The organism is Pseudomonas sp. S2_H01 (genome assembly GCF_054668305.1).
In genome coordinates this window covers 6086942-6193782 of record NZ_CP162756.1, presented here as the reverse complement: position 1 = coordinate 6193782, position 106841 = coordinate 6086942, and the positions used below count along the sequence as shown (strand labels likewise).

The following is a 106841-nucleotide window of genomic DNA, read 5'->3' as shown; positions in this document are numbered from 1 at the left end:
ATCGGCGTTTTGCGTGCGGCGGCGGAACGCAACGTTCGAGTGCCCGCCGATCTTTCGGTCATCGGCTTCGACGACATCCAGATGAGTCAGTACGTGTTCCCGGCGCTGACCACCGTGGGGCAGTCGATTCTGCAGCTGGGCGAGCGGGCCGCCGAGGTCTTGCTCAAGCGGATTTCGACCCGTGGCGACAGCGCGGTGCAACAGCTGATTGTTGCCCCAAGCATCGTGCTGCGTGAATCCACTGCGCCGCCAACCAACGCATTTAACGAGTTTCGCTGAGCCGGGCCGGTGCCCGGATTGAAGAGTAAAGACGTCATGCAAGCAAAAGTTGTGATAGTGGGCAGCCTCAATATGGATCTGGTGACACGCGCGCCGCGCTTGCCACGCGCCGGTGAAACCCTCGCCGGGCAGTCGTTCGTCACGGTCCCGGGCGGGAAGGGCGCAAACCAGGCGGTCGCGGCGGCGCGTCTCGGCGCCAGTGTGGCCATGATCGGTTGTGTCGGTGATGACGCCTACGGTGAGCAGTTGCGCGCCGCTTTGTTGGCCGAGGGCGTTGATTGTCAGGCCGTGACCGCCATTGCCGGTGAGTCGACCGGGGTTGCGCTGATCGTCGTGGATGACAGCAGCCAGAACGCGATCGTTATCGTTGCCGGCGGCAATGGGCAGGTCAGTGCCAGTGTGGTCGACCGTTTCGACGCGTTGCTCAGCCAGGCCGACGTGATCATCTGCCAGCTGGAAGTCCCGATGGCCACCGTTGGCCATGTCCTCAAGCGAGGGCGCGAGCTGGGTAAGACGGTCATCCTCAATCCCGCTCCGGCGAGCGGTCCGTTGCCCGCTGAATGGTACGCCTGGATTGATTACCTGATCCCGAACGAAAGCGAGGCGACAGCGTTGACAGGGTTGCCGGTCGACAGCGTGGCGACGGCCGATGCAGCCGCCACGGCCTTGCTTGCGTCGGGTGTGGGCAAGGTCATTGTCACATTGGGTGAGCAAGGGGCGTTATTCGCCAGTCAGTCAGGTTCTGCGCATTTCCCGGCGCCAAAGGTCAAAGCGGTCGATACCACTGCGGCAGGTGACACGTTTGTCGGCGGGTTTGCGGCGGCGCTGGCTGAAGGCAAGTCTGAGCCGGACGCGATACGTTTCGGACAGATCGCGGCGGCGTTGTCCGTCACCCGTTCTGGCGCTCAGCCTTCCATTCCCACCTTCAATGATGTCCAGGGTTATCAGCCATGAAAAAAACACCACTGCTCAATATCGCGCTGTCACGGGTGGTCGCGTCGCTGGGGCATGGCGATATCCTGATGATCGTCGACGCCGGGATGCCGGTGCCTGCGGGCGTCGAGCTCATTGATCTGGCCGTCACCCACGGAGTGCCTGACTTCGTCAGTGTGTTGAACACCGTGCTCGCTGAAATGCAGGTGGAAAGCCATGTGCTCGCCGATGAAATGCGTGAAAAGCAGCCGCCGGCGTTGACTGTGCTCGACACGCTTAACGCAGCAGGCCATCTGGGCGAGCAGCGTCTTGTCAGCCATGAAGCGTTGAAGCAGTTGAGCCGCAACGCTCGCGCCATTGTGCGCACCGGTGAATGCCAGCCGTACACGAACATTGCACTGGTGTCCGGCGTCGTCTTCTGACGCCACCGCTTTTCGTGCCATCCTCAAGAAACAGGGAGTTTCCTATGCACACAAGTCGTCACGTTTTCGTTCACCTGATCAGGAGCGTTGCCCTTTTGGCCATCCTTTGCGCCACGGCTGTTCAAGCCGCCGAAAAACGCGACCTGATCATCGACACCGATCCCGGGGCGGACGACGTCGTCGCGCTGCTGTTGGCTTTGGCCTCTCCTGAAGAGCTGAACGTCATGGCGATCACCACGGTGGCCGGTAACGTACGCATTGATAAAACGTCGCGTAACGCACGCCTGGCCCGGGAGTGGGCAGGGCGCGAGGAGGTCCCGGTTTACGCGGGCGCCGGTCGGCCGCTGGTGCGCACGCCGATCTATGCCGAGAACATTCACGGCAAGGAAGGTCTTCCGGGCGTCGAGGTGCACGAACCGAAAAAAGGTCTGGCTGAGGGTAATGCAGTTCAGTATCTGGTGGAGACGCTGCGCAACGCTGCGCCTCATAGCATCACCATTGCCATGCTTGGGCCGCAAACGAATCTGGCGCTCGCGCTGGTTCAAGCGCCGGAGATCACGCAAGGCATCAAGGAAGTGGTGGTGATGGGCGGCGCGCACTTCAACGGCGGCAACATCACGCCAGTGGCGGAATTCAATCTATATGCCGATCCGGATGCTGCCAAGGTTGTCTTGGCCAGCGGGGTCAAACTGACCTACGTGCCGCTGGATGTGACGCACAAGATTCTCACCAGCGATCAGCGCCTCAAGCAGATCGAAGCCTTGAACAACCAGGCAGGCAAGCGGGTCGGCAGTATTCTCAATGAGTACGTCAAGGCTGACATGGTGCATTACGGGCTGCCAGGTGGCCCGGTGCATGACGCCAGCGTCATCGCATGGCTGCTGAAGCCGGAGCTGTTCAGCGGCAGGCAGGTCAACCTGGTGATCGACAGCCGTGAAGGCCCTGGATTTGGTCAGACGGTTGCCGACTGGTATGACACGCTGGGACAGAACAAGAACGTGTTCTGGGTCGAAAATGGCGATGCCCAAGGATTCTTCGACCTGCTGACCCAGCGTCTTGGACGTCTCAAGTAATCGCGATCAAGCGTTGTCCAGAACCTCGGTGGAATAGCGCAGAAACACCTGGTTCATGAAATTCTGGGCACCCGAGGTGCCCAGTTCCTTGACCAGCAGATCGACTGCAATGATGGCCAGTTCCTCCGGGCTTCCCGGGCTGTGCGCACAGTGTCCCTGGGGCCATTTCGCCTTGATGTCCGCATCGATCGATACGATTGCCATGGTGTCTCGTCCCTCTCGAAAACTGTCAATTCCTGCCATCAATACCCGCGGTTGAGCGTGCGAGCAGGGCGTGCAGTAAACCATCTTGTCTGCTTTTGCGCACTGCTACTTAGGCATGAACACCGATGCATGCCAGAATTGCTGACTTTCATGGCAGGGCCTTACCGGTGTCTATCGATCTGACCGATTCACGATCTTTTACCCTCGAAGCTGTGCGGCAGATGATCGCAAGCGCAAATGACAATACCCATAACCAGCTACGGGTCAGCCGTGATGGCAAAGCATGGCTGTCGAGTGCGGCAGTAGGCGGGGTCGATATCGACGGCCTGTTGTTTCGACTCGAAACATGGGCTGCCGGCTCCGGCTGTGTCGGTCCGGTCGCGGCGAGCGATGCGGTCTGGGTGACGCAGATATACAACGCCTTGCGGGATAACTGGGCAGACCCCCGCATGGATTATGTGGACGTTTACTAGCGCTCAGGGGTGAGCGACTTTCCAAACGTTTTGTGACGATTTGTTTGCCCAGGCCAAGGCCGGTCTCCGGCAGACTTCGGGCCTTGTCGGCGACACCGCCAGACCGCGGTTTTCAGGGTGTCAACGAAACCCTGCGGATTGATCGCTGTCGCACAGGTTCTGGTTCACGTTAAACGTAAGGAGTTCATATGCCCTGGAAACATGCATCATCGGGTCTGGTTTTGTTGACGGCAGTGCTGGCGGGGTGCAGCAGCACCCCCGAGTCGTCGAAACCGGCGGAGAGCGCGGTTGCCACCGAATCCGGTCACTCCCGTTGTGATGCTGCCGCTGCACAATTTGCGGTGGGCCAACCGGCATCTGCGGCGCTGCTGGAGCAGGCGCGCGTCAAGGCGGGTGCACAGACGGCCAGAGTGCTTGGGCCCAATGACATGGTGACGCTGGAGTACCGTTCGGATCGCCTGAATATGAATACCGATCAGGCCGCAACGGTCAATCGTGTCAATTGCGGCTAAGTACCGTTTTTGAGGCACAAAAAAACCCCGTCAGTGACGGGGTTTTTTTAGCGCGCTCGGATTACTCCGGGCGAACCTGAGCGGCTTGCATGCCCTTTTGGCCTTTCTCAGCCACGAAAGAGACAGTCTGGCCTTCTTTCAGGCTTTTGAAACCGTCGGATTCGATAGCTTTGAAGTGTACGAACAGGTCGTCACCGCCACCCTGTGGAGTGATAAAGCCGAAGCCTTTTTCATCGTTGAACCATTTTACGGTGCCGGTTTGGCGATTAGACATGGTGTATCTCCAGAAACATAATATTCAGTAGTGCTGTGCTGCTCAGGCCAACTGGGCACACGGGGGCTATCATAGTCGAATTGTGTGAATGCTGGACTTTTTCAGTAAGAACTTTGCGCCATTACCGCAAATATAATGGCCAAAAAGCGCGTCTGCATTGCCGTTTCAACTCGGGGATGAGCCGCCGTTCAGAGCCTTAAGAGTGACTGAAGCCCCCGTATTTCGGGGGCTTCGGTTGTTCTTGGCAGGTGTCCCGTCGAGAAGGCTGAGGCCTTCTCATCGCGGAATGTAAATTTTTTATTTTTTGCCTTTGAGGCAGTTCTCGCCGACCGCTTTTTGCAGGCGAGAGGTCATTTCGGTACTCGGAGGTGTCGTTTTGTCATTCAACGAGGCGATCTCCTTGTCCGAGAAGTTTTTGTTGATCTGTTGAGCGCCGCATTCGCAATGCGCTTGCACGGCCTTGGCGTCCATCCCCGGATTGTTCTGGGTGGCGGCGGCGGAGCACTCATTCATGTAAGTCGTCTTGGTTTTTGCGTCCATGGCGGCATGAGCGCTGATCGGAAGAGTCAACGCCAACGGTGCGAGGAGGGCGGCAACACGTAGAAGCTTCATGGTTGTTTCCTTTTTGTCTGTGGAACCTGCGAAAGCACAGGTCTTTAACGGGTCTCGGTTAATCTGACGGCAGGGATTCGCACCAGTTCAGTGTTCGGAACCTTCCCACAGTAATCGAAGAAAACTTTATGGCCGCGGCAGCCGGGTTATGTGACCCGCGACAGACGGTCTGTGCTAGGATGCGCGTCCTGTAGATTCGCTCGCGTCTCGCGGGGCAGGTGCTGCGTGAAGCGATGCCTGTCGATTTCGTCAAATCCAGTCACTCTGGTTCGGTCCAACGGTTGGCCTTTGGGCTCCTGCCACTGTGAGGCAGGTACACCACCGAATCGCGTACTGGCTCTATCCCAACCCACGTGACCTTTGGTAGGGGTCACCACTAGGAGAGGAGGCGCCATGCCAACTATTACTCTTCCCGACGGCAGTCAACGTTCTTTCGATCACCCGGTCTCTGTTGCCGAGGTCGCGGCCTCCATTGGCACGGGCCTGGCTAAAGCCACCGTTGCCGGCAAGGTCAACGGTCAACTGGTCGATGCCAGCGACATCATCACTGCCGACGCGAGTCTGCAAATCATCACCCCGAAAGACCATGAAGGCCTGGAGATCATTCGTCACTCCTGCGCACACCTGGTTGGCCACGCGGTCAAGCAACTGTACCCGACCGCCAAAATGGTGATTGGTCCGGTGATCGATGACGGCTTCTATTACGATATCGCCTACGAGCGCCCGTTCACGCCAGATGACATGGCGGCGATCGAGCAGCGCATGCAGCAGCTGATCGAAAAGGATTACGACGTCATCAAGAAAGTCACTCCGCGCGCGGAAGTGATCGAGGTGTTCAAGGCGCGTGGCGAAGACTACAAACTGCGCCTGGTCGAGGACATGCCGAATGAAACGGCGATGGGCCTCTACTACCACGAAGAATATGTCGACATGTGCCGTGGTCCGCACGTGCCGAATACCCGCTTCCTCAAGTCGTTCAAATTGACCAAGCTGTCCGGCGCCTACTGGCGCGGCGACGCCAAGAACGAGCAGCTGCAGCGCGTGTACGGCACCGCCTGGGCTGACAAGAAGCAACTGGCTGCTTACATCCAGCGCATCGAAGAAGCGGAAAAACGCGACCATCGCAAGATCGGCAAGCGTCTGGGCCTGTTCCACACCCAGGAAGAAGCGCCAGGCATGGTGTTCTGGCACCCGAACGGCTGGACGCTGTATCAGGTGCTTGAGCAATACATGCGCAAGACCCAGCGTGAAAATGGCTATCTGGAAATCAAGACGCCGCAGGTTGTTGACCGCTCGCTGTGGGAGAAATCCGGGCACTGGGCCAACTACGCTGAAAACATGTTCACCACCGAATCTGAAAGCCGCGACTACGCGATCAAGCCGATGAACTGCCCTTGCCATGTGCAGGTGTTCAATCAAGGCCTGAAGAGCTACCGCGAGCTGCCGATGCGGCTGGCCGAGTTCGGCGCCTGTCACCGTAACGAACCGTCGGGTGCGTTGCACGGCATCATGCGTGTGCGTGCGTTCACTCAGGATGACGCCCACATCTTCTGCACCGAAGAGCAGATGCAGGCTGAATCCGCTGCGTTCATCAAGCTGACCATGGATGTCTATGCCGACTTCGGCTTTAAGGACATCGAGATGAAGCTGTCGACCCGTCCTGAAAAGCGTGTCGGCTCTGATGACTTGTGGGATCGCGCGGAAGCTGCGTTGGCGGCCGCACTGGACAGCGCGGGCCTGCCGTACGATCTGCAGCCGGGCGAGGGCGCGTTCTATGGCCCGAAAATTGAATTTTCCCTCAAGGATTGCTTGGGTCGCGTGTGGCAATGCGGTACATTGCAGCTCGATTTCAACCTGCCAATCCGTTTGGGTGCCGAATTTGTTTCGGAAGACAACGGTCGTAAGCATCCGGTCATGTTGCACCGTGCGATTCTCGGTTCTTTCGAGCGTTTCATCGGAATTCTGATCGAGCACTACGAAGGTGCATTCCCCGCCTGGCTGGCTCCAACTCAGGCAGTGATCATGAATATCACTGATAAACAGGCAGATTTTGCCCTTGAGGTGGAAAAAACTCTGGCTGAAAGCGGGTTTCGTGCCAAGTCCGACTTGAGAAATGAAAAGATCGGCTTTAAAATCCGCGAGCATACTTTGCTCAAGGTTCCTTATCTCCTCGTCATTGGGGATCGGGAGGTTGAAACGCAAACTGTCGCTGTGCGTACCCGTGAAGGCGCAGACCTCGGCTCAATGCCGGTCGCTCAATTCTCGGAGTTCCTTGCACAAGCGGTTTCCCGGCGTGGTCGCCAAGATTCGGAGTAATTATTATTAAGCGTGAAATGAGACAAGATAAACGAGCTGCACCGAAGGCCCCGATCAACGAGAATATCTCGGCACGCGAGGTTCGGTTAATTGGCGCTGACGGCGAGCAGGTTGGCATCGTCTCGATTGATGAAGCGCTTCGTATAGCTGAAGAAGCCAAGCTTGATCTGGTAGAGATTTCTGCCGACGCAATACCGCCGGTCTGTCGTGTGATGGATTACGGCAAGTCTATCTTCGAGAAGAAGAAGCAGGTTGCTGCGGCGAAGAAAAACCAGAAGCAGATTCAGGTTAAAGAAATCAAGTTTCGTCCAGGGACGGAGGAAGGGGATTACCAGGTAAAACTACGCAACCTGGTACGTTTCCTGAGTGACGGGGACAGGGCCAAGGTATCGTTGAGATTCCGCGGTCGTGAGATGGCCCACCAGGAGCTGGGTATGGAGCTGTTGAAGCGGGTTGAACAAGACCTGCTCGAATACGGCGCCGTCGAACAGCATCCTAAGATGGAAGGACGCCAGCTGATCATGGTCATCGCCCCGAAAAAGAAGAAATAACCACCAGGGCACGGCAGGCCTTGCGGTTATGTTTATCAACTGAATGCGGAGTATCCGAACATGCCAAAGATGAAGACTAAAAGTGGTGCAGCTAAGCGGTTTCTGAAAACCGCGAATGGCATCAAGCACAAACACGCTTTCAAGAGCCACATCCTGACCAAAATGTCGACCAAGCGTAAGCGTCAACTGCGCGGAAGCAGCCTGCTGCATCCGTCTGACGTGGCAAAAGTCGAGCGCATGCTGCGCCTTCGTTAATTTTGATCAAGAATAGAGGAAGTAACTCATGGCTCGTGTAAAGCGTGGCGTCATTGCCCGTAAGCGTCACAAAAAAATTCTGAAACTTGCTAAAGGCTACTACGGCGCGCGTTCACGCGTATTCCGTGTTGCCAAGCAAGCGGTAATCAAGGCAGGCCAATACGCCTACCGTGACCGTCGTCAGAAAAAACGTCAGTTCCGCGCTCTGTGGATCGCTCGTATCAACGCTGGTGCGCGTATCAACGGTCTGTCCTACAGCCGTTTCATCGCTGGCCTGAAAAAAGCGTCGATCGAAATCGACCGTAAGGTTCTGGCTGATCTGGCAGTGAACGAAAAAGCGGCGTTTGCTGCGATTGTCGAGAAAGCTAAAGCCACTCTGGCCTAAGTCCCCGGCAATCACCGGACCTCGTTTCGGGGTTCGGTGTTAAACGTCATAGATAGGGGAAGAGCCTTGTAAGCTCTTCCCCTATTTCGTATCTGGAGTCTGTACATGGAAAACCTGGACGCGCTGGTCTCTCAAGCACTTGAGGCTGTGCAAAGCGCCGAAGATATCAATGCCCTGGAGCAAATCCGGGTTCACTACCTCGGCAAGAAGGGTGAATTGACTCAGGTGATGAAGACCCTGGGGAATTTGCCGGCTGAAGAGCGTCCGCAAGTCGGCGCCCTGATCAACGTTGCCAAGGAGCGTGTCACAGAGGTTCTCAATGCGCGTAAGGCGTCGTTCGAGGAAGCGGATCTTGCCGCCAAACTCGCCGCCGAATCGATTGACGTAACCCTGCCTGGCCGCGGACAGGCCACGGGTGGTCTGCACCCTGTCACCCGGACTCTGGAGCGTATCGAACAATTTTTCACCCACATTGGCTACGGCATCGCCGAAGGTCCTGAGGTGGAAGACGATTACCACAACTTTGAAGCGCTCAACATCCCAGGCCATCACCCGGCCCGGTCGATGCATGACACCTTCTATTTCAATGCGAACATGTTGCTGCGCACCCATACCTCGCCGGTACAGGTCCGCACCATGGAATCGAACAAGCCGCCGATCCGCATCGTCTGTCCAGGCCGTGTGTACCGTAGCGACTCCGATATCACTCACTCCCCGATGTTCCATCAGGTCGAAGGCCTGCTGGTCGACCGCGATATCAATTTCGCCGACCTGAAGGGCACCATCGAAGAGTTTCTGCGCGTGTTCTTTGAAAAAGAACTGGCAGTGCGTTTCCGCCCCTCGTACTTCCCGTTTACCGAGCCTTCCGCCGAAGTCGATATGGAGTGCGTGATGTGCAGCGGTAAAGGCTGCCGCGTCTGCAAGCAGACCGGCTGGCTGGAAGTCATGGGCTGCGGCATGGTTCATCCGAACGTGCTGCGTATGTCCGGCATCGATCCGGAAGAATTCCAGGGCTTTGCTTTCGGCATGGGCGCAGAGCGTCTCGCCATGCTGCGTTACGGCGTCAATGACTTGCGCCTGTTCTTCGACAACGACTTGCGGTTCCTCGCGCAATTTCGCTAGGGACCCTGCGCGACGCCACCGGATGGGTGGTGTTCGTGCGGTGGTCAGGTCGCAGATCCGTAACGAATCTATCAGGAGAGCAGGATGAAATTCAGTGAACAGTGGTTGCGCGGCTGGGTAAGCCCGCAAGTCTCCCGTGACGAGCTGGTAGCGCGTCTGTCGATGGCGGGTCTGGAGGTCGATAGCGTGACCCCGGCCGCCGGAGTTTTCAGTGGTGTTGTGGTGGGTGAAGTGGTCAGCACCGAACAGCACCCAGACGCTGACAAACTGCGCGTTTGTCAGGTCAGCAATGGTTCGGAAACGTTTCAGGTTGTCTGCGGTGCGCCCAACGTGCGCCCAGGCCTGAAGATTCCTTTCGCCATGATCGGCGCCGAATTGCCGGGCGACTTCAAGATCAAGAAAGCGAAGCTCCGTGGCGTTGAGTCCAATGGCATGCTCTGCTCACAGGCTGAGCTGCACGTGGGCGAGGGCAACGACGGCCTGATGGAATTGCCGGCTGACGCGCCGGTGGGCAAGGATTTCCGTGCCTACCTGGAGCTGGACGACGCCAGCATCGAAGTCGACCTGACGCCTAACCGTGGCGACTGCCTGTCCGTCGCCGGTCTGGCCCGTGAAGTGGGCGCATTGTATGACGCGACCGTTACACGTCCACAGGTTGCCGTTGTTCCAGCGGTCCACGATGAAGTGCGCTCGGTCGACGTCCTGGCGCCGGCCGCGTGCCCGCGTTACCTGGGTCGTGTCATTCGTAACGTTGACTTGTCTCGTCCGACTCCGCTCTGGATGGTTGAGCGTCTGCGCCGTTCCGAGGTGCGCAGCATCGACGCCGCCGTCGACATCACCAACTACGTCATGCTCGAGCTGGGACAGCCACTGCACGCGTTCGATCTCGCCGAGATCAACGGCGGTATACGCGTTCGAATGGCGGAAGAGGGTGAGAAGCTTGTTCTGCTGGACGGCCAGGAAGTCAGCCTGCGCGCCGACACCTTGGTCATCGCCGATCACCAGCGCGCTTTGGCGATCGCGGGCGTCATGGGCGGCGAACACAGTGGCGTGAACACCGCGACGACGCGTGACATCTTTCTGGAAAGTGCTTTCTTCGATCAAATCGCAGTTGCCGGTAAAGCGCGCTCGTATGGCCTGCACACCGACGCCTCGCACCGCTATGAGCGCGGTGTTGACTGGCAGCTCGCGCGTGAAGCGATGGAGCGCGCCACGGGCTTGCTTCTGGAGATCACGGGTGGCGAAGCCGGTCCGGTCATCGAAACCGTCAGCGAGCAACATTTGCCGTCAATTGCACCTGTCACCCTGCGCGCCGATCGTATCGAGCAGATGCTCGGCATGAAGATGGACGCCAGTGAAGTCGAGCGCCTGCTCACTGGGTTGGGTCTTAAGGTTGCGGCTGATTCGGCGGGCCAATGGCGCGTTGAAGTGCCAAGTCACCGTTTCGACATCTCGCTCGAAGTCGACTTGATTGAAGAGCTGGCGCGTTTGTACGGTTACAACCGCCTGCCGGTTCGTTATCCGCAGGCGCGTCTGGCGCCTCAGGCCCGCGCCGAAGCGCAGGGTGATCTGCCAGCGTTGCGTCGTCTGTTGGTTGCGCGGGGTTATCAAGAGGCAATTACGTACAGCTTCATCGATCAGAAATGGTTCGAACTGTTCAATCCTGGCGTCGAGCCGCTGCTGTTGGCCAACCCGATTTCCGCCGACATGGCGGCGATGCGTTCGTCGCTGTGGCCAGGCTTGGTCAAGGCGCTCCAGCACAACCTCAATCGTCAACAGGACCGCGTCCGCCTGTTCGAGAGTGGCTTGCGTTTCGTCGGTCAACTGGAAGGTTTGAAACAAGAGCCTATGCTGGCAGGTGTGATCTGCGGCAGCCGTTTGCCTGAAGGTTGGGCACAGGGCCGCGATGCAGTGGACTTCTTCGACGTCAAGGCTGACGTTGAAGCCGTGCTTGGCTTTGCCGGCGCACTGGATGACTTCCGTTTTGTGCCGGGTAAACACCCAGCGCTTCACCCGGGTCAGACCGCGCGCATTGAGCGAGACGGTCGCGAAGTCGGGTACATCGGCGCCTTGCACCCGGAGCTGAGCAAGACACTCGGTCTTGACCGCCCGGTGTTCGTGTTCGAGCTGGTACTGGCTGATGTCGCCCAAGGGCGCTTGCCTAAATTCCACGAGCTGTCGCGCTTCCCTGAGGTCCGTCGAGACCTGGCATTGCTCGCAGATCGTGAGGTCGCGGCGACGGCGGTGATGGACGTTATTCGTGAAAATGCAGGGGAATGGCTTACAGACCTCAGGTTATTTGATGTTTATCAGGGTAAAGGCATTGATCCGCATAGAAAAAGCCTTGCAGTTGGCTTGACCTGGCAACATCCATCGCGCACTCTTACTGATGATGAGGTAAACGCTTCGACGCAGCAAATTCTCACCTCGCTTGAGGAAAGGTTAAACGCCACGTTAAGGAAGTAGCGTATGGGGGCTCTGACGAAAGCTGAGATGGCCGAACGTCTGTACGAAGAGCTAGGCCTGAATAAACGAGAAGCCAAGGAACTGGTTGAGCTGTTCTTTGAGGAAATCAGGCACGCTCTGGAAGATAACGAGCAGGTCAAATTGTCCGGATTCGGCAACTTTGACCTGCGAGATAAACGCCAGCGACCGGGTCGAAATCCCAAGACAGGGGAAGAAATTCCGATTACGGCTCGCCGTGTGGTCACCTTTCGCCCAGGGCAGAAACTGAAGGCCCGAGTTGAGGCTTATGCTGGAACCAAGTCATAACGACGAGCTACCGCCTATTCCCGGCAAACGCTACTTCACCATCGGTGAAGTCAGCGAGCTCTGCGCGGTCAAACCGCACGTTTTGCGTTATTGGGAGCAGGAGTTTCCTCAACTCAACCCGGTCAAGCGCCGTGGGAATCGTCGGTATTATCAGCGACAGGACGTGCTGATGATCCGACAAATCCGCGCGCTGCTCTATGACCAGGGCTTCACCATCGGCGGTGCCCGCTTGCGGATGTCCAGTGATGAGGTCAAGGACGATTCCCTGCAGTACAAGCAATTGATCAAACAAATGATCACTGAACTGGAAGACGTTTTGGTCGTGCTACGCACCTGACGTAGGTGAATCAAAATACTTCCATCATTCAAAAGCTTAGGGTATATTCCTCGACGCTTTCGCAAGAAGCGACAACAGATTCACGCCTAGTCGGGGCGTAGCGCAGTCCGGTAGCGCACTAGCATGGGGTGCTAGGGGTCGAGTGTTCGAATCACTCCGTCCCGACCATATCTTTCAATGACTTAGCCCAATCTTTTCAGGTTGGGCTTTTTCATGCATAGGGACTTTTGCGGGGAATCATCCCGTTTTCCTTTTCAAGATCGTCAGCGCCGGTCCTCGCGAATCGGTTGCCGATACTTTGTTTGCCTCCTCGATCAACTGCCCAAGCTCTGCGATAGAATAGTGGCTGGTGATGCTGCCGTTTCTATGTCCCAGCAATGCCTTTCGATCTTCCTCGGTCACACCCGCTGCACGCAACCTTCTGCCAAAGGTGTGCTTAAGGTCGTGGACCCTGATCGTTCTGAACCCAGGGTGCGCCGGTGACTTGTGTTCCTTTTCCCACTTCGACGCCGCCCGCACCCTGGCTTTCTTCCATGCTGTATCGTTCATCCGATGCATCGCGGTAGACCCGTGCGCGTCAGGCTGGCCGTACGGGAAGACATACTGCGCGTGCAACCCGCGTTGCCCGTCGATGATTCGCATTGCCACCTTGTTCAGCACAACGAGCCGTTCGTCCCGGTTTTTAACACCAGAACGTTCGCTTCGCCCGCCAAAGTCATCCGGAATCAGGAACACGCTCGTTCCCAGTTCCGGAACCCGTATTTCCCACTCCCACTTGAGTTTGCAGACCTCCTGCTCGCGGCAGCCGGTGTTCACCTTGTAGAGAGCCATCCTCAGCAGGTGATCCGGAATTTCCGCGAACAGAATCGACTGCTCTTCCCATGACATCGGGTAAGGCTTACGGCTCGACCTTTTCTCCTCCAGCATTGAGATCATTGGCACGCTATCCAGCCATGGCCGTTTCTCTGCGTCTCGCCACTTCCTGTGGCACAGGTTCAAGATCCGGACGACACGCTGCAACGCGATGTTGACCGTACGGTTCGAAACGCCTGGCTTCACCTTCCCCGTTGCAGTTTTCGTAGGCTTCTGCCGGTCGCGCTTAAACGCGGCAAGAGTCCCGTCATCTATATGCGTGATCGGCAGATCGCCTATGTACGGGTCCAACTGCTCGATGTGCGATGCAGACAGCGCGATTGACGCCTGATCCTTGAACTCCACCAAAAACCGTGTAGCCGCCTCGCGCCACGTTCGCACCTGGCGCACGCCGTAGACCTTTTCCTGCCTGAGCTTCTCCAGCCGGTGAATCAGGTATTGCTCCGCTTCCTGCCTTTCGCTTGCTCCAGTGCTTTCTTGAAGTCGCTGACCTCTGACGACCTTGTCGATGTGCCAGATTCCGTTTCTCTCGTAGAGACCGGAGATCGTTTTTCGCGCCATTTATTGACTCCTTGGCGCCCACTGCGGGGCTGATTGTTGTCCTGAACAGCGGCTTTTTCAATTGCCCTGGCCGAAATGTAGGCATCAGCCCACTCGTCCAGCTCATGCCGGTCGAATGCAACGCCCTGTTTTCCGATGGGGAATTCGCGGACTTGAGGACGTACGGTCTTGTTGAACTCATCCCGGCACATGCCGAGATAGCCAGGCGCATCACCGAACCGAATGAATCTCGGCAAGATGCTTGTCGCCTTGGCGGCTGTGGCGTTCGCCATGTTGGCTACCTCCGTCCGGGGTCTATGCGGGGTTTATTGGTTGCAGGGTGGCGAGATCCAGCAGCGTGAAATGGCCGCTGCCATCCTTGAGCCATCCGCCGGTGTCGATGTGATGAACGTTGCCCAGCACTGCCGGGCGCTCGATCGGCGTATGGCCGACGACTACGGCGCGTACGTCTTGGATCGGCCGGCAGTCCTGCTGCTCATATCGCGATCTCGACCACATGCAGGTGTTCTGGGTCAGGCGCAGACGCTTATTGCTCTCGGGCGCCTCCAACTCGGACTTCATCTGCCCCCAGGTATCGAAGACGCAGTCTGCGTGCACGATCCCGACTATGCCGCCGGCGGTCTCGACCTCGATGGCGATCGGCAGCTCCTCGAACATCACCTGGTAGTTCTGCTGCTCGGTCAGCGGCAGCCCGACGAACCAGACGCCGCCGTTCTGCATCCAGTTGCCGATATCGCAGGTGTCGAAGCGGGCCACGTAATCGTCGTGGTTGCCGCGCACCGGGTGGAACCATGGCTTGTTCAGCCACTTGATCACGTCCTCGCACTCGGGGCCACGGTCGACCAGATCGCCGACACTGAAAAGCCGGTCAACGGCAGGGTCGAAGCCGATGGCATCCAGCGCCGCTTGCAACCGGCTGAAGTGGCCATGGATGTCGCCGACGGCGATGTCCCGCCCAGCAGTGTTCGCAGCGAAGCGTTTCACACGCGTCACCTCAATTGTTTCGAGCATTATTGCTCCCGCCCGCCGTACACCGGCAGGCATGTGGATAGATGGGGAAGGGGTTATAAGGCGAGTTCGGTTTGTTTTTCGCGAAGCCAGATTGGAGAACTATTGTGTGCTTCAATACGGTCGGCGATTACGTTGGCTCGCTGTCCTGCGGTGGGCGGTGCGTACATGCCGAACCGGCTGATGCTACCGCCGTTCACCGCGGCGTTCGTTGAGTCTGCGGAGGCAAACGGCAAGCGCTGGAAGATGGCAGGGTCCAGCATTCGCAACCCGTGAAGGCGACAGGCCGGGCGTCCCTGATCGTCACAGATGGCGTCCATCGCGGAGCCCATCCGCTTCCACCAGGATCCGGTGCCGGGTGTCGCCCACTGACCGGAGCTGCCGATGGCAACAGTCCGCCAGCACCTTGCCAACCTCTGCAGCCGATCAAGCGACTCGTGCAAATGCCAGACGGGCACGCCCCGCAACTCTTCAGGCCATTGCCGAACGAGATTGTCGTTCGCCTCTTCGTCGCCGTCGATGACGTCCGGAATCAGCGCCCAAGTGAAGCCGGGATGTCGGTGCCAATCTTCGACCCAGCGCGTATAACCATCGACGTCTACCTGGCCGCCTTTCTTCCACACGGTGAACGCGCCATTGTCGAAGACAAATGACTTGCACGCATCGGCCACAATCCCGAGATCGTCTTTGCGGGGGAAGGGTACGAGTGCGTGCCGTCCAGCCAAGAATTTCGCAGCATCCTCACGCTTTCCGCCGACCGGCGTGCCGTGGTAATGGATCATCCGCTCAGCCTCACGGTTTCGATCTCGACGCCCTGATGGGTCGCGATGATAGTTTGATCGCCGCCCAAACATTCAGATAGCTGATCTGCGATTTGCTCATGCATGCCTTTTTTTATCAGTGCGGTAGCCGCCTTGATGTGCTCGACGTGAATCATCGCTGACGACTTGATCTCGAGCCGATAGACGATCATCTCGCCATCGGCTGGGCAGACTGCTGCGAACGTGTGCCGATAAATGTTCATACGGGTCCTCGCCGCATACGCAGCAGGCAATAGGGATAGGGTGGGGCCGAACGGGCGGCGGGGTTACTTGTTCTGGCGCAAGGCTTCAGCAGCGCACTTGGCGCCGTATTCCTTCATCTGATCGAGCGTGTAGCCGGGGACTTCGCGCTCTGGTTGAAGGAAGCCCCAGTGACGTGGCGGGTGGGGCAGCAGTGTGTGATGCGGGAGCAGCTTGCCTTGTGTTCGGAGGTGCTCCGAACATTGAGGGCTGACTGGACGCTGCTGGTGGCGGTCAGGGTAAGCGCCAGGCAGAGGGCCAATTGCAGGTTTTGCCAGTTGCTTGGCGCGGATCTGTTCTACCTTAGTCCACACCCGCGCCAGTTCAGCTTCGGCTGCTTCGTGCATGTCCAAGTTCTGTGCCAAGCACAGGGCGGCAAGCGTCACCATCACTCCGCCAACTTCCTGGGCCTTCTCGCCAACGGGGCGGCCGTACACGTAGTCGACCAGCTGATGGGCCTCATCCCAACCGCAGTTGCAGGCCTGCACCAACTCAAGCGCTTCTTCAAGAAATCGGTGGTTGCGCTCTTGCCGATCAGCCGCGATCACGACTCCGAAGCACTCAATCATCCACTTCCGGACACGCATCTGAAACGCCACCGGCTCATCCACCACTGCGCGGACATCCTCGGTTGGGGTGGGCGTAATCAGAAAGACATCAGTGTCGAGCTGATCGTCTTCAGCGAATGAGCAGATCGGCTGACCGACCCACGAGTCGCTGACGTATTCAGGCTTCCATCCTGCGACAGTGTTGTGCCCGATCTTGACCCATACCGCCGCTTCTTCTGCTGAATACTTGAACAGCGCGCCGTAGCAGAGTTTCTTGAAGCTCACCATTTCCGTTTTTTTGGTCATGACGGCTCATTCCCCTCAGTCATGGCGCGCAGCTTGTCTCGAACGATGATGTCCGTGCACCATTGGTTGCCGTGCTCACACTTATCCGGCATTCCGTTCGGCCAGCTGTAGCAGCAGTCCGAGCAGACCCATCCACACTCACCTCTGGCGGCTTGGTCGGTCCACTTGCGGGTTGCTTCGTCCATACTTGAGATGTGTGCCGGCAGCTCTGACTCCTTCAGCAAAGTCACTTTCACGAAATCGCTCATGACTCGCCGACCTTCGCGGCTAGCACTGATTGGCCGGCAAGGAAATCCAAAACCGATTCGCAATGCGCAGGGGTAGGCGAGCTACCGTGTTTCAGGAGTTCACATGCTGCAGCTAGATCTGTCTGCAGATCATCAACCCGCTGCTCTGACACATTTAATCTGGTTACCAGGTCCCCAACTTTTGCAGCTATGGGGCCCCAATCAGGGATACCCCCGAGCACCGAACCAACCTCGTTCACGGTGTTGCGCTGCGCCTTTGCTTCCCCTGACCACACACGAGCCTGCACAAGTATCGCATCGCGTTGGGCCTGAGCCCGGTCAAAGTCGGCTTCATAGACGTACCGACCGGCAGCACCCTTGAACGTGTACCGCTTCACGTCGCTCATAACCCCTCCTGAATTTCTCGCTCACCATCAGCCCGCATGGCGTCGATGGCGTATTGGTTGATTTCTCTTGCGATGGTCAGCGCTTGCGCCGGGGTCAGATGAACCTGAGGCAAGCGGTGAAGGCTTATTCGATGCATACCGTCACGACCCAGCAGCACCGTGGCTCGGACTTGTTGAACTGGTTCAGGCATGGCGATATCCCTGTAACCCATAAAGGTTACTTTTCGATATGCAACCTCTGGAGGTTACTGTGGGGTTGGTCAGGCGGCAGCCATCAGTGCTTCTATCACGCGCTGGCCGGCGAGCGGAGGAACTGCGTTGCCGGCCATGTGCACCGTCAGACGGTGGCTGTCCGGTCGCAGCAGGTCGGCGGGAAAGGTCTGCGCCGCCAGCGCCTCGTTGGCGCTCAACATCCGCATTTCATCACCACGCACCAGCGCCCAGCGGTCCAGAGTGGTTATGGTGCCGATCGGACGGCTGATGTCGCGACCAGTCAAACCAGAGCCTTTGCCGTAGTAGGGCATGATGAATCGGTCGCCGAAGCGCTCACGGCCGTTGCGCACACGATCCAGCGTCGCCTGTGCACGACCTGGCTTTTCGATCAGCGACCATTTGCCGATTTCAAAGTCGAGAAAGCTTGCCGCCGCCACATGCTGATGACGATGTAGCTCGAGCATCAGCGGCGCCTTGCTGCGTGTCAGCACCAGGAACAATCTGACCCGGTGCTGCGGAACTCCAAGGTCGGCACAGTCCAAGACGTGCGGGGCGACCTGATATCCCAGCGCTTGCACCGCCGCCACCCATGCGGGGTAAAGCGCCCAGTCAGTGAATTCCGGCACATTCTCCACCAAGGCCGCTTGCGGTCGGTGGAACTCCAACGCTGAAACAACAGCCCAAGCTGTCGAGCGCGATGCATCGTGTTGCGGGTTGCCATTGGCCTTACCGCGCGCCCTCGAATGACCTTGGCAACAGGGTGATGCCAGAAGAAGGTCATGCGTCGGCACCTTTTCCCACTGCGCCTGGTGCAGGTCTTGGCAGACGCGCTCGGTTTCGGGATGGTTGGCCGCGTGCCATTTGACCGCGACCGGCGAGTGGTTTGCCGCCCATACGACCTTTACGCCTGCCGAGACGGCGCTCAGGGTCCATCCGCCGAGACCGGCGAACAAATCAATTGCTCGGAGCATTGTGGGGATCCTCGCCAGTGGCGTGATTCAAAGTTGGGAAGGGGGGATGTTTCAGGCGGCGGGCGTGGCGTCGTGGAAGACATCCATCTGCGCCGCACCATCAAGCCAGGCAGAGTCGATTCGCGCTCTGGCCATTGCCGCGTACTCCGGATTCAGCTCACACAGGATCGACCGGCGGCCTTCCTGCATTGATACCAGCGACGTGGTTCCGGCGCCGCCGAACGGGTCAAGCACCGAACCGCCGCGCGGGGCGCCGGCCAGAATGCACGGCCTGATCAGGTCGGGCGGGAAGGTGGCGAAGTGGGCGCCCTTGAAACTGTGTGTGGCCACAGTCCAAACGCTGCGCTTGTTACGCTCGGTCGGCATGATCGCGAGGGCTGAGTTCATCGACTCGTTGTCCTTGATCCTGCCGCGCTGGCGTTCATCGGCATCAGTGCCATGGCCCCAGCCGACGCCGTTCGACTTCCTGGCCGTCGCCTTCATGTTGCCGTTGCTCTTGGCCCCGCCGTTGGCCCGTTCGCTGCCGATCTGCGCCTGAACGTCCTGAGACAGCCGGGCGTGAGTGTTGGGTGAGCAGGGTTCGAGAATGGCGCCCTGGTCGAAGTAGTACTTCTTCGATTTGCTCAGCAGGAAAACGTATTCGTGCGACTTCGTGCACCGGTCCCGCACGCTTTCAGGCATTGGGTTCGGCTTGTTCCAGATGATGTCCTGCCGCAGATACCAGCCATCGTCCTGGAGCGCGAAGGCAAGGCGCCACGGCATGCCCATCAGGTCCTTCGACTTCATGCCCATCTCGCGGCCGCGCACGCCGGTACCGGATTTAAACCGTGGGTGCTCGTTGATCTGGCGTGCCGATGTGACGCTGCGCCCAGACATCTGGCCATCACCTTGAGGCCTGCCTTGCGCTCCCCAACTGCCGGCGTAGCTGTCACCCATATTCACCCAGGCTGTTCCATCGTCGCGGAGTACTCGACGCACCTCGCGGAAAACTGCGACGAGGCGGGCGATGAACTCGGCCGGCGATTCTTCAAGGCCGATCTGACCTTCGACCCCGTAGTCGCGCAGGCCGAAGTAGGGCGGGCTGGTCACGCAGGTGTGAACTGATTTATCCGGCAGCGTCCGCATCATCTCGATGCAGTCGCCAACCAGAATCTGGTGCTGCTGGCTCATGGTTCGATTCCATGCGGTTGGGAATGGCCTACGCTTACCTCTCCACAGGAAGGGAGAAGGTCATGAGCGATAGCCGAGAGTTAGCGTTGACCATCGCGCTGGAGGCGGTTTTGAATGCCGCGCGCAGCTTTTACGTAGATATAAATGAGCTCTGCGAGACGGCAATCGAATCGCTCACTCTGGTGCCAAGCAACATATCGCCTGCGATAGTTGCGGCAATCGGTGAAATCGAAAGCGCTGCTAATGCCATTGACTATGGTGAAGGCGAATAACCCCATCGTCCCATCAGTTAGCCTACGCTTATCGCTTCACAGGGAGGACGCGTGATGGACGAAGACAGGACGAAAGGTTTGGCGCTGGCGCTGAAGGCAGTGCTCAACGTAGCGCGGAAGCGGGGTATGGATCTGGACGAGTTGTCAGAGGCCGCCGCCGACGAGCTTTTGCAGTACCGGGAATACGATGCGCTGCATGTGCCGATGGCCATCAATGAGATTGAGGTGGCGGTGGATGCTCTGTTGTGAGTGGCACGTAGCAGATCAGGCCAAACTCTTCGCCGACCTCCATGATCTGGTGGAAGGCCACGCCATCGTCGAGCAATCCACCGTGATCACTGTCGAATGCCCAAATCAGCTCCCACAGTGACTCGCAGCCTTGGCACAGCTTTACGGCGTAAAAGTCACCATCCCACTTTCCCGCCATGGCGACGTATTTCTCACCAGGTTGAACCCACCGGCGACAGCTTTCGCACTGGTGAGGCTTTCGGGCTTTTGTCAGATGTCGGTTCTGAAATGAATCGCACATAGCAGTCTCCTCCGAAAGTTCGGTGGCGAATAGGTTGGTGGTGGGCTATACGTGGTGACCGGCATGGGGCCGGGTCAAGGAGTGAAGATGAATAACCAAGCGCAAGTTGATGCGATAGAACATCTTTTGGTGGCCGTTCTGCGGCAACAAACCGACAAGGATGTAGAGCGGATTTTCGAGAAAGCTCAAGGCACTATCATGGGCAGCGCAGGGCCTGGCGGGACCACTCAAAAGACTGAAGCGGTTGATTACCTTCGCCACATAAAAATCAACCTTCGGTAATCAGTCTTCCCGGCCGATCCGCAACGCCTCACGCTGAAAGGCCAGCTCAAGTTTCCGCGCCACAATTGGCGACACCGTAATTTCGTGGCGCGGTATCGATAGAAGCGGCAGGGCCCGATCAGGCCCTAATCCGTGAAGATGGTGAATCATCAGCGTCAGCGCTTCGCCTTGTTCTTCAATCTCCGCCCAAGCCATCAGTTCGGCGAGCGCCTGCTTCGTGCCGGGCCTGACGCGTAACCGCAATTCCTCCTCGCCGCACGCCTTCCTCTTGAGCGCGGTCTTCTCGTCGCGCTGCTGCTGCGTCATCGCCATGACTCTTCATCCTCACAGAGATTTTTCGCCCACTCCAGCTGAGACCGGCAGCGGATCACGTTGTTGATGGCTGGTCGGCAGCCGATCCGCACCTTGTCGCGGACACGATGCGCAGTAGCCTTGATTGCTGAATCCGTTCCGTGGATGCGGTACGCCAGGAGCATCGCCAGCAGAGCGTCTTCCATGGTCATCTGGTAGCTGGTAACGAGAGTCAGCATAAGCAAGCCCGCTCGGTGGTAGGTGGTGTTGTGGATTGCGCTTTCGCTGCTGAGGCGCCTTGAAGACGCGCTTCACCTTTTAGCCGCCGGATACTCGATCTTGTAATCACGAACGAGCCGGCGGAAATACTTGGAGCTAATGCCCATGTGCTGGGTGGCCTTGCGCTGGCTTACCCCGATATCGCGAAGGGCTTTGATGCGCTCGACATTCCGTGCATCTTTCACGGGGTCGCTCTGGTTGTGCACCAGGTTCGCGGCACCGCCATTGGCAGCCCGCTGGAATTCGAAGCCGTAAGCCCGCGCCATGGTGTAGAGCTGCTTGCGGCTGATTCCAGTGAGTTCGGCGACTTCGCCCTGCGAGAGCGTCTTGGCCAGATCGCGAACACGATCCAAGTCAGCCGGTGGCATCTTCGGCTTCACCGGCTTGGCCTGAGCCTCCTCGATGTCCGGAACAATGCGCAGATGTTGCATCGATTCCTTTTTGCTGCGACGCGGCGGAAGCGGCTTGCGATCTGGCGATTCGACTGGGGCGGGAGCAGTGCGGTACCCGTATGGCCGTGGAGCCGGAATAGGCCCTGCGACCTCTGATACCTGGCCACCGCGGCGAAGATACTCATCCATCGCCGCCGCCAGTTCAGCCGACTTTGGCTGGTTGTGCCGGACCATGCTTAATTCGAGGCTGATCATGCCGCCACCCCAAGAACTCGGTTCATGCGCTCGTCCATGATTTCGTAGAAGTCCTTCATCCGCTGCGAAAGTTTCCGGATGTAGGCTTCGTCCCGGTACATGCGCTTGATGAAAAGAGGCATGCCCGGCCAGAAGCTCACGAAATCGATCCACTCGCGCTCCGACAGCCAGAGGCCACCCTGGCACTGCGCGACGTGATCTTTCGGAACCTCGTTCTGCAGGATGACGCCGACCTGAAATTTCGGCAGCTTGGTCTTCACCTCGGCCAGGCCATTGGCGCCGACCAGCGAATCTGGCGAATAACCGGCGCCATGGTTGAGGATGATCCCGCAATCGCTGGTCTCAACCTCGCACTGCTCGCGATAGAGGTTCCGAGCGACAGACTCAAGCTCATGACCGCGTTCTGTGTGGCGATTTCCGGAGAATGGATCAGCCGCTTCACCGGTGATTCGCTCACCGATCAGCGTGTCCATGTAGGTGAAGGCTCCGACCCCGAATCCACCTTCGCCCTTGCCGTTGACCAGAAGGCATTCGAATTCTGAGGCTGTGGCGATGCCGAGTCGCAGGTTCAGCCACTCTTGAGTGCCTTGCTCTACGTTCGTGATGATTTGCATGGCTTACTCCTTCGGGCGGTTGGCTGATTTGTTGAGGCGGGCCAAAACTTCGTCTACTTCTGACTTGTAGACGTTTTCAGGCGCGCCGTATTTGGCCTTGAAGCTGTCCTGCATCAACTGGCTGCACTTGCCAAGCAGAGCGGTAATTTGTGCAGCCTGGCCGGCAGTGACCACGGGCTCAGGCGCTGGCTCTGGACCTGCACCATTACCGTCGTCGTCCTCATTAGTCAGGACGACGTTGAAAATCATCATCGTCAGGTAGCGTCGGGCATAACTGAAGGTCGAGCCCGCAGCATGGACGCCTGTCTTGTTAACGCTGCCCTTGATGCCCGCCGAGTCAATCGGCAGGTCAACGTGGTACTGCTTTGTGTGACCGGCCTCGTGCATGCAATCGCAGATGGTTCTGATGTGGCCGACAAGTGCGCTGTCGCCAGTCCCGAATGACAGCGAGAAGCCGTGCGCGGTGTATACCGGGGAAATCTTGCGATCAATCGACTCAAGCGCGGCGTAGGAGCTGCTCGTCTGAGCGTTGTACTTGTCGCGGAATACCGGGCCGATTTCAGCCTGGGCGCGAACCATGGCAGCGTTGAATGCGGCTGCGGCGGTACGGTCTGTGTGCCGCTCGTACATCTCCATCATTTTCTGCATCTTGTCAGCGTCGAATGCGGGGTCAGTCGCCGCACGCTGGATCATCGTCAGCATTGCGGTGGATTCGTTGGTGGCCGCCGGGCTGGCGACTTGCCGGGCTTCCGGTTGCTCGGCGAGGGCTACGTTGCTCATGTCGACCTCAGTATTGAATGGAGATGGCGGGGATCAGATTGCTGGCGATCAGCTTCACGGCCAGGCGCGCACAGTCTTCCGTCATGCCGTTTTTCATGAACGCTTCTTTGGCTGACTTGTAGATGGCGCCTTTATGAGCCTTGTCCGCTTCGCGTGCCTGGGCCTGTTGAAGCTCGAAGGCTACTGCCGCAGCCTGGCGATCAAGCTCTTCCTGACGAGCTCGCTCAACCGCTTCGGCTTGGCGTTTCTCTGCGGCAATTCGGTCTTGCTCGGCCTGCTGGATCGCGGCGAGTCGATTTGCTTCTGCTTGAGTGGCGATGCGTTCCGCCTGTTCAGCAGCAAGCTTCAGTTGCAGAGCCTGATGCGCGGCAGCGGCTTCTGCGTCTCGGGCCGCTTGCTCGGCGGCGCGCTGCTGGGCTGCGGCCTGGTCTTTCAGATCCTGCTCACGCTTGGCGGCAGCCGCCAGTTCCGCAGCTGCACGCTCATCGGCTTCGCGCCGCGCTCTCTCGGCTGCCTCGCGAGCAATGGCGGCGTCACGCTCTTGCTGCTCGCGGAGGGCCTTCTCGGCGTTGAATTGGGCGATCTCAGCCAGTTGCGCTTCGTGCTTTGTCCGATCAGCAAGCAGTGCGCGAAGGGTGGCCAGCGACCGGTCTTTGACCTGAGCAGCTTCTGGCAAGAACTCCTCCCAGCTTTCACCGAGCTCAACCATCTCCAGATCAGCAATGACGTTGGCGACATGTGCCGCTGTTGGCGTCTCGGTGAAGACGGCCAAGTCTTTCATCTGCTGGATTGCGTCGTTGTGAGCATCAACCCGCGCATCTTCGGCCTTTTCCCAGTCAGTCAGGGGCTGCCGCGTGGCGTCCCGCAGAGCGTCCATCGAGTTGACGAATTCGCGCAGCTCGGCCTCGACGACCTTGGGGATTTCCTTGATCTTCTTCAGGTACTCCCGACCTGGCTTTTCGACTGCCGCCTTCGACCGGCTGACCTCGGCTGCGAGACTGGCTACACGCTCACGACCCTTGCGGGTTGTGAGGTCCGGCACTTCGCCGGTTGCCAGGGCCTTGGCGTGCTCAAAGAACTGCTTGAGGCCGCCGGCCACATAAATGACCGGCGCATTGTCGGCGCTGATGTCGTCGATGGTTATGACTTGCTGAGTTGCAGACATGCGGAGTCTCCCGCGCCGTCCGTGTGCCGGGGCGCTGCGATTGAATGGGGTAGGGGTCTCTTAGCTTTGCTAAGAAGCTGATAAGCAGCTATTGGGTTATGCGGTCAGCGAGGGCACTGAGCAGCATCAGGCAGGTGCAGAAGAGAAGAGTAACGGCAGATCCGCGCCAGTACGCCGCGCGGCGTGCTTGTTGCCGGTTCACGATGGATCCTCGGGCTTTTCAATGCCTCCGATCCGCCAGCCCAATGACCAGCAGTTCGCGCAAGGGCCGTTTGGGTTCGCGTAGCACGAGCACTGCTCAGCATCTTCCCTGGTGAAGCCGAGCTCCTTTTCGATAGCTTGGATTTGCTCTTCTTCGGTCATGGCCGAACCCTCACCGCGATACGCCGACCTCTCTGAATCGGCGCCAGGCGCTTTGTCAGGTTGCACACCGGAGTCTCGCGCGGCAGGCCGAGCACTTCGTTGAACGGAAGGCCGAAGCCCATCACCGCCAGCTTCCGTTCGATGTCGTCGAGCTGCTCGTCGATCAGGGATTTGACGATTGGCGTACTCACTGGGCTGACTCCTTGCGGTGATGTCCGTGATTCATAAAGCCCCAGTTGCCTGAAGGCTTGGCCTGGTCAGTAACGCCAACGCAGTCACCACATAGCGGAGCACCGCAAACAAACTGGCCAGTGTGGTCGCATTCATCGACAGCTTGGCTCCCACAAACGCAGCACTTGATACCGACGTGCTTAGCGCACAGCTCTGATTCATCGGCAGGCTGATTGCACCGGCCAACCCATGAAATCTGATATTTGCACTTGCTCATGCAGCTATCCTCGCTTCACGCCCAGCCAAGCGCCTGAAGCGCTCACAGTAGTAGGCGAATTCTTCCGGGTTGATTTGGTTGCTGGTGAACAGGTTGATGATCTGGCGCTCTACGATGGCTTCGTAGAAGGGCGGGTAATCCAGAGTTTCGAGCTGGTCCAGCTGCTTGCTGATGTGGACGTGAGGGCTGTTCATCAGTCCAGATCCTCTGCTTCAGCCTGAAGCCCTGCTTCGGCGTAAGGCTCGACCAGCGCCACGGCGATATCGAACAGCTTGCCCATCGACGTTTCACCTTCGCCAAGCAGTGCCTCGCCAAACGTCTTGACTGGTCCGCCGGTGACGGCCGCGATGACCAACTGCGCTAACCAGTCCTCGGTGTCGTCACCGTCGATCTGCCGCTGATTCAGATGCAGCTGAACCGCTGCGAGGTAGGCTGAATACTCGACCACGATCGGCGCCGAGAAACGACGGCGAATCACCAGGTCACAGCCGCGCATCAGGTTCTCAGCCGTGTTTTCAATCCAGACACGCGCCGCTTCTTCATGCCCGGAGTCTTCATCCGGCTGCATGTTGTCCCAGCGCGCTTGCGCTCTTGCGAATGAGTTCATCGTCGCCTCCGTAGGCGCTGTTCAACCGCATCGATCAGATGCCCGCGCAGGTGACCAAGCCCGTGCCGTGAAGCACGCGGGCACCTGTCGATGCGGTCGGGGAGGGTTTATTCGGTTCGGGCGGCGAGCATGGCGTCAGCCATCTTGTAAGCAGCCTTGGCGGTGTCGTATTCGCTGCCCTCAAGTCCGAGCAACGCCGGTGCGCCTGATGTCGTAATCATTGCCTGCAACGCCTTGATGGCGATGTAGTCGCGAACCGGCAGTCCGAAGCAGCTGCCGTGTCCGCCGTATTCGTTGGCGCCCAGAGGGAAAGCGGGCTCTTTACCAAAGTCTGTTGCGTGGCACTCAAAGCAAATCCCGCCAGATTGTTCAGACTCTTCAATCAGGCTGTGGCACTTGTTGCACGTCCCAAAGCGCTCGGGATCTGGTGGCTGAAAGTTCATGCTGCCTCCGGCCAATGATTGTTGATGCTTTCCTTCGCGTATGGCGAAAGTTGTTCATAGCTGCGAATCGATCCGCAACCGGGCATGGTTCCTTCCAGCTCGACGCAGGCGCGGATGTCGCAACGGCGCGAGCATACCCAGCCGCCGTAGTGGCACCGCTGGACTTCACCTTTCGGCTCAGGGTGATAGGCGAGGCCGCCTTTCCAGGATGGCGAGCCGCGAAGTTTCATGCCGCAACCTCGGCAGACCGCCTGCGTGTCCGTGCAGTGATACATGATGATCTCCTTGCTGATTAACCAAACACACTCAGCTGCAACCACAAGAACGCGAACGGCCAAGGGTCAGCGGAGGGGTTGCATGTGGGTGTGTTCGGGAGGGTGTAGGAGGGGTGTTACGAGGTGGCTTTGGCGATGGCAGCGTCGGCGATCTGCAAGGTTGCAAAGTCTGGATCGTACTCGCCGTCGATAACGCCCTGCATAAGGGCACGAAGCTCTTGCAGCGCTTCCAGCAGCTCTGGCGCGGCGGCCATTAGCTTTGCACGCTCAAGCGCTTCGTCGTGGCTGATCAAGCAGTCATAAACCATCGGGTGAGCATCACGCTGAGTAACGGTGGCCACACCCTGATAGCCCTCATGCCGATCAGTATCGATGATTCGATATCCGCCGGTTACTGGTTCGCCCTGGACTTCAAGACTCATCGCAATCTCCTATTGCTCGCTCACTGGGAAGGCAGTGGCTACCCGTTGGATAGGGTGCAGATGCCCGGTGCTGATCTCCGGGTTGAGAGTCATGCCGCGGTCAACGGCTTTCGCCTACCGCAATGCCAGTTATTACGAGCCGGTACCGCGCGGGCATAAAATAGTACTTAGCCGGTCAGCGATCACTCTCGGGAACTGTTAGTTTTTAAACCCACGCATCAGCCTGCGCTTGTTGCTTCATCTGCATCGGGGTGTGATCTGAACGCCGGGAAGGGTCTTGCACCCTCAACTCCCGTGCACTGGGCTTTACTTTTAAGCTACCCGGCTCATACGCGCTCACGGTGCCCCGCTACTGCGCATGCAGATCACACTCCGATGCAGCCTCTTTCGAGGTGATCGGAACAGACATTCACCCGGATTAGGCACCCAGTACGGTCTGTCAGCGCTGTCGGTGTTCTTTACTGCGCACTCTGTGAATGCGCAGGAGTGATGGTTCAGCAGGGCCGAAGCTCTTGACAGTCGCCTGAAGCAGCACCCGAAACGATCATTCGGGAGATTTCGCCGTAAATGACAGGCATCTCCTCCAATGCTTCCTGTGCTTCTTTGAGGCTTTCCGCTTCCCACAGCGGATGCCAGTGGGACGGGCTATCACCGTATTTACGCTCGACCATCAGATAGTGAGATTGTGTTGCCATGGTCTTGCCCTCCTGGGCGGTTGATTTTCCGGGTACCCCTCGCGAGAAGGGCACCGAGAAAATCTGTCTTGTCACTCACTGCGCCCGTCAGGGTCATTCGCACAGTTCGGTCATAACCTCGCCAGAATGAGCCCCTCAATGGCTTTCATCTGGCGCCGGTCGCCTCACAAGCGCAGCGGTTTGTTTCCTTCGGTTTACTGACCTCCCACCGATGGTGCCGGGAGTGACCTAACCGGTTTGGCCGGGTAGTCGTTCATGGCGCTGATTTTTAAAGAGCTGGCAGGACTCTTCAGTCCCTGTCGCACCGTTGGTTTGTCGCTGCGATGGGTAAACAATACCGCCGGTATTGTGTGTAGGTCAATACCTCCGGTCATGTATTTTTGCACCGAGCTATTTCAGTGACGGATTGCTATTGCTGCGGCTGGGTTCAGGCGAAATCGAAATGGGCTGGTTGTGCCTGAAAATCATGGCCGTTAGGAATTTGGTAAAGTGGCGCCGCCTACAAGGAGACGGCGTTGATGAAAAAAATTGCTTGCACGATGTTGGTGGTAGTGGGTCTCTCGGGATGCGGCAACGCTGACCATCAGGACGCAGAAAAGCTTAAAGCCCAGGTGATTCAGCTCCAGTCAGAGAACAGCGCCCTGAAGGCCGAACTTGATTCGGAAAAAAATGGCCCAGCAAGGTTGCTGTCCACGGGACGAGCAGCGTTGGAGGAGGGGAGTCGCGAAAGAGCCGAAAAAGCTTTCCAGCAGCTTATTGCTCGTCACCCTGAGTCGCCTCAGGCGCAGGAAGCTAAAACCGCCATCGCTGCGATAGCGGCAAAGCGTCTGGAAGAAGCTCAGGCGAAGAAGGCAGAACAAGAGAAGAAGGCTGAAGCAGATCGGATTGCCGCGGCGCAAGCAGAGAAAAACCTCAAACGGAGCGTCGATGAGGTACGAGGAATTGTTTGGCTCTCCCACAAGTCAGAGCCGTTCATGAGCGACTACGTATCGCTCTATTTCGGCACCGAGCAGAGTTCAGCCGCTTCATATCCGTTGAGACTGAAGCTCCACTATTTCGGGGATGACTGGCTTTTCGTCCAATCGGTGACGATTAAGGCAGACGATCAGACTTTTAACCTAGGCGGTCTTGATTTCTCCAGGGACAACACCGGCGGGAGCGTCTGGGAATGGTCGGATGCCCCGCTTTCGAATCGCCCAATGATCGATAAGGTTATTGCATCAAAGAAGGTGATCGTGCGCTTCAACGGACGCCAGTATTACAAAGACTTCATCCTGCCTGACGCTCAAAAGCTCGCTATGAAAGAGATAATAGCCGCCTGGAAGGCTCATGGCGGAAAGGACGCCATGTAAGCAGAAAAGCCCGCTGCTTGGCGGGCTCCTCGATCGAATAGCGGTCAATCTTCTTTGGGCACAGTCCAGAAGAGCTGGATCAGTCCGTCGTCTCGGTGTGCGATGGTCACGTTGTCGTTCTCGGCGATCTCATCGAGGATGCGATCCCAGTCCGCCGGGTCGTCATTCGCTGATCGTTCGAGCAAGACGGATTTCGACAACTGGGCCTTGGGCGTGTTGATGGCGCGCTGTACACGCATGCCGAGCAATTCGTAGGAAGTCGGTTCTTTCGGTGCCTGGGGTTTCTGCTTTGCCATGTGATCCTCCTTGGTTAGCTGTATGGATATACAGTAAAAAGGATCCAAACGAATAGCAATATGCGGACACAAAAAAGCCCGCTCAGTGGCGGGCTTCAGATCATGGTAAGACTGATTCAGTCTGCCCAGGGGAGCGCTTGAATAACGTATCTTGGCCTGCTAGAACCAATGCGTCTCGCGCTCAAGGTAATCTCAAATCGCCGATAAAGGTTCTGATTCACGGAGTTTGGATTTGCGATGTCCCGAGGGATGCTGCCGTATATCACCTCACCATCACTGGTTCTGAACTCAAAAGCTCGTTTGTCAGGGAGAGCGCCAATAAATTCTCCAGTAAAGGTCTCAACTGTCTCCTTTATGTTATCCAGACTGAGACGCTCTTTACTCCGGCGCACCTGCTCCGCATCCGTGAACTGGAACCGTTTGGATCGGGTTGTCAGCGAACAGGAAGCTTCATATGTGGAGAGCTTCGCCAAAAAGTCTGACACGCTGGCGATCGCACGATCCGCCAGCCGTGAAACAGGCTCAGAAAGCTCCTCGTCGGTCTTGGTTGTCGCCTCTAATAGATCGGTCATCAGATCGATAGCTTGTGAAACGGAAGTGGTTCCCTCCATTTCAAGCTGTCTCTCTGCAGGAGCCTCTTCCAGCTCAAATCCAAAAGACCCCAAGGCGGTGCCTGTAATTAGAAGCTGATTGCTTGATCTGTTCGGAATCGGCCCCTTATCAGCAAGCACGCCCGATAGCGAAGCGGCAATAGTCGCAATTGCCTCGCTGAATGCCTGTGTGGCAGCAGTGCCGAACTCAGCAAGCACACCATGAGTACCCCAGACAGGCGCTCCTCTATAGGTCAGGATGACTTTGGCTGGCTGATAGGCATTTTCCCCGTGGGCATCAAGATACGAACGGGTTTCCTCAATCCTAGATCTTATGGACATCGCCGACAGTTTGGTGATACCAGGCTTAGCTAGCTGTTTTTCTAGGAAAACCAACTCAGCCGAACGATGAACGTATTCGTTTCTATTCATGGGCGAGCTCCTGCCGTTTGGCCGCCAACGCTGCGAGCGCTGCCTGATCCTGCCATGAGTTTAGATCCACCTTGAGAAAACCTTTCCACTGTTTGGAACGTCGGTGCGCCCACATCCCATACCAGTACGCCGTCATTTCTACGATCATTTCTGGAGGGTCAAGTAATGATTGGACATAGAAATCGACTTTAAATTGCTGCTTGATGAAAGCTTTATCGGCTCTGGTTTGTCCTAGCAAGCGCAACTGGTCGGGAGTAAGGGCATCGTAGAAGTCGTCACCAGCAGAAATGAACGTAACGACATCAATATCACGAGGGGCGCGTCGTTCTATCAGCTCGATATTTTCGGTGAAGCTCCCGTCTAGCCACTGAAAGCCGTCATGCATACCGAGCGTGTGCAGTTCCGTCCGGTGAGCCAAATAGCCTTCCAAAATAGCACAGCGGTCGTTGCTCGTAGCGAAATGCTCAACAAATGCGACCAAATCTACCTCATAGGGAGATCTGTCTAACCCTGCGGGGTTAGTGTCATTGACCGGAGGTATTAAGCCCTCGGCATTCCAACTGGGGATCATCCTGCGCCTCCTTGCTTGTAAATTTTATAACGTCGGTTACAAGTCGCCGCCACGCCATATGACTTTGCCAATGATTCGATGCTCATTAACGTCGCTACGGGCAAGCAGCAGATCGCCGTACTCATCCTTGTCCTCGTTGTCGCTTCGGATGATCCATCCGCCCAAGGGCGACTGCACCAGGCGCTTCACGATTGCACCCTTATCCGTGCTCGACAGGACGAACACATGCCCATCGGCCGGCTCGATCTTCGACTTGTCCACCAGGAGCACGTCGTGGTCATTGATCGTCGGCCACATGCTGTCGCCTTCGGCATAGATCACCAAAAGGTTCTCAGCCTTCACGCCTTTGATGCGCAGCCACTCCCTCTTAAAAGCGAGCGTCGCAATTGACTCAACGTGCGGATTTTCGTGCCCAAGGCCTGCAGCTGCTTTCGCGCTGTACTGAGGAATGTGCGCGTACTTGTCTTCGGCGGCTTCAGTATCGCCGCCGACAGGGAAAGGGGTATTTGCTGCCGTTCTTGAGTGCACGCCTGGCGAGTGCTTCACCTCGGCCGGAGCGGCCAGACCCAGTTCGCCGATCTGACGCGCCAAGGTAGGGCTTATGTCCTCGATCTTCACATCAAGCATTTTCGCAAAGACAGCAACAGCCTTGAGACTAAGAGCTGTACGACGATTCATAAAATGGCTGATCGCGCCCTGGGTAACGCCATCACCCAATCCCTCAGCAAGCTTTTCCTGAGTGAGCTTTAAAGCCGCGCGCTTCCTCTGAAAGATTTCCTTCAGGCGGTCGCTATCGTCCAGTTGCCAATCGGCAAGCGGCAGTCTTCGAGAGTCTTTAGTCATCCACAAATCATAATACCTGCGGTATTCGGGCAACCAATATCGCCGGTATTGACTGGCAACAATACCGGCGGTCATACTGGCGCCGAGCAAACACGTAGAGGACGTCGCAATGCGCCGTATCCCGCTTTCTGAATTCGCAAAAGAGCACGGCCATACCAAGGCCGCGCAGATGCTTGGCTGCACTCAAGGAGCCCTGAGCAAGGCCATCCGAGTCGGCCGAGACGTCGTTGTTTTCTGCAATGAGGACGGAAGTCTTACGGCGCTGGAGCAGCGTCCGTTTCCTTCCCAAAAAACAGCGGCCTAACCGCGCTTCGAGCTGAGCGAGATCGTCGCCAGTTCGAAGCCGCGCAGAGCCTCTTGGCTCAACTGGTCACGTAGCTGACTGGCCTTCTGCTCGAACGCAGGCCAGAGCCTCATCTGAGAAGACAAGGGCAGGGTGGATGCCAAGGCACCCACAAAGCAGCAGAGGGCGGTTATCTCGCCTTGCAGTTCGGAAGAGTCGGTCATGGATACGTCCTTGATCGTTTGAGTTGACCAATTTTCCCCGTGTTGGCACTGCGCCACCACTGAAACAGTGCCGAGGTTTTACGTATGGAAAGTTTTCTGAGGGCATGCCACGACGCCGTGAAGGACGCTGAAGCGAAGAAGCTGGCGACCTTGATGAACATGCCGCATGTGAGCCTTTTGCAGCGTGCCAACCCAGACAACGACGCTCATTGGATGAACGTGAAGCACCTGTATGCGCTGCTGCTGCATTCCGGCGACATGCGCCCATTGGCGGAACTGGCTGATGAGTTCGGTTTCGAGCTGGTTTCGAAAACTCCGGCTCAGCCTCAGGCGCTGACCTCATCGCTGATCAACGTTGGCAAAGAAGTGGCCGACCTGACCATCGCCGTGCATGAAGCGCTCGACGACAACCACGTCAGCGCATTCGAGAAAGCCCAGATCCGCGTCGAGATCGACCACGTTCGTAAGAGCCTGGATGTGATGGATGCGTCGGTCCGAGCAGCCTGAATTTCAGGCATAAAAAAACCGCCTGGCCGGGCGGTTCTTTCAACAGCAATTCAACGAGACGAATCATGACAAACATCACCCACATACACAAGTCCCGAGGGTTCACCCGAATGGACAACCAGATTATGGATGGCCTGATGGCTATCGATCTGCCTGGGCGAGAGCTGAAGGTGGCTCTGTACATTGCCAAAGCCACTATCAACTTCCAGGCGGGCGCTGTACGCATCAAGGCTACCGACGTAGCCAAGGCGACCAACATTCACCCTGACGTAGCCTCCAAGGCCATCAGCCACCTGCTGAAGCGCCGGGTCATTCATCGCGAGGGTGGTTCGCGTGGTGACATCAGCATTTGCGACCCGAAAGAGTGGGTGTATTTCGAATGTCCGAATCGGACCATACGGTCTGACTCGGATGATATGAGCCGAGTCGTAACATTTCCGAGTCAGACCAAAACCGACGACTCCCTTCTTTATTCTAAGAAAGAACAACCCCTATTAACTCTTTCTACGAAAGAGATTAATCCGCCCCAAGAGCAGCCAGAAGCAAAACCAGACCGGAAAGCTCCGTTCGGCAAAGCACAGTTGCTGGCCGACAACCCCCACGGTGTGAGCGAGCAGCAGATCGTTGATTACCTCGCTCTTCGCAAGACCAAGCGTGCGCCGATCACGGCCAAGGTCTGGGCGAACGTGAACGCCGAACTCGCCAAGTGCGCCGCTGTGGGTATCGCCGCAGACGTCGCTGTCGACATCGCGGTGCTCAACGGTTGGCAGGGCTTCGACTCGTCCTGGATCATCAAGCGCTTCGCCAGCACTCCCCAGTCCGTCACGCAGTCCCGTCACACCAACTTGAATCAGGTCAATCATGCGGCCGGAAACGGCGGGAGGAATGACGATGGCTCGTACCGTATCTAACGTCGTGAGCCTGATGGGCGACTTCGGCAAGACCATTTCGAGCGAGAAGCGTGTGTGCTCCGATCACGGCGCCTACACCGACTTCCTGACCGGGTTGGGCAAGGCAAGGCCAGCGGTCTGGTCTGGTTGCCAGCAGTGCGCCGAGGAAAAGCGAATCGAGGCTGATCGGATCGAGCAGGAGAAGATGATCCGGGAGAATACTCGCCGCTCGATTGAGTCCCGCGTCGGCCGTTCCTGCATCCCGGCACGATTTGCCGAACGCACATTTGCAAACTTCCACGTCGGAAGCGCAGAGCAGAAGCAGGCGGTGAACATCTGCCGGGAGTACGCCGAAAACTTCCCCGCGCACGCGAAGCGTGGCCGTAGTCTGATGCTGCTGGGCAACGTCGGCACGGGCAAAACTCACCTCGCCACCGCTGTCGGAAATCACATTATCCGCGAATTCAGCCTGGCCGCTCTGTACGTCACCGCTGGGTCGGTGATCCGTCACGTCAAGGCTTCCTTCGACCGTGATACCGCGCACAACGAGGTCCAGGCCTACCAGCTCTTCGCCGCGCCTGACCTGCTGATCCTCGATGAGGTTGGTGTGCAGAACGCGACCGAGTTCGAACGAACCGTGATGTTCGAGCTGATCAACTCCCGGTATGAGGCCTTGAAGCCAACCATCGTCATCTCCAACCGTGGTCGGGACGAATTGCCCACCTACATGGGTGACCGTGTCGTGGACCGCCTGCGTGAGAACGGCGGGAAGTTGGTTTTATTCACCTGGGAATCCCAGCGCGGCAAGGAGGGTTTCTGACATGACGGATACCAAAGACAAGATTATCAACGGGATGTGCCAGACCTGGCGGCATGACTTCGGCCTCGAAAAGCGCACTCACGCTTTCGGCACCAGCGGCATGACTGACGATGAGCGCGAATTTCTGACCAGAGAAATGGCCCAGCTGTATGAACACCACGTCGCCCCTGTCATCGCGGAGCTTGAGAACGCACGGAAGATTGGCGAGGAGTTCGCATCGCTCGCGGAACGCCGCAGAGGATTCGAGGAGGCTTACAAGACAGTCTGCTTGGTGAGAAATCGTTTGATCAGTGAAAACCACGCGCTCCAGAAAGATGCACAGAGCGGAAGGTTGCTCAAGCTGATAAGCGGGGGCAGAGCCAATCAAGTTACGGACCAGGTCATCACTCTGATGGCTGAGAACCGTCGGCTGAAGCTGCTGGTCGGTGAGCCAGTTCCACCAACCTGGGAGGAATTCGTAGGCCCTCACCCGGAAACCGTCAGCGCAAGGCTTCGCAGGAAGCTCTCTGAAATTAAAGGTGGCCGCCCATGACCCCCAACCAACAAAAGACCATCGACTCCCTCAAGTCCGAAGGCTTCCAGGTCTCCCGGAGCCACCACGACATGACGCTCATGACCAAGGGTGCGGATAACCGCCTTGTGCGCCATGACGGCAGCCAGCGTCGGGCGCAGCCGCATTTCGAAAAGGTGAAGCCATGAGCAATCCACTTGACAGCAAAGTTCTGGATTACCTGCGCAGCGTCGAAGGCTGCACGGCATGGGCGATGCACGGGCGTATGCAGGCAAGCCGCGAAGACGTTAGCAAAGCTTGCCAGCGGCTTAAACGGAAAGGTTTGGTCGCGGCAAACGGCTCCTACTGGCAGGCGGTGAAGCCATGACCAACCGAATCTGGATCGTCCTGACCATCATCGTCGTGGTAGCCGCCTATGGCTGCCAGCACCAAGTTGAGCGCGTTGCGCAGAAGCCTTCTGGAGTTTTGTTCAGATGAGCATCGATTTCATACGCAAAGAGTTCGAGCGCACAAATGGCCGTGACCACCGTCGCCAACCTCCCAAGGGAAACAACTATATCGACCCTATGGCTCAGGCCGACTGGGAAGCCTTCCAGAAAGGCTGGGCGCAGTCCCGCGCGGCATTGGTGATCGATCTGCCTAGTCGCTTCGCCGAGAAGTACCAGGACTATTACGACGATGTGGAAGGTGGCTGCTTCAACGAACCCAGGTACATCAACGATTTGACCGCAGTCATCGAAGCCGCAGGCGTGAAAGTAGGAGCGAACCCCAATGCATAACGAACACGGAACATACGAAAGCAAACTCGCCTCTCGCCTTCAGTCCTACGCCGACACTCTGTCGTTCGATGAGCTTGATGGTGGTGAGTTCTGCCCAAAGCGCACGTTGCTCCAAGCATCGCACGCGCTGGACCAGTGCAATGTAAGCGTCTACCGCAAGAAAGATGGCATTGTTATACGCAATGCTCGGGGGAAGTTCCGTTACCTGACATGGCGCGAAAGGCTGGCGTATTGGCTGCTGGATGAAGTCCCGGAGATACGCCCGTGACCGACATCAAAGCCCTGAAGGCGCTGGCTGAGGCTGCTACCCCAGGCCCGTGGCATGCAGAAAACGAGCGGCACGAAGGCTCTATCAATTCCGATTACCGACACATTGGCATGGTTTCGATGCATGCGAATGTGCGCGAAGACATCCCGCAGAACTTTGCGAATCAGGAATTCATCGCCGCCGCCAACCCTGCCGCAGTTCTTGAGCTGATCGCGGAGATTGAGCGTCTGCATTTTGAGAACGGCAGTCTGCGCGGGAGCTGCAAGACCACGGGGAAGGATCTAACTACTGCCGTTCGTGCTTGCAACAAGGCCACCAAGGAGCGCGACCAGCTCAAGGCTGAGAACTTCGACCTCGGCGCGGGCAAGCAGGCTGCTGAGGAAGAGATCGTGCGGATCAAGGCCGAGAACGAAATGTTGCGCGGGGAGCTCGGAGAGTGCTGCGAATCTCTCCACGGGGAAATGCTCCAGAAATTTGGCGGCCAGCTACCTGACGATATGCATCCAGTCACTCGTCGCGAGTACGACCGCGACATGGCTGAGATTGCCTGCTATCGGGCAGTGCTGATCAAGGAGTCCGACAATGGCTGAAGTCGCGCTCATTCGCACCGCTCAAGGTTTGGTCCCCGCCACCGAAGCCGACCGCGAAACCATGCAGAAGTGGAAGGCCGGTCAGGTCATCCACGGCAAGTTCACCAAGATGCGGAACGCAAAATTCCACGGCAAGTTCTTCTCAATGCTCGATCTAGCGTGGGAGTACTGGGAGCCAGTCGGCGGGCTGGTACCGCGTCAGGAGTTGCGTGGTATCCAGGGGCTGGCCAAGTTTTTCGAGAAGGCTAGCGGCAAGCCAGGTCAGTTGTCGGAGGCTGTGGCCGCGTACGTCGCACAGATCGAAGCCGAGCGCGCCGAACGATTCCCAGCCGTGGACAAGAGCCGCGAGGCTTTCCGCGACTGGATCACCATCGAGGCCGGGCACTTCCACTTGGTGCAAACGCCAGACGGCATCCGAAAGGAGCGCAAGTCGATCAGTTGGGCTTCGATGGACGACACCGAGTTCGAACCACTTTACCGCGACGTCTTCAACGCCTGCTGGCGACTGGTGCTGTCTGCGCATTTCGAAACCGAGCAGGACGCCCAGGCTGCCGCCGACATGATTGGAGGCTTCGCATGAAGACCGTTGCGGCCCTCATTCGGTCCCTCGCCACAATGCTCGAGCACAGCTATCACTCCAACCCATGCGCGCATCAGTTCGGGGGTGGGCTGTGATCCCTCGCTCCGATAAGCCGATGCGGCCGAAGCGCTGCCGTGTCTCCGGGTGTGGCGCCACCTTCACCCCGACGCGCAGCTTCCAGAAATGGTGCTCGCCGGACTGTGCCGTCGTTTTGGCCCGCCAGGCACAGGAGAGGCAGCGCAAGTCGATTGCTCAACGCGAGCGTCGGGAGATCAAGGTTCGCAAGGAGAAGCTGAAGAGCAGGGCAGAGCACCTCAAGGATACCCAGCAGGCTTTCAACGCTTGGGTGCGCGAACGAGATATTTTGCTTCCTTGCGTGAGCTGTGGCCGTCACCACGAAGGCCAATGGCACGCAGGGCACTATCGGACCGTCTCGGCGCATCCTGCGATCCGCTTCGACCCCCTCAACGTCTGGAAACAATGTGCCCCGTGCAACACGCACAAGTCTGGCGACCTGCTGAATTACCGGCTCGAGCTGATACGCCGGATCGGCGAGGAGAAGGTGGCCTGGCTTGAAGGCCCGCATGAACCAAAGAAATACACGATCGACGAGCTGAAGGCGCTGACCGCGCACTACAGGGCACTGACCAGAGAGTTGAAACGGGGAGAAGTAGCATGAAAATTATCGGAGCGCGTCAGGCTTGGCACGATGCACTGCACGAACACCGTCCTTCGGCTTTGGCGGTGGCTGCTGAACAGGCCCTCCTGGGCAAGAAGAGCGGCGCCGGAGATACCAAGATCATGGTCATGCTGGAAAACCATGATGGTCAGGAAGTGGCGAGGGTTTACGAGGTTCGGAAGGAGGGCGTGATGGAAACGCGTTCTGGCCGTCGCCTCTCCGAATCGCGCTGCGCTCACATGCTCATTGCCGGGCTGGTGCTGCGCGCGATTGATACGCTGCCCAAGTCGCTGCGTCACTTCGGCAATTTCATGTACTCACCGGTCGCGACCGGTAACGACCTCAGCATTGCGCACGGTCTCGTCTGGCTGGGTAGTGGTATGGAATCGCTCACAGACCGCAAGAAGCAGCGCGCCTACTGGATGGCTATGGCGGCCCTCCAGTCGCATAAGATGATCGTGGGTGGTGGAACAGGCATGGGGCCAGGCGGGGTATGCATGTTCGTCGAGGACCGGACTGGCGAGAAGATGAATCCGCAGAACTGGGCGCGGGACTGGGAAGAGATTTGGAATGCCCTGTGCACGCATATCGACAAGCTCGACAAACAGGCGCTCAAGCCGGTTTCGGCGGTGGTCGCGATGATGCGTGAAGGGTCAGAAAATGACCGTGAAATTGCCGCTTGACGATTTGAGGAGCGATCTGGCACTATTTCGTCACTGTCACAATTTCGCCTCTGGCGAAGTAGACCGAGAAACCCGCCCACCAGCGGGTTTTTTTGTGCCTGAAGAAAACCAGACCTCCGAGGATTGCTGAATGATGATGAAGCGACTGACCATGTATCTGGGGCTCGCGCTCGCCGCCTGCCTGTCCTGTTTCTCCCTTACTGCGCTGGCCGATCCGATCACTGCTGCGTATCAAGTGGTCCGCACCATGGGTGAGCCTCAAGGGGTGGCGCTTAAGCGTCTGGAAGTAACCCTGGTAGCGTGGCGAACGAGCACCGAGGCTGCCGACGAAACCTTGAAATCGAACCTGCGCGCATCCAGCAATCACTTCGAGATGGCATCGGCCAAGCCGAAGCCGGAAATCGACAACCTGCCGATCAGTTGAATCCGCCTGGTGCGAAAACGAAAAGCCCGGACACTGCGCCGGGCTTTTCAGTGTCACCGAGGAAAGGGCCTCAATCGGGCCCTTTCCCGGAAACACTCCAACTCATTGCGTGGTAGAGCAGCGGTCAGCTCGTCGGGCTCATATCCCGAAGGTCGCAGGTTCGAATCCTGCCCTCGCATCCATTTCCATCGCTGCTCCTCCAGCGCCTTTGCCCGCTCACGCCGGGCGTTTTTATTCGGAAAGCCCATGACCGACGTATCCCGCATCGCTGACAGCACGGTGTTCAAAATCGTCGTGCCCGTCCTTCAGACAATCCTGTCTGCTGCTGCGATTGGCGCGTTCGTATATGTCGTGGGCTCGTTGTCCACGCTTCAAGCCTCGCTGAACGCATACCAAACAAGCCAGGCTCTGCTGACTCAGCGAGTCGACTCCCTCGAACGGTCGCGCGATGCCGGTGACAAGTTCATCGACACCTTGCGGAGCTCCGACCAGCGCCAAGACTTCCGCCTGGACTCGCTCACCGAGATGGTCAAGTCGTTCGGACGGCCAAAGTGAGGTGCGCACTGGTTGTGGTGCTATTGCTTGCCGGCTGCGCGCCGAGAGAAGTGATTCATGACCCGCGCCCAGCACAGCACACGACGGTTTACCGCTTCACCTCGGCGCCAACCAAATGCCCAAAGCCAGAGGCTGCCAGCGAAGCCGAACTACGCCGCGTGACGAAAAGCCGTGACGACTGGAAGCGCTACGCAGAAAGCCTCGAAAAACTCATTCCCTCGGACGCAGAACATGGCCCTCATCCCTGAATGGCGGAAAGCCTGGCGAATGACCAGCGTTCAACTCGCCGCGCTGATTGCCGCGGTCAACGCTGCTGCGGTCGCGTGGTCGGTGTTTCAGGGTGCAGTGAACCCGCTGGTGTTCGCCAGCGTGAACATGGCGCTCAGCGTGGCGGTTGCCGTAGCAAGGGTGGTGCAGCAATCGAAGCTCCACGAACCTCCGACCGATCAATAGCGCGCCACAAATTCAGATGCGTCCGTTTCGTGGCGCGCGTGGAGATAGAACATGACCGACATCACTCGCCACCCCCTCATTCTGCAAGCCTATGAGGTCTGCCAGGCAATTGAGGCATGCGGAGCATCCGTGGAGCTGACAAATGCGGTCTGCAAGGCCAGTGCGCTGATGGCCGATTTGGACAAGTTGATCCCGGACACCCGCACCGGCATGAGCTTCGGCCTGGCGGTTGCCGCGATGAAGCAGGGTAAGCGCGTTGCGCGCCATGGATGGAACGGGAAGGGTATGTGGCTGAAGCTCGTTCCTGAAGACCTGGCCGAGACAGTTGCCTTTCAGCACGAGGCTTTGAAGCCGCTGCCGTGGATCGGTATGAAAACGGCGGACGAGCACTTTGTTCCTTGGCTCGCATCGCAGACTGATGTGCTGTCGGATGACTGGACGGTGTGTGAATGACGACCATCGCCTACAAAGACGGCGTCATCGCCTATGACTCCCAGATCACCCGTGGTGACGTCATCACCTATGACGACTACGAGAAATGCCTTGAGCGGGAGGGTGTGAAGTTCTTCTGCTCAGGTGCAGTCTCGGATTACCCGCGTCTGCTGGATGTGTACTTCGGCGCGAAGCCTGACGGCAACATCGATGTCTCTGCCCTCGTACTGGATGGCGACAAGTTGATGATGGTCGCGGTGGATGACACCAGCGGTCTTTGGAAGGCTCCGGTCATGATGGATCGCCCGTACGCCATAGGCAGCGGGACGCCATACGCTTTCGCGGCGATGGACATGGGCGCAACGGCTGTTCAGGCGGTGGAGATTGCGGCAAAGCGAGATACTAGCACTGGTGGAACGATTCGGGCGGTGGTGATCAAGGTCGAGGAAGTGCCGCAGGGTTAGTGCGGCACGGGAAGCATCAGCCTTTAAGTGCTGATTGGATCTGATCAGCATATTTCGAAAGGTTTCCCATCTCGTTGCCCAGAGCGCTGCCATTGGCCGGATTCGCAACCGCCGTCAGTATCGCTTCAAGGGCGGCGGCAACAGATGCTGCACGTCTCGCGCCTTCGTTCGTTTGGCTGTGGACTTTTACAAGAGCCACCAATGTTTCGGACATATCTACTTCCTTGCAGTGAATTGATTCTCATCAATACCGGCTGCCAGCCAATATTTCAAGCCACAGGTAAATCATGACCACCAAGCAACCCGACTGGGAGGCCATCGAACGCGCCTACCGGGCGGGTGCGCTTTCCATTAGAACCATTGCCGAGCGTAATGGGATCAGTGATACCGCTATCCGCAAAAAAGCCAAGGCATCGGGCTGGGCTCGCGACCTCTCTGAGCAGGTGCGCAAAGAGGTTCGCAACAAGCTGGTTCGCGGTGAGGTTCGCGAAGAGCAATGTGCGAACCCTGAGCGTGATGCTGAGATCGTCGAAGAGGCCGCAGAAGAGGGCGCACGGGTTGTTCGCAGCCACCGCCGTGACATTCGCAAGGCCACGAACCTTGCGAACCTGCTGATGGATGACCTGCTGACCACGATCAGCAGGCGGGAAGAGATCGAGGACTCGATTGAAGCCGAAACTGCTGATGACACAAACGGTATGCGCCGGGCGACGATGCTTTCCGCTGTAGCACTCCCCAGCAACGCCAAGACGCTGTTTCAGCTTTCGTCAGCCATGAAGAATCTCCAGGTGCTCGAGCGCCAGGCCTACAGCTTGGATGAGAAAGAGAAGACTGACGACTCGGAAGACCTCTCCAAGCTGATGGATGAATTATCGAAGGAAGCCTGACGCATGAAGCCCGAGCACCTGAAATTGCTCCGGGACCGGTTCTGGCGACTGAACAACCTCTACTTCATCACCGACAAGAACGGGAAGAAAGTCCGCTTCCGCATGACGCAGGAGCAGATCGACTACTTCCAAGGGATGCACACCCGCAACATCATCCTGAAGGCGCGGCAGCTTGGGTTCACGACACTGGTCTGCATTGTCCAGCTGGATGCTGCGCTGTTTGAAGCGGCAAAGTGCGCACTGATCGCTCACACCCTGAACGACGCCAAGCGCCTGTTCCGGGAAAAGGTCAAGTACGCGTACGACAATCTGCCCAGCGAGATCAAAGCGGCCAATCCAGCGCGCAATGACGCCGCCGGCGAGCTGGTTTTCAGCAAAGGCGGTTCGCTCTACGTCTCCACCTCCTTCCGAGGCGGCACGCTGCGTTACCTGCACGTGTCCGAGTTTGGGAAGATCTGCGCCAAGTTCCCGCACAAGGCTCGCGAGATCGTCACCGGCGCATTCGAGGCCGTCGCTGCTGAGTGCTTCGTCACGATTGAGTCGACGGCAGAGGGGCGTGCCGGTTACTTCTTCGATTACTCGCAGAGCGCTGAGAAGCAGCAGCTTTCCGGTGTTCCGCTCGGCCTGTTGGACTGGAAGTTCTTTTTCTTCAGTTGGTGGCGCAACCCGCTGTACTCGCTTGAGTCCGAAGGCGTGATCATTGCCAATCGGCTGACCGCTTACTTCGATGAGCTGTTCGCCAAGCACGGAATATTCACGAGCCATGGCCAGCGCGCCTGGTACGCCGCCAAAGAGAAGACCCTCGGCGACGACATGAAACGGGAATACCCGTCGATACCGACTGAGGCATTCCAGCAGTCAGTTGAAGGCGCGTACTACGCCGCACAGTTCCGCAGGCTGTATGCGGAACAACGCATCGGCGTAATTCCGAACAACAGCCACCTGCCGGTGATGACCTTCTGGGACATCGGTGTCGGCGACTCCACGGCAATCTGGTTCGTTCGCAAGGTTGGCGAGCAGTACCACGTCATCGACTACTACGAGAACAGCGGCGAAGGCCTGCGGCATTACATGAAGGTGCTCAAGGACAAGGGTTACACCTACTCCGAGCACTGGGGCCCGCACGACATCGATAACCGCGAGTTCGGCAGCGATGCCAAGACACGCCGAGAAATCGCCCGCGAGGGATACGAGATCGACGGCCAGAAATACACGCTCACGTTCCAGGTGGTGCCGAAGATCGGCGTCAACGACGGGATTGAGCAGGTGCGGGAGATCCTGCCCCTGTGCGTGTTCGACGAAGCCAAGTGCGAGTCGGGCATCGCCTGTCTGGAGAACTACCGCAAGGAGTGGGACGACAAGCGAGGCTGCTGGAAAGACAAACCATTGCACGACTGGACCTCTCACGGCGGTGACGCCTTCCGCTACTTCGCAGTGACGAAGAGCAGCCGCAAGCCGGCCACCTCAATCAACATGGGATTCGCACGCTGATGGCAAACGACGTCACATTCACCCGCCCGGAGTACGACGCGGCGAAGAACCGCTGGCGCCTGGTGCGTGACGTCTGCAAAGGCTCCGAAACCATCAAAGCCGCTGGCGAGCTGTATCTGCCAAAGCCCAACGCTCATGACATGAGCAAAGAGAACGCAGAGCGGTACAGGGGCTACAAGGCCCGCGCCGTCTTCTACAACGCAACGGGCAGGACGAAACACAGCCTGGTGGGTGCTGTGTTCCGCACCTGGCCAACGCTCACCACTCCTGGTGCTCTCGAATACGTGTCCAAGGACATCGACGGGCAGGGCGTCAGCATCTACCAGCAGTCTCAATCGGTGATCGGGCATCTTCTCGAGGTCGGTCGGCACGGGCTGCTGGTGGACTATGCAGCGGTCGAAGCAGGAAGCGTCAGCAAGGCCGATGAGATCGCCGGTCGCGCCCGGGCAAACCTCAGCAGCTACCCAGCGGAGGCCATTCGCAATTGGAAGACTCGCCAGGTCGGTGGCCAACACCTGCTGAGCCTGGTGGTTCTGCGCGAGACGGTCGACATCGATACAGACGATGGTTTCGGCAGTGAGCAGGTGGTTCAGTACCGCGTGCTCCGGCTTGACGCAGCCGGCATCTACACGCAAGAGGTCTGGCAGGAAGGATCGGCAGTCACCGAGATGATTGTGCCGCCGTTCACCCCGCTCAATGGCTCCGGCCAACAGTGGAAGGTGATCCCGTTCCAGTTCCTCGGCAGCGAGAATAACGACACCAGCATCGACGACTCACCGCTGTACGACATGGCCGAGGTCAACATCGGTCACTACCGGAACAGCGCCGACTACGAAGACGCGGCGTTCCTCATGGGCCAGCCGCAGGTGTTCATGGCCGGACTCGATGAGCAGTGGGTCAAGATGCTGGAAGAGAAGGGCATCTACTTCGGTTCCCGCGCGATCCTACCGCTGCCGGCGAATGGTTCGGCGGGCATCCTGCAGGCTCAAGCCAACACGATGATCAAAGAGGCCATGGACGCCAAGGAAGAGCAGTTGGTCTCCTTGGGTGCCCGGTTGATCGAGCGAGGCAGCGCGGTGAAGACCGCAACGCAGGCCGACAGCGACAGCGCCGCCGAACACAGCGTGCTCTCGTTGGTGGTCAGCAACGTCAGCGAGGCTTACACCCAGTGCCTGGTCTGGATGGCCGAGTTCACTGGTGCATCCGGCAAGACTGAGTACAAGCTGAATCAGGACTTCACGCAGATCAGCCTGGACGCGAACATCATGGCCGCGCTCTTCAACGCCGTGCAGGGCGGTCGCCTCCCGGTGACCGACTTCTGGCAGTACCTGCGCGATCGCGGAATCATCAATCCGGAGAAAACGGACGATCAGGTTCGCGACGAGCTGGAAACGGACTCGGCGGGACTGGGCCTGGACGACGAGACAGGGGTAACCGGCAATGGCGGCCAACCAAGCAATCCTTGACGCCACCATCCGGCACGCGGTCTTCCTGGAGCAGCTGAAGTCGGGCGAAGTGAAGAAGTTCGCCCCGTTCCTGAAAGAGATCGACCGCAGCATCCGCGATCGGCTGACCAAGGCTGATCTGACCGATTACACAGCGGTGCGTCTTGAGCGCCTACTGAAGGAAGTCGACAGCCTGCTGCTGGGCATCTTCGACCGGTTCAGTGATCAGTTGAATCTCGACCTGGTGGATATCGCAAACTACGAGGCGCAGTTCGAGGCGACCAGCCTGACGCGCGCGGCGCCGCCAAGCATCACGTTCGACGCCGCCTTACCCGGCTCTGCTGCGATCAGGGCGGCAATCCTAACCAACCCGCTCAGCGTGCGCGGTGCGGACGGCGGCAAGCTGCTCGACTCGTTCATTGAAGGCTTCACCTCGACAGAGCGGCAACGCCTCACTGGCGCGATCAGGCAGGGCTTCTTCGAAGGCCAGACCAACTTCCAGATCATCAAGAACATCCGCGGGACCAAGGCGCTCAACTTCAACGACGGCATCCTGGCCACGACCAACCGCAATGCCGGTTCAGTCGTGCGCACAGCAGTCCAACACGTTGCCACCCAGGCGCGGATGGAGACGCTGAAGGAAAACAGCGACGTCGTTCAGTCTGTCGAATGGGTCAGCACGCTGGATTCGAAGACGACTGCCCAGTGCAGGACGCTGGATGGCCGACGCTTCAAGTTGATCGAAGGGCCGAGGCCACCGATCCACATCAATTGTCGATCAACTGTGGTGGCGATCACGCGATTCAGCGCGCTGCTCTCGAAAGACGGCACGCGAGCCTCTGTCGGGGACAGCGGGCCTCAACAGGTGAGGGCAGACCTCAGCTATTACGACTGGCTCACACAGCAGCCAGCTGCATTTCAGGACAAGGCCATTGGCCCTGCTCGAGCAAAGCTGCTCCGCGATGGCGGCCTCACCGTCGAACGGTTCTCAGAACTACAGCTCGACCGCAATTTCGCACCACTGACCCTCGATCAGATGAAGGCTCTTGAGCCTCTGGCGTTTGAGCGGGCAGGAATCAAATAGCAGGCAGGGCCTGCGTCTAAGTCTCCGGGAGACAACCAATGCTGAAGTTCCAACTGGACACCCTTGATGGCGTCGACGAATCCGTGCGCGCGCTGTACACCGAGAAAGACGGCAAATTCGTGCTGGGCATCGAAGGCCTGCCACAACCAGAAGACGTTTCTGGCTTGAAATCCAAGGTCGAAGAGCTGCTCGGCGAGAAGAAAGCAGCCGAGAAAGCGCGCAAGGATGCCGAAGAGGCAGCACGCCTGGAGCGGGAAGAAGCCGCGCGCAAGTCCGGCAACGTTGAAGAGCTGGAAAAGTCCTGGTCGGAAAAATACAACCGCCGCGAAGCTGAGCTGAACGGCTTGCTCGAGCAGGAGCGTGGCAGCCTCGGTAGTCAGATCCGGGATCTGACCGTGGGCCGCACCGCGACTGACATCGCAGCAGCATTGGCCATCCCAGGCAGCGCCAAGGCGTTGCTACCTCACATCGAACGCCGCCTGAGCGTTGAACTGCGTGACGGTAAACCAACCGTCGTGGTTCTCGATCAGGCCGGCAAGCTCTCGGCGGCAACGCTGGATGAGCTGAAAGCAGAATTCACCAACGACACGGCGTTCGCGCCGCTGATCGCTGGCAGTAAGGCATCGGGCGGCGGGGCTGCTGGTGCTGGGAATGGCGGCGGGGCCGCAAAAGGAAACATCGGCGGCACTAAAACGGAACGCACTGCGGCAATCGCCAGCAGGTTCCCGGACCTCCCTCTCAATTAAGGAATAACACATGTCCCTGTCTCAAATGCAGGTCTTCAACGATTACGTCATGCCGGCGACTCTGGAGACCCTGGACCAAATGCTTGCGGCGTTCAACGCTGCCAGCAACGGCGCGATCGTGCTGTCTCCGGACGGCTTCACCGGCGACTTCCTGCAAGAGTCGTTCTTCCAGAACCTTGCTGCCGCTCAGCGCCGCGTGAACCGTTACGCCGCTCAGGCTGCTGTAACTCCGGTCGATCTGACCGAGCTGCAGAACACCACCGTGAAGGTGGCAGGTGGCTTCGGTCCGGTTCGCTACGAGCCATCCCAAATGACCTGGCTGCAGCGTCCGACTGCACAAGGCATCGAGGTTGCGTCGCGCGCGTTCGCCGAAATCTTGCTGAAGGACCAGCTGAACACCGCCATCGCCGCTTTGGTCGCCGCGATTACTGCTCAGGCTGCTGCGGTCAACGACGTGTCGGCTACCGCGGGCATCACCCAAGCGGGGCTGAACAGCTCGCACGCCAAGTTCGGTGACGCCAGTCAGAACCTCATTGCTCAGGTAATGACCGGCAGCACCTGGCATAAGCTGGTCGGCCAGAACCTGGCCAACGCCCAGAACTTGTTCCTGGCCGGCAACGTTCGTGTCGTGGACATCCTCGGTAAGACCTCCGTGGTCACCGATGCTCCGGCGCTTTCCCAGACCGGCACGCCGAACAAGGAAATCATCCTCAGCCTGGCCTCCGGCGCAGCGTTGGTTCATGACAGCCGCGACATCATCTCGAACGTCGATACCAACAACGGTCAGACCCGTATCGAGACCACCATCCAGGTCGATTACACCTTCGGCCTCGGCCTGAAGGGCTACACCTGGGACACCGCGAACGGCGGCAAGTCGCCTTCCAGCGCGGCGCTGGCCACCGGCACTAACTGGGACAAAACCGCCACCAGCATCAAGGACACCGCTGGTGTTGCCCTGATCGGTGACGCTTCCAAGTAACCCTTGATGTCCAAGCCGGGACGTGTGCCCGGCTCGGCGAGGATGTGATCATGAGCAAGAAAAACATCTGGTATCTGGAAGGACCATTCCATCAATACCAGGAAGATGTGAAGGCGCTGGCCAAAGAGCGCGGGCTTCGCATCGTTGATGCCAACATGACTGACAGTCGTGAAGATGAGGCTGTCGACGTGCCTGAAGTCACCACTCGGCCGGAGCTGCGCGTTCTGGTTGTTGGTGGTAGCGACAATGGGTCGGCTATTGAAGCCCTGCGCCGCGAACTTGAAGCCGTCGGAGTGATTGTCGAAGGCTTGGCTGTCGGTGATCTGCAAAGGCCTGAAGAGGGTGGGACTGCCATTCGGCTGTACGAGGGCCTGACGCGAGTATCTGAAAACTTTCAGTCACTGCTGGCTGAACGCGATGGACTGGTCACGGAACGTAATGAGCTCGCCAGGGAAAACGAAAGTCTTCTCACCGCGAACCGCGAACTGAAAGAAGCCGCCGCGAAGCGGATCAGCGAGGCTGACGAAATGGACGCCATGAAGGCTAAGCTGGATGACGCCGGTGTAAGCTACCGATCCAACGCATCGAAAGATTCGCTGGAGAAGCTGGTGGCCGATCTTCCGCCGGCCTGATCCCAAAACCTGAATCGGGAAAAAACAGATGTCTCTTATCACCGAGGACGGCACCGGCAAGCCTGATGCCGAAAGCTACGCGAGCGCTGCCGATCTGGTCATCTACGCTGGAAAGTTCGGCGTGACGATCCCGGCAGACGAACCAGCGCAGGAAGCATTGCTGCGCCGGGCCGCCTTGGCGATGGATGGCATGACGTGGAAGGGCAGGAAGACGTCGAGTGAACAGGCTCTGGCCTGGCCTCGGCGCGGTGTCGAGCTGGACTGCGAGATCAAGCCCGACAACTATCTGCCAGCTCGCATCGAGTACGGCCAGATGGCCTTGGCCGCCGAGATTCACGCTGACGATATCGATCCGCCTGAGCTTCGGAAGGGCGCTGTGACGCTGGACCGAGTAGAAGGCGCGGTGACGCGGGAATACGCTGTGATTCCGAGCAACAGTTCCCGACTTCTGCCCGCGGCGCCGGATCGGCCAAGTGCAACGCAGTTTGCTGATTACCTGCTGAGGCGGGGCCTCTTCGCCGTGCGAGCCTGATAGAGTTGGTTACCCAATGTCAGGTTCAGGTTATGAGCAGCGATAACGATAAAATCCGAGTCAAATTCACCGAGGAAGAATGGCTTCAGATCGAGATCCAGGCCGCAGCTGCGGGGATGGAACCAAAAGACTACCTCAGTGAAGTGCTGAAAGACGCAATCGATGAAATTAGGGACGAGCAAGCCGCATCTAGAACCGTGCATTGAGCCTGCCTGCCTGAGCACCTAACGGAGCCAACATGGCCTTCTACGACGAGATGGCCGTGATGGCCTTGGACCTGATCACCGAGTTTGGTCAGCAGGTCACCATTCGCGACACGGTCAAGGGCGTCTACGACCCTGCCACCGGCAAGACCGGCCCGGACACAGTCACCGAGCGGACCGCTCAAGGCATCCTGCTCGACTTCACCGGCCAAGAATTCCAGACAAACAGCCTGATCAAGGTTGGCGACAAGAAACTGAAGATCGCCGCGAGCGGGCTTACCGCGCCGCCAACGCTGTTGAGCAAGGCGGTGATCCAGGGTAAGACCTGGTCAATCATCCCGCCTCTGAAAGAGATCAACCCGGCCGGTACGGCGCTGTTGTACGAGCTACAGGTGCGGTCATGAGCCGCGCGGGCGCCGGGCAGTCCGGAAGCTTCGCGCTGAGCCTGGCTCAGTTCGCCGAACAGGCCAAGGAAGCAATCGACGCGAGCCTGCGAGAGATTGTGATCGAACTCGGCAGCAGCGTTATCCGCATGTCGCCTGTGGGCAATCCGGAAATCTGGGCAGCCAACGTCGCGCACCGCGCAAAGAACAAGGCTGAGGCCGATGCCTACGACGCGCACGTCGAAGTGCGCAACGTCATCACCTCGCTGACGCCGAGCAACTTCACCCGCAACGGCAACCTGAAGCGCGGCGTGAAATACGCCAAGCCGCTGACCAAGGCCGAGCGGGTGCAGAACTTCAATGTGAATGGGCTGGTTTCCGGTAAGGACTACGTCGGCGGGCGCTTTCGTGGCAACTGGATGTTCAGCATCGGCTCGCCGGACAGCACCACGACGGAGGAGGTCGACCCGAGCGGGCGCAAGTCCACTGCACGGATCGCCGATGGAGCAATCGAGTTCAAGGCAGGCGACACGGCCTACATCACCAACTCGCTGCCGTACGCGATACCGCTGGAGTTCGGCCATTCTCATCAGGCGCCCGGCGGCATGGTCCGTATAACCGTCGCGCGCTTCCAGCAGATCGTGCTTGAGGCCATCAGGAACAACCAGGTATGAGCCATCAGATCATCCGTCGCATCTACGAGCAGCAGCTTGCGGCTTGGGCGGCGCCACGAAGCTTGCGGATCGCCTATCAGGGCGTGGCATTCGAACCTGGTGCCGACGAAACCTATCTGCGTGCCTTCACGCTGCCCGCTGGCACCGACACCCAGACACTGAAAGGCGCTGACCGGGTCTATACCGGCGTCTTCCAGATGAGCATCGTCTCACCTGCTGGAAACGGAACAGGCGATGCGGAAGGGCTGGTTGACGACCTGGACGAACTCTTCCCGGCCTTTTTGCGACTGCAGCAGGCCGACTTCGAAGTGATGGTGCTTACGCCTGTCGAGCCTGGCCCCGCCATCGTCGATGACACCACTCTTACCGTATCGGCCTCATTTCAGTACCGGGCCGACCGCGCATAACCCGCCCATTGGGCAAACCCCCGAACCTCGCCAAGTGCGGGGTTTTTCATTTCTGTACGAGGAAACCCCAATGAGCGCCATTCTTCCCAACGGCTCGATCTTTGAAATTGCTGCCACCTACAGCGCGCCAAAGGCTTTCACCGCCATCACCAATGCCAAGCCGCCTGAGGCTACATCCGCTGCGCACGGCTTGGAAGATGGTGATGTGCTGGTCGTGAAGTCGGGCTGGACCCGCCTGAACGATAAGGTCGTCCGCGTGATCGGCTCTGACACTGATAGTTTCGAACTGGACGGGATCGACACCACCAAAACGTCCGTTTACACCGCCGGTTCGGGTCTCGGGTCTGTGCGCGCTGCCAGCGGCTGGGCCCAGATCAGCCAGATTACCGACAACAACAGCTCCGGTGGTGAGCAGCAGTTCGCTACGTTCGGCTTCTTGGAAGAGTCGGATGACCGCCAACTGCCGACCACCAAGAGCCCGATCACCTTGTCGCTGACTGTCGCTGATGACGACAGCCTGCCGTACGTTGCGGCCGTCGAAGCCGCCGACGATGATCGTGAGCCGCGGGTGCTCCGTCTTACCCTGCCAAACGGCGCGACCATCTACTACAACGCCTATGTGTCGATCACTCCGACTCCGACGCTGACCCGTAACAATGTCATGGCCCGCGTTATCACTTTGTCGCTCGCCTCGCGTCCAACTCGCTACAAGGCGGCCTAATCCATGGCGACCAAGTTCAAAATCGCTCAGTCCGCCACGTTCAAGGCGGACGTGGAAATTCCACGCGTAGGCGGCACCACGGTGAAGGTGACCTTCGAGTTCAAGTACCGAAACCGCAAGGAGTTGGCCGTGCTGTTCGCCGGCTGGCAGCAGGCGGCGAAAGATGATCAGGAGCGGTTCAAGGAGAAGGGCGACGAAATCACTCTGGTCGACATCACCGACGCGAACATCGAGCGCCAGGTCGAGCAGGTGAGCGAGCTCGTGGTGGGCTGGGGCTTTGAAGACAAGTTCACGCCTGATGCCATTCGCGCGCTAGTCGAAACCTCTGCCGGTGCCGGTGACGCGATCGTCACTGCTTACCAGAACGCTTTTGCGGTCGCCCGCTTGGGAAACTGAGAACGGTCGCGCGCCTGATGTATGAAGCGGGTCCGTCGGATTCCGCTTTGGCGGCATTTGGCTTGTCCCGCGCCGACATTCCAGATGAAGAGTTCGACGTCTTTCCGGACGCGTGGCCCGCGTTTCTGACGTTCAACGCCATGTCCACGCAGTGGCGTACCGGCTTCGGCGGCGCCGTGGGGCTGGACTACAGCGTCATCAGCGACGTGACCGCCTTCCTCGGATTCACCAACAAACAAACAGCCAGGCTCTTTCCGGACCTTCGGGTCATGGAGTCCGAGGCGTTGCTCGTCATGAGCGAATCGAAATAGCGGAGCACTCATGTCGGGCACAATCGCAGAACTGGGGATCGCGGTTGATTCGGGTGATGCCGCCCAAGCCGCGACCGACCTCGACAAACTCACCGCGGCTGGCGTAAAGGCCGAGAAAGCCGCCGACGACGTCACCGCCGGTTTCAAAAAGACAGCTGACGCGGCTGACAAGTTGGCCGAGGCGGAAGCGCGTGCCGCTCAAGCGACCGATGAGGCGAAGGCTCGGCTGATCGAGGTAGCGAGAACCTCGCTCCAAAACAGCGAGTATTACCAGCGACTGACGACAAGCGTCAGCAGCACTTCCAGCGCGATGGACGCCAGCCGCGATTCAACTGCAAGCCTGGCAGCATTGCAAAAACGCCTGCAGGCTGAATCCGACGCTCTCGTCGGAACAAATCAGCAGGGCGCAAAGGCTGCGAAAGATGCAGCCGCAGCTGTTGGCGTCCAGGCCGATGGCTTGCAGACGCTTCTGGGGAAGATCAGTCCGGCTTTGGCCGCGCTGCAAAAGCTGGACGATCAACAAGAGCTGCTGAACAAGCACCGCGCCGACGGCAACATTGGCGAGGATGACTTCAAAACCTTCTCGGCATCCATCGACGCCGCGCGGCAGAAGGTCAAAGGCCTGGGTGACGAGACATCGAAGTTCAGCCTGAACACCAAAGGCGCGCGCGAGAACGTCCTGCAGTTGGGCAATGCCCTGGCCGAAGGCAACTTTCGTGTGGCTGCTCACAATCTCCTGGAGATCGGGACCAGCGCGGGCGCATCTGCACTACGTTTGGTTGCGATTCTTGCGCCCATCGCTGCGGTTGCCGCAGTCGTGGCCACCCTCGGCATTGCTTATTACAAGGGCAGCGAGGAAGCTGATAGTTACAACAAGGCGCTGATCACAACCGGCAACGCCGCCGGCGTCAGTGCCAGCCAACTGGGTTCACTGGCGCGCCAGGTAAGCGCAACCGTCGGCACAACTGGCGCGGCTGCCGAAGTGCTTGCCACCCTTGCCTCCAATGGCAAAATTGCAGGCGACAGCTTTGGTGCAATCACCCAGGCTGCCATCGGCATGCAGGAGGCTACCGGAACCGCTGTCAGCGCGACCGTTGCCGAATTCGTGAAGCTGGCCGATGACCCTGTTAAGGCGTCTGCGGCGCTGAACGAGCAGTATCACTATCTGACCGCGTCCGTGTACTCGCAGATCGCCGCTCTTGAGGAGCAGGGCGACCATGCAGGGGCGGTAAAGCTTGCGACCGAGCAATACGCTGACGCGATTAACGAACGCACCCCGAAGATCCTCGAAAACCTGAGCTTTTGGGAGCGCGGCTATCTGGCGGTGGCGAAAGCCGCAGACGGCTTGAAGAATCTCGGGCGCTCCGATATCGATGCGGATATCGCCAACGCGCAGCGCGATCTCGACCAAGCGCAAAATGGCGACGTCGGCCTGTTCCAAAACAAACAGGAGATGATCGAGTACTACACCGACAAGCTCACCTTCCTCAAGGATACGAAGGCTGCCAACGCCGACATCGCCAAATATGATGCCGAGCAAGCGAAAGCGCAGCAGGATTCGATCGGGGCCATGGCCAAGATCGATGCGCTCACCAAGTCTTCCTGGACCAATGAGCAGAAGCGCACAGACGCGGTAAAGGAATACAAGAAGTGGCTGGACGACATCCGGAAGACCGATCCGAATGACTCACGCCTGAGTCAGGCGACGGTCGACAACAACCTCGCCAACATCAGCGACAAGTTCAAGGACCCGAAAGGCCCGGCCAACCAGCTGAACCTGACCGGGTTTAACGACGCTCAGAACAATCTAAAGTCGATCACCGGCTACTACCAGAACCTTGAAAAGGAGCTGGATTCGGCGCAGAAAGCCGGTCTGGTTTCCGCCGAGTCCTACAGCAGCCAGCGGGTTGCGATTGTTGAGCAGGAGAAGGGCGACCTCACCGCAGCATATGAGGCCGAAATCTCGGCGCTTGAGTCTGTTCGCGACAAGTCCTCCACCACCGCGCAGCAACGCATTCAGCTGGACGAGAAGATCGCGGACGCCCGGACCAGCATGGTCAAGGCGCAGAAAGACGCTGACAGCCAGCTTGAGGTGCTGGCCAACAACGAAAAAGGCCGCATCGATAAGCAGGCCCGCTCAATCAGCCAGTACGTACAGGCGCTGGATCAGCAACAGAAGGCGCTTGAACTTGCCGGGCAGCGTGCAGTGCTGGGTGTGGGCCGCGGTGACAGGCAGAACGCACTCGACGCTCAACTGAACAGCCAGCAAGACCGGTTTGCTCAGCAAACGCTCGACCTGGCAAACCAGAAGTCCGACCCGTCCCGGAATATGTCGGATGAGGAGTTCGCCAAAAAGTCACAGGCTTTGGCCGACGCCAATAAGAAAGCAACCGACCAGATCCGGCAGAATTACGCCGATGTAGAGACCGCCCAAGGCGACTGGACCAATGGAGCGACCTCCGCTTGGGAAAACTACCTCGACAGCGCGCGCGACATCGCCGGGCAGACGAAGACGCTCTTCACCAACGCCTTCAGCAGCATGGAGGATGCCATCGTCAATTTCGCGCTGACCGGGAAGCTTTCTTTCTCGGACTTCGCGAAGTCGATACTTGCCGACATGGCCCGGATCGCAACACGCCAGGCATCTTCTTCACTGCTCAGCGCCTTGTTTGGCGCAGGCCTGAGTTACTTCGGTGGCGGAAGTGGTAACGGTCTGGCTGCTGGTTCAGCCGGCGCGACATCCTCAAACCTCGGCGCATCGCAGGCCGGGTATTCATCCTCCTACTTCCCGCAAGCTAAAGGCGGGGCCTGGCTGGATGGCGTGCAGATGTTCGCCAATGGCGGCGCCTTCACCAACGGCATTGTCAGTTCTCCCACAGCGTTTGGGATGTCTGGTGGTGGGGCTGGTGTGATGGGTGAGGCAGGGCCTGAGGCGATCATGCCGCTGACCCGTACGTCTGGCGGCGCCCTGGGTGTGCGCGCAATCGGTGGCGGCGGGTCAAATGTTCAAATCAATGCTCCAGTGAGTATTTCGGTCGAAGATCGGAGCTCCGAGGGGTTGACGCTCGATCAGACGGCACTCGCTCAGAACCTGCAAATCCAGATCAAGCAAGCGGCCGATAAAGCCGTTGCTGATTCATGGCGACCGGGTGGCGTCAGCTTCCGGCAGACAAGGACCTGACCATGGCTATTGAAACGTTCACCTGGCCGACTCAGTTCGGGGACGCGCCGGATATCAGCTGGCGCGTCCGGAAATCACAGTTCGGCAACGGCTACACGCAGAAGGTTGGCGATGGTCCCAACAACAAGGGTCAGTCATTCCCCGTCACCTACACCGGCAGCAAGGCGACAGTCTTGGCGATCATGGCATTCCTTGATCGTCATGGCGGGGCCAAAGCCTTCAAATGGACAACCCCGCTTGGCGAAGTAGGCCTCTACACCTGCGAGAAAGCAGTGCCGACGCCGCTGGGCGGTGGGCAGTTCAAGCTCACCGCGACGTTCGACCAAGCATTCCTACCGTAAGGATCCACCATGCCGTTGATCAATGACCTGCAGGTTCTCGAACCTGGCAGCGAGGTTTTGCTTTTCGAGTTGGACGGTTCTGATTACGGAGCGGACGTCTTGCGGTTCCACGGTCACTCAATCCCGCACACCCAGGCCGAGATCATCGCGGCTGGCGATGAAGCCGATCAGCTGCCCGCTAAATCGATCTGGTGGCAGGGAGAGGAATACGGCGCCTGGCCGATGCAGATCGAAGGCATCGAGGCAAATGGCGACGGGACAGCGGTGCGTCCAACATTGTCAGTCGGCAACGTCAATGGACGAATCACGGCGCTGTGTCTCGCCTTCGAGGATCTGCTCGAGTTCAAGCTGACTATGCGGCACACCTTGGTGCGTTACATCGATGCTGTGAACTTCCCGGCGGGCAACCCAGAGGCTGATCCCACGCAGGAATCCATCGAGGTCTGGTATCTGGACCAGAAGACCAACGAGGACGGTGAAACCGTTTCGTGGGAGCTGGCAAGCCCGGGCGATGTGGGTGGCGAGTCGGTCGGTAGGCAGATGACCACCCTGTGCCACTGGTGCCTCACCGGCGGATATCGCGGCCCGAACTGCGGCTATACCGGCCCGTACTTCGACAAAGACGGAAAGCCGACCGACAACCCTGAACTCGACGAATGCAACGGCCTGTTCACTTCCGGCTGTGAGCCTCGCTGGGGTGCCAACAACGAATTACCCTTCGGCGGCTTTCCGGCCGTCTCGCTGATCGCCCGGAGTTGACCATGCTCAAGCACATCCTCAAGGCGGTGCAGGCTCATGCCGCCGCCGAGTACCCGCGCGAGTGCTGTGGCGTGCTGATCAGCATCGGTCGCAAGCAGAAGTACATCCCATGTCCGAACACCGCAACCGACCCGGGCGAAGAGTTCCGAATTGCGCCGGAGGATTACGCCGCGGCAGAAGACCAGGGCGAGGTGATCGGCATCGTGCATTCGCATCCGGATGCAACCAGCAGACCGTCACCGCGCGATCTGGCGATGTGCGAAGCGACCGAACTGCCATGGCACATCCTGAGCTGGCCGGAGGGCGACCTGCGGACCATCGTGCCAACCGGTCACACGCCGCTATTGGGCCGCCCGTTCGTGCACGGTACGTGGGACTGCTGGCAGGTCTGCGCTGACTGGTATAAGCGCGAATGGGGGCTGGACTTCGAAGCCTTCAAGCGTGAGGAGGGGTGGTGGGAGCAGGCGGACGGCCCGAGCCTGTACGAGCAGGCATACGAGGCCGCGGGCTTCGAGCGCGTCGGCACTCCGCAGCGCGGTGACATGATTGTGATGGAAGTAGGGCGCACCAAACATCCAAATCACGCCGGGATCTATCTCGGATCAGATCCGGCACTCCCCGGCGAATCAATGGCGGTTCACGGGGCTGGGCCTTTCCTGCTCCATCACATCTACGGCAAGCCGTCCGAGATCATTGTCTTCGGCGGGCCTTGGCATGACAGAACTCGTCTTATTCTGAGGCATGCGCATGCCACTTAGTCTTCCATGAATTAACCGTGTTATGGCTGGATTTCGCTCTCGTTTATTAAGGCAGCGGCTCTCCGGGTATAATGAAAAACGCGGCTTCCTTTGCTGTTCCGGCTCACTGAGACCAAGCCCAGTTGCATTAGGGAGTCGAGGTCGTCCTCAATGAATCTTGGCTCATCGGGAGCCCATCCACCTGTGCCATCAAGGGAATGAAAAATCGTTCCGACAGACATATGGCTTTCTAACAGCTTTCCCGATCCACTCGACTCATAAAACTTAAGGAAAGCTAAAGCCTGCTTTGATAGCAGAGCGCTGGGCTTAGTATTCGAAGCAAGCGCTTCAAAGCCCTCTATGCCGCTTGTGAAGCTCGCAAGTGCGTTCTCTATTCGATCCAAGCGCTCGACAAAATCAGTCCGTTGCACGTTCAAGATGGCTTTGATGCTGACGGATGTCGCGTGGTTAGCCTCAATAGATGCCTTTAGCTCCTCTTGACCAGACTGTATCAGCCAAGTCAAAAAAGCATCAAAGTCTTTACCTGCCTCGCTGTCGCGACTTGCTTTGTATTGCCCTATGAGACCAACCAATGTTGCAAATGTGCCAGTAGCGGTTAACGGATCCATAAATTGTTCCTTTCAATGGAGGCGCAACTTTACGATCTCTGCACTCACATCAGCTACTGACCTTTTGTCCACACTGGATAGGCACACAGCCCGGTGCTACCCTCGGGCCTTTCTCATTGAGGGATAATCATGCGAATTTTGATAGGGGCGCTTGCATGTGCCCTGTTGTCTGGGTGTGTGGGGCCGGGCGATCTGGCGGAAAACGAGCCAAGCATCACTGTCTCCACCAAGAAAGACCCGAAGCGTTACGCCCTATGCGTATTCCCCAAGTGGCAGAATGCGCGAACCGATTCGACAATGGCGGAGACTGAAAACGGTTATCGGCTACTTGTGGCCAGTAACAACATGGCAGACGAGATGCTCGACATCACCAAGACCTCAACCGGTAGTTCAGTGGTCCTCCATCAGCGAATGGCTTGGTCCATGATGCCTGGGCGCAGCGCGATCGAGTCAGCGGTACGATCCTGTCTTTAAGCAACCCTCAAGAAGCCGCCTCCGGGCGGTTTTTTTATGCCCGGAGCAAAAATGGCCGCTACAGCTATTCATTTCGACCCAGTAACCACAATCGTGCTCACCGGAACGCTTCGGAAGAGGTTCGGTCGCATCCACCGACGGCAGCTTGATAGCGGGCGCGCGTGGGAGGCCATTAAAGCCTTAAGTTGCACGCTTGAGGGCTTCGAGGAGGAGATTAAGCGACTCGCTAGACTAGGGATGAGGTTTGCTGTTTTCCGGAATGGGAAGAACGTTGGGGTCGACAGCTTGGATATGGGCGGCACCAGGGAAGTTAAGATCGCCCCAGTGGTTGAGGGCAGCAAGCGAGCAGGAATTCTGCAAACTGTTTTGGGTGCAGTGCTGCTTGTGGCAAGTATCTGGTTTCCTTCCTTGGCTCCTGCTGGTGTGGCCCTTGTGGCTGGCGGCGTCATCCAGATGCTCAGCCCCCAAGCCTCCGGCCTGAAGCAAAGCGCAGCTCCTGAAAACCTCCCGTCTTACGCCTTCGGCAGCGCGCGAAACACCACTGCGAGCGGTAACCCCGTCCCGATCTGCATTGGCCGTCGGCGCTGGGGTGGCGCGATCATTTCAGCATCGATCTACGCCGAAGACAAAACCTGACCTCTGACTGAAACACCCGACCGCCAAATGGCGGTTTTTTTATGCCTGGAGAAAAGCATGGGCGCAGCTGAGAGAATCGATATCACCGGCGCCAAAGGCGGAAGCAGCAGCCCGAAGGCTCCGATTGAGGCTGTGGATAGCCTGCGCTCTACCAACCTGGCCAAGATCCTGATCGCAGTTGGCGAGGGTGAATTCGACGGTACGCCGACGGCTGCGAATATCTACCTGGACAACACGCCGATCAACGATGCCAGCGGCAACGTCAACTTTCCAAACGTGAAATGGGAGTGGCGTACCGGCGCCGTAGATCAGCACTACATCCCAGGCATTCCATCGGTCGAGAACGAAACGACCGTCAACGTCGAGCTTCGCAGCGACACCGCGTGGGTGCGCTCGCTAACCAATACCCAGCTTTCTGCCGTGCGCCTGCGTTTCGCCTGGCCCGCACTCCAGCAGCAAGACGAAAACGGGAACGTCGGCGGCTACCGCATTGAGTACGCGATCGATATCGCGACTGACGGCGGCGCTTATCAGCAGGTACTGGAAGAGGCGGTCGACGGTAAGACTACAACCCGGTACGAGCGCTCGCGCCGTATCGATCTACCGGCGGCGACCTCCGGCTGGCAGATCCGCGTCCGGCGCCTGACGCCGAACCAGAATACCAACAAGATCGCCGACACCATGTTGGTCGCTGGCTACACCGAAGTGATCGACGCCAAGCTGCGCTATCCGAACACAGCACTGCTTTACATCGAATTCGACGCCGAGCAGTTCACCAACATTCCCGCGGTGACCTTGGATTGCAACGGCCGCAAATGGCAGGTGCCGAGCAACTATGATCCTGTGACGCGGAGTTACACTGGCGTCTGGGACGGCACTTTCAAATCGGCGTGGACCAACAACCCGGCGTGGGTGACGTACGGGATCTGCACTGTTGACCGCTTTGGCCTGGGCAAGCGCATCAAGCCCTTCATGGTCGACAAGTGGGAGCTGTACCGCATTGCGCAGTACTGCGACCAGTTGGTGCCGAACGGCGCCGGCGGTCAGGAGCCCCGGTTCCTCTGTGACATGAACCTGCAAGGCAAGGCCGAGGCCTGGACCCTGCTGCGCGACATATCCGCGATCTACCGTGGCATGACTTACTGGGCTCAGGGTCAGCTCGTCGCTCAGGCTGACATGCCTCGCGCTCAAGACTTCGACTACGTCTTCACTCGCGCGAACGTCATCGACGGCAAGTTCTCCTACGGCAGCGCTTCGACGAAAACCCGGTACACCCGGGCGATCGTGAGCTACGACAACCCGGCGAACAACTACGACACTGACGTTACTGCGTTCGCGGATCCTGACCTGCAGCGGCGGTTTGGGGACAAGCCGGTCGAGATTAGCGCCATTGGCTGTACGCGCGCATCTGAAGCTCAACGCCGTGGCAAATGGGTGGTGATGAGCAACAACCAGGACCGGACCGTTACGTTCAAGACCGGCATGGAGGGTGCGATCCCGCTGCCGGGCTACATTATCCCGGTGGCTGACTCGCTGCTGGCAGGGCGTGAGGTAGGAGGCCGTATCTCGGTAGTGGTTGGCCGCGTTGTAACGTTGGATCGTGACACTCAAGCCAAGGCCGGGGATCGTTTGATCATCAACCTGCCAAGCGGTAAGGCAGAAGGTCGCACCGTTCAATCCGTCGCCGGGCGCGCGGTCACTGTGACCACGGCCTACAGCGAAACTCCAACGCCGCAGCTTCAGTGGGCGCTTGATGCAGACGACTTGGCGATTCCGTTGTATCGAGTGCTAAGCACCAAGCGAACCACCGAAGGCGATTATGAAATCGCGGCGGTACAGTACGAGCCGAGCAAGTTCGCCTACATCGACACCGGAGCGCGTCTGGAAGAGCGGCCGATCAGCGTTATCCCGATTACCGTGGTTCCGGCTCCGGCCAGCGTCACGCTGACGTCGACCACTGCCATTGCACAAGGATTGGCCGTCACCACGATGACGATCACCTGGCCCGCGGTTAATGGCGCGGTCGCCTATGACGTTGAATGGCGCAAGGACAACGGTAACTGGGTCAAGGTGCAGCGCACCGGGATGACCAGTGTCGACATCACCGGCATCTATCAGGGCGCGTATCTGGCTCGGGTGCGCGCGGTGAGTGCCTACGACATCTCGTCGATCTGGCGCACCTCGATTCTGACCCAGCTCAACGGCAAGGAAGGCCTGCCGCCGGCGGTAACGTCGCTGACGGCCACACCGCTGATTTTTGGTATTCACCTGAAATGGACTTTCCCACCAGGTGCGGACGACACCCAGCGCACGGAAATCTGGTACGGGCCGACGACTGATCTCGCCGCCGCAACCAAGCTCAGCGACCTGGCTTACCCGCAGTCCGAGTACAACATGCAGGGCCTGCTGGCTGGCGTGACGTTCTTCTTCTGGGCGCGACTGGTCGACCGGACCGGCAATATCGGTCCGTGGTATCCGACCGGCATCGGTGCGATGGGGCAGAGCAGCTCAGAAGCCGGGCCAATTCTCGACATGATCGCGGGTCAGATCGGAGAAACAGAGCTCGGCCAAGAGCTGCAGGACAAAATCGACAAGATCGACGACCTGCAGGACCAGATCGACGCACTGGATGGGCTGAAAGCCTACGACCCTGATCAGACCTATATGAAAGGCCAGATGATCGTCGTCGATGGCCGGATCTTCCAGGCTGAGCAGGATGTCCCTCTGAACACGCCGCCACCGAACGCCGCGTACTGGGAGGACGTGGGCGACCTGCTGGAGACGGCGAACGGCCTGGCCGAGCAGGTGGCGACGAACACGGCCGACATCAGCGAAATCGACGGTGTGCTCACTTCGCAGGCTTCGGCCTTACAGGTGCTGCGCGCAGCGAGCCGGGATGACGACGGCGAGGGCGATGCGATTGATGCCCTGCGCGGCTGGAACGCGACAGCGAGCTTTGCCCAGGAGGTGAAGGTCCGCACGACGCAGAACAGCGCCTTGGCCCAGCAACTGACCTCGCTCGACGCGGAGGTTGGCGATAACGCGGCCAATCTGAGCACGCTCACCCAGACCGTGGCGACCGACAAGGAGGCGACCGCACTGGCGCTGCAGCAGTTGAATGTCTCCGTGGGAGACAACTCGGCGGCCATCCAGACCCAGTCCGAAGCCATCGCCGATATCGACGGCAAGGTCACCACATCCTGGTCGGTGAAAATGCAGGTCACGGCCAACGGGCAGTACGTTGCTGCCGGGATAGGGCTCGGCATCGAGAACGGGCCAGCCGGGCTGCAGAGCCAGTTCCTGGTCTCGGCTGATCGGTTCGCCATCGTTAATACCATCGCCGGCGGCGCAATTTCTGTCCCGTTTGCGGTGCAGGGCGGACAGGCTTTCTTGGCCTCGGCCTTCATCCAGGACGGCTCAATCACCTACCTCAAGGTGGGCGATCTTCAATCAAATGACTATATCGCCAACGTGCAGGGCTGGAGGATGCCTAAGTCCGGGCCTTGGGAGCTTAACGGCACGTTGGCTGATGGTCGTCGGTCCACGATCAGTAACTCTGCCATCCAGATGTATCACGCCAACGGCGTACTCGGCATTGACTTGAGACTTTGAAATGACAGGGATAACGATCAAAGCGTCTGATGGCAGGGTTTTAGTCGATATGACGATGCGAATCAGCCAGAACATGGGCTTCGTCGACACCGGCGGGGGAAACGGCAGCGCGACACTGCCGTCACCTCCTGCGGGCAAGCAGCTCTACTTTGTTGTGGTGCCGCTGGTTGATCTACAGAAATCCTTGGGGAAAAAACCCGCAGTTACGCTTAGCGGATTGAATCTGAGTTGGGCCTATTCATACAACACTAATGGATGGGGATATTTTTCTGCGAACTGTAGAATCTTTTACGGGTATTTCTAATGCCGAGTCTGATCGTTAGGAAAGAAGATGGAAGCCTTTTGTTTGATACCCAGTACATTTCCCACGGATTGATTAAAAGTGGTTATCTGCAGGCGGATGGAGAGTGGTATAGATTCGTCCTGCGGAGTGTCACCTCGGATCCGAACCAAAGATCTAGTTACGATCAGCTGCAACCACCCTTTCCGGGTGAGCGGATGTACTCAATAACCGTAACCGGCGCTGTAAACCCGATATGCTTCCTTGTTGGAAAAGGGACGCTTCAAGGAACGCAAAGAAGCGGAAGTACATTCAAGTTTTACTATGCATCTGCCAGCACTTCGACCAAGGCCTATATCTTTGACTTGATGAATGACAGCGCTACTGGCTCGCCGCCATTCCTAAAATGCAGACGGGCGGACGGATCGATCTCTTTTAATTCCTTACAGGTTCCGCTGAATGTAGCCTTCTCAATTCAGGCGCCCGCCCCAAGCGCTCTGGACAGGTTCGGAAAAAGACAGCCATACGCAGGATGTCGATGGGATTACGTCGGTTGGAGTAATTCGTCTGGAAGATCTGACGGGTGGGACGCCGTTATAGATATCCCCCTCGAAGCGAATGTCGAGTATGCGTCTTTCTTGAACTTCTCAAGAGGGTGCGACAATTGGTTTACTGATCCGACACTTACCATACTTGGTGTTTCTGAAGGATCCTATGGGAGGGTCGGAGGAATAAGCTTTATGTTCGGTCCGGCCGGGGAAACCACAAACGTGAGAGCAAATACGAGCCAGGAGCCGGGATGTTCAGTGGCCGGATTACCGGACGGTAATTATCCAACAGCCCTAGTTGTGCGCACGGCCAACCTACCATTCCCTTACAACTGATATATAGGAAATACCCATGCCCTGGACAAGATCCGGTACGGTTTCGGTTGCCCAAAATTCCACCACGGTGACGGGCACGGGGACTGACTTTGCAGCCAATACCCGGGTCGGTGACGCTTTTGTCGGTCCCGATGGTCGCCAGTACGAGATCACCAATGCTGCGAGCGCGACGGTCATCTCCATCCTTCCGGCTTACGCCGGCCCAACACTGGCGGCGGGCAATTACGCCATTGTGCCGATTCAGGGCTACAACAAAGACACTGCGGATGCATTGCGCCAGGCTTCGCTTGAGGTCGGCGATGCATTAGATGGATTGGAGGCGAGCGTTCAGGCTGCTGCTGACTCAGCCGCAGCCGCGCTCATTTCCAAGAATGCGGCTGGCACATCTGAAGCGAACGCCAGTCAGTCAGCAGGCGCTGCTCTTTCATCGAAAAACGCAGCCTCTACGTCAGAGACGAATGCAGGTCAATCAGCTGCCGCAGCGCTTGCTTCAAAGAGCGCTGCTGGAACTTCAGAGACAAACGCTGGCCAATCAGCTGCCGCCGCGCTGGCTTCCAAAAACGCGGCCGCGATCTCTGAGGCGAATGCTGCTGCAAGCGCCGGTACGGCCGGCAATGTCGGCGTAGGCAAGGGTTTTATCGAAGGGCTTCAGATGCTCTGGGTCAGCTTGAACAGCATCCAGATCCTGCCCGGATCGTGCTTCATGCCAAACTTAAATCGTGTCTATAAAGTGCCAGCAACACTGACTGTCACTCCACCCGCCGGAGTTACAGGGTTCGGCCACATATACCTGTACGACAATGCAGGGACGCCAGCGGTTGAAATGGTGACCACTGAGCCAGTGCAATATTGGAACGATGCCCGCAATAAAACGGGCGATCCGACTCGAAGGTATATTGGTTCTGCACTATTGAATAATGGGAATGCGTACAATTTTCGGCATTACCCTGCGCAGGGCAAAGTGAATTACTTGTACGCTACCCCAACAACCGCACCATTCAACCCACTTTCTGGGGGTACTGCATTGGTTGCGACAGTTGTATCAGCTGCCGCCGTTTGCCCGTCCACAGCTACACACATGGATGCATTGGTGTCTTGTGCAGGATCGGGAGCTATCTATGTTGGTAACGAGGAGCAGGCCATCCAACTTTCAAACACCAATTGGCAGATAATTTCTCTGTCGACTGGTTACACGATTTGCACTATCGCGTTCAGCTTGGCCAACACTTTGCGGCGTTTTCAGTACATCGTTTCAGGGTCTGGAATTTCAGGATTTGTCAGTACGTTGGGCTACATTTTCGGGAGATAGAAAATGCCGTATGCAATCACCGATACAGGTTGGCGAGCGGTTTGGGATGGCTTCACTGAAGCAGACCTGGTGGCAGGCGAAACGCTGGTTGATGAAATTACTGAAGAGCACCTCTACCAATTCGAAAAGGCCAAAATCCCTGCGCGTATCGCTGCACGGCGTTACGACTCGGAGACAGCAGGCATCACCCGAAATGGAATGTTCATTGATACCGGCCGAGACAGCCAAGCACTTATCACCGGCGCCGCGCTCTCGGCCATGCTCGATCCGACCTACGTCTGCAACTGGAAGACCACCGACGGATTCGTCCAGCTGGACTCCCAAACGCTGATCGGCATTGCCCAGGCAATTCGGGCTCACGTCCAAGCCTGCTTCGATCGTGAAGCGGTTTTGCTCACTGCTCTGGAAAACGGGAGCTTCGTCGAGGACATGCTGAACGGAGGCTGGCCAGCATGAGCCGTTTCACAACCACGCTGAAGACCGAACAGCTCGGCAAGTGGACGCACATTCTGTTATCGGACCTGGTGCTGGCTGACGAGGAAGGGCAGGTCATCACTGTTCCTTCTGGGTTCAGCACCGACTTTGCCAGCATCAAGGTGCTGCACAACGCCTTCCTGTTCGTGCTGTTCGCTCTGGTGTCCGGTTACGGCAACTACGCAGCAACCGTGCATGACTGGCTCTACACGACCGGGCAGATCAGCCGCAAGCAGGCCGACGCGGTGCTTTACCGCGCTCTGCGCGCCGAGGGCGTTGCTCGATGGCGGGCATGGCTCTTCTGGGCAGGCGTCCGAATAGGCGGCGCCAAACAATACACAACGACCCCGACCAGTTCGGGGTTTTTTACGCCTGGAGAAAAGTGATGCCACCAGTAACCCGAGGGGTCCGCAACAACAACCCCGGCAACATCGACTACAACCCGCGCAACCAATGGCAGGGCCAGTTGGCGCCAGATCCAGCGATCGAAAAGCGGTTCGCCCGTTTTGACACTGCTGAGAACGGCATCCGCGCGCTGGCGAAGTTGATCCTCGCTTACCGCGGGAAGGGCGGTATGCCCGGCATTGGCAGCACCGGCATCGACACCGTGCGGGAGGTGATCAACCGCTGGGCGCCGGGCGTGGAGAACGACACCGAGGCATACATCAAGGCAGTGGCCGCCGGCGCTGGGGTTGCGCCGAATCAGCCGATCGATCTGCGCAACTTCCGTACGCTGATCGCGGTCACTGCCGGGATCATCCAGCACGAGAACGGCTGCATGCCCTACGCAGCTCCGGTCATCGCCGCAGGGGTGCAGCGGGCCCTATCTTAAGTTGACCTCATCAGCGGCCACTATCCCACAGCGCAACTCATCCACAAGCCTTTGTATCGCTGACTGACTTTTCAGGCTGGGTAGATAGACACCTGGAACCACGAAGGTCTTAGGCGTGGTCGAGTGGGTTGTCACTGTGATGTCGACGCTGATGTCGTTGGACAGGATGCAACGGCAGCTATTGGGCAGCATCTGTTGCTCAATAATCTGTGCTATTTCCTTGAAGCTCGAAAGTTGGTCCGTCATATTTTAGCCCTCCTGAAGCAGGACAATTGATGCTACTCAAAAAAAATAGCTGTGCAATGCTGCCATTATGAAGCCTGTACACACTGATTGAGCCGTACAACTTTTCTACTCGGCCAAACTTGCTATCCATTGATGGACAGAAAAAGCTTGTAACTATCCATCGGGGTCTTTTCCGCACATCCGCTATTCCAATTCTCCACTTTCACTGCAAAGAAAGTGGAGTAGCTGGGGCTCGCCTATCAATTTTGATCAAAGGACTTACCATGGCCGAAGCACAGTTGAAATTAATCGGTGTTGCTGTAATCGCGCTGGCCCTATTCCTCGGCGGCGGTACCGTCGCTTGGTTCTGGCAGGCCAACGTCTACGGCGAGGTCATCGCGACGAATGAGGCCAACCGCCAGGCCGATCTGACCAGGATTGCCAACGCAGGCGCTGCGCAAGCACGACAGGCGCTGGCCAAGCAGCAGGACGTCGAGCAGAAACTCGCCGCCCTCGATAAAGCCGCTACAGAACAGAAGGAAAAGGCAAATGCTGAAAACGAAACTTTGCGGCACGCTGTTGCTGACGGCACTCGCCGGTTGCGCATCGCGGGAAGTTGTAGTGCCGGTGGTGGGAACGTGTCCCAAACCGCCAGCGCCGCCAGCGTGGGTGATGCAGGCACCGTCGAACTCTCTGCAGCAACTGGACGATCTGTTCTCGATATCCGCGCCGGGATCATTGCTGATCAAGCAGCCTTAAAGGCGGCGCAGGCGTATATCAGGGATGTGTGCCAATCGCCAGCATTGCCGTAACAGCCCATATGCATAAACTACCGCCCACACGGATTTGGGCGAAACCATGGACCCTAGACTTGCTGGCTTGTCCTTTCTGCTGACTCTCACTTGGATTGGCATTGTCCTAATCCTGTTCTGGATTTATGCCTGAGCCGCAGCCAGCAGATTCGTTTAGGTTCGGTCCCCAGGCTGCGCTGCCTCGACTGCCGGCCCAAGGAGGTCATAGTAGCGGTAATGAAAATCCGCTTCCTGCTTGTTGCCGTTAACTTTCGCTCGTATCGCCTGATCGAGATGCCATTCGCGCATCCGGCGTAGGCTTGCGAGCTGTCTTTGAGATCGATTGTTGAACGGCATAATTTCCTCCATCTGTACGATTACTGCTCCGTTTGTAGGACAATCCTAGACAAGCATAGTGATACTTTCAACCTGTCAGACGTCATCCCATACAGTATTGACCCGTATCCTGCGATTCTCGTTAACTGTACGCATATACAGTATCGAGATTCCCCCATGCACTTCCTCATCACACCGCGCCGCCGCCTCGGTGTCGCGCTCACCAGGCAAGAAATCAGCGCCGCGACCGCGATCAAGGGCGACATCCATATAAATGAAGACCGCAACAGCGTCCTCGGCCGCGCGACGATGGTGGCCAGCGTGTTCAATACGGCACCCGGCAGTCCTCACGCGCTGCCGCCGCTGTTCGATGCCGACGTCACCAGCATGGCTACCCTTGGCATGAACATCTCGGGCGTTGAGGAAGTCGACGGGGCGTTCTACTTCCAATCCTGGTGGTGCCGCATTGAGTGACGATCCGCTGGCCGACTGGCGCGCGGCGATCAAAGCGCGTGACGACCTGATCACCGATCCGGAGGGCCAACGGGCAAAGCTGGTTGGACTGGCGATGCTAGCCGGTCGGAGACACCTGGTCGACGAGGAGGAATTGAACGAGATGATCGAGCTTTCCGACGCCGCGCGACTCTGGGCGCTGGTCGAATGGGAGGAGGCTGAGCGGATTGGCCTGTTCTCTGGTGCAGTGCCAGACCGGGCCGATGGGTTGCAGGTCATAAAAGGGAGAGGGTGAACGTCGGCAGGACGCCGGAGGCAGGGAGTTTTTCGGAAAAATCCTGTAGGGACTTTTGCGGGGATCTGTAAAATTCGGTCCAGCACGGTTAGGCATCGTTTGCAGTGGGCGCCTATCCGATGTGACGGTTTTATTGCCTTTCAGAGCACCATTCAAGCATGGGGTGCTAGGGGTCGAGTGTTCGAATCACTCCGTCCCGACCATATATTTCAATGACTTAGCCCAATCTTTTCAGGTTGGGCTTTTTCATGCGCGTGGCTTTTGGGTGATTCGTCATTTCTTTATGCCTGCATCCTTTTCAAAATCGTCAGAACCGGTCCTCTCAAATCGGTTAGCGATACTTTATTTGCCTTCAACTCAAGCCAGTGTCTCGTAAGCCGATAGCCTTGAACTGCATTCCGCAGTGCATGGAGGCGTAATGAAGAGAATCGCAATCGCTGGGTTAGTCGCTCTGCTGTCGATAGTGTCAGTATCCGCGTCTGCTTGTCCTAAGGGCACGCATCCGACTGGCGGGACCGGATCCCATCACAAAGGTGGCACCTGCGTTTAATTGAAGGCCCAGCCCTGTGCTGGGCTTTTGCCTCAGCTTCAAGCAGTCGCATTCGGAGCCGAGACCACGTCGTACGACAGCCCTTCCAGCGTGAAAAGGGTTCTCCATTCAAGGAAACCGGGCTTAGGCTCGCAAAGCAGCTGTACGGAGGACTCGTATACCTCTTCGACAATCGCGATATCGCCTGGCGCTGCCTCCCTGGCGTTGATCCAGTCAACACGTACGGTCGCGGATGGCTCGATGCGCGCCAGCCTGACCCAATCGCCTTTACAGAGCTGTTCATTCAAATCCGACATTTTTGCCCCCTTCGCCAAAAACGATTATGCGCAAGGCTACCTTGAGTTCGGAGAGTTGCCTGGCAAGCATTACCTCCGGCCCCTCCGCCCTAAAAGGCAGGCTAGAGCCTCGCGACGAAAACAGCCGCTCGTCGGAACATAAGCACTATCAAGAGGTTGGCTACTCAATGGGATAGCCAAAGGAAATGGAATTTATGCGACCGAATGTTTTTGATGTACCCAATGCGCTCGATTTAATCAAAGAGCTGGATGAAGCCACTGAGCAGATGATGGCGATCGGGGTCGATCAAGTCGGCTGTCCACAGTGGCAGGCGGCCTTTGACCGACAGCAGCGCGCTTTTCGAAATTGGCGTGATTACTTGTACCTCAAGGCGGACGAGAAGCCGCCAGTAAGCCTCCTGAACATCGCGTGACGCCGTAGGGACCAGCGGGGTAGGCGTGGATACAGTTCTTGACGCGCAGATGAGTGTTTGAGGCCGAGGTCCCGGTGCTATGCTGCCTGCTCATCGTCCTGGAGCAGGGGAATTGAAAGCTTTTGCATTTCTGCGCGATCCTACCTTTATCGTCGGGGTTCCTCTGTTGGGGGTTGGGCTGATCTACAACATCCCGGCCCTGACAGGACTGGGTTTGTCACTGCTCGCCTGCGCGCTGATCGTTAATTGACGCGCGACTAATCCGGTGTACGCCGACGGCCTCATCGGGTCATTTCTTCTGCGAAGCCAACCGAAACAGACCGTCGATCCGGTTTAGTTGAATTAGCTGATCAACCATCGCTCATAGATAGATGGAATCGATAACCGATTGCTTCAGCTAAAGGTTTTTTCCGCATGCAAACTGCAGACGATTTCCGCTTTACGGCCCACACGCTTCTGCTCGCGCTGGATGAATCCACTCTCAACATGATGAAGATGGTGTCCAGCTCATCGATGGGCGGTGTCGCCTGGAAGTCAGCAGTTCTCCATCAGCAGGACTCTTTTGCCAATCTGCACTCGCATCTGGGTTTGCCCGAAGCATTAGAGCTGATGCAGCAAGGCCGTTTTCGCTAAGGCCCGGCCGCGATAGAGCTCCGTAGCGGTGCGCATCGATGCCGCCTCTGTTGAGCGTTGACCGGCGCAGAATCCGTATAAATAAAACAGCCCGGCGCTCGCCGGGCTGTTTCTACGTTGGTCGCTCATCCGGCTGAGCCAATTACGCTCAGCCCTTACGTTTACTCGTCATACCCAAGGTTCGGCGCCAGCCATCTCTCGGTGACGCGCATCTCCTGACCCTTACGGGCGCTGTAGCTTTCCACCTGATCCTTGTCGACTTTGCCGACGGCGAAGTACTGCGCCTGTGGGTGGGCGAAGTACCAGCCGCTGACGGCCGCTGCCGGGAACATGGCGTAGTGCTCGGTCAGGAAGACGCCGCTGATGCCAGGCTTGCCTTCACCGTCCTGGGTCGGGTCCAGCAGGTCGAACAGGACGCCCTTCTCGGTGTGGTCCGGGCAGGCCGGGTAGCCGGGGGCAGGGCGGATGCCAGCGTATTTCTCTTTGATCAGGTCTTCGTTGTCCAGTTGCTCGTCGGTGGCGTAGCCCCAATAGTCTTTACGCACTTGCTGGTGCAGCCATTCGGCGCAGGCTTCGGCCAGACGATCGGCCAGCGCTTTGACCATGATCGCGTTGTAGTCGTCGCCCTTGTCCTGATAGGCCTTGGACACTTCTTCGGCGCCGATGCCGGCGGTGGTGATAAAGCCGCCGACGTAGTCGGTCACGCCACTGCCTTTGGGTGCCACGAAGTCGGCGAGCGAGAAGTTCGGCTTACCGTCGGTCTTGATGATCTGCTGGCGCAGGTGATGCAGCTTTGCCAGCGGCTGACCGTCATCGCCGTACAGCTCCAGGTCGTCATGGTCCACCTGATTGGCGGGCCAGAAGCCGAACACCGCGCGGCTGCGGATCAGTTTCTCGTCGATGAGTTTGCGCAGCAGTTCCTGGGCGTCGTTGAACAGCGAGGTCGCTGCTTCACCCACGACTTCGTCCGTGAGGATTCGCGGGTATTTGCCCGCCAGGTCCCACGAGATAAAGAACGGGGTCCAGTCAATGTAATCGACCAGTACGTTGAGGTCGATGTCTTCCAGCACCTTGACGCCGGTAAACGTCGGCTTGACCGGCTGATAGCTGGCCCAGTCAAACTGTGGCTTCTTGGCGATTGCCGCGCTGTAGCTCAAACGTTCGGTCCGGGCGCTGCGGGCCGAGGTGCGCTCACGCACTTCCACGTATTCGGCGCGGGTTTTCTCGATGAAACCGGCTTTCAGTTCCTTGGACAGCAACTGGGTGGCCACGCCCACGGCGCGCGAGGCGTCGGTCACGTAGATCACCGCGTCGTTGCTGTATTTGGGCTCGATCTTCACAGCCGTGTGCGCTTTGGACGTCGTCGCGCCGCCGATCATCAGTGGCAGGCTGAAGTTCTGTCGCTGCATTTCGCGGGCGACGTGAACCATCTCGTCCAGCGACGGTGTGATCAGGCCCGACAGGCCGATGATGTCGCACTTCTCATCCTTGGCCACCTGCAGGATCTTCTCCGCAGGCACCATGACGCCGAGGTCGACGATGTCGTAACCGTTACAGCCCAGCACGACGCCGACGATGTTCTTGCCGATGTCGTGGACGTCGCCCTTGACCGTGGCCATCAGGATCTTGCCCTTGGCCTCCGGCTTGTCGCCTTTTTCCGCTTCGATGAACGGGATCAGGTGCGCAACCGCCTGCTTCATCACGCGGGCGGATTTCACCACCTGCGGCAGGAACATCTTACCCGAACCGAACAGGTCGCCGACCACGTTCATGCCCGCCATCAGTGGGCCTTCGATGACCTCGATGGGGCGTGCGAAGGACTGACGCGAAAGCTCGGTGTCCTCGACAATGTGGGTGGTGATGCCTTTGACCAGCGCGTGTTTGAGGCGCTCGTTGACGTCCCAGCCGCGCCATTCTTCGGTTTCAGCTTCCTTGACCGACCCATCGCCTTTGAACTTGTCGGCAATCGCCAGCAGCGCATCGGTGCCATTGGGGGTGCGGTTCAGCACCACGTCTTCCACCGCGTCGCGCAGCTCGGCAGGAATCTCGTCGTAGATTTCCAGCTGGCCGGCGTTGACGATGCCCATGGTCAGGCCGCTGCGGATGGCGTACAGCAGGAACACCGAGTGAATCGCCTCGCGCACCGGGTTGTTGCCCCGGAACGAGAACGAAACGTTGGAGACGCCGCCGGACGTCAGTGCATACGGCAGCTCGTCGCGGATGTAGGCGCAGGCATTGATGAAGTCGACTGCGTAGTTGTTGTGCTCCTCGATGCCAGTGGCGACGGCGAAGATGTTCGGGTCGAAGATGATGTCTTCCGGCGGGAAGCCGACTTCATTGACCAGAATGTCGTAGGAGCGTTTGCAGATTTCTTTCTTGCGCGCTTCGGTGTCGGCCTGACCGGCCTCGTCGAACGCCATCACCACCACCGCAGCGCCGTAGCGCTTGCACAGCTTGGCGTGGTGGATGAACTGCTCGACGCCTTCCTTCATGCTGATCGAGTTGACGATGCCCTTGCCTTGAATGCACTTGAGGCCGGCTTCGATCACTTCCCATTTCGAGGAGTCGATCATGATCGGCACGCGCGAGATGTCCGGTTCGCCGGCAATCAGGTTGAGGAAGGTCACCATGGCCTTCTTCGAGTCCAGCATGCCTTCGTCCATGTTGATGTCGATCACCTGAGCGCCGGCTTCGACCTGCTGCAGGGCGACTTCCAGGGCTTCGGTGTAGTTGTCTTCACGGATCAGGCGGGCGAAGCGGGCGGAGCCGGTGATGTTGGTGCGTTCGCCGACGTTGACGAACAGCGAACTGCGATCAATGGTGAACGGCTCAAGGCCCGAGAGGCGGCAGGCCTTGGGAATATCCGGAAGGGCGCGCGGTGCATAGTTGGCGACGATGTTGGCAATGGCTTTGATGTGAGCCGGCGTGGTACCGCAGCAACCGCCGACGATGTTGAGGAAGCCGCTCTGGGCGAACTCTTCGACGACCTTGGCCATCTCGGCGGGCGCTTCGTCGTACTCACCGAACTCGTTTGGCAGGCCCGCATTCGGGTGCGCCGACACATGGGTGTCGGCCTTGTTGGACAGTTCTTCGAGGTACGGGCGCAGCTCGCTGGCGCCCAATGCGCAGTTCAGGCCGACCGAGATCGGATTGGCGTGACGCACCGAGTTCCAGAACGCTTCGGTGGTCTGGCCCGACAGGGTACGGCCAGAGGCATCGGTGATGGTGCCAGAAATCATGATCGGCAGCTCGAAGCCGATCTCGTCGAACACGCCTTGCACGGCGAAGATCGCCGCCTTGGCGTTCAAGGTGTCGAAAATGGTTTCGATGAGGATCATGTCCGCACCGCCTTCGATCAGGCCCTTGGTGGCTTCGGTGTAGTTTTCCACCAGTTCGTCGAAGGTGACGTTGCGATAGCCCGGGTTGTTGACGTCTGGCGACAGCGAGCAGGTGCGGCTGGTCGGGCCGAGCACGCCAGCGACGAAGCGCGGCTTGTTCGGTGTTTCCAGGGTCTTGGCGTCGGCGACCTGACGGGCAAGGCGGGCGCCTTCCACGTTCAGTTCATACACCAGCGCTTCCATCCCGTAGTCGGCCTGAGAGACCTGGGTGGCGTTGAAGGTGTTGGTTTCGAGGATGTCGGCGCCGGCGTCCAGGTATTCCCTTTCGATCGCACCGATGACGTCCGGCCGCGTCAGGATCAGCAAATCGTTGTTGCCCTTGACGTCGCTGGGCCAGTCGGCAAAGCGCTTGCCGCGGTAGTCTTCTTCCTCCAGGCGATAGCTCTGGATCATGGTGCCCATGCCGCCATCGAGAATCAGGATTCGCTCTTTGAGAGCCTGCTGAAGTGCTTGAAGACGCGCGCTGCGATCTGACATGAAGAGTACCCGGACGAAGAAATACGAAATAAGGTGCTGCCGAAAGGTGCGAAATAATAGCAAACCTGTACGGTTTTAAACCGTCGCGCAATTTACATGAATTCTGTTCATGTTGATGGCCGCTCGCCACAGGTAGAATCATCGGGCATTTTTCACATTCAGGACGTTCGTTCCATGTTGCATCGCGTGTTCGCCACGGTTGTGGCCTTGATGTTTTGCGGTGCAGCGCTCGCGCAGTCGCCTCTCCCGCAATCAACCGTTCCACACCCGGCCATTTCTTACAGCCGGGACATTCAGCCGATCTTCACCGAGAAGTGCGTTGCTTGCCACGCCTGCAACGATGCGGCCTGCCAGCTGAATCTGGGCAGTGGGGAAGGGGTGTTACGCGGGGCGTCCAAAGTGCCGGTGTATCAGGGCGATCGCAGTCAGGCGGTGGCGCCGACGCGGATTTTCTACGATGCCCAAGGCCCTGAGGCCTGGCGCAAGAAAGGTTTTTATTCCGTACTCGATGGCCAGAGCAACCAAGCTGCGCTGATGGCGAAGATGCTGGAGTTCGGTCACAGCGCGCCGCTGGTGCCCAACGCCAGGATCCCGGACGACATCGTGCTGGGGCTCAATCGCGAGAACATGTGCCCGTTGCCCCAGGAGTTCGAGGGGTATGCCAAGTCCCATCCCGGTCAGGGCATGCCGCTGGCGGTGACTGGCCTGAGCGACGCGCAGTACAGCACCTTGCAAAGCTGGCTGGCAGCCGGGGCGCCGGTGGACCAGACCCCGTTGCAGGCAAGTCCGGCGGAAGCGGCGCAGATCACCGACTGGGAAAACCTCTTCAATCGGCCCGGTTCGACCGAAGCCCTGGTAGCGCGCTGGCTGTACGAACACCTGTTTCTTGCGCACATTTATTTCACCGGCGGCGAACCGGGGCATTTCTTTCAATGGGTGCGTTCACGCACGCCGAGCGGCCAGCCGGTGGACCTGATCGCGACTCGCCGTCCGGATGACGATCCGGGCACGACCTTCTATTACCGCCTGATGCCGGTGCAGGGCGTCATCGTTCACAAGACCCACATCACCTATCCGATGGGCCCGCAGAAGCTGGATCGGGTCAAGCAGCTGTTTTACAGCGGTAACTGGCACGCCACCGAGCTGCCGGGTTATAGCCCGCAGCGTCGGGCCAACCCGTTCGACACGTTCAAGGAAATCCCGGCGGTTGCCCGGTACCAGTTCATGCTGGATAACGCGGAATACTTCGTCAGAACCTTCATTCGGGGTCCGGTGTGTCGCGGCCAGATTGCAACTGACGTCATTCGCGACCATTTCTGGGCGCTGTTCCAGGAACCCGCCCATGACCGCTACATCACCGATGCGGTCTATCGCGGCAAGGCCACGCCGCTGTTGGCGATGCCGGGGCAGAACGACGATGTCGGCAGTGTGCTGAGCCTGTGGCACGACTACCGCGACAAGCGTAACGAGTATGAGGAGCTGCGCAGCGATGCGTACGCGGACATGCCGCCGCCGGGTTGGGCGACGCTGTGGGCGGGCAACGATAACGCGCTGCTGACCATCTTCCGTCACTTTGACAGCGCCACCGTCAACAAAGGCCTGATTGGCGATCTGCCCACCACGGTCTGGCTGTTCGACTACCCTCTGCTGGAGCGCACTTATTACCAGTTGGTGGTCAATTTCGACGTGTACGGCAACGTCTCCCATCAGGTGCAGACGCGGCTGTATTTCGACCTGATCCGCAACGGCGCCGAGGTCAACTTCCTGCGCCTGATGCCGGCGAACAAGCGCGACGACATCCTGGGCAGTTGGTACCAGAACAGCGGCAAGGTGAAGATGTGGATGGATTACCAAGCCATCGACGACGACACGCCCACGGGCATGAAGCTCGATGAAAAGGACCCCAAGCACGACTTTGAGCGCAAGCTGGTGGAGAGGGCCGGGACGCTCAACGCTACGCCGGATCCGATCAACCGCTGCACCGGCGCCTATTGCTCTCGGCCAGGCATCGGACCGGTGTTCAGCGATGTCGAGCAGTCGCTCAGCCGACTGGTTTCGCGACCTGCGGCGGGCCTGCGGGTCATCGACAGGCTGCCGGAAGCAACGATGCTGCGGATTCAGGACGGGAGCGGCAAGCGCATCGTCTACAGCATGCTGCGTAATCGCGCGCACAGTAACGTGGCGTTCCTGCTGGGCGAGGCTTACCGCTATCAGCCGGGGCTGGACAGCTTGACGATTTATCCGGGTGTGCTCAGCAGTTATCCGAACTTCATCTTCAACATTCCGGCCAATGAAGTCAGTGCCTTTGTCGATGCGATGGAGCAAGCCCACGAGCACAAGGAAGCGTTCGAGAAGATCGTCGAGCGTTGGGGCGTGCGTCGCAGTAATCCGTTGTTCTGGACGTATTTCCATGACCTGGATCACTACATTCAAGAGACCGAGCCGGCCGAGGCGGGTGTGCTCGATATGAACCGGTATGAAAACCTCTGATGATCTCTGCAGGAGTGACTTTGCTCGCGAGGGTGTCCGCAAAAAAATTGCTGACTGAGAGACCGCCATCGCGAGCACGCTCACGCCTACAGGTTCGGGGTATAACGGGAAAAGCCTTATAAAACATGGCCTGCAGCCATTATGCAGCCGGTCAGCCCCGCCGAACCTTTTTGCAAATCTTGAAGTCGGACCCTGTGAGTCGTCCTGCAAGCGCGGCCTTTTTGGAGGTCCTGATCGTGGGTCAAACCCGACGAAGCAAGAGGTTAGCGATGTTGATTTCGGTTCAAGCCCTGCGGGCACTCGCCGCGTGGGCCGTTGTGTGTCACCACTTCATGCAGATTTTTTTCGACTTTCATCCCAGCGGCCCCATCGGCCGGTTTTTTACTGAAAAGGGTGCTGTAGGGGTCGACATCTTCTTCGTCATCAGCGGTCTGGTGATCTACCTGTCGACGGTGGACAAGGACATACCCGCCAGCCGGTTCATGCTCAACCGCATTATCCGCATCGTCCCCGCCTATTGGCTCTACACCCTCGTGATGGGGCTGCTGGTGGTCGTCGCGCATCCTTTGTTGCCGCATCAGGTCGTGGACTGGCAGAGTTTCATTCTTTCGCTGATGTTCATCCCGTCTGAAAACCCCGGTGGTTATGGTCTGTACCCGACATTGAACGTGGGTTGGACGCTGAACTACGAAATGCTGTTCTACGTCCTGTTTTCGATGGTGTTCCTGTTCCAGCAGCGCTTACGCCCGTTGATCGTCGCCGCCGCGTTGTTCGCGGTGACCGATGTGCTCGGGCGTTCAGGGCTGATCAGTCGTTTCTATGCCAACGATATCGTTTATGAATTTTTGCTCGGCATCGGTATTGGGGTCATCTACCGCCGCGGCTGGATCACCGAGCGACTGTGGCTGCCGTTGCTGGCCATCGGTTGCGCGTTGCTGACAATCAAGCAGCTCCCCCCGGACCTGCGCATCATCAACTGGGGACTGCCCAGCGCAGTAATCGTGGTGGCGTGTATTTCGCTGGAACCTTACATGCGCGGCAGTCGCCTGCTCAAAACCATGGGTGACTGCTCCTATTCGGTGTACCTGCTGCATGTGCTGGTGTTGTACGGCGGCTGGCTGACCACTCAGCGGTATGGGGTCAATCCGTACGTGGCATTCGCCGTGTGCGTCCCGGTGATCGCGCTTGGCGCGTGGCTGAGCTACGAGTGGATCGAGAAAGGATTGTATCGCCGGATGAAAGGGTGGCTGGACGGCCCAAGGGAAGCTAAGGAGGTGGCCGTTCCCTGACAGCGCGGGCGCGATGACGGGGGTCGTCGAAATTACCTGAGCGAAATACTAGGACTTTGTCAGTTGCCGTGGAATGGCGTAAACTCCGCCTCACGTCTGCGAGGAATTTTCATGACCGCTATTACTATTACCGATGCCGCCCACGATTACCTGGCCGATCTGCTGGAAAAGCAGAACACCCCCGGCATCGGCATCCGCGTGTTTATTACCCAGCCTGGCACCCAATACGCTGAAACCTGCATTGCTTATTGCAAGCCAGGCGAAGAAAAGCCTGAAGACAAAGCCATTGGCCTCAAAAGCTTTACGGCCTGGATTGATTCGTTCAGCGAAGCGTTTCTGGATGACGCAGTGGTCGACTATGCCACTGACCGCATGGGTGGCCAGCTGACCATCAAGGCGCCGAACGCCAAAGTGCCGATGGTCAATGCCGACAGCCCGATCAACGAGCGCATCAACTACTACCTGCAGACCGAGATCAACCCGGGTCTGGCGAGCCACGGTGGTCAGGTTACTCTGATCGATGTGGTCGAGGAAGACGAGGCCAACATCGCCGTGTTGCAGTTCGGGGGTGGTTGCCAAGGTTGCGGTCAGGCTGACGTGACGCTCAAGGAAGGCATCGAGCGTACGCTGCTGGAGCGCATTCCTGAGCTGTCCGGCGTGCGTGACGTGACTGACCACACTCAGAAAGAAAACGCCTACTACTGAGTGATTTCTACTGCACACAAAGCCCCGACTGGTTCGGGGCTTTTTGTTTGGCGCACAGTTTCTGTAGGCGTGTCGTGTCAGTTATGCGCGCGTTTTAAGACCTGAACACATGCGCACGCCCGGCCCGATACAGCGATGACTCGCTGAACACGTCATTTCCCAGCACCCGCCCCACCAGAATCAACGCCGTGCGCCTGAAACCCTTTTCCTGCACCTTGTGTTCGATATCAGAAAGCGTCCCGACCACCCAATCCTGATCCGGCCAGCTGGCGCGATGAACGACTGCAATCGGGCAATCCAAGCCGTAGTGCGGTGTCAACTCCGCGACGATCTTTGCGAGATTGTTGACCCCCAGATGAATCGCCATCGTTGCCTTGTGCCGCGCGAGGTCGCCCAACGCCTCGCCTTCCGGCATCGCGGTCTTGTCGCCGTACCGGGTCAGAATCACGCTTTGAGAAATGTCAGGCAGCGTCAGTTCGGTGCCCAGCAGGGCGGCACACGCCGCCGTGGCGGTGACGCCGGGGATGATTTCGAAGGGGATGCCCAACTCGCGCAGGCAACGAATCTGCTCGCCAATGGCGCCATACAGGCTCGGGTCGCCGGAGTGCACACGCGCCACGTCCTGGCCGTTTGCATGAGCAGATTTCATCAGGGTGATGATCTGTTCCAGGTGTAACGCTGCACTGTTTGTCACCTGAACCGCCTGATGGCCTTCCAGAACGGCCTCCGGGACCAGCGATCCGGCATAGATGATCACCGGACAGGTGCGGATCAGACGCTGGCCTTTGACGGTGATCAGGTCCGGATCGCCGGGGCCTGCGCCGATGAAGAAAACGGTCATGGGGTCTCCAGATTACTCACTCTTGTACTTCTGCACTCGGGGCAGGCACGATTTCTATGGGAGCGAATTCATTCGCGAAAAATCGTCCAGGCGCCTGCACATTCGGCGCCTGAAATTCCGATTCGCGAATGAATTCGCTCCCACAGGGAAATGGCATTACAACGTGGAAGCCAATGCGAAGGTTGCTTGAGAACTGTTGCATCGCTCGATCAGCAACGTGACAGGCGAGCCGCTTAATCGCGACGCCATCGCCAGTGCCGAACTCTCTGCCACGCCATAACAACCCGTGTGGTCGAAAGCGATCTGTGAGCGGTGACTCAGGTGCGGCTCGAAAACCGCAAGCTCATCCGCGCTGAAAAAACCGATCGGCAACTGGAGCTGTTCCGCCAGCGCCAGCAGCCCGGCCTCGGTCGATTTGCTGTCAATGGAGGCAAGGGCGGTGACATCGCTCAATGTCAGCGCGTGTTCCCGCAGGCAGACGTCAATCAGCCCCAGCAGTGCCGACGCGGGGCAACCGCGCTGGCAGCCCAGGCCGATCACCCGAATCGGCCGGTTGCCGGGTTCACTCATAGCGCGTGGTTCAGTCCTGCGTGATCCGCTTGCGCTTCGCCACGGCGAAACAGCCAGGCGCTGATCAGGCCCATCGCAATCCAGAAGGCGGCGTTGGTCAGCAACGAGGCGATCTTGAATTGTGCTTCCAGTGCCTGCGGCGCCAAGGCTGAATGAACGTCTGGCTGGGGTGCGCCAACCACGTGTGGAATCACCAGGATCACGGCCCCCAGCACTTTCAACAGCCCGTGACGGGCGAAGACGATCAGCGCCAGACCGACTGCCGTCGAGGCGGCAGTGCTCGCCCACCACATTTGACGCTGAGTCAGGTCGGCGGCCGCTGTGCCCGGCAGCTCAGGCGGCAAGCCCAGGGTTGGCGCCAGGACGAACACGGCAAAACCGGCCAGCCCCCAAAGTGCGCCTTGGCGCGTGGCAGTCGGCGTGCGCAAGGTGTAGAGCGCGGCCAGCATCAGCGCGAAACCCACGGCGACCACCAGGTTCCCGCCGGTGGTGGACAGCACGCGCTGCCAGCCATCTTCGGGCTCCCAGGCCTCTTCGTCGTGGACATGAGCAGCCATGGCACCTTCAGCATGCGCGTGCTGTTCGGCGGCCGGGGCTTTCTCATAAGTTTCGGCTTCGTGGATCAAGGGGGCGACCCAGAAGCTTTGCAGCAGGGTCAGCAGCAGGGCGGCGAGCAGTCCCGTGAAACCGGCTGTTTGAGCGATTCGCTTGAACATGGCGACAGGTCTCAATGGCAAGGGAAGGCGGCGCTGTGACGGGTATCGTGCGCAGCGTTGTGCACGGCGTCGATATGCGAGAAACCGGCGAAGTACACCAGGCACGCGCCAAGGATCATCGCGCAGATGGCGGCGGTCAGGCGTTGGGTCTGAGTCGTGATGTGGCTGGATGTCTGGCGGGTGGTGCTGATCGACATGGCGCTTCCCTCTGAAATGTCAGCGGACGGGAAGGCGCAAGGCACACGGCGGACGAGCGTCGGCCGTGAACTCAACAGCGCCCGCCCACCGCGGGTTCGTTATGTGTCGTTGTCGGGCCGGTCTCCGGGCTTGCGAGGGACACGTGCAACTGCCACATGCCTTCAAGAATCGCCTTCCCATATCGCTACCGACACAGTGGATCTGACTCTTCACTCGCTTACCGTTGCGGGGGCAGCGCCGGACTTGCACACACCCTGAGGTCTGCGCGCACCGGTTTCCCGTTTCACCCTGTGAAGGGCACCCGTAACAAGGCGTGTAGGAGACCACGGTGCCGGGCCTCAGTCAATCGGAGTGGCGTGAGGGTAAAGAGCCCATCGCTGCCCTTCAACGATGATCTATCGAATATCGATAGATCGAAGAGGCTTTAACGACGCATTTGCCGCAGAAACGACCGTCACAGCGAAAGGCACTTGTGCGCTTGAAGATATCGAATATAAATAGCCCTATATCGATTATCGATACAGGTGAATCTTGAAAGCATCAGCCGATCTCTTCAGTTGCCTTTGGCAGGTTCAGTCAGCCCTGCCGGCGTTTGTCTCCAGGCTCCCGGCCCGTGCGCGTTGCGTGGTGATCGGTGCGGGGTATACCGGCCTGTCCACCGCGCTTGAACTGTCTGCGAGTAACGGCGACGTGGTGGTGCTGGATGCCCTGAGCATCGGTGACGGTGCTTCGGGCCGTAACGGCGGGCAGGTGATTCCCGGACTCAAGCTGAACCCCGAGGAGCTGGAGCAGCGGTTTGGGCCGTCGAAGGGCGCCGCGCTTACTGATTTGGTAGGGGGTGCGGCCCAGCATGTGTTCGACCTGATCAAGCGTTTGGACATTGAGTGCGGCGCGCGTCAGGACGGCTGGGTCCAGGCGGCCCATCACGAGGCCGCGCTGGACAACTTGTTGAACCGCGCCGTTCAGTGGCAGTCGCGCGGCGGCGATGTGCAGGTACTCGACCGGGCCCAGACCACGCAGCTGCTCGGCACGTCTATTTATAAAGGCGCGCTGCTGGACCGACGGGCGGGGCAGTTGCAGCCTTATCAGTATGTGCAGGGGCTGGCCGCAGCAGCCAGATCGCGCGGGGTGAAGATCTTCGAACATTGCGCGGCGTTGCAGTTGCGACGTAGCGAAGGCGGCTGGACCGTCATCACGGCTAACGGAGAGATCCGCGCAGAACAGGTGGTCATCGCGACCAATGCCTACTCATCACCGTTGCTGCGTGCGTTGCCGCACACCTACGTGACGTTGTGGAGCCTGCAAGCTGCCACGGCGCCGTTGTCTGCTGCGTTGCTCGAACAGATTCTGCCGGGGGGGTTGCCCGTTTCCGATACGTTCCGTGTGCTGCGCTACTTTCGAAGGACCGACGACGGCCGCTTCGTGCTTGGCACCCGCGGCGCCTTTCGCGACGAGTTGAACAGCGGCGATGTTGCACGCGTGCGGGCAGAGATGCTGGACATCTATCCGATGCTGGAAACTGTGCCGATCACTCACTGCTGGTGCGGTCGGGTGGCCGTGCCGGCCGCCAGTCTTCCGATGCTTAGCCAGCCCGAGCCGGGTTTGACCGTCGCGCTGGGCTATTACGGACGTGGCGTGGCGATGGCAACACGCATGGGCGGACTCGTCGCGGACCTGGTCAACGGTTTGCCACCCGAAGAGAGCGCCTACCCGGTAACGCCGTTCAAGGCCATGCCCGCCGCGCCCTTGCATCGCAACGTGGCTCGGGTCGCAGCCAACGTCATGCGTTTTCAGGACCTGTTCGAACGTCGGGTCAGGGGAGGCAAACGATGAGCCGAACACACGCAGAGGTCCCAGCAGACATGACGCTGTCCGCGACCCAAATGCCACGCCGCTCTCGCGCCAAGGTATTCGACGCATTGCTCAACCTGCCGGGCGGGTTGATCACCTGCACCTTGATCCTGTTCGCGCTGGGGCTGCTGCTGTACATGAGCGTGCGGGTGAACGACGGGCAGATCATCGGCTCGGCGTTCAGTCTCGACAACCTGTGGTCGGCATTGACCGATCCGCTGACGCGCCTGGTTTTGCTGCGCTCGATCGTGCTCTCGGCCATCGTCACACTCGCGACCGTGGTGCTGGCGTTTCCGGTGGCGTACTTCCTCGCGTTCCGCGCCGGTCGCTGGCGCCACCTGCTGCTGTTTCTGGTCACCCTGCCGTTCTGGACCAGTTACCTGTTGCGGGTGTTCGCCTGGAAAATCGTCCTGGCCTATAACGGCGTGCTCAATTCGGCGTTGATGCAGTTGGGGGTGATCGATGCGCCGCTCAACGGGCTGCTCAACACGCCTTCTACCGTCGTGATTACGCTTGCCCACGCTTACGCAGCCTTCGCGGTCCTGCCACTTTACATCTGCCTGCAAGGGCTGCCGAAGAACCTGTTCGAAGCCGCAGCGGACTTGGGTGCCAAGCCGTATCAAGGGTTCTTTCGGGTGGTTTTGCCGTTGTCTGTGCCGGGCATCCTGTCCGCGGCGTTGGTGGTGTTCGTGCCCACGGTGGGCGATTACGTGACCCCGGCGCTGGTTGGCGGCCCTAACAGCTCGATGATCGGCACCCTGATTCAGGCCCAGTTCGGCAAGGCCAACGATTGGCCGGCCGGTGCAGCGTTGGCGGTGATCAGCATGATCGCCATTGCAATCGTCGTGGTGGCGGCGCGCTGGATCATCACCCGCTGGAGCACCCGCACATGAACCGTTACCTGACGCGTCACTGGCTGGTGGTCTACGTCGCAGCGTATCTGGTGTTCCTGTACCTGCCGACGCTGCTGATTCCGGTCTTCTCGTTCAACGACTCCATCGCACCCGCGTTTCCGCTCAAAGGCTTCACGCTGCAGTGGTATCAAAGCCTGATGGACGATCCGCGCCTGCGCAATGCGGCATTGAACAGCCTGGTGGTCGCCAGCACGGCGGCAGCGATTGCCACCGCTGCCGGTTGCCTGATCGCCTACGCCGACTTGCGTCGCAGTTCGCCTCTGGCGCGCGGTATCTCATTGCTGGCGCGGCTGCCCATTTTGTTGCCGGGCGTGGTGTTGGGCATTGCATTGCTGGTGGGCGTCAACCTGATCGGGCCGGGGCCTTCGCTGGGCGCTATCGTCGTCGGCCACGTATGTTTCTGCCTGCCGACCACGGTGGTGGTGATGCGCAGCCGATTCGCGGCCTTCCCGCGCAGCCTGGAGGACGCGGCCATGGACCTGGGCGCGGATGAGTGGACGACGTTCCGCCGGGTCGCGTTACCGCTGGCGCTGCCGGGCCTGTTGTCCGCGTTCATGCTGGCGTTTATTACCTCGTTTGACGAGTTCATCGTCGCGTTTTTTCTGGTTGGCACCGAACCCACCTTGCCGATCTACATCTGGAGCCAACTGCGTTTTCCCAAGCAACTGCCGAGCGTGATGGCGCTCGGCACGGTGATCCTTGTGGTCTCCGTGATTCTGGCTGCGCTGGCCGAGCACCTGCGGCGTCGCGGCACCCGTTCCTCTGCCAACTCCATAATGAAATAGCTCGGAGGTCTCATGAAAATCCGCATGACTGATTCACGCGCCTGGGTATTGGGCCTGAGCGCTTTTGCCCTCGGCGCCACGTTGTTGCAGCAGGGCGCCCAGGCTGCCGACAGCGGCAAACTGACCTATTTCACCTGGTCAGGTTACGAATTGCCGCAGTTTCACGGTGACTTCGAAAAAGCCCACGCAGGGCAGGTGGATATTTCGGTGTTCGGCGATGACGACGACGCGCTGTCCAAGGCGCGCGCGGGTTTCCATCCGGACCTCGCCCACCCGTGCTACGACAAGCTGGACCGCTGGAAGCAGGCGGGCCTGATTCAACCGCTGGACCCCAAACGCTTGAAGCACTGGGACCAGATTTTCCCGGTCCTGCAGAAGCTGCCGGGCATCGTCGACGCGGACGGCAAGGTCTGGATGGTGCCGTGGGACTGGGGCAATACCTCGATCCTGTACCGCACCGACCTGGTGAAAAATCCGGAAGCGACCTGGAAGATGTTCTTCGATCCCGCCTCGCCCTATGCCGGGAAGATGGCGACCATCGATGCGGTGCACGACACGCCGCTGGTGGCCGCTTTGCTGGCGGGCGTCGATCCGTTCAAGAAGATGGACGACAAACAGCTGGAGAAAGTGGGCGCGATGCTGCGTCAGCAACGACCGTTGATGTCGTCCTACACCACCGACATGACCTCGGTTGAACAGAGCCTGGCGAGTGGGGAGCTGGTGGCGGCCATGGCCTGGAACGCTTCGGCCACGGCATTGAAGAAACAGAACGTGCCGGTGGCGTTCATGAAGCCCAAGGAAGGCATGCTCACCTGGGTCTGCGGCATGGTGATGCTCAAGGATGCCAAGCATGTGGACCTGGCGTACGACTTCATCAACGCGCGGATGAACCCCGAGTCGGGGGCGAGCCTGATCAACGAGTACGGTTACGGCAGCGCGAGCGAGGCCGCCTTCAAACAAGTCCCGGCCGCCAAGCTCGAGGAGCTCTCGCTGCCCAACGACCCGGAAACCATGCTGCGGGACACCGTGTTGACCAAGCCGATTCCTAGCAATGACGAGCTGGCCAAGCTGTTCGAACGGGTCAAAGCGGGCGGTTGATGGCCCGCGTCATTCTGGCCGAAGGCCTGTAGGAGCACGCTTGCTCGCCTCCGTTGGGTAGAAGCGGATCGCGCAACGGTATTCAGTCCACAATTTGAACGAGGAATTCGCTCGTGACAGACACCAGCGTGGTCAGCCTCAGAGGCGTCAGCAAGCGCTACACCGAGAGCATTCTCAGTGTCGATAACATCGACCTGGACATTGCCAGTGGCGAGTTCATCAGCCTGTTAGGCCCGTCGGGGTGTGGCAAGACCACAACCCTGCGGCTCATTGCCGGGTTCGAAGGGCCGACGTCGGGGAAAATTTTCATCGATGGGCAGGACCTGACCGACGCGCCGCCGTATGGGCGTCCGGTGAACACGGTGTTTCAGGACTACGCGCTGTTTCCGCACCTCAATGTCAGCGACAACGTCGGCTTCGGCCTGAGCCTTGCGGGCGTCAGCGCAGGTGAGTCGCGCACGCGGATTCGCGACATGCTAGAGCTGGTGGGGCTGGCGGACAAGGCCAAGGCGCGGGTTCAGGACTTGTCCGGCGGGCAGCAACAACGGATAGCCATGGCTCGCGCGTTGGTATGCCGACCTCGGGTGTTGCTGCTGGACGAACCGCTGTCCGCGCTCGACGCGCACCTGCGCCAGCACATGCAAGTCGAGCTCAAGCGCCTGCAATCGCAATTGGGCACGACCTTCGTGATGGTCACCCACGACCAGACCGAAGCGCTGTCGATTTCCGACCGCATCGCGGTCATGCGCAACGGCCGTATCGAGCAGGTGGCCGGTCCTGCGGCGCTTTACGATCAACCTGCCACGACCTTCGTCGCCGGCTTCATTGGCGCGAGCAATCTGCTGCCTGGCGAAGTGACAGGCACCGACAGCCCTTTGTTCAGGGTCAAGGTCGGGGCAATGCACATGTTGGCGCGCAGCGATCAGTCATTGCGTTCCGGGGATCGGGTCACGGTCTCCTTACGGCCTGAAGACGTGCGCGTGGAAGCACGACCGGCTCAGGGCGATGCCTCGATGACCCAGGCCACGGTGGTGCAAACCCTGTTTCACGGGCGCTCATTGCGCATTCAGGTCAGCGTGCCGGGTGTCGATGCCCTGACCCTCGACCTGCCGTGCGATGGCAATGCCCAGCACAACGAGGCATTGCGTCCGGGCGATGGCATTTATCTGAGCGTGGCGCCGGGTGTGGCCCGGGCATTTTCCGCCACGCCGGTTTGAGCCGGCGATCTTTTTAACGTTCGTTCTTGCAGGGGGTGTTCATGACCACGATCTACCAGACACTGTCGCGACGCAGCGCCGCCGACTGGCAGCAGCGCTTGAGCCAGTTCGACTACCGCATCAGCAACTTCATCGACGGCGAACACTGCGCAGCCTTGAGCGGCGACACCTTCGAGGTGGTCAATCCGGCCACGGGCAAGGTTCACGGCACGGCGCCGCGCAGCCGGGCGGAGGACGTCGATGTGGCGGTCAAGTCCGCCCGGCGCGCGTTCAAGTCAGGCAGTTGGTCCCGTCTTGCGCCCAGGGACCGGATGGCCGTGCTCTACCGTTTCGCGCAGTTGATCGAAGCGCAGGCCGAAGCCTTCGCCATGCTCGACGTGCTGGACATGGGCAAGCCGATCACCGACATGCTGGAAGTGGATGTGCCGTATTCGGCCTTGTCGTTTCAGTTCTTCGCCGAGACCATTGATAAGATCGAAGGCGCGGTCACCAGCACCACGCCAGAGGCGCTGCATTACATCCTGCGTCAGCCGCTGGGTGTGGTCGGGCTGATCGTGCCCTGGAACTATCCGTTGTTGATGGCCGCCTGGAAACTTGCGCCGGCGCTGTCAATGGGCAATTCGGTGGTGCTCAAGCCCGCCGAGCAGTCGCCGTCGAGCGCTGTCCTGCTGGCCGACCTGTTCATGCAGGCGGGCGGACCGCCAGGCGTGTTCAACGTGGTTCAAGGGCTGGGCGCCGACGCGGGGGAGGCGCTGGCGCTGCACATGAACGTCGACAAGATCGGCTTCACCGGTTCGGTCGACGTTGGCAAGAAGATGTTTGTCTATGCCGGTCAGTCGAACATGAAGCGCGTGACGACCGAATGCGGTGGCAAAAGCCCGCAGATCATTCTGGCCGACGTCGCCGATCTTGATCGCGCGGTGAGCTATGCGGTGAATGGCATTTACGCCAATCAGGGCGAGGTGTGCAACGCCGGCTCTCGCTTGCTGGTGCAGGACAGCCTTTACGACGCTTTCATCGAGCGCTTCACGTCGGTGGCGCAAGGGCGTTTCGTGCCGGGAGACCCGTTTGACCCGAGCACGCGCATGGGCTCGATGGTCTCGTTCCAGCAGCAGAAGCGCGTGTTGGGCTACATCGACAAGGCCAATACCGAAGGAGGTCGGCTGGTGTTCGGTGGCGGTGTGCCGCAGGGCCTGGAGCATGGCGCCTTCGTCAGCCCGACGCTGTATGCCGATGTTACGCCTGACATGACCCTGGCCCGTGAAGAAGTGTTCGGCCCTGTGGCCGCAGCGATTCGGGTCAAAGGCCTGGAGCACGCGCTGGAGATTGCCAATGACTCGATCTATGGCCTCGCGGCGTCCGTCTGGACCCAGAACATCGACAAGGCGCTGACCTTCGCCCGGGACGTGGAGGCCGGGATCGTCTGGGTCAACTGCTTCGATCACGGCGACATGACCCAACCCTGGGGCGGTTTTAAACAGTCGGGTAACGGCCGCGACCGTTGCCTGGAGGCGCTGACCCAGTATTCGCAGACCAAATCGGTCTGGGTGCATCTGGGCGGTTGACGAAGGTATCGTGTCGGGTACAGTCGCTTTTTTTTGCCTGTACCCGCTGCGAGCGCCAGTCAGTCAATCACACCGCCATCATTCGCGAGCGCTCATGAGCCAAGATTCCATGCCTGACGAAAAACTGCCCGCCGAGAAAATCGCGCCCGAGGACTCGCCATTGTTCGCCAGCACGCTGGCACGCGGTCTTGAAGTGATCATGGCGTTCCGTGCCGGAAACCCGAGCATGAATCTGCCCGAGATCGCCGCCGCCACCGGCATCACCAAAAGCGCGGCGCAGCGGTTTGCTTTCACGCTCGAGGCCTTGGGTTACCTGCGCAAGGACCCGCAAAGCAAGCGCTATCAATTGACGCCGCGCGCCTTGTCGCTGGGCTTTGGTTACCTGCAGACCGACAGCCTGATCGACCGGGCTTCGCCGTACCTGCATCAACTCAACCGGGAATGCCACGAAAGCTGCAACCTGTCCGAGCCGGACGGGCACGAGATGGTCTTCGTCGCGCGTTTCCCCAGCCACAATCAGGTGATGATTCCGATGCCGTTGGGACTGAGCCTGCCGATGTATTGCACTGCGTCGGGGCGAGCGTACCTGTCCCGACTCGACCCCCAGGCTTGCGCCGATTTGCTTCGCGCGATGCCGCGCCCGATGCACACGCACGCCACGATCACCGATCTGGACGCTTTACTCGACACCATCGCCGAGGCCCGGGAAGAGGGTTACAGCAGCATTGAGGGTGAGTATTTTCTGGGAGACATCAGCCTGGCAGCGCCGATTGTCGATGCGGGTGGCACGCCGTTGGGTGCAATCAACATCTCGGTACCGGCCAGCCGCTGGAGTTTCCAGGACGCGCGCAAAGCCTTTGGTCCTTCGCTGATTCACACGGCGCATGCCATCTCCAGCGCGGGTTGGAGTCAGCGGGCGGGTGGTTTTCGTTGATGGCTGTCGGGATTTGCCGTTCGCAGGATTTACGGCAACTGCATGACCTGTGAGAACGCGATTGGTCTGGGCGGCATTCCGTGGAAGGTGGTGGGCCAGATACCTCTACGGTGAATGATCCTCCGCATTCGTCAGCAAGCTGACTCCCACAGATTTCAGGCCTACCAGGACACCCAGCGTGCCCGTTGACGCGGAGCGTCGATCGCTGCGTGACCACGCGGAGCGTGGGAACGATCACTAGATTCATGGATGTCCGCTGTGCTCTTGATTCTGCCGAAGGCGTAGGAGTCCGGCTTGTCCGACGATCTGCTGCTAAGCAGTAGCAAAACTAAATTCCTTTGGCAGTGTCAGGCAGAACGCATTCACAGGGTTGGCTGCCGGTTCCCGTCAGATCGCGGGATGCGGCCCAGACACAAACCACGCTCCTACAGGTCTCGCGTCGCCCTGATCTCCCTGATTCTGTTCTGCTGGTGATTTTGCTCTTCGACATCAATGGTCCAAACACTGCAAAACGGGACTTGGGTGCAGGCTGAAAAATGCCCCCACGTACACCGTTTGCTCGTTGACCTTCGCCTGACCACTGCGTAGCCTTGCGCACTTGAGGTTCGCCGGCTCGGGTTTCCTGACACCGGCGCTAAGAAGGGAATGCGGTACATGCCGCAGCTGCCCCCGCAACTGTAAACGGTCATGTTCATTGCACAGCCACTGCGCGAGCGGGAAGGCGTGATGAACGCGAGCGGCCTGACGATCGTGTCAGCCACTTCGCCGCCGTGAGCCAGGAGACCTGCCTCGAAGACGGGCCTGCTTTGAGCAAGGCCCTGCGAATTCTCATTACAACCGGGCGGGGTGATCCGGTGGCGAATCGAATGGCGAGCCTGTCGACCTCGACGGCTGCGCGGTTCTCGTCCTGCTTGCCCGCCGCTACGCCATAGGGCATCCGATGAAAACACTGGCCAAACTTCCTGTCACCATCGTCACCGGTTTTCTCGGTTCGGGCAAAACCACCCTGTTGCGTCACATGCTCGACAACGCCGAAGGGCGCCGTATCGCGGTGATCGTCAACGAGTTCGGCGAGCTGGGCATCGACGGCGAAATCCTCAAGCAATGCACCATCGGCTGCACCGAAGAAGAAGCCAACGGTCGCGTCTATGAACTCGCCAACGGCTGCCTGTGCTGCACCGTCCAGGAAGAGTTCTTCCCGGTGATGCAGGAACTGGTTGCCCGCCGTGGTGATCTGGACCATATCCTCATCGAAACCTCCGGCCTTGCTCTGCCAAAACCGCTGGTTCAAGCCTTCCAGTGGCCTGAGATCCGCAACGCCTGCACCGTTGACGCCGTCATCACCGTGGTCGACAGCCCGGCCGTCGTTGCGGGTACGTTCGCGGCATTTCCGGATCAGGTCGATGCGCAGCGCAAACTCGATCCGAACCTGGACCACGAGTCCCCGTTGCACGAGCTGTTCGCCGACCAACTGGCGAGCGCCGACCTGGTCATTCTCAACAAGGCCGACATGCTCGACGCTCACGCATTGGCCGCGGTGCGCGCTGAAGTTGCCGAAGAACTGCCGCCTGCCGTGAAAGTCATCGAAGCCAGCAAGGGCCAGTTGCCCATCAGCGTCCTGTTGGGTCTGGGCGCCGAGTCCGAGCTGCACATCGACGGGCGCAAGACGCACCACGATCATCACGAGGGCGATGACCACGACGATCACGACCATGACGCGTTCGATTCGATTTCCATCTCGCTGCCGCAAGCCGATGAAGCGCTGCTGCTCGACGCCTTGACCCAGGCGGTCGTTCAGCACGGCATTCTGCGCGTCAAAGGGTTCGCCGCGATTCCCGGCAAACCGATGCGTTTGTTGGTGCAGGGCGTCGGCACCCGGTTCGACAAGCACTTCGACCGCGCCTGGAAGGCCGACGAAGAGCGTCTGACCCATCTGGTGCTGATTGGCCAGGCACTCGACGCGGACGTGCTTGAGGCCCAGTTGCGCGCTGCCGTCACGTCGGCCGAGATCAAAGGCTAAGCCATGCACCTGCTGCGCACCCAGCCCGGTGGCTTTGTCCCCGACGACAGCATCGCTGACCTTGGGCAAACCCCCGCCGAGCTGGTGATTCTGTGCAGCGGCGATTCCCATCTGGCGTTGCTCGCGGAAACCGCGCAGCAATTGCCGGACGATTACCCCAGCCTGCGTCTGGCCAACCCCATGCAGGTGCAGAACCATGCGTCGGTGGACCTTTACGTCGATGAAGTGCTGCGTCATGCCAAGGTCATTCTCATTTCCTTGCACGGCGGCATCGGTTACTGGCGTTACGGCGTCGAGCGACTGGTGGAACTGGCGGCGAAGGGTGTGAAACTGATTCTGGTCCCCGGCGACGATCGCCCTGATCCAGAGCTCAGCGACCTGAGCACTGAGCCCGCCGAAGACCGGGACCGGCTCTGGCATTACTTGCGCCAGGGCGGCAAGCAGAATGCGCTGGCGTTGTTCCGGTGCATCGCCAGTCGGTGGCTGGCGCGCGATTATGCGTGGGATGAGCCACAGACGTTGCCGCGCACGGCGATTTATCACCCGACCAAGGCCCAGGCCGGTGTGGCTGACTGGCAAGCCGACTGGCGTACGGATCACCCGGTGGCGGCGGTGTTGTTTTACCGCTCGCACCTGCAGGCGGCCAACACCGGTTTCATTGATGTCTTCTGCGAGCGGTTGTTGGCGCAAGGCTTGAACCCGCTGCCCATCGCCGTTGCCAGCCTGAAAGAGCCAGCATGCCTGGCCGCCGTGCAGGACTGGCTGGACGAGACAGCGTGTGAGGTCATCCTCAACACCACCGGGTTTGCCCAGTCGAGCCCTGAAGCACCGCATTTGCGCCCGTTCCGGCGCAATATTCCGGTGATTCAGGCGATCTGCGCGCAGGACAACGAACCGGCCTGGCAGGCCAGCGAGCAAGGGCTTGGCTCCCGGGATCTGGCGATGCACATTGCGTTGCCGGAGCTGGACGGACGCATCATCAGCCGCCCGATCAGCTTCAAGGACCTGGCCTGGTACAGCGAGCGCAGTCAGTCCGACGTGGTTTGCTATCGCGCGCAACCGGGGCGTATGGATTTCGTCGCCGAACTGGCGCGGCGCTGGGTGTTGCTGGCGCGCACGGCCAATGCAGATAAGCGCGTGGCGGTGATTCTGGCGAATTACCCGACCCGGGATGGCCGGATCGGTAACGGCGTGGGGCTGGACACGCCCGCAGCGGCGCTGAACATCCTCACGGCGATGCAGGGCGAAGGCTTCCCCGTCGAAGGGCTGCCACACAGCGGCACGGCCCTGATTCACGCCTTGCTCGGCGGCGTCACCAATGACCCGGACAGCCTCGATCAACGGCCTTGCCATCAGAGCATGGCGATGGACGAGTACCTGTCGGCGTTTCAAACCTTGCCCGAAGCCAATCGCACGGCGGTGATCGAGCGTTGGGGCCAACCGGCGCACGATCCAATGTGCCGCAACGGGCGGATGATGGTCGCCGGTCTGCGTTTTGGCATGACCTTCGTCGGCATTCAACCGGCCCGGGGCTTTAACGTCGATCACAGCGCGGTGTACCACGATCCGGATCTGGTGCCGCCCCATGGCTATCTGGCGTTCTATTTCTGGCTGCGCAGAACCTATGGCGCGCATGCCGTGATTCATGTGGGCAAGCACGGCAACCTGGAGTGGCTGCCCGGTAAAGGCGTCGGGTTGTCGGAACATTGCTGGCCGGACGCGATTCTGGGCGCCATGCCGAACATTTACCCGTTCATCGTCAACGACCCTGGCGAGGGTGCTCAAGCCAAGCGGCGTACCCAGGCCGTGATCATCGACCACCTGATGCCGCCACTGACCCGGGCAGAAACCTACGGGCCGCTGCGCAACCTGGAACTGCTGGCCGACGAATATTACGAAGCCCAGTTGCTCGACCCACGGCGCGCACGCGAGCTGCAGAAAGACATTCTCGGTCTGGTCCGCGAAACCCATATCGATCGCGAACTGGCGCTGGAAGAAGACCTAGACAGCGATGCCGATGCAGCGGTCTGGTTGCCACGGCTGGACACCTACCTGTGCGACTTGAAGGAGTCGCAGATTCGTGATGGTTTGCACGTGTTCGGCGAGTCGCCCAGCGGACGGCTGCGCATCGATACCTTGCTGGCCATCCTGCGCGTGCCCCGTGGTGATGGCCGTGGTCCGCAGGCGAGCCTGGTGCGTGCCTTGAGCAAGGCGCTGTTGTTGGATTTCGACCCGCTGGACTGTGTGCTCGGCGAGCCGTGGACCGGTTTGAAACCTCATGTACTGCATGAAGTCAGCAGCGATCCGTGGCGTACGGTCGGCGATACGCGCGAGCGGCTGGAACTGTATGCGGCCCGACTGATCGAGCAGATTGTCGATGATGATGAATCCATTAATACGTTTGAAAACAATGAATTAAAAGGAGTTGTTAATGCAATAAAAGAGGTTGTGATTCCTCGCTTGGATGCCTGTGGACCGGCGGAAATGCGCGGTCTGCTGGACGCGCTGAGCGGACGTTTCGTGCCGGCCGGACCGAGCGGCGCCCCCAGTCGTGGGCGGCTGGACGTGCTGCCGACCGGGCGCAACTTTTTCTCCGTGGACGTGCGCAATCTGCCCACCATGACCGCGTGGCGGATCGGCTTCCAGTCGGCCAATCTCTTGCTGGAGCGGCACCTGCAAGACCACGGTGATTATCTGCGCCAGTTGGGCTTGTCCGTGTGGGGGACGGCGACGATGCGCACGGGCGGCGACGATATCGCTCAAGCCATGGCGTTGATGGGCGTGCGCCCGGTGTGGGCGACCGGCAGCCAGCGGGTCGACGATTTCGAGATTCTGCCGCTGAGTTTGCTGGACCGCCCCCGGGTGGACGTGACGCTTCGCGTATCCGGCTTCTTTCGCGATGCATTCGCCAACCTGATTCGTCTGTTCGATGCCGCAGTGCAAGCCGTGGCGGCGCTGGATGAGCCGGACGACATGAACCCGTTGGCCGCACGCGTTCGCCAGGAACGTGCGCAAATGAAAGATGAAGGCTTGAGCGATGAGCAGGCGGCGAAGCAGGCGGGCTGGCGGATCTTTGGTGCCAAACCCGGTGCCTACGGTGCAGGCGTGCAAAACGCCATCGACGGCCGCTTGTGGCAGACCCGTGAAGACCTGGCCGAGGTTTATCTGAACTGGGGCGGATACGCGTATGGAGCCGCCGATGAAGGCACGCCGGCACGGGCCGATTTTGCCAAACGCCTGAGTCAGGTGCAGGCCGTGGTGCAGAACCAGGACAACCGCGAGCACGACCTGCTCGACTCCAATGACTACTACCAGTTCCAGGGCGGCATGCTGGCAGCTGTGGAGAGCCTGAGTGGCGGCAAGGTCTCCAGTTACCATGGCGATCACAGCCAGCCCGATCTGCCGAAGATTCGCACCCTCAAGGAAGAACTGAACCGGGTGGTGCGTTCTCGTGCGGCCAATCCGAAATGGATCGAAGGGGTCAAGCGTCACGGCTACAAGGGCGCGTTTGAGATGGCGGCGACGGTGGATTTCCTGTTCGCCTTCGACGCCACCACCGAGTTGATCGACGATCACCAATACGCGTTGCTGGCGGATGCTTATCTGCTGGACCCGTCGACCCGTGAGTTCATCCAGCAACACAACCCGGATGCCTTGCGGGACATGACCGAACGCATGCTGGAAGCGCAGCAGCGCGGACTGTGGGAGGCGCCCGGCGCTTACCGCGAGGCGCTGGAAAACCTGTTGCTGGATATAGAAGAGTCTTGATGAGATGCCCGTGCCGTGCGTCGTACGCTCTGGATTCTGGCCGAAGGCCGTAGGAGCGCGCTTGCCCGCGATGGCATTTTTTCTGTGACGAATGCGCAGCTGACACACGGTAATCGCGGGCAAGCGCGCTCCTACGCCTGTGGCAGAAGCAGATTGTCTCACCCAGAAGTTTGATGTACCCGAACCCAGAGCATAAAAAATGACAGACACCCCACATTTCCCGCTCGCCGCCGTGGTCGGCGCCGATGAATTGAAGCTGGCGCTGTGCCTGACCGCCATTGACCCGAAAATCGGTGGTGTGTTGATCGAAGGGCCGCGTGGCATGGCCAAGTCGACGCTGGCACGCGGGTTGGCGGATCTGTTGGCGAGCGGGCAGTTTGTCACGCTTCCTCTGGGCGCTACCGAAGAGCGCCTGGTAGGCACGCTGGACCTTGATGCGGCGCTGGGCGAAGGCCGGGCCAGCTTCTCGCCGGGCGTGCTGGCCAAGGCTGACGGCGGCGTGTTGTACGTCGACGAGGTCAACCTGCTGCCGGACCATCTGGTCGATTTGCTGCTCGACGTCGCGGCCAGTGGGGTCAATCTGGTGGAGCGCGACGGCATCTCCCATCGCCATGCGGCACGTTTTGTCCTGATCGGCACGATGAACCCGGAAGAGGGCGAATTACGCCCGCAGTTGCTGGACCGGTTCGGGCTGAACGTGACGTTGAGCGGGCAAACCCTGCCGCAGCAGCGCGGGCAGATCATTCGCCGTCGGCTGGATTTCGATGCGGCGCCCGAAGCGTTCATCGAACAATGGGCGCACGAACAGCAGGCCCTCAAGGCCCGCTGCGAAACCGCTCGTGGCCTGTTGGCGGGCATTGAACTGGACGATACGAGCCTGGCAGCCATCACCGAGCGTTGTTTTGCGGCAGGCGTCGATGGCCTGCGCGCGGACCTGGTGTGGCTGCGTGCCGCGCGGGCCCACGCTGCGTGGTGGGGCGCGTCGTCCATCACCGAAGACGATATCGATGCGGTGGCCGAGTTTGCCTTGCGTCACCGGCGGCGTGAGCCTCAAGCGCCACAGTCCCCGACCTCCGCTGCGCCGGACAACCCGGCGCAATCGCCGCAAAAACCGCCGGAACAGGGAGACGGCAACTGGGGTGAAATGCCTGCGCAACCTGTGGCCACCGGTGCGCGTCGTGAAGTGCCGAGCTGGCCAAAAAAGCCCTAGGCATCCGCCCTCGCCATGTGACGGGGGCGGATGCCAGCCCTCGACCCGGCAGGCTCAGCGGTGGCAAAAGTGGCGCTCCACGCGCCGGTGTCGACGGCGCCATCGCCTGGCTGCCCAGCTTGCTACGCGGACGCCCCAAAACCCGTCACGATCTGGTGCGTCAACCCAGAACCCGTCGCCCGCAGACCTTGTGGCTGGTGATCGTCGATGCCTCGGCGTCCACCCGACGCCATCAGGCGCTGAGCCAGACCAAAGGCTTCCTGGCTCAGTTGTTCGATGATGCCTACCGGCAACGCGCCCGACTGGCGCTGCTCACCGCCAGCGGCACGCGGGCGCGCTGGCAGCATCAGGGGCTGAAGGCCGGGCCGTCGTTGCAGCCTTGGCTGGATGCTTTGGGCGCGGGCGGCGGTACACCGCTGGTGGACGCGATCGAACAGGCGGGTGACTGGTTGGACAAGCGTCACACGCGCTACCCGGCCGAAGAACACCGATTGGTGATCCTGACCGATGGCCGAGTCAAAGACATGCCCACATTGAGCCCCTTCGATTGCCCGAGCCTGCTGATCGACACCGAGCAAGGCCCGATCCGGCTGGGCAGGGCGAGTGAAATGGCGCGTCAGTTGGGGGCTGACTACCGGCACATCAATGAGCTCGTTTGACGCGTCAGTTTTGCAGCTTCTCGATCAGACGATCATGGCCCAGGCCGAAGGTGGCGACGACCAGCAGGCCGAGCACGCCCAGAAGGGCGCCAAAGAACAGCGCCGAAGCAAGCCCGTAACCGTCAACGATGAGCCCACCGACCAGCGACCCGGAGGCAATGGCGATCTGAAAGGTGGTGACCAGCATCGCCGAGCTCGCCTCCGGTAGCTGCGGCGAGGTGAGCTGCATCCAGCTGCTCAACGCCAGCGGGATAGCGCCGTAGGCCACGCCCCAGACCAGCACCGACGTGATCACGCCCAGGCCGCTGCTGACCACGTACGGCAGCGCCACCAGCGAGAGGACCATCAGCCCCACGGCAGCGCCCAACGACAGTTGCAAATGGCGGGTGACGCTGGCCGACACCAGGAAGTTGGCGAGCATGCCCACCAGGCCGAAACCCAGGAGTGTCAGGGTGATGGTCCCGGCGCTGAACCCGGCCTGTTGAACCAGAAACGGCGCGATGTAGGTGTACGAGGCAAAGTGCGCGCCGATGATCAGCCCCATCAGCAAAATGCTGCGCTGGGTGGTGTGCTTGCTGACGTAGCGCAGCAAGGTCCGCACGCTCAGGCTTTCATTGGCGGGCAGTGAAGGCAGCGTCAGCGTTTGCGCCGTCAGTGCAATCAACGCCAGCGCCGCGGTCGCCAGGAACGAAGCGCGCCAGGAGAACAGCGTGCTGATGAACGTACCGAACGGCACACCCAGTACCGTCGCGAAGGTAATGCCGGCAAAGATGATCGCAGTGGCCTTGGCCGCTTTGTCGGCGTTCACCAGACGTCCGGCCGCGGCGATCGCGATGGCCCAGAATCCGCCCAGCGCGACGCCGAGCAGCCCGCGACCCAGCAGCATGATCGTGAAGTTAGGTGCCAGGGCGCTGATCAGGTTCGAGGCCACCAACAGCGCAGCCAGCAGAATAAGTAAGGAGCGACGATTGATCCGGCCCGCGCCGATCATCATGGCGGGCGCAGAGATTGCCGCCACGATGCCGGGGATCGTCACCATCAGTCCGGCTGTGCCGTTGGTGACACCGAGTTCCGTGGCGATCTGCGGCAACACGCCCACCGGCAAGTATTCAGTGGTCACGAAAGCGAAAGCGCCCAGCGCCACGGAAAACACAGACATCCACTGACGCGTGCTCCAAGCCTCAACGGTGTGGTTCGTCATGTCAGCTGCAGACAGTTCTGCCACTGACCCTGATTTAGCGTCATTCATTAAAGGGATCTCGGAAGTTGTTTCAAACGGCCGCACACAGGCGTTGCTGCTGCCGGTGATCGGCAGCAGGGCGCTTGAGGGAGCGTTGGAGGAAAGACGGGGGATGCGGTCGCCGCAGCGGTTTAATCGACGACGACCACGATGCGGCCCAGGTGCTGGCTCTTTTCCAGGTAATGGTGGGCCTGGACCATCTCGTCGAACTTGAATGTCTTCTCGATGAGAGGCTTCAAGGCACCGGACTCCAGTCCCCGGGAAATAAACTCGACTGCCTTTTTCTGGCTCTCAGGGTGTGTCGTGATCTCGAACAGGTTGTAACCCCGAATGATCGGTTTTTTCGCGATCACGTCCAGAATCGGCAGCGGCGTCACGTCGGTGCTGAGGGCGCCGTAGATCAAGACTGTGCCGCCCGGCGTCAGCGCAGAGATCAGTTGGGGGAAGTGTGCGCCGCCGACGGGGTCGAAGATGATCGAGGCGCCTTGACCGTCGGTGATGTTCATCACCTCGGCGACCAGATCCTGTTCTTCGGTGGCGATCACGTACTGCGCGCCGGCATCGAGCAATTGCTGACGCTTTTCCCGGGTGCGGGTCAATGCCACCGAGGTTGCGCCCATCATGTTGACCATCTGAATGGTGCCGACCCCCACGCTGCTGGAGGCCGCGTTGATCAACACCGTGTCGGTCGCCTTGAGCAGGCCGGTCGCGATCAATGCGCCATAGGGCGTGATATAGGGGTTCCAGATGGACACGGCTTCTTCGAACGACAGACTCGACAGGTGTTTGACCACGGCGTGCGCCGGGGCGAGGACTTCTTCGCCGTACATGCCGTAGTCATTGAGGGAGAACGAAGGAATAGTGCTGACCGCGTCGCCGGGTTTGACGTGGGTCACATTGGCGCCTACCGCGCTGACGATCCCGGCGCTTTCATACCCCAGGCGGGCAGGCAGGTTGACAGGCTCGACGTATTCGCCGTGGCGCCACATGGATTCGGCGCGATTAAGGCCGATGGCTTTTACGCGGATCAGAACTTCGTTGTCAGAAGGGACTTGCTCGCCCACTTCCTGGTACTGCAACACTTCAGGTGCGCCGTAGCGCTCTAACGTGATGACTCGCATAAGGATGTGCTCTTGACGGTGATGAGTGACCCGCTCGAACTGACCGTTCGATGGGGGTCTACTGGTTGACCGCCAGAGTAGTGCACATCCTGTTCAGCAAAAATCGCCCAACCCTCCGAACACTCAGGACAAAACGTCTGCAATGAGGGTTCGGAGTCAACGGGACAATCAGGCCGGCATGGTCCAGGGCTCGAGGCTGTAGCCTTCACCGCTGATTTCAGCACGGGCCTGTTCCAGAACCTGCGCCAGTTGCTTGGGATCGGAGTAAGCGCTGCTTGGAATCTGCTTGCGACCGATACGGGTACTGGTGCGATCGACGACCGTCAGGCTCAGTTCGCCGTTGCCGTCTTGTGGGGCCCAGGCCACGCACTGGAAGGGCTCGAAGGCGTGACCGGCGATCAGCAAGGCATCGTTAAAGCGCAATGGGGCGTTCATGGAAAATCCTCAAGTGCCCGTATCAATTCATTCCCCGACGGCGGGCTTCCCGATCGGTTGGATACTTGTACTGATGACCTGCGCCGGGGGGTAAGTCACACCGTATTTCGATTTTTTTCCATTTATTTCGCTTTTTCACACATTCTCGTGTGCAACTGCGTGCGCTTTTTGTGGGCTTGCGAGTGTTTCAGTGCTGATCCAACGGCCTGATTACCTCTTTAATGCCTTTTTGGCAGGTTTAAGCACGTTTCGATCTTAGGCTTATAGTTAAACGGTCCAAGCGCGTGTCAAAAAAGTTGCTAATGTAACAAACAGGGTCGCCAAGACACTGTTTCTAAAATGTTTTTTCTCCGGAATATTATTTGAATCCTGGCGCCAAGGAATTTCATATGCATGAACTGGCATCGATCCGCCGCCTGTTAATTGTCGAACCGTGTGAAGAGTGTCTGCGTCTGATTCCGGGGCTGCGCATCGCAGGCTGGGAGGTGGACAGCTGCACCCTTGACGCGGCAGCGTCCCGCCCGTGCGACGTTGGACTGATCCGTTTGATGCCACAGCACTTCGAACAGCCGCAGTTGATCAAGGAGCTGATCACCCGCAGCAACACAGAATGGATTGCCGTGCTCACCGCCGAGGATTTGCGTCGCGAGTTGATCGGCGATTTTGTCTGCGAGTGGTTCTTCGACTTTCATACGCTTCCGTTCGACGTCGCGCGGGTTCAAGTCACCCTTGGCCGCGCTTACGGCATGGCAAGGTTGCGCGCGCAGGGCGCCACTTACGGAAACGGGCCAGAACATGAATTGCTCGGAGAGAGCCGCCCGATCCGTGAGTTGCGCCGTTTGCTGACCAAGCTGGCGCCCACTGAATCACCCGTGTTGATCCGGGGCGAAACCGGCACGGGCAAGGAGTTGGTGGCGCGCACCCTGCACCAGCAATCCCAGCGCCGGAACCAGCCGTTTGTTTCAATCAATTGCAGCGCGGTGGGTGAACATCAGTTGCAGGCCGAGTTATTCGGCTACGAAGAAGACAGCTTCAGTGGAGGCCAACAACGAAAGACCGGACGCATTGAAGCGGCCAACGGCGGGACCCTGTTCCTCGATGAAATTGGCGACCTGCCGCTCGATGTTCAGGCCAACCTGTTGCGGTTTCTGCAGGACCGACACATCGACGTGAACGGTGAGCGCGTGGCGGTGGATGTGCGCGTCCTTGCCGCGACCCATGTCGACCTTGAAGCGGCGATTCGCAAGAAACGCTTCCGCGAGGACCTGTATTACCGGTTGAACGTCCTGCAGGTCGGCACTGCCCCGTTACGGGAGCGGCATGGTGATCTGGCGTTGCTGGCCAATCATTTCGCGCATTTCTACAGCCAGGAAACCGGTCGGCGGCCCCGAAACTTCAGCCAGGATGCCTTGGTTGCCATGGGCAAGCACGACTGGCCGGGGAACGTTCGCGAGCTGGAGAACCGCGTGCGGCGAGGGCTGGTGCTGGCCGAAGGCAGGCAGATCGAAGCGTTTGACCTGGGCTTGCTGGGCGAGGAGGAAATCAGCTCGAGTATGGGCACGCTGGATGAATATAAATGCCGCGCCGAACGCCAGGCCCTGTGTGATGTGCTCACGCGTCACAGCGACAACCTCAGCGTAGCGGCCAAGGTGCTCGGGATCTCGCGGCCGACGTTTTACCGGTTGCTGCACAAACATCAGATTCGCTGAGCGAGCCCACGTCCGCAGGTCCAAGGTCAGACACGGGGCTGCGCACGGCGTCCCAATAGTTCTTCCACCGCTTCAACCGCTCGTTCCATGCGGTAGCTCCAACTGCCTTCGATCACTTCGTAACGTTGCCCATGCCGGTCGAGCCACGCCCGACTGGCGTCGAAGAACGCCTGACGCTCGCTGAGCAGTGGCTGGCAGCGCTGACCGTCGCTCACCCATTCGACGCCGTCGGGCGACAGCAGCAGGTGCAGATCGTAGCGTCGAGTCAGAAGTGCCTGCTCAAGCCACGGCGGGCAGTCGCCAAACAGCGTCTGACTCCACAGGATGTTGCTCAGCAGATGGGTGTCCAGGATCAACAGTTCCGGGGCCCGGGACCGCGCTTCGTCTTCCTGCGCCAATTGCCCGCGTGCGATGACGGGAATGTCTGCATAACAGGTGTCCCGCTGTTCCTGTTCGATGAAATGGCGTACGTATTCACTGACCAGTTCCCCGCCAAAACGCTGCTGAAGGTGTTCCGCCAGCCAGCTCTTGCCGCTCGACTCAGGACCTGCCAATACCAGGACTTTCATGCCCGGCATCAGCGCGCAAGCGCGGGATCGGCGCGCCAGTCACGCCATCCCTGCACGGCCAGCAACGTGAACAACGCGTACAGCGCCGCCGTCAGGTAGAGCGCTTTATAAAGGAACAGCCCGACAAAAATGACATCGAGCACGATCCACAACGGCCAGCATTGCACGCGTTTCTGCGCCATCCACACCTGGGCAACGAGGCTGAAGCCGGTGAGTGCAGCATCCAGCCAGGGTTGTGCGGCGTCGGTGAAGTGCGCCATGGCCGCGCCCAATACCAGGCTCACCGCCGCGCCTGCGGCCAGACTTAACGTCAGGGCTCCGCCGCTCAAGGACGTCACGCAGCGGCCGTCGACGACCTCGCCGCGCCGTGTCCATTGCCACCAGCCATACAATTGCAACACGGCATAGACAACCTGCAGCAGCATGTCCGAGTAGAGCTTCACGTCGAAAAAAATCCAGGTGTAAAGCAACACCATGATCAATCCGATCGGCCAGCACCACGGGTTCTGTTTGACTGTCAGCCAGACGGCAATGACACCGAGTGCAGCGGCGAACAGCTCAAGCCCGGACATGAAGACTCCTGTGGAGAGGGGAAGGGAGGAAAAAGGCCCGCGATTGTAAGCCGTTTGTGAACCATTGTGGCGTGTTGAATCAAAGGGAAGTGTCAGTGCGTCGCCCATAGGAAAAACATTGCCGGACCGCCTGTTACGTCAAGGCCTGCGCGCCAATATCCATGCTAGAGCGTTCGCCGCGAAGGTCTGTTAGGATCGCGGCGCTCGCGTGCTTGAGCCCGCAGTCTTGACTGTTCATGCGGTTTTTACATCGGACCGTTTAACGTGCGCTGAACAGTGCTCAAAACATATCAAGAGAGCTTCGCCACGAGCAGGCTCGATTCTGGGGGAATGATGGATCTTTGGACCGCCGCACAGGCGTTAATACTTGGGGTTGTGGAAGGGTTGACGGAGTTCTTGCCGATCTCCAGTACCGGTCACCAGATCATCGTCGCCGACTTGATCGGCTTTGGCGGCGAAAGGGCAATGGCGTTCAACATCATCATTCAGCTCGGCGCGATCCTGGCGGTGATGTGGGAGTTCCGGCGCAAGATTGTCGACGTCGTCACCGGCCTCCCGACCCAACCGCAGGCGCGTCGCTTTACCCTTAACCTGATCATTGGCGTGCTGCCGGCCGTTGTGCTCGGCGTGATGTTTTCCGACCTCATCCACCACTACCTGTTCAACCCGATCACCGTGGCGGCCGCGTTGGTCATCGGCGGTTTCATCATGTTGTGGGCCGAGCGCCGCCAGCATGAAGTCCACGCCGAGACCGTGGACGAGATGACCTGGGCCGATGCCCTCAAAGTGGGTTTTGCCCAGTGTCTGGCGATGATCCCTGGCACGTCGCGTTCGGGCTCGACCATCATCGGCGGGCTGCTGTTTGGCCTGTCCCGCAAGACGGCCACCGAGTTCTCGTTCTTTCTGGCGATGCCGACCATGATCGCCGCGTCGCTGTACTCGGGCTACAAGTACCGCAACCTGTTCCAGCCCGATGACTTCGCGGTGTTCGCGGTGGGGTTCATTACATCGTTCATCTTCGCGATGATTGCCGTGCGTGCCTTGCTCAAATTCATTGCGACGCACAGTTATGCGGTGTTTGCCTGGTATCGGATCGCCTTCGGGCTGTTGATTCTGGCGACCTGGGTGTTCGGCTGGGTCGACTGGTCCAATGCGCAGCCGTGAAAGGATGAATCCGCGTTTTCAACCCAAGCCTGAGAAGCGTGCCGAGAAAACCTCGATGCGCTGGCTCAAGTTGAAACTGTCGATGCTGGTGTTGCTCTGCGCATTGCCGGTTTACGGCGTGGTGTCGATCGGGTTGCACGGCGGCAGCGGGTTGCCAATGGCGATCTACCCGCTGATGAGCGTGATTACGTTCGCGCTGTACGGTCATGACAAAAGGCAGGCGAGAACCCAGGGTCAGCGCACGCCTGAGAAGCTCTTGCATGCGGCGGAGATTCTGGGTGGCTGGCCGGGAGCGCTGGTGGCTCAGCAGGTGTTTCGGCACAAGACACGCAAGGTGTCCTACCAGAGTGTGTTCTGGCTGATAGTCCTGGTGCATGAACTGTTCTGGATCGACCGCGTGCTGTTGGGCGGGAATTTTTTGTCCCGGCATTTTTTCTGAGGTCGCGCCGGGTCTGAGCCGCTAGAGCTTCAGGGCGACCTGCCGATGCTTGGGCAATTTGCTGACCACCCACTGGTGCGAGCGGGTCAACAGGTCACACAGTTCGTCCTTGCCCATGGCGTAGGGATGGGCAAGGGTGATCCAGTAGGCGCGCGCCAGATAAGGCGCCGGTCGGATGCCCGGCCGGTCGACATAACCGAGAAACAGGTCCGGGCCGACCTTGAACGCAAGGTCGTTGCCCGCCAGCCCCATGACCGCAAACATCTTGGTTTCCGCGATGGAAAACACACGCACGCCGCCCCATTTGTAATCTTCTCGAGCGCCTGGGAGGCTGAGGCAAAAGGCTGCGACGTCTTCGGTGTCCATGGGGTCTCCTGTTGGGGGAAGAGGGGTTGCGGGTCCACGTTTTATCAGAATCGGCGGGCGAATGTCTGCCAACGAGGGGTAAGAAGGGGCTTGCTCGAGTGCTTCGATCAAGCCCTGTTTTTTGCCTGAATGCTTCTGCTATACCCATGAGTGCCAACTGAGGTCGGTTGTAGGGGGCGCCACATGGCGAGAACTCTGGAGAGAAGCAATGCCTCTGACACGACGCGAGATTCTCCTTGGCGGCGCGGCCATCTGCGTACCCGGTGCAGCCAGTGCGGCGCTGGGTTTGCGCTGGGGCGGTGGGCACATTGGCGACTTTTTTCCGACAGCCAGTGCTGCCGAACTGATCCTGCCTGACACCCTCATCGATTACATTCTGGAGCGTGGCGGCTGGTCTCCGTCTGCGGATGACACTGTTCAGGGCGAGACCCTAAAGGCCGATTTCGTCAAAGCGGTGATCCTCGATTATCGAGACAACCCTCAGGAACGAAGCGCGCAGGCAGGTCTTGGCTTGCTGGCCCTGACCCTGAGCGTTGCGCAATGGGGGATCGATGACCCTGAGGGCTTGCCGCGAGATCCGGCGCAGAACGACTGGAAGGCGCAGACCAGCCACAACACCGGCAAGCATTTGATGAGCTACGGGGTTGGGGGCGTCGGTATCGCTCACCTCGATCAGGGTGACCTGCTTGCATTCATGCGGTACGTGCTGGAAGCGGGTCTTGTTCCGGATGATCACCGGGCCGCTTTCACGCGTCTGACCGTCCCTTCGCTTTATCCCGCCACGCAAGGCGGTGTCTACGGTCAGCTACGCGCGGCCGGCGAGTGTGCCCCGCTGGCGATCGATGTGGACCTGGACGGGGCGGCGTTCAAGCATTTCAAGAACTCGCACAACGTTGGCTACTGCCAGAAATACAAGAATCCTGCCCTGACCTCGCTTGATTGGCAGGCTTTCCGCACCTGGATACGCGCCGCGTTGCGGACCAAGGAGGGACAGCGCTGGGTGTTCCGGTTGTGGCTGGAGAAATACTGGGACAAGAGCCTTGCACGCGTTCCGCCAGGGGAGGGTGCAACGGAGGAGCTGCTGATCAACGTGCGCCTCCGCAACTCATTGCCTGCGTGCGCCGACAAGGCAGTGCTCGCGCCTGCCCTCGACGCCGATGGACGGGTACAGCGGGAGCTGGACGAATACGCCAAGTGCGCCCCCAGCGCCTACGACCGCCGGCGAGCGCTGATGCTCAGGCCCGTCGTGTTGTACAGGCACTTCACCGGTGCGCCGCCGTTGAACATCACGCAATAGACGAAAGGATCGGCTCGTCTTACACGCCGCCCACCGAGTGGGCAGTGAACTCCGCCGCGACGTGGTCGATCCATGCACGCACCGCTGGCAGCGTGCCGCGACGCTGGGTATAGGCGGCCTGAAGGTTGCCGCTCGGCATCGACCAGTCGGGGAGCAGACGCACCAGAGTGCCGTCCGAGAGTGCGTCATGGCAGTTCATCATGGGCAGCATCGTCATGCCCAATCCAGCCAGCGCCGCCGCCTTGCGGATCGGGAAGTCGTCGATGGCCAGACGCGGCTCTAGGGTTACCTCCTGGCGTCGGTCCTCCTCGTGCACCAATTGATAGTGCACTTTGCGATCGGCCTCTATCGCGCCGAGCACCGGCAATTGATACAGGTCGTCCGGTGTGCGGATGTTCTTGTCGGCCAGCAATCCGGGAGAGGCGACCAGCACGGCCTTGGCCGGGGCCAAGTGACGGACGATCAGGCTCGGGTCTTCGTCGCCGACGTCGCGCACACGCAGGGCGACATCGATGCCTTCGTTGACCAGGTCGACGCGGCGATTGACCAGCAGCAGCTCAAGCTGAACCTGCGGATAGCGCGCCAGGAAGTCCGAAACGACCCCGCTCAGGTTCCAGTGAGTCATGCCGACCGGGCACGACACGCGCAAGCGCCCCCGAGGTTCGGCGGACAGTGTGGCGACGGCCTCGTCCGCCATCTCGGCTTCCAGCAGCATCGCCTGGCAATGTTGAAGGTAACGCTCGCCAACGGCGGTCAGCGCCAGTTTGCGCGTGGTCCTCTGCAGCAGGCTGGCGTTGAGCCGTGTCTCCAGTTCAGCGATCCGCCGTGACAGCCGTGACTTGGGAATACCCAAGGTGCGCCCGGCCGCCGCGAAACCGCCGCACTCGACCACTTTGGCGAAATAGTAGAGATCGTTAAGGTCTTGCATCATGGGCTCTATTGTCCTGCTGATGGGACAAACTATCGCATTTTTGCCGACTAATCAGCCAT

Annotated in this window: 134 protein-coding genes, 2 tRNA genes and 2 riboswitches (1 of these 138 cut by a window edge); of the genes, 87 read left to right on the top strand and 49 right to left on the bottom strand. The window is 59.2% G+C overall.

What is annotated here, in order from left to right:
• The 4 genes in view from AB4N84_RS27840 to AB4N84_RS27825 are tightly spaced (at most 44 nt apart) and all read left to right on the top strand, a layout consistent with a single transcriptional unit that may run on beyond the window.
• On the top strand, nucleotides 1-279 hold the final stretch of the coding sequence (locus AB4N84_RS27840; RefSeq protein WP_074753198.1) for a LacI family DNA-binding transcriptional regulator. It extends 744 nt beyond the left edge of the window; 279 of the gene's 1023 nt are visible here — the last part of the coding sequence; its start codon lies beyond the left edge, outside the window; it ends in the stop codon at nucleotides 277-279.
• A 36-nt stretch (nucleotides 280-315) separates the two neighbouring features.
• Nucleotides 316-1233 carry a ribokinase gene (gene rbsK, locus AB4N84_RS27835; protein ID WP_460044205.1) on the top strand — a complete coding sequence of 306 codons (918 nt, stop codon included), beginning with the start codon at nucleotides 316-318 and terminating at the stop codon, nucleotides 1231-1233.
• Nucleotides 1230-1634: a D-ribose pyranase gene (rbsD, locus tag AB4N84_RS27830; protein ID WP_460044204.1), complete on the top strand. Its 405-nt coding sequence runs from the start codon at nucleotides 1230-1232 to the stop codon at nucleotides 1632-1634. The genes rbsK and rbsD overlap by 4 nt, the downstream gene beginning before the upstream one ends.
• A gap of 44 nt (nucleotides 1635-1678) precedes the next feature.
• Complete coding sequence (locus tag AB4N84_RS27825) at nucleotides 1679-2707, top strand: nucleoside hydrolase (protein WP_074753195.1); 1029 nt, start codon at nucleotides 1679-1681, stop codon at nucleotides 2705-2707.
• 6 nt (nucleotides 2708-2713) lie between these two features.
• Here the strand turns inward: AB4N84_RS27825 and AB4N84_RS27820 are convergent, their stop codons facing one another.
• Complete coding sequence (locus tag AB4N84_RS27820) at nucleotides 2714-2911, bottom strand: hypothetical protein (RefSeq protein WP_074753194.1); 198 nt, start codon at nucleotides 2909-2911, stop codon at nucleotides 2714-2716.
• Nucleotides 2912-3078: 167 nt separating this feature from the next.
• Between AB4N84_RS27820 and AB4N84_RS27815 the strand changes: the two genes are divergently transcribed.
• Complete coding sequence (locus tag AB4N84_RS27815) at nucleotides 3079-3384, top strand: hypothetical protein (RefSeq protein ID WP_074753488.1); 306 nt, start codon at nucleotides 3079-3081, stop codon at nucleotides 3382-3384.
• A 188-nt stretch (nucleotides 3385-3572) separates the two neighbouring features.
• Nucleotides 3573-3896 carry an I78 family peptidase inhibitor gene (locus tag AB4N84_RS27810; protein WP_460044203.1) on the top strand — a complete coding sequence of 108 codons (324 nt, stop codon included), beginning with the start codon at nucleotides 3573-3575 and terminating at the stop codon, nucleotides 3894-3896.
• Between the two features lie 61 nt (nucleotides 3897-3957).
• On the opposite strand, the gene AB4N84_RS27805 is transcribed toward AB4N84_RS27810, so the two are convergent.
• Nucleotides 3958-4170: a cold-shock protein gene (locus AB4N84_RS27805; RefSeq protein WP_003179963.1), complete on the bottom strand. Its 213-nt coding sequence runs from the start codon at nucleotides 4168-4170 to the stop codon at nucleotides 3958-3960.
• Between the two features lie 297 nt (nucleotides 4171-4467).
• The gene (locus AB4N84_RS27800; RefSeq protein ID WP_074753192.1) at nucleotides 4468-4782 is read right to left on the bottom strand and encodes a hypothetical protein; all 315 of its coding nucleotides are present in this window, start codon (nucleotides 4780-4782) and stop codon (nucleotides 4468-4470) included.
• Between the two features lie 393 nt (nucleotides 4783-5175).
• On the opposite strand from AB4N84_RS27800, the gene thrS reads away from it, so the two are divergent.
• The 9 genes from thrS to AB4N84_RS27755 all read left to right on the top strand — a co-directional run bounded on the left by thrS (nucleotide 5176) and on the right by AB4N84_RS27755 (nucleotide 12688).
• Entirely contained in the window at nucleotides 5176-7098 is a 1923-nt protein-coding gene (gene thrS / locus AB4N84_RS27795; RefSeq protein ID WP_460044201.1) for a threonine--tRNA ligase, read from the top strand.
• Nucleotides 7098-7649, top strand: coding sequence for a translation initiation factor IF-3 (gene infC, locus AB4N84_RS27790; protein ID WP_208605171.1), 552 nt, complete (start codon nucleotides 7098-7100; stop codon nucleotides 7647-7649). The genes thrS and infC overlap by 1 nt, the downstream gene beginning before the upstream one ends.
• 60 nt (nucleotides 7650-7709) lie before the next feature.
• Nucleotides 7710-7904, top strand: a complete 195-nt coding sequence (gene rpmI / locus AB4N84_RS27785; RefSeq protein WP_002553160.1) for a 50S ribosomal protein L35 — start codon at nucleotides 7710-7712, stop codon at nucleotides 7902-7904.
• 28 nt (nucleotides 7905-7932) lie between these two features.
• Entirely contained in the window at nucleotides 7933-8289 is a 357-nt protein-coding gene (gene rplT, locus AB4N84_RS27780; RefSeq protein WP_007905879.1) for a 50S ribosomal protein L20, read from the top strand.
• 105 nt (nucleotides 8290-8394) lie between these two features.
• Nucleotides 8395-9411: a phenylalanine--tRNA ligase subunit alpha gene (gene pheS / locus AB4N84_RS27775; RefSeq protein ID WP_074753189.1), complete on the top strand. Its 1017-nt coding sequence runs from the start codon at nucleotides 8395-8397 to the stop codon at nucleotides 9409-9411.
• An 84-nt stretch (nucleotides 9412-9495) separates the two neighbouring features.
• A complete protein-coding gene (pheT, locus tag AB4N84_RS27770; RefSeq protein WP_460044199.1) occupies nucleotides 9496-11877 on the top strand; it encodes a phenylalanine--tRNA ligase subunit beta in 2382 nt (793 codons plus the stop codon).
• A gap of 3 nt (nucleotides 11878-11880) precedes the next feature.
• On the top strand, nucleotides 11881-12183 hold the full coding sequence (gene ihfA, locus AB4N84_RS27765) for an integration host factor subunit alpha (RefSeq protein ID WP_002553164.1): 303 nt from the start codon (nucleotides 11881-11883) through the stop codon (nucleotides 12181-12183).
• Nucleotides 12164-12520 carry a MerR family transcriptional regulator gene (locus tag AB4N84_RS27760; protein WP_074753187.1) on the top strand — a complete coding sequence of 119 codons (357 nt, stop codon included), beginning with the start codon at nucleotides 12164-12166 and terminating at the stop codon, nucleotides 12518-12520. The genes ihfA and AB4N84_RS27760 overlap by 20 nt, the downstream gene beginning before the upstream one ends.
• Before the next feature lie 91 nt (nucleotides 12521-12611).
• Nucleotides 12612-12688 (top strand) — tRNA-Pro (locus AB4N84_RS27755).
• Between the two features lie 69 nt (nucleotides 12689-12757).
• Here the strand turns inward: AB4N84_RS27755 and AB4N84_RS27750 are convergent.
• From AB4N84_RS27750 to AB4N84_RS27705, 10 genes are all read right to left on the bottom strand, one after another.
• Nucleotides 12758-13954, bottom strand: a complete 1197-nt coding sequence (locus tag AB4N84_RS27750) for a tyrosine-type recombinase/integrase (protein ID WP_460044198.1) — start codon at nucleotides 13952-13954, stop codon at nucleotides 12758-12760.
• Between the two features lie 294 nt (nucleotides 13955-14248).
• On the bottom strand, nucleotides 14249-14965 hold the full coding sequence (locus tag AB4N84_RS27745) for a metallophosphoesterase (RefSeq protein WP_460044196.1): 717 nt from the start codon (nucleotides 14963-14965) through the stop codon (nucleotides 14249-14251).
• A gap of 53 nt (nucleotides 14966-15018) precedes the next feature.
• Nucleotides 15019-15744: a hypothetical protein gene (locus AB4N84_RS27740; RefSeq protein ID WP_460044194.1), complete on the bottom strand. Its 726-nt coding sequence runs from the start codon at nucleotides 15742-15744 to the stop codon at nucleotides 15019-15021.
• Nucleotides 15741-15986 (bottom strand): hypothetical protein, encoded by a 246-nt coding sequence (locus AB4N84_RS27735; RefSeq protein WP_460044192.1) that lies wholly within the window; start codon nucleotides 15984-15986, stop codon nucleotides 15741-15743. Before AB4N84_RS27735 ends, AB4N84_RS27740 begins: the two co-directional genes overlap by 4 nt.
• Nucleotides 15987-16049: 63 nt before the next feature.
• Nucleotides 16050-16877: a DUF4194 domain-containing protein gene (locus AB4N84_RS27730; RefSeq protein WP_460044191.1), complete on the bottom strand. Its 828-nt coding sequence runs from the start codon at nucleotides 16875-16877 to the stop codon at nucleotides 16050-16052.
• On the bottom strand, nucleotides 16874-17125 hold the full coding sequence (locus AB4N84_RS27725) for a hypothetical protein (RefSeq protein WP_460044189.1): 252 nt from the start codon (nucleotides 17123-17125) through the stop codon (nucleotides 16874-16876). The genes AB4N84_RS27730 and AB4N84_RS27725 overlap by 4 nt, the downstream gene beginning before the upstream one ends.
• A complete protein-coding gene (locus tag AB4N84_RS27720) occupies nucleotides 17122-17511 on the bottom strand; it encodes a hypothetical protein (RefSeq protein ID WP_460044188.1) in 390 nt (129 codons plus the stop codon). The genes AB4N84_RS27725 and AB4N84_RS27720 overlap by 4 nt, the downstream gene beginning before the upstream one ends.
• Entirely contained in the window at nucleotides 17508-17702 is a 195-nt protein-coding gene (locus tag AB4N84_RS27715) for a hypothetical protein (protein WP_460044187.1), read from the bottom strand. Before AB4N84_RS27715 ends, AB4N84_RS27720 begins: the two co-directional genes overlap by 4 nt.
• A gap of 69 nt (nucleotides 17703-17771) precedes the next feature.
• A complete protein-coding gene (locus tag AB4N84_RS27710; RefSeq protein WP_460044186.1) occupies nucleotides 17772-18695 on the bottom strand; it encodes a DNA cytosine methyltransferase in 924 nt (307 codons plus the stop codon).
• 51 nt (nucleotides 18696-18746) lie between these two features.
• Nucleotides 18747-19865, bottom strand: coding sequence for a DNA-methyltransferase (locus AB4N84_RS27705; RefSeq protein ID WP_460044185.1), 1119 nt, complete (start codon nucleotides 19863-19865; stop codon nucleotides 18747-18749).
• A gap of 62 nt (nucleotides 19866-19927) precedes the next feature.
• Here AB4N84_RS27705 and AB4N84_RS27700 point away from each other — a divergent pair, with 62 nt between their 5' ends.
• From AB4N84_RS27700 to AB4N84_RS27690, 3 genes are all read left to right on the top strand, one after another.
• Nucleotides 19928-20137 (top strand): hypothetical protein, encoded by a 210-nt coding sequence (locus tag AB4N84_RS27700; RefSeq protein WP_460044184.1) that lies wholly within the window; start codon nucleotides 19928-19930, stop codon nucleotides 20135-20137.
• Between the two features lie 51 nt (nucleotides 20138-20188).
• Nucleotides 20189-20386 (top strand): hypothetical protein, encoded by a 198-nt coding sequence (locus AB4N84_RS27695; RefSeq protein WP_460044182.1) that lies wholly within the window; start codon nucleotides 20189-20191, stop codon nucleotides 20384-20386.
• Between the two features lie 367 nt (nucleotides 20387-20753).
• Nucleotides 20754-20948, top strand: a complete 195-nt coding sequence (locus AB4N84_RS27690; RefSeq protein ID WP_460044181.1) for a hypothetical protein — start codon at nucleotides 20754-20756, stop codon at nucleotides 20946-20948.
• Here the strand turns inward: AB4N84_RS27690 and AB4N84_RS27685 are convergent, their stop codons facing one another.
• From AB4N84_RS27685 to AB4N84_RS27620, 14 genes are all read right to left on the bottom strand, one after another.
• Nucleotides 20949-21260, bottom strand: coding sequence for a hypothetical protein (locus tag AB4N84_RS27685; RefSeq protein WP_460044180.1), 312 nt, complete (start codon nucleotides 21258-21260; stop codon nucleotides 20949-20951).
• The gene (locus AB4N84_RS27680) at nucleotides 21251-21478 is read right to left on the bottom strand and encodes a DUF7740 domain-containing protein (protein ID WP_460044178.1); all 228 of its coding nucleotides are present in this window, start codon (nucleotides 21476-21478) and stop codon (nucleotides 21251-21253) included. The genes AB4N84_RS27685 and AB4N84_RS27680 overlap by 10 nt, the downstream gene beginning before the upstream one ends.
• Nucleotides 21479-21550: 72 nt before the next feature.
• The gene (locus AB4N84_RS27675) at nucleotides 21551-22165 is read right to left on the bottom strand and encodes a hypothetical protein (protein WP_460044177.1); all 615 of its coding nucleotides are present in this window, start codon (nucleotides 22163-22165) and stop codon (nucleotides 21551-21553) included.
• Nucleotides 22162-22779: a lambda exonuclease family protein gene (locus AB4N84_RS27670; protein ID WP_460044176.1), complete on the bottom strand. Its 618-nt coding sequence runs from the start codon at nucleotides 22777-22779 to the stop codon at nucleotides 22162-22164. The genes AB4N84_RS27675 and AB4N84_RS27670 overlap by 4 nt, the downstream gene beginning before the upstream one ends.
• A 3-nt stretch (nucleotides 22780-22782) precedes the next feature.
• A complete protein-coding gene (locus AB4N84_RS27665) occupies nucleotides 22783-23559 on the bottom strand; it encodes an ERF family protein (RefSeq protein ID WP_460044174.1) in 777 nt (258 codons plus the stop codon).
• 7 nt (nucleotides 23560-23566) lie between these two features.
• A complete protein-coding gene (locus AB4N84_RS27660; RefSeq protein ID WP_460044173.1) occupies nucleotides 23567-24724 on the bottom strand; it encodes a hypothetical protein in 1158 nt (385 codons plus the stop codon).
• Nucleotides 24725-24922: 198 nt separating this feature from the next.
• Nucleotides 24923-25087, bottom strand: coding sequence for a hypothetical protein (locus tag AB4N84_RS27655; RefSeq protein WP_460044172.1), 165 nt, complete (start codon nucleotides 25085-25087; stop codon nucleotides 24923-24925).
• Nucleotides 25084-25278, bottom strand: a complete 195-nt coding sequence (locus AB4N84_RS27650) for a hypothetical protein (RefSeq protein ID WP_460044171.1) — start codon at nucleotides 25276-25278, stop codon at nucleotides 25084-25086. Before AB4N84_RS27650 ends, AB4N84_RS27655 begins: the two co-directional genes overlap by 4 nt.
• A 253-nt stretch (nucleotides 25279-25531) precedes the next feature.
• Nucleotides 25532-25729: a hypothetical protein gene (locus AB4N84_RS27645; protein ID WP_460044169.1), complete on the bottom strand. Its 198-nt coding sequence runs from the start codon at nucleotides 25727-25729 to the stop codon at nucleotides 25532-25534.
• Entirely contained in the window at nucleotides 25729-26142 is a 414-nt protein-coding gene (locus AB4N84_RS27640) for a hypothetical protein (protein ID WP_460044168.1), read from the bottom strand. Before AB4N84_RS27640 ends, AB4N84_RS27645 begins: the two co-directional genes overlap by 1 nt.
• Before the next feature lie 107 nt (nucleotides 26143-26249).
• Nucleotides 26250-26585, bottom strand: coding sequence for a cytochrome c3 family protein (locus AB4N84_RS27635; protein WP_460044167.1), 336 nt, complete (start codon nucleotides 26583-26585; stop codon nucleotides 26250-26252).
• Nucleotides 26582-26815, bottom strand: coding sequence for a hypothetical protein (locus tag AB4N84_RS27630; RefSeq protein ID WP_460044165.1), 234 nt, complete (start codon nucleotides 26813-26815; stop codon nucleotides 26582-26584). Before AB4N84_RS27630 ends, AB4N84_RS27635 begins: the two co-directional genes overlap by 4 nt.
• A gap of 161 nt (nucleotides 26816-26976) precedes the next feature.
• Nucleotides 26977-27282: a hypothetical protein gene (locus AB4N84_RS27625; RefSeq protein WP_460044163.1), complete on the bottom strand. Its 306-nt coding sequence runs from the start codon at nucleotides 27280-27282 to the stop codon at nucleotides 26977-26979.
• 494 nt (nucleotides 27283-27776) lie between these two features.
• Complete coding sequence (locus AB4N84_RS27620) at nucleotides 27777-27977, bottom strand: hypothetical protein (protein ID WP_460044162.1); 201 nt, start codon at nucleotides 27975-27977, stop codon at nucleotides 27777-27779.
• Between the two features lie 518 nt (nucleotides 27978-28495).
• Here AB4N84_RS27620 and AB4N84_RS27615 point away from each other — a divergent pair.
• The gene (locus AB4N84_RS27615; protein ID WP_460044160.1) at nucleotides 28496-29329 is read left to right on the top strand and encodes a hypothetical protein; all 834 of its coding nucleotides are present in this window, start codon (nucleotides 28496-28498) and stop codon (nucleotides 29327-29329) included.
• A 44-nt stretch (nucleotides 29330-29373) separates the two neighbouring features.
• Here AB4N84_RS27615 and AB4N84_RS27610 read toward each other — a convergent pair whose 3' ends face one another.
• The 4 genes from AB4N84_RS27610 to AB4N84_RS27595 all read right to left on the bottom strand — a co-directional run bounded on the left by AB4N84_RS27610 (nucleotide 29374) and on the right by AB4N84_RS27595 (nucleotide 32136).
• Nucleotides 29374-29625, bottom strand: coding sequence for a DUF1654 domain-containing protein (locus AB4N84_RS27610; RefSeq protein WP_460044158.1), 252 nt, complete (start codon nucleotides 29623-29625; stop codon nucleotides 29374-29376).
• A 116-nt stretch (nucleotides 29626-29741) separates the two neighbouring features.
• A complete protein-coding gene (locus AB4N84_RS27605) occupies nucleotides 29742-30647 on the bottom strand; it encodes a hypothetical protein (RefSeq protein ID WP_460044157.1) in 906 nt (301 codons plus the stop codon).
• Nucleotides 30640-31218, bottom strand: a complete 579-nt coding sequence (locus AB4N84_RS27600; protein WP_460044156.1) for a DUF6932 family protein — start codon at nucleotides 31216-31218, stop codon at nucleotides 30640-30642. Before AB4N84_RS27600 ends, AB4N84_RS27605 begins: the two co-directional genes overlap by 8 nt.
• Before the next feature lie 36 nt (nucleotides 31219-31254).
• Nucleotides 31255-32136 carry a LexA family transcriptional regulator gene (locus AB4N84_RS27595; protein WP_460044155.1) on the bottom strand — a complete coding sequence of 294 codons (882 nt, stop codon included), beginning with the start codon at nucleotides 32134-32136 and terminating at the stop codon, nucleotides 31255-31257.
• A gap of 34 nt (nucleotides 32137-32170) precedes the next feature.
• On the opposite strand from AB4N84_RS27595, the gene AB4N84_RS27590 reads away from it, so the two are divergent.
• The gene (locus AB4N84_RS27590) at nucleotides 32171-32365 is read left to right on the top strand and encodes a Cro/CI family transcriptional regulator (RefSeq protein WP_074759074.1); all 195 of its coding nucleotides are present in this window, start codon (nucleotides 32171-32173) and stop codon (nucleotides 32363-32365) included.
• Here AB4N84_RS27590 and AB4N84_RS27585 read toward each other — a convergent pair.
• Entirely contained in the window at nucleotides 32362-32568 is a 207-nt protein-coding gene (locus tag AB4N84_RS27585) for a hypothetical protein (protein ID WP_062390893.1), read from the bottom strand. The two genes, AB4N84_RS27590 and AB4N84_RS27585, sit on opposite strands and share 4 nt — an antisense overlap.
• An 84-nt stretch (nucleotides 32569-32652) precedes the next feature.
• On the opposite strand from AB4N84_RS27585, the gene AB4N84_RS27580 reads away from it, so the two are divergent.
• From AB4N84_RS27580 to AB4N84_RS27495, 18 genes are all read left to right on the top strand, one after another.
• Complete coding sequence (locus tag AB4N84_RS27580) at nucleotides 32653-33075, top strand: phage regulatory CII family protein (protein WP_460044153.1); 423 nt, start codon at nucleotides 32653-32655, stop codon at nucleotides 33073-33075.
• 65 nt (nucleotides 33076-33140) lie between these two features.
• Nucleotides 33141-33986, top strand: a complete 846-nt coding sequence (locus AB4N84_RS27575; protein WP_460044152.1) for a replication protein — start codon at nucleotides 33141-33143, stop codon at nucleotides 33984-33986.
• On the top strand, nucleotides 33937-34785 hold the full coding sequence (locus AB4N84_RS27570) for an ATP-binding protein (protein WP_460044151.1): 849 nt from the start codon (nucleotides 33937-33939) through the stop codon (nucleotides 34783-34785). The genes AB4N84_RS27575 and AB4N84_RS27570 overlap by 50 nt, the downstream gene beginning before the upstream one ends.
• 1 nt (nucleotide 34786) lies before the next feature.
• Entirely contained in the window at nucleotides 34787-35317 is a 531-nt protein-coding gene (locus AB4N84_RS27565) for a hypothetical protein (protein WP_460044150.1), read from the top strand.
• A complete protein-coding gene (locus AB4N84_RS27560; protein WP_460044149.1) occupies nucleotides 35314-35484 on the top strand; it encodes a hypothetical protein in 171 nt (56 codons plus the stop codon). Before AB4N84_RS27565 ends, AB4N84_RS27560 begins: the two co-directional genes overlap by 4 nt.
• On the top strand, nucleotides 35481-35663 hold the full coding sequence (locus tag AB4N84_RS27555) for a hypothetical protein (RefSeq protein WP_460044148.1): 183 nt from the start codon (nucleotides 35481-35483) through the stop codon (nucleotides 35661-35663). The genes AB4N84_RS27560 and AB4N84_RS27555 overlap by 4 nt, the downstream gene beginning before the upstream one ends.
• Nucleotides 35664-35769: 106 nt before the next feature.
• Nucleotides 35770-36075, top strand: coding sequence for a hypothetical protein (locus tag AB4N84_RS27550; RefSeq protein WP_460044147.1), 306 nt, complete (start codon nucleotides 35770-35772; stop codon nucleotides 36073-36075).
• Complete coding sequence (locus tag AB4N84_RS27545) at nucleotides 36068-36343, top strand: hypothetical protein (RefSeq protein WP_460044146.1); 276 nt, start codon at nucleotides 36068-36070, stop codon at nucleotides 36341-36343. Before AB4N84_RS27550 ends, AB4N84_RS27545 begins: the two co-directional genes overlap by 8 nt.
• On the top strand, nucleotides 36340-36933 hold the full coding sequence (locus AB4N84_RS27540) for an ead/Ea22-like family protein (protein ID WP_460044145.1): 594 nt from the start codon (nucleotides 36340-36342) through the stop codon (nucleotides 36931-36933). Before AB4N84_RS27545 ends, AB4N84_RS27540 begins: the two co-directional genes overlap by 4 nt.
• Nucleotides 36926-37513 (top strand): DUF1367 family protein, encoded by a 588-nt coding sequence (locus AB4N84_RS27535; RefSeq protein ID WP_460044144.1) that lies wholly within the window; start codon nucleotides 36926-36928, stop codon nucleotides 37511-37513. Before AB4N84_RS27540 ends, AB4N84_RS27535 begins: the two co-directional genes overlap by 8 nt.
• 115 nt (nucleotides 37514-37628) lie before the next feature.
• Nucleotides 37629-38192 (top strand): recombination protein NinG, encoded by a 564-nt coding sequence (locus AB4N84_RS27530; RefSeq protein WP_460044143.1) that lies wholly within the window; start codon nucleotides 37629-37631, stop codon nucleotides 38190-38192.
• Nucleotides 38189-38875, top strand: coding sequence for a hypothetical protein (locus AB4N84_RS27525; protein WP_460044141.1), 687 nt, complete (start codon nucleotides 38189-38191; stop codon nucleotides 38873-38875). Before AB4N84_RS27530 ends, AB4N84_RS27525 begins: the two co-directional genes overlap by 4 nt.
• A gap of 130 nt (nucleotides 38876-39005) precedes the next feature.
• A complete protein-coding gene (locus AB4N84_RS27520) occupies nucleotides 39006-39299 on the top strand; it encodes a hypothetical protein (protein WP_460044140.1) in 294 nt (97 codons plus the stop codon).
• Between the two features lie 106 nt (nucleotides 39300-39405).
• Nucleotides 39406-39481 (top strand) — tRNA-Met (locus AB4N84_RS27515).
• 64 nt (nucleotides 39482-39545) lie between these two features.
• Nucleotides 39546-39854: a hypothetical protein gene (locus tag AB4N84_RS27510; RefSeq protein ID WP_120123338.1), complete on the top strand. Its 309-nt coding sequence runs from the start codon at nucleotides 39546-39548 to the stop codon at nucleotides 39852-39854.
• Nucleotides 39855-40121: 267 nt separating this feature from the next.
• Nucleotides 40122-40307, top strand: coding sequence for a DUF7940 domain-containing protein (locus AB4N84_RS27505; protein ID WP_460044139.1), 186 nt, complete (start codon nucleotides 40122-40124; stop codon nucleotides 40305-40307).
• A gap of 51 nt (nucleotides 40308-40358) precedes the next feature.
• Complete coding sequence (locus AB4N84_RS27500; RefSeq protein WP_460044138.1) at nucleotides 40359-40760, top strand: DUF2829 domain-containing protein; 402 nt, start codon at nucleotides 40359-40361, stop codon at nucleotides 40758-40760.
• Complete coding sequence (locus AB4N84_RS27495; protein WP_460044136.1) at nucleotides 40757-41203, top strand: Ntn hydrolase family protein; 447 nt, start codon at nucleotides 40757-40759, stop codon at nucleotides 41201-41203. Before AB4N84_RS27500 ends, AB4N84_RS27495 begins: the two co-directional genes overlap by 4 nt.
• 16 nt (nucleotides 41204-41219) lie before the next feature.
• Here AB4N84_RS27495 and AB4N84_RS27490 read toward each other — a convergent pair whose 3' ends face one another.
• Nucleotides 41220-41417, bottom strand: a complete 198-nt coding sequence (locus AB4N84_RS27490) for a hypothetical protein (RefSeq protein WP_460044134.1) — start codon at nucleotides 41415-41417, stop codon at nucleotides 41220-41222.
• A 73-nt stretch (nucleotides 41418-41490) separates the two neighbouring features.
• Between AB4N84_RS27490 and AB4N84_RS27485 the strand changes: the two genes are divergently transcribed.
• From AB4N84_RS27485 to AB4N84_RS27395, 19 genes are all read left to right on the top strand, one after another.
• Nucleotides 41491-42090 carry a hypothetical protein gene (locus AB4N84_RS27485; RefSeq protein WP_460044133.1) on the top strand — a complete coding sequence of 200 codons (600 nt, stop codon included), beginning with the start codon at nucleotides 41491-41493 and terminating at the stop codon, nucleotides 42088-42090.
• Between the two features lie 3 nt (nucleotides 42091-42093).
• Complete coding sequence (locus AB4N84_RS27480; RefSeq protein WP_460044132.1) at nucleotides 42094-43581, top strand: terminase; 1488 nt, start codon at nucleotides 42094-42096, stop codon at nucleotides 43579-43581.
• The gene (locus AB4N84_RS27475; protein ID WP_460044131.1) at nucleotides 43581-45047 is read left to right on the top strand and encodes a DUF4055 domain-containing protein; all 1467 of its coding nucleotides are present in this window, start codon (nucleotides 43581-43583) and stop codon (nucleotides 45045-45047) included. Before AB4N84_RS27480 ends, AB4N84_RS27475 begins: the two co-directional genes overlap by 1 nt.
• Entirely contained in the window at nucleotides 45022-46110 is a 1089-nt protein-coding gene (locus AB4N84_RS27470; protein WP_460044129.1) for a minor capsid protein, read from the top strand. Before AB4N84_RS27475 ends, AB4N84_RS27470 begins: the two co-directional genes overlap by 26 nt.
• A gap of 38 nt (nucleotides 46111-46148) precedes the next feature.
• A complete protein-coding gene (locus AB4N84_RS27465) occupies nucleotides 46149-46856 on the top strand; it encodes a hypothetical protein (RefSeq protein WP_460044127.1) in 708 nt (235 codons plus the stop codon).
• 10 nt (nucleotides 46857-46866) lie between these two features.
• Nucleotides 46867-47835: a major capsid protein gene (locus AB4N84_RS27460; protein WP_460044125.1), complete on the top strand. Its 969-nt coding sequence runs from the start codon at nucleotides 46867-46869 to the stop codon at nucleotides 47833-47835.
• A gap of 50 nt (nucleotides 47836-47885) precedes the next feature.
• A complete protein-coding gene (locus AB4N84_RS27455; RefSeq protein ID WP_460044123.1) occupies nucleotides 47886-48467 on the top strand; it encodes a hypothetical protein in 582 nt (193 codons plus the stop codon).
• 28 nt (nucleotides 48468-48495) lie between these two features.
• Complete coding sequence (locus AB4N84_RS27450; RefSeq protein WP_460044121.1) at nucleotides 48496-48999, top strand: DnaT-like ssDNA-binding protein; 504 nt, start codon at nucleotides 48496-48498, stop codon at nucleotides 48997-48999.
• A gap of 32 nt (nucleotides 49000-49031) precedes the next feature.
• Nucleotides 49032-49205 (top strand): hypothetical protein, encoded by a 174-nt coding sequence (locus AB4N84_RS27445; protein ID WP_460044120.1) that lies wholly within the window; start codon nucleotides 49032-49034, stop codon nucleotides 49203-49205.
• 32 nt (nucleotides 49206-49237) lie between these two features.
• Nucleotides 49238-49606: a hypothetical protein gene (locus AB4N84_RS27440; RefSeq protein WP_460044119.1), complete on the top strand. Its 369-nt coding sequence runs from the start codon at nucleotides 49238-49240 to the stop codon at nucleotides 49604-49606.
• Entirely contained in the window at nucleotides 49603-50259 is a 657-nt protein-coding gene (locus AB4N84_RS27435) for a hypothetical protein (RefSeq protein ID WP_460044117.1), read from the top strand. The genes AB4N84_RS27440 and AB4N84_RS27435 overlap by 4 nt, the downstream gene beginning before the upstream one ends.
• On the top strand, nucleotides 50256-50666 hold the full coding sequence (locus tag AB4N84_RS27430) for a phage tail terminator-like protein (RefSeq protein WP_460044116.1): 411 nt from the start codon (nucleotides 50256-50258) through the stop codon (nucleotides 50664-50666). Before AB4N84_RS27435 ends, AB4N84_RS27430 begins: the two co-directional genes overlap by 4 nt.
• Nucleotides 50667-50736: 70 nt before the next feature.
• Nucleotides 50737-51387, top strand: a complete 651-nt coding sequence (locus tag AB4N84_RS27425) for a phage tail protein (RefSeq protein WP_460044115.1) — start codon at nucleotides 50737-50739, stop codon at nucleotides 51385-51387.
• A 3-nt stretch (nucleotides 51388-51390) separates the two neighbouring features.
• Nucleotides 51391-51783, top strand: coding sequence for a phage tail assembly chaperone (locus AB4N84_RS27420; RefSeq protein ID WP_460044114.1), 393 nt, complete (start codon nucleotides 51391-51393; stop codon nucleotides 51781-51783).
• A gap of 17 nt (nucleotides 51784-51800) precedes the next feature.
• Nucleotides 51801-52094, top strand: coding sequence for a DUF1799 domain-containing protein (locus tag AB4N84_RS27415; protein WP_460044113.1), 294 nt, complete (start codon nucleotides 51801-51803; stop codon nucleotides 52092-52094).
• Nucleotides 52095-52104: 10 nt separating this feature from the next.
• Complete coding sequence (locus tag AB4N84_RS27410) at nucleotides 52105-55275, top strand: phage tail tape measure protein (protein WP_460044112.1); 3171 nt, start codon at nucleotides 52105-52107, stop codon at nucleotides 55273-55275.
• Nucleotides 55276-55277: 2 nt separating this feature from the next.
• A complete protein-coding gene (locus tag AB4N84_RS27405) occupies nucleotides 55278-55616 on the top strand; it encodes a phage tail protein (protein WP_460044111.1) in 339 nt (112 codons plus the stop codon).
• A gap of 9 nt (nucleotides 55617-55625) precedes the next feature.
• Nucleotides 55626-56375 (top strand): phage minor tail protein L, encoded by a 750-nt coding sequence (locus tag AB4N84_RS27400; RefSeq protein WP_460044110.1) that lies wholly within the window; start codon nucleotides 55626-55628, stop codon nucleotides 56373-56375.
• A gap of 2 nt (nucleotides 56376-56377) precedes the next feature.
• A complete protein-coding gene (locus AB4N84_RS27395) occupies nucleotides 56378-57133 on the top strand; it encodes a C40 family peptidase (protein ID WP_460044109.1) in 756 nt (251 codons plus the stop codon).
• A 20-nt stretch (nucleotides 57134-57153) separates the two neighbouring features.
• Here AB4N84_RS27395 and AB4N84_RS27390 read toward each other — a convergent pair whose 3' ends face one another.
• Nucleotides 57154-57741, bottom strand: a complete 588-nt coding sequence (locus AB4N84_RS27390; RefSeq protein ID WP_460044107.1) for a hypothetical protein — start codon at nucleotides 57739-57741, stop codon at nucleotides 57154-57156.
• A gap of 525 nt (nucleotides 57742-58266) precedes the next feature.
• On the opposite strand from AB4N84_RS27390, the gene AB4N84_RS27385 reads away from it, so the two are divergent.
• The 6 genes from AB4N84_RS27385 to AB4N84_RS27360 all read left to right on the top strand — a co-directional run bounded on the left by AB4N84_RS27385 (nucleotide 58267) and on the right by AB4N84_RS27360 (nucleotide 66242).
• The gene (locus AB4N84_RS27385) at nucleotides 58267-58851 is read left to right on the top strand and encodes a tail assembly protein (RefSeq protein ID WP_460044105.1); all 585 of its coding nucleotides are present in this window, start codon (nucleotides 58267-58269) and stop codon (nucleotides 58849-58851) included.
• A 57-nt stretch (nucleotides 58852-58908) separates the two neighbouring features.
• Entirely contained in the window at nucleotides 58909-62463 is a 3555-nt protein-coding gene (locus AB4N84_RS27380; RefSeq protein WP_460044104.1) for a TipJ family phage tail tip protein, read from the top strand.
• 1180 nt (nucleotides 62464-63643) lie between these two features.
• The gene (locus AB4N84_RS27375) at nucleotides 63644-64936 is read left to right on the top strand and encodes a hypothetical protein (protein WP_460044102.1); all 1293 of its coding nucleotides are present in this window, start codon (nucleotides 63644-63646) and stop codon (nucleotides 64934-64936) included.
• A 3-nt stretch (nucleotides 64937-64939) separates the two neighbouring features.
• Complete coding sequence (locus AB4N84_RS27370) at nucleotides 64940-65392, top strand: DUF4376 domain-containing protein (protein WP_460044101.1); 453 nt, start codon at nucleotides 64940-64942, stop codon at nucleotides 65390-65392.
• Nucleotides 65389-65796, top strand: coding sequence for a DUF1353 domain-containing protein (locus AB4N84_RS27365; protein WP_460044100.1), 408 nt, complete (start codon nucleotides 65389-65391; stop codon nucleotides 65794-65796). Before AB4N84_RS27370 ends, AB4N84_RS27365 begins: the two co-directional genes overlap by 4 nt.
• On the top strand, nucleotides 65796-66242 hold the full coding sequence (locus tag AB4N84_RS27360; RefSeq protein WP_460044099.1) for a structural protein P5: 447 nt from the start codon (nucleotides 65796-65798) through the stop codon (nucleotides 66240-66242). Before AB4N84_RS27365 ends, AB4N84_RS27360 begins: the two co-directional genes overlap by 1 nt.
• On the opposite strand, the gene AB4N84_RS27355 is transcribed toward AB4N84_RS27360, so the two are convergent.
• Entirely contained in the window at nucleotides 66234-66488 is a 255-nt protein-coding gene (locus AB4N84_RS27355; RefSeq protein ID WP_460044098.1) for a hypothetical protein, read from the bottom strand. The genes AB4N84_RS27360 and AB4N84_RS27355 overlap by 9 nt on opposite strands.
• 263 nt (nucleotides 66489-66751) lie before the next feature.
• Here AB4N84_RS27355 and AB4N84_RS27350 point away from each other — a divergent pair, with 263 nt between their 5' ends.
• On the top strand, nucleotides 66752-67279 hold the full coding sequence (locus AB4N84_RS27350) for a lysis protein (RefSeq protein WP_460044097.1): 528 nt from the start codon (nucleotides 66752-66754) through the stop codon (nucleotides 67277-67279).
• A gap of 153 nt (nucleotides 67280-67432) precedes the next feature.
• Here AB4N84_RS27350 and AB4N84_RS27345 read toward each other — a convergent pair whose 3' ends face one another.
• Nucleotides 67433-67615 (bottom strand): hypothetical protein, encoded by a 183-nt coding sequence (locus AB4N84_RS27345; RefSeq protein WP_460044096.1) that lies wholly within the window; start codon nucleotides 67613-67615, stop codon nucleotides 67433-67435.
• Between the two features lie 156 nt (nucleotides 67616-67771).
• Here AB4N84_RS27345 and AB4N84_RS27340 point away from each other — a divergent pair, with 156 nt between their 5' ends.
• Entirely contained in the window at nucleotides 67772-68068 is a 297-nt protein-coding gene (locus AB4N84_RS27340; protein WP_460044095.1) for a hypothetical protein, read from the top strand.
• Nucleotides 68061-68342 (top strand): hypothetical protein, encoded by a 282-nt coding sequence (locus tag AB4N84_RS27335; RefSeq protein WP_460044093.1) that lies wholly within the window; start codon nucleotides 68061-68063, stop codon nucleotides 68340-68342. Before AB4N84_RS27340 ends, AB4N84_RS27335 begins: the two co-directional genes overlap by 8 nt.
• Before the next feature lie 588 nt (nucleotides 68343-68930).
• Here AB4N84_RS27335 and AB4N84_RS27330 read toward each other — a convergent pair.
• Nucleotides 68931-69188, bottom strand: coding sequence for a hypothetical protein (locus AB4N84_RS27330; RefSeq protein ID WP_460044092.1), 258 nt, complete (start codon nucleotides 69186-69188; stop codon nucleotides 68931-68933).
• Nucleotides 69189-69382: 194 nt separating this feature from the next.
• Between AB4N84_RS27330 and AB4N84_RS27325 the strand changes: the two genes are divergently transcribed.
• The 3 genes from AB4N84_RS27325 to AB4N84_RS27315 all read left to right on the top strand — a co-directional run bounded on the left by AB4N84_RS27325 (nucleotide 69383) and on the right by AB4N84_RS27315 (nucleotide 70234).
• A complete protein-coding gene (locus tag AB4N84_RS27325) occupies nucleotides 69383-69601 on the top strand; it encodes a hypothetical protein (RefSeq protein WP_074756830.1) in 219 nt (72 codons plus the stop codon).
• Nucleotides 69602-69713: 112 nt separating this feature from the next.
• Entirely contained in the window at nucleotides 69714-69851 is a 138-nt protein-coding gene (locus AB4N84_RS27320) for a hypothetical protein (protein WP_460044091.1), read from the top strand.
• 164 nt (nucleotides 69852-70015) lie between these two features.
• Nucleotides 70016-70234, top strand: a complete 219-nt coding sequence (locus AB4N84_RS27315; RefSeq protein WP_074756828.1) for a hypothetical protein — start codon at nucleotides 70016-70018, stop codon at nucleotides 70232-70234.
• A gap of 161 nt (nucleotides 70235-70395) precedes the next feature.
• Here AB4N84_RS27315 and metH read toward each other — a convergent pair whose 3' ends face one another.
• Nucleotides 70396-74109, bottom strand: coding sequence for a methionine synthase (gene metH / locus AB4N84_RS27310; protein ID WP_460044090.1), 3714 nt, complete (start codon nucleotides 74107-74109; stop codon nucleotides 70396-70398).
• Between the two features lie 174 nt (nucleotides 74110-74283).
• Here metH and AB4N84_RS27305 point away from each other — a divergent pair, with 174 nt between their 5' ends.
• The 3 genes from AB4N84_RS27305 (at nucleotide 74284) to nfuA (ending at nucleotide 78593) form a co-directional block, all read left to right on the top strand.
• Nucleotides 74284-76599 (top strand): fatty acid cis/trans isomerase, encoded by a 2316-nt coding sequence (locus AB4N84_RS27305; RefSeq protein WP_460044089.1) that lies wholly within the window; start codon nucleotides 74284-74286, stop codon nucleotides 76597-76599.
• 269 nt (nucleotides 76600-76868) lie between these two features.
• The gene (locus AB4N84_RS27300; RefSeq protein ID WP_460044087.1) at nucleotides 76869-77888 is read left to right on the top strand and encodes an acyltransferase family protein; all 1020 of its coding nucleotides are present in this window, start codon (nucleotides 76869-76871) and stop codon (nucleotides 77886-77888) included.
• A gap of 111 nt (nucleotides 77889-77999) precedes the next feature.
• Entirely contained in the window at nucleotides 78000-78593 is a 594-nt protein-coding gene (gene nfuA / locus AB4N84_RS27295; protein ID WP_074756821.1) for a Fe-S biogenesis protein NfuA, read from the top strand.
• Between the two features lie 94 nt (nucleotides 78594-78687).
• On the opposite strand, the gene cobM is transcribed toward nfuA, so the two are convergent.
• The 4 genes from cobM to AB4N84_RS27275 all read right to left on the bottom strand — a co-directional run bounded on the left by cobM (nucleotide 78688) and on the right by AB4N84_RS27275 (nucleotide 80917).
• Nucleotides 78688-79434 (bottom strand): precorrin-4 C(11)-methyltransferase, encoded by a 747-nt coding sequence (cobM, locus tag AB4N84_RS27290; RefSeq protein ID WP_460044086.1) that lies wholly within the window; start codon nucleotides 79432-79434, stop codon nucleotides 78688-78690.
• Between the two features lie 156 nt (nucleotides 79435-79590).
• Nucleotides 79591-80004: a cobalamin biosynthesis protein gene (locus AB4N84_RS27285; protein WP_460044085.1), complete on the bottom strand. Its 414-nt coding sequence runs from the start codon at nucleotides 80002-80004 to the stop codon at nucleotides 79591-79593.
• A complete protein-coding gene (locus AB4N84_RS27280) occupies nucleotides 80001-80720 on the bottom strand; it encodes a CbtA family protein (RefSeq protein WP_460044083.1) in 720 nt (239 codons plus the stop codon). Before AB4N84_RS27280 ends, AB4N84_RS27285 begins: the two co-directional genes overlap by 4 nt.
• An 11-nt stretch (nucleotides 80721-80731) precedes the next feature.
• Entirely contained in the window at nucleotides 80732-80917 is a 186-nt protein-coding gene (locus AB4N84_RS27275; RefSeq protein ID WP_460044082.1) for a CbtB domain-containing protein, read from the bottom strand.
• 98 nt (nucleotides 80918-81015) lie between these two features.
• Nucleotides 81016-81238, bottom strand: a riboswitch (cobalamin riboswitch).
• 211 nt (nucleotides 81239-81449) lie between these two features.
• On the opposite strand from AB4N84_RS27275, the gene AB4N84_RS27270 reads away from it, so the two are divergent.
• The 11 genes from AB4N84_RS27270 (at nucleotide 81450) to AB4N84_RS27220 (ending at nucleotide 96939) form a co-directional block, all read left to right on the top strand.
• On the top strand, nucleotides 81450-82751 hold the full coding sequence (locus tag AB4N84_RS27270; protein WP_460044080.1) for an NAD(P)/FAD-dependent oxidoreductase: 1302 nt from the start codon (nucleotides 81450-81452) through the stop codon (nucleotides 82749-82751).
• The gene (locus AB4N84_RS27265; RefSeq protein WP_460044078.1) at nucleotides 82748-83662 is read left to right on the top strand and encodes an ABC transporter permease; all 915 of its coding nucleotides are present in this window, start codon (nucleotides 82748-82750) and stop codon (nucleotides 83660-83662) included. The genes AB4N84_RS27270 and AB4N84_RS27265 overlap by 4 nt, the downstream gene beginning before the upstream one ends.
• Complete coding sequence (locus AB4N84_RS27260; protein WP_460044077.1) at nucleotides 83659-84468, top strand: ABC transporter permease; 810 nt, start codon at nucleotides 83659-83661, stop codon at nucleotides 84466-84468. Before AB4N84_RS27265 ends, AB4N84_RS27260 begins: the two co-directional genes overlap by 4 nt.
• Before the next feature lie 24 nt (nucleotides 84469-84492).
• Nucleotides 84493-85566, top strand: a complete 1074-nt coding sequence (locus tag AB4N84_RS27255) for an ABC transporter substrate-binding protein (RefSeq protein WP_460044076.1) — start codon at nucleotides 84493-84495, stop codon at nucleotides 85564-85566.
• Nucleotides 85567-85679: 113 nt separating this feature from the next.
• Entirely contained in the window at nucleotides 85680-86783 is a 1104-nt protein-coding gene (locus tag AB4N84_RS27250; RefSeq protein WP_460044074.1) for an ABC transporter ATP-binding protein, read from the top strand.
• Nucleotides 86784-86824: 41 nt separating this feature from the next.
• Nucleotides 86825-88348 (top strand): aldehyde dehydrogenase, encoded by a 1524-nt coding sequence (locus tag AB4N84_RS27245; RefSeq protein WP_460044073.1) that lies wholly within the window; start codon nucleotides 86825-86827, stop codon nucleotides 88346-88348.
• A 94-nt stretch (nucleotides 88349-88442) separates the two neighbouring features.
• The gene (locus AB4N84_RS27240; RefSeq protein WP_460044072.1) at nucleotides 88443-89282 is read left to right on the top strand and encodes an IclR family transcriptional regulator; all 840 of its coding nucleotides are present in this window, start codon (nucleotides 88443-88445) and stop codon (nucleotides 89280-89282) included.
• A 590-nt stretch (nucleotides 89283-89872) separates the two neighbouring features.
• Nucleotides 89873-90088: riboswitch (cobalamin riboswitch) on the top strand.
• Between the two features lie 134 nt (nucleotides 90089-90222).
• Nucleotides 90223-91302, top strand: a complete 1080-nt coding sequence (gene cobW, locus AB4N84_RS27235) for a cobalamin biosynthesis protein CobW (RefSeq protein ID WP_460044071.1) — start codon at nucleotides 90223-90225, stop codon at nucleotides 91300-91302.
• Nucleotides 91303-91305: 3 nt separating this feature from the next.
• The gene (gene cobN, locus AB4N84_RS27230) at nucleotides 91306-95070 is read left to right on the top strand and encodes a cobaltochelatase subunit CobN (protein WP_460044070.1); all 3765 of its coding nucleotides are present in this window, start codon (nucleotides 91306-91308) and stop codon (nucleotides 95068-95070) included.
• A gap of 199 nt (nucleotides 95071-95269) precedes the next feature.
• Nucleotides 95270-96280, top strand: coding sequence for an ATP-binding protein (locus AB4N84_RS27225; RefSeq protein WP_460044069.1), 1011 nt, complete (start codon nucleotides 95270-95272; stop codon nucleotides 96278-96280).
• A gap of 101 nt (nucleotides 96281-96381) precedes the next feature.
• On the top strand, nucleotides 96382-96939 hold the full coding sequence (locus tag AB4N84_RS27220; RefSeq protein ID WP_460047163.1) for a vWA domain-containing protein: 558 nt from the start codon (nucleotides 96382-96384) through the stop codon (nucleotides 96937-96939).
• Between the two features lie 4 nt (nucleotides 96940-96943).
• Here AB4N84_RS27220 and AB4N84_RS27215 read toward each other — a convergent pair whose 3' ends face one another.
• The 3 genes from AB4N84_RS27215 to AB4N84_RS27205 form a co-directional block, all read right to left on the bottom strand.
• Nucleotides 96944-98098, bottom strand: coding sequence for an MFS transporter (locus AB4N84_RS27215; RefSeq protein ID WP_460044068.1), 1155 nt, complete (start codon nucleotides 98096-98098; stop codon nucleotides 96944-96946).
• A gap of 212 nt (nucleotides 98099-98310) precedes the next feature.
• Nucleotides 98311-99300 carry a zinc-dependent alcohol dehydrogenase family protein gene (locus AB4N84_RS27210; protein ID WP_460044067.1) on the bottom strand — a complete coding sequence of 330 codons (990 nt, stop codon included), beginning with the start codon at nucleotides 99298-99300 and terminating at the stop codon, nucleotides 98311-98313.
• 168 nt (nucleotides 99301-99468) lie between these two features.
• Nucleotides 99469-99735 carry a hypothetical protein gene (locus AB4N84_RS27205; protein ID WP_074756803.1) on the bottom strand — a complete coding sequence of 89 codons (267 nt, stop codon included), beginning with the start codon at nucleotides 99733-99735 and terminating at the stop codon, nucleotides 99469-99471.
• 389 nt (nucleotides 99736-100124) lie between these two features.
• Here AB4N84_RS27205 and AB4N84_RS27200 point away from each other — a divergent pair, with 389 nt between their 5' ends.
• The gene (locus AB4N84_RS27200) at nucleotides 100125-101444 is read left to right on the top strand and encodes a sigma-54-dependent transcriptional regulator (protein WP_460044066.1); all 1320 of its coding nucleotides are present in this window, start codon (nucleotides 100125-100127) and stop codon (nucleotides 101442-101444) included.
• A gap of 26 nt (nucleotides 101445-101470) precedes the next feature.
• Here AB4N84_RS27200 and AB4N84_RS27195 read toward each other — a convergent pair whose 3' ends face one another.
• Complete coding sequence (locus AB4N84_RS27195) at nucleotides 101471-102013, bottom strand: AAA family ATPase (protein ID WP_074756869.1); 543 nt, start codon at nucleotides 102011-102013, stop codon at nucleotides 101471-101473.
• 8 nt (nucleotides 102014-102021) lie between these two features.
• Nucleotides 102022-102585, bottom strand: coding sequence for a nicotinamide riboside transporter PnuC (pnuC, locus tag AB4N84_RS27190; RefSeq protein WP_460044065.1), 564 nt, complete (start codon nucleotides 102583-102585; stop codon nucleotides 102022-102024).
• A 333-nt stretch (nucleotides 102586-102918) separates the two neighbouring features.
• Here pnuC and AB4N84_RS27185 point away from each other — a divergent pair, with 333 nt between their 5' ends.
• Nucleotides 102919-103749 (top strand): undecaprenyl-diphosphate phosphatase, encoded by an 831-nt coding sequence (locus AB4N84_RS27185; RefSeq protein ID WP_460047162.1) that lies wholly within the window; start codon nucleotides 102919-102921, stop codon nucleotides 103747-103749.
• A gap of 4 nt (nucleotides 103750-103753) precedes the next feature.
• Nucleotides 103754-104188 carry a DUF1294 domain-containing protein gene (locus AB4N84_RS27180; RefSeq protein ID WP_460044064.1) on the top strand — a complete coding sequence of 145 codons (435 nt, stop codon included), beginning with the start codon at nucleotides 103754-103756 and terminating at the stop codon, nucleotides 104186-104188.
• Between the two features lie 21 nt (nucleotides 104189-104209).
• On the opposite strand, the gene AB4N84_RS27175 is transcribed toward AB4N84_RS27180, so the two are convergent.
• Nucleotides 104210-104554 (bottom strand): MmcQ/YjbR family DNA-binding protein, encoded by a 345-nt coding sequence (locus AB4N84_RS27175; RefSeq protein ID WP_074756797.1) that lies wholly within the window; start codon nucleotides 104552-104554, stop codon nucleotides 104210-104212.
• A gap of 208 nt (nucleotides 104555-104762) precedes the next feature.
• Here AB4N84_RS27175 and AB4N84_RS27170 point away from each other — a divergent pair, with 208 nt between their 5' ends.
• Nucleotides 104763-105851 (top strand): hypothetical protein, encoded by a 1089-nt coding sequence (locus AB4N84_RS27170; RefSeq protein ID WP_460044063.1) that lies wholly within the window; start codon nucleotides 104763-104765, stop codon nucleotides 105849-105851.
• A gap of 19 nt (nucleotides 105852-105870) precedes the next feature.
• Here the strand turns inward: AB4N84_RS27170 and AB4N84_RS27165 are convergent, their stop codons facing one another.
• Nucleotides 105871-106779: a LysR substrate-binding domain-containing protein gene (locus tag AB4N84_RS27165; protein ID WP_460047161.1), complete on the bottom strand. Its 909-nt coding sequence runs from the start codon at nucleotides 106777-106779 to the stop codon at nucleotides 105871-105873.
• Nucleotides 106780-106841: the final 62 nt, after the last annotated feature.

Excerpts from the sequence above, each read along its gene's own strand:
- AB4N84_RS27640 (WP_460044168.1), bottom strand. The coding sequence starts at position 26,142 with ATGAACTCATTCGCAAGAGCGCAAGCGCGCTGGGACAACATGCAGCCG.
- AB4N84_RS27475 (WP_460044131.1), top strand. The coding sequence starts at position 43,581 with ATGGCAAACGACGTCACATTCACCCGCCCGGAGTACGACGCGGCGAAG.
- AB4N84_RS27750 (WP_460044198.1), bottom strand. The coding sequence starts at position 13,954 with ATGGCGCGAAAAACGATCTCCGGTCTCTACGAGAGAAACGGAATCTGG.
- AB4N84_RS27610 (WP_460044158.1), bottom strand. The coding sequence starts at position 29,625 with ATGGCAAAGCAGAAACCCCAGGCACCGAAAGAACCGACTTCCTACGAA.
- AB4N84_RS27165 (WP_460047161.1), bottom strand. The coding sequence starts at position 106,779 with ATGCAAGACCTTAACGATCTCTACTATTTCGCCAAAGTGGTCGAGTGC.
- pheT (WP_460044199.1), top strand. The coding sequence starts at position 9,496 with ATGAAATTCAGTGAACAGTGGTTGCGCGGCTGGGTAAGCCCGCAAGTC.
- AB4N84_RS27370 (WP_460044101.1), top strand. The coding sequence starts at position 64,940 with ATGCCGTATGCAATCACCGATACAGGTTGGCGAGCGGTTTGGGATGGC.
- AB4N84_RS27555 (WP_460044148.1), top strand. The coding sequence starts at position 35,481 with ATGAGCAATCCACTTGACAGCAAAGTTCTGGATTACCTGCGCAGCGTC.
- AB4N84_RS27615 (WP_460044160.1), top strand. The coding sequence starts at position 28,496 with ATGAAAAAAATTGCTTGCACGATGTTGGTGGTAGTGGGTCTCTCGGGA.
- AB4N84_RS27450 (WP_460044121.1), top strand. The coding sequence starts at position 48,496 with ATGTCTCTTATCACCGAGGACGGCACCGGCAAGCCTGATGCCGAAAGC.
- AB4N84_RS27175 (WP_074756797.1), bottom strand. The coding sequence starts at position 104,554 with ATGGACACCGAAGACGTCGCAGCCTTTTGCCTCAGCCTCCCAGGCGCT.
- AB4N84_RS27625 (WP_460044163.1), bottom strand. The coding sequence starts at position 27,282 with ATGAGTCTTGAAGTCCAGGGCGAACCAGTAACCGGCGGATATCGAATC.
- AB4N84_RS27375 (WP_460044102.1), top strand. The coding sequence starts at position 63,644 with ATGCCCTGGACAAGATCCGGTACGGTTTCGGTTGCCCAAAATTCCACC.
- AB4N84_RS27745 (WP_460044196.1), bottom strand. The coding sequence starts at position 14,965 with ATGCTCGAAACAATTGAGGTGACGCGTGTGAAACGCTTCGCTGCGAAC.
- AB4N84_RS27810 (WP_460044203.1), top strand. The coding sequence starts at position 3,573 with ATGCCCTGGAAACATGCATCATCGGGTCTGGTTTTGTTGACGGCAGTG.
- AB4N84_RS27445 (WP_460044120.1), top strand. The coding sequence starts at position 49,032 with ATGAGCAGCGATAACGATAAAATCCGAGTCAAATTCACCGAGGAAGAA.
- AB4N84_RS27600 (WP_460044156.1), bottom strand. The coding sequence starts at position 31,218 with ATGATCCCCAGTTGGAATGCCGAGGGCTTAATACCTCCGGTCAATGAC.
- rplT (WP_007905879.1), top strand. The coding sequence starts at position 7,933 with ATGGCTCGTGTAAAGCGTGGCGTCATTGCCCGTAAGCGTCACAAAAAA.
- AB4N84_RS27500 (WP_460044138.1), top strand. The coding sequence starts at position 40,359 with ATGACCGACATCACTCGCCACCCCCTCATTCTGCAAGCCTATGAGGTC.
- pheS (WP_074753189.1), top strand. The coding sequence starts at position 8,395 with ATGGAAAACCTGGACGCGCTGGTCTCTCAAGCACTTGAGGCTGTGCAA.
- AB4N84_RS27525 (WP_460044141.1), top strand. The coding sequence starts at position 38,189 with ATGAAAATTATCGGAGCGCGTCAGGCTTGGCACGATGCACTGCACGAA.
- AB4N84_RS27200 (WP_460044066.1), top strand. The coding sequence starts at position 100,125 with ATGCATGAACTGGCATCGATCCGCCGCCTGTTAATTGTCGAACCGTGT.
- AB4N84_RS27560 (WP_460044149.1), top strand. The coding sequence starts at position 35,314 with ATGACCCCCAACCAACAAAAGACCATCGACTCCCTCAAGTCCGAAGGC.
- AB4N84_RS27285 (WP_460044085.1), bottom strand. The coding sequence starts at position 80,004 with ATGAGTGAACCCGGCAACCGGCCGATTCGGGTGATCGGCCTGGGCTGC.
- AB4N84_RS27300 (WP_460044087.1), top strand. The coding sequence starts at position 76,869 with ATGTTGATTTCGGTTCAAGCCCTGCGGGCACTCGCCGCGTGGGCCGTT.
- AB4N84_RS27280 (WP_460044083.1), bottom strand. The coding sequence starts at position 80,720 with ATGTTCAAGCGAATCGCTCAAACAGCCGGTTTCACGGGACTGCTCGCC.
- AB4N84_RS27660 (WP_460044173.1), bottom strand. The coding sequence starts at position 24,724 with ATGTCTGCAACTCAGCAAGTCATAACCATCGACGACATCAGCGCCGAC.
- AB4N84_RS27360 (WP_460044099.1), top strand. The coding sequence starts at position 65,796 with ATGCCACCAGTAACCCGAGGGGTCCGCAACAACAACCCCGGCAACATC.
- metH (WP_460044090.1), bottom strand. The coding sequence starts at position 74,109 with ATGTCAGATCGCAGCGCGCGTCTTCAAGCACTTCAGCAGGCTCTCAAA.
- AB4N84_RS27590 (WP_074759074.1), top strand. The coding sequence starts at position 32,171 with ATGCGCCGTATCCCGCTTTCTGAATTCGCAAAAGAGCACGGCCATACC.
- rbsD (WP_460044204.1), top strand. The coding sequence starts at position 1,230 with ATGAAAAAAACACCACTGCTCAATATCGCGCTGTCACGGGTGGTCGCG.
- AB4N84_RS27675 (WP_460044177.1), bottom strand. The coding sequence starts at position 22,165 with ATGATCAGCCTCGAATTAAGCATGGTCCGGCACAACCAGCCAAAGTCG.
- AB4N84_RS27485 (WP_460044133.1), top strand. The coding sequence starts at position 41,491 with ATGACCACCAAGCAACCCGACTGGGAGGCCATCGAACGCGCCTACCGG.
- cobM (WP_460044086.1), bottom strand. The coding sequence starts at position 79,434 with ATGACCGTTTTCTTCATCGGCGCAGGCCCCGGCGATCCGGACCTGATC.
- AB4N84_RS27245 (WP_460044073.1), top strand. The coding sequence starts at position 86,825 with ATGACCACGATCTACCAGACACTGTCGCGACGCAGCGCCGCCGACTGG.
- AB4N84_RS27225 (WP_460044069.1), top strand. The coding sequence starts at position 95,270 with ATGACAGACACCCCACATTTCCCGCTCGCCGCCGTGGTCGGCGCCGAT.
- AB4N84_RS27480 (WP_460044132.1), top strand. The coding sequence starts at position 42,094 with ATGAAGCCCGAGCACCTGAAATTGCTCCGGGACCGGTTCTGGCGACTG.
- AB4N84_RS27470 (WP_460044129.1), top strand. The coding sequence starts at position 45,022 with ATGGCGGCCAACCAAGCAATCCTTGACGCCACCATCCGGCACGCGGTC.
- AB4N84_RS27325 (WP_074756830.1), top strand. The coding sequence starts at position 69,383 with ATGCGACCGAATGTTTTTGATGTACCCAATGCGCTCGATTTAATCAAA.
- AB4N84_RS27570 (WP_460044151.1), top strand. The coding sequence starts at position 33,937 with ATGCGGCCGGAAACGGCGGGAGGAATGACGATGGCTCGTACCGTATCT.
- AB4N84_RS27305 (WP_460044089.1), top strand. The coding sequence starts at position 74,284 with ATGTTGCATCGCGTGTTCGCCACGGTTGTGGCCTTGATGTTTTGCGGT.
- AB4N84_RS27400 (WP_460044110.1), top strand. The coding sequence starts at position 55,626 with ATGCCGTTGATCAATGACCTGCAGGTTCTCGAACCTGGCAGCGAGGTT.
- AB4N84_RS27620 (WP_460044162.1), bottom strand. The coding sequence starts at position 27,977 with ATGGCAACACAATCTCACTATCTGATGGTCGAGCGTAAATACGGTGAT.
- AB4N84_RS27705 (WP_460044185.1), bottom strand. The coding sequence starts at position 19,865 with ATGAGCCAGCAGCACCAGATTCTGGTTGGCGACTGCATCGAGATGATG.
- AB4N84_RS27240 (WP_460044072.1), top strand. The coding sequence starts at position 88,443 with ATGAGCCAAGATTCCATGCCTGACGAAAAACTGCCCGCCGAGAAAATC.
- AB4N84_RS27535 (WP_460044144.1), top strand. The coding sequence starts at position 36,926 with ATGGCTGAAGTCGCGCTCATTCGCACCGCTCAAGGTTTGGTCCCCGCC.
- AB4N84_RS27700 (WP_460044184.1), top strand. The coding sequence starts at position 19,928 with ATGAGCGATAGCCGAGAGTTAGCGTTGACCATCGCGCTGGAGGCGGTT.
- AB4N84_RS27365 (WP_460044100.1), top strand. The coding sequence starts at position 65,389 with ATGAGCCGTTTCACAACCACGCTGAAGACCGAACAGCTCGGCAAGTGG.
- AB4N84_RS27210 (WP_460044067.1), bottom strand. The coding sequence starts at position 99,300 with ATGCGAGTCATCACGTTAGAGCGCTACGGCGCACCTGAAGTGTTGCAG.
- AB4N84_RS27430 (WP_460044116.1), top strand. The coding sequence starts at position 50,256 with ATGAGCCATCAGATCATCCGTCGCATCTACGAGCAGCAGCTTGCGGCT.
- AB4N84_RS27725 (WP_460044189.1), bottom strand. The coding sequence starts at position 17,125 with ATGAGCGATTTCGTGAAAGTGACTTTGCTGAAGGAGTCAGAGCTGCCG.
- AB4N84_RS27735 (WP_460044192.1), bottom strand. The coding sequence starts at position 15,986 with ATGAACATTTATCGGCACACGTTCGCAGCAGTCTGCCCAGCCGATGGC.
- AB4N84_RS27405 (WP_460044111.1), top strand. The coding sequence starts at position 55,278 with ATGGCTATTGAAACGTTCACCTGGCCGACTCAGTTCGGGGACGCGCCG.
- AB4N84_RS27390 (WP_460044107.1), bottom strand. The coding sequence starts at position 57,741 with ATGGATCCGTTAACCGCTACTGGCACATTTGCAACATTGGTTGGTCTC.
- AB4N84_RS27385 (WP_460044105.1), top strand. The coding sequence starts at position 58,267 with ATGGCCGCTACAGCTATTCATTTCGACCCAGTAACCACAATCGTGCTC.
- AB4N84_RS27205 (WP_074756803.1), bottom strand. The coding sequence starts at position 99,735 with ATGAACGCCCCATTGCGCTTTAACGATGCCTTGCTGATCGCCGGTCAC.
- AB4N84_RS27180 (WP_460044064.1), top strand. The coding sequence starts at position 103,754 with ATGAATCCGCGTTTTCAACCCAAGCCTGAGAAGCGTGCCGAGAAAACC.
- AB4N84_RS27800 (WP_074753192.1), bottom strand. The coding sequence starts at position 4,782 with ATGAAGCTTCTACGTGTTGCCGCCCTCCTCGCACCGTTGGCGTTGACT.
- AB4N84_RS27350 (WP_460044097.1), top strand. The coding sequence starts at position 66,752 with ATGGCCGAAGCACAGTTGAAATTAATCGGTGTTGCTGTAATCGCGCTG.
- AB4N84_RS27645 (WP_460044169.1), bottom strand. The coding sequence starts at position 25,729 with ATGAACAGCCCTCACGTCCACATCAGCAAGCAGCTGGACCAGCTCGAA.
- AB4N84_RS27260 (WP_460044077.1), top strand. The coding sequence starts at position 83,659 with ATGAACCGTTACCTGACGCGTCACTGGCTGGTGGTCTACGTCGCAGCG.
- AB4N84_RS27585 (WP_062390893.1), bottom strand. The coding sequence starts at position 32,568 with ATGACCGACTCTTCCGAACTGCAAGGCGAGATAACCGCCCTCTGCTGC.
- AB4N84_RS27355 (WP_460044098.1), bottom strand. The coding sequence starts at position 66,488 with ATGACGGACCAACTTTCGAGCTTCAAGGAAATAGCACAGATTATTGAG.
- AB4N84_RS27510 (WP_120123338.1), top strand. The coding sequence starts at position 39,546 with ATGACCGACGTATCCCGCATCGCTGACAGCACGGTGTTCAAAATCGTC.
- AB4N84_RS27420 (WP_460044114.1), top strand. The coding sequence starts at position 51,391 with ATGGCGACCAAGTTCAAAATCGCTCAGTCCGCCACGTTCAAGGCGGAC.
- AB4N84_RS27380 (WP_460044104.1), top strand. The coding sequence starts at position 58,909 with ATGGGCGCAGCTGAGAGAATCGATATCACCGGCGCCAAAGGCGGAAGC.
- AB4N84_RS27455 (WP_460044123.1), top strand. The coding sequence starts at position 47,886 with ATGAGCAAGAAAAACATCTGGTATCTGGAAGGACCATTCCATCAATAC.
- AB4N84_RS27690 (WP_460044181.1), top strand. The coding sequence starts at position 20,754 with ATGAATAACCAAGCGCAAGTTGATGCGATAGAACATCTTTTGGTGGCC.
- AB4N84_RS27435 (WP_460044117.1), top strand. The coding sequence starts at position 49,603 with ATGAGCCGCGCGGGCGCCGGGCAGTCCGGAAGCTTCGCGCTGAGCCTG.
- AB4N84_RS27685 (WP_460044180.1), bottom strand. The coding sequence starts at position 21,260 with ATGGCGATGACGCAGCAGCAGCGCGACGAGAAGACCGCGCTCAAGAGG.
- AB4N84_RS27575 (WP_460044152.1), top strand. The coding sequence starts at position 33,141 with ATGACAAACATCACCCACATACACAAGTCCCGAGGGTTCACCCGAATG.
- AB4N84_RS27495 (WP_460044136.1), top strand. The coding sequence starts at position 40,757 with ATGACGACCATCGCCTACAAAGACGGCGTCATCGCCTATGACTCCCAG.
- AB4N84_RS27655 (WP_460044172.1), bottom strand. The coding sequence starts at position 25,087 with ATGACCGAAGAAGAGCAAATCCAAGCTATCGAAAAGGAGCTCGGCTTC.
- AB4N84_RS27415 (WP_460044113.1), top strand. The coding sequence starts at position 51,801 with ATGTATGAAGCGGGTCCGTCGGATTCCGCTTTGGCGGCATTTGGCTTG.
- AB4N84_RS27185 (WP_460047162.1), top strand. The coding sequence starts at position 102,919 with ATGGATCTTTGGACCGCCGCACAGGCGTTAATACTTGGGGTTGTGGAA.
- AB4N84_RS27395 (WP_460044109.1), top strand. The coding sequence starts at position 56,378 with ATGCTCAAGCACATCCTCAAGGCGGTGCAGGCTCATGCCGCCGCCGAG.
- AB4N84_RS27265 (WP_460044078.1), top strand. The coding sequence starts at position 82,748 with ATGAGCCGAACACACGCAGAGGTCCCAGCAGACATGACGCTGTCCGCG.
- AB4N84_RS27520 (WP_460044140.1), top strand. The coding sequence starts at position 39,006 with ATGATGATGAAGCGACTGACCATGTATCTGGGGCTCGCGCTCGCCGCC.
- AB4N84_RS27715 (WP_460044187.1), bottom strand. The coding sequence starts at position 17,702 with ATGCCTGAACCAGTTCAACAAGTCCGAGCCACGGTGCTGCTGGGTCGT.
- AB4N84_RS27340 (WP_460044095.1), top strand. The coding sequence starts at position 67,772 with ATGCACTTCCTCATCACACCGCGCCGCCGCCTCGGTGTCGCGCTCACC.
- AB4N84_RS27505 (WP_460044139.1), top strand. The coding sequence starts at position 40,122 with ATGACCAGCGTTCAACTCGCCGCGCTGATTGCCGCGGTCAACGCTGCT.
- rpmI (WP_002553160.1), top strand. The coding sequence starts at position 7,710 with ATGCCAAAGATGAAGACTAAAAGTGGTGCAGCTAAGCGGTTTCTGAAA.
- AB4N84_RS27410 (WP_460044112.1), top strand. The coding sequence starts at position 52,105 with ATGTCGGGCACAATCGCAGAACTGGGGATCGCGGTTGATTCGGGTGAT.
- AB4N84_RS27730 (WP_460044191.1), bottom strand. The coding sequence starts at position 16,877 with ATGACCAAAAAAACGGAAATGGTGAGCTTCAAGAAACTCTGCTACGGC.
- AB4N84_RS27820 (WP_074753194.1), bottom strand. The coding sequence starts at position 2,911 with ATGGCAATCGTATCGATCGATGCGGACATCAAGGCGAAATGGCCCCAG.
- AB4N84_RS27580 (WP_460044153.1), top strand. The coding sequence starts at position 32,653 with ATGGAAAGTTTTCTGAGGGCATGCCACGACGCCGTGAAGGACGCTGAA.
- AB4N84_RS27440 (WP_460044119.1), top strand. The coding sequence starts at position 49,238 with ATGGCCTTCTACGACGAGATGGCCGTGATGGCCTTGGACCTGATCACC.
- AB4N84_RS27760 (WP_074753187.1), top strand. The coding sequence starts at position 12,164 with ATGCTGGAACCAAGTCATAACGACGAGCTACCGCCTATTCCCGGCAAA.
- AB4N84_RS27565 (WP_460044150.1), top strand. The coding sequence starts at position 34,787 with ATGACGGATACCAAAGACAAGATTATCAACGGGATGTGCCAGACCTGG.
- AB4N84_RS27670 (WP_460044176.1), bottom strand. The coding sequence starts at position 22,779 with ATGCAAATCATCACGAACGTAGAGCAAGGCACTCAAGAGTGGCTGAAC.
- cobW (WP_460044071.1), top strand. The coding sequence starts at position 90,223 with ATGAAAACACTGGCCAAACTTCCTGTCACCATCGTCACCGGTTTTCTC.
- ihfA (WP_002553164.1), top strand. The coding sequence starts at position 11,881 with ATGGGGGCTCTGACGAAAGCTGAGATGGCCGAACGTCTGTACGAAGAG.
- AB4N84_RS27530 (WP_460044143.1), top strand. The coding sequence starts at position 37,629 with ATGCGGCCGAAGCGCTGCCGTGTCTCCGGGTGTGGCGCCACCTTCACC.
- AB4N84_RS27460 (WP_460044125.1), top strand. The coding sequence starts at position 46,867 with ATGTCCCTGTCTCAAATGCAGGTCTTCAACGATTACGTCATGCCGGCG.
- AB4N84_RS27425 (WP_460044115.1), top strand. The coding sequence starts at position 50,737 with ATGAGCGCCATTCTTCCCAACGGCTCGATCTTTGAAATTGCTGCCACC.
- cobN (WP_460044070.1), top strand. The coding sequence starts at position 91,306 with ATGCACCTGCTGCGCACCCAGCCCGGTGGCTTTGTCCCCGACGACAGC.
- AB4N84_RS27605 (WP_460044157.1), bottom strand. The coding sequence starts at position 30,647 with ATGAATAGAAACGAATACGTTCATCGTTCGGCTGAGTTGGTTTTCCTA.
- AB4N84_RS27490 (WP_460044134.1), bottom strand. The coding sequence starts at position 41,417 with ATGTCCGAAACATTGGTGGCTCTTGTAAAAGTCCACAGCCAAACGAAC.
- AB4N84_RS27740 (WP_460044194.1), bottom strand. The coding sequence starts at position 15,744 with ATGATCCATTACCACGGCACGCCGGTCGGCGGAAAGCGTGAGGATGCT.
- AB4N84_RS27680 (WP_460044178.1), bottom strand. The coding sequence starts at position 21,478 with ATGCTGACTCTCGTTACCAGCTACCAGATGACCATGGAAGACGCTCTG.
- AB4N84_RS27195 (WP_074756869.1), bottom strand. The coding sequence starts at position 102,013 with ATGAAAGTCCTGGTATTGGCAGGTCCTGAGTCGAGCGGCAAGAGCTGG.
- nfuA (WP_074756821.1), top strand. The coding sequence starts at position 78,000 with ATGACCGCTATTACTATTACCGATGCCGCCCACGATTACCTGGCCGAT.
- AB4N84_RS27255 (WP_460044076.1), top strand. The coding sequence starts at position 84,493 with ATGACTGATTCACGCGCCTGGGTATTGGGCCTGAGCGCTTTTGCCCTC.
- AB4N84_RS27215 (WP_460044068.1), bottom strand. The coding sequence starts at position 98,098 with ATGTCTGTGTTTTCCGTGGCGCTGGGCGCTTTCGCTTTCGTGACCACT.
- rbsK (WP_460044205.1), top strand. The coding sequence starts at position 316 with ATGCAAGCAAAAGTTGTGATAGTGGGCAGCCTCAATATGGATCTGGTG.
- AB4N84_RS27545 (WP_460044146.1), top strand. The coding sequence starts at position 36,068 with ATGCATAACGAACACGGAACATACGAAAGCAAACTCGCCTCTCGCCTT.
- AB4N84_RS27315 (WP_074756828.1), top strand. The coding sequence starts at position 70,016 with ATGCAAACTGCAGACGATTTCCGCTTTACGGCCCACACGCTTCTGCTC.
- AB4N84_RS27630 (WP_460044165.1), bottom strand. The coding sequence starts at position 26,815 with ATGAAACTTCGCGGCTCGCCATCCTGGAAAGGCGGCCTCGCCTATCAC.
- thrS (WP_460044201.1), top strand. The coding sequence starts at position 5,176 with ATGCCAACTATTACTCTTCCCGACGGCAGTCAACGTTCTTTCGATCAC.
- AB4N84_RS27550 (WP_460044147.1), top strand. The coding sequence starts at position 35,770 with ATGAGCATCGATTTCATACGCAAAGAGTTCGAGCGCACAAATGGCCGT.
- AB4N84_RS27345 (WP_460044096.1), bottom strand. The coding sequence starts at position 67,615 with ATGCCGTTCAACAATCGATCTCAAAGACAGCTCGCAAGCCTACGCCGG.
- AB4N84_RS27595 (WP_460044155.1), bottom strand. The coding sequence starts at position 32,136 with ATGACCGCCGGTATTGTTGCCAGTCAATACCGGCGATATTGGTTGCCC.
- AB4N84_RS27665 (WP_460044174.1), bottom strand. The coding sequence starts at position 23,559 with ATGAGCAACGTAGCCCTCGCCGAGCAACCGGAAGCCCGGCAAGTCGCC.
- AB4N84_RS27710 (WP_460044186.1), bottom strand. The coding sequence starts at position 18,695 with ATGCTCCGAGCAATTGATTTGTTCGCCGGTCTCGGCGGATGGACCCTG.
- AB4N84_RS27465 (WP_460044127.1), top strand. The coding sequence starts at position 46,149 with ATGCTGAAGTTCCAACTGGACACCCTTGATGGCGTCGACGAATCCGTG.
- AB4N84_RS27330 (WP_460044092.1), bottom strand. The coding sequence starts at position 69,188 with ATGTCGGATTTGAATGAACAGCTCTGTAAAGGCGATTGGGTCAGGCTG.
- AB4N84_RS27635 (WP_460044167.1), bottom strand. The coding sequence starts at position 26,585 with ATGAACTTTCAGCCACCAGATCCCGAGCGCTTTGGGACGTGCAACAAG.
- AB4N84_RS27825 (WP_074753195.1), top strand. The coding sequence starts at position 1,679 with ATGCACACAAGTCGTCACGTTTTCGTTCACCTGATCAGGAGCGTTGCC.
- pnuC (WP_460044065.1), bottom strand. The coding sequence starts at position 102,585 with ATGTCCGGGCTTGAGCTGTTCGCCGCTGCACTCGGTGTCATTGCCGTC.
- AB4N84_RS27805 (WP_003179963.1), bottom strand. The coding sequence starts at position 4,170 with ATGTCTAATCGCCAAACCGGCACCGTAAAATGGTTCAACGATGAAAAA.
- AB4N84_RS27720 (WP_460044188.1), bottom strand. The coding sequence starts at position 17,511 with ATGAGCGACGTGAAGCGGTACACGTTCAAGGGTGCTGCCGGTCGGTAC.
- AB4N84_RS27170 (WP_460044063.1), top strand. The coding sequence starts at position 104,763 with ATGCCTCTGACACGACGCGAGATTCTCCTTGGCGGCGCGGCCATCTGC.
- AB4N84_RS27275 (WP_460044082.1), bottom strand. The coding sequence starts at position 80,917 with ATGTCGATCAGCACCACCCGCCAGACATCCAGCCACATCACGACTCAG.